The sequence below is a fragment of the Hanstruepera ponticola genome, assembly GCF_002940745.1.
In the GTDB taxonomy this organism is placed as follows: Bacteria; Bacteroidota; Bacteroidia; order Flavobacteriales; family Flavobacteriaceae; genus Hanstruepera; species Hanstruepera ponticola.
In genome coordinates, this window is sequence record NZ_POTB01000001.1 from 1,672,473 (window position 1) to 1,787,815 (window position 115,343).

Here is a 115,343-nt window from a genome sequence, read left to right on the forward strand (position 1 = left end):
ATAGCCTAGGAATATAAAACAAGCCTGCAAACCATGTAATGACAAAAATGAGGTGTAAGGATTTAATATAATTGTAATACTCCATTAATCTTCGAGGAATAAATAGTTTAACTGTTTATTATTGAATGCTTTGTTAAAGGCTTTTATTTCTTCCGAAACTAATACATTAAAAGCTTGTAATTGTTTGTCAATTTTTGCTGTTAATTCATTTTTTACAGCAATATCTTGATCTGTTGGTCCAAAATCTCCCATGCCAACCAAGGCATTTAAATGGCCCAATTTGTTAGTTAAACGAATTGGGAAATTCAAAGGGTCTTGAGCACTTTGATTTTTCGTTTGATACAATGCTTTTTCAATTTCTGAAAACTGTTCACGAAGTGTTTTTGACTTTTCAATTAAATCTGAAACGCGCTCATCATCTTTGTATTGTGATTCAAAGGCTGATAATTGCTTATCTATTTTACGAATCTTTTTTATGGTTTTATGAGCCTCATCCATAGTTTTATTTACGTCTGTAATAAAATCGAATTGCGCTTTCATATCTTCTAACGAGCTTTCAGATCTTGGGTCTGCCAGAATTGTGAATGGTTGAGACATCTCGACTGCGTTCGATGTGACATTGTTTCTTACATTAAGACTCACTTTATATTCTCCAGGTACAGCTTGCGGACCACTCAAACTCGCCCACCATAAAATCATACCATCTAATTTTTCGGCTCCATCATATGTCATATTCCAGTTAAACTGATTCATACCTTTTTTAACCCCTAACTTGTCTTCCTTTTTGTTTATTGTGCTAAAAGTTTTAATGGTATCACCTTTCTGATCGAAATAGGTTAAACTCACGGCATCATCTTCCTTATAATCTTTCAAATTAAAATACGTCATAACACCCTTTGGATGATTGGTTCCGGCTGTTTTACTACCAGATTGTCCTGCACCATCCATTCGGTAGGTATCTTTTGGTTTGAATAAGAAATTACTATTTGTACTTGAACCATAAAGCTGATGTAAAACACTTAAATCATCAATTATCCAAAGACTTCTACCTTGTGTGGCCACAATTAAATTATTATCCTTAATGGCTAAATCGGTTATAGGAACAACAGGTAAATTTAACTGAAACGGTTGCCAATTTTTACCATCATCGAACGAGATATACATCCCTGTTTCGGTTCCTGCATATAACAAGCCTTTTTGTTTAGGATCCTCTCGCACAACTCTTGTGAAATGTTCTGGATTTATACCATTAGTGATTTTTGTCCACGACTTTCCGTAGTCGGTAGTTTTGTATAAATACGGTTGAAAATCTCCTGTTTTATATTTAGTTCCTGCTACATAACACGTACCTTCTTCAAAGGCACTAGGTTCAATGCTGTTAATCATCATCCATTCAGGCATGCCTTTAGGAGTAATGTTTTCCCACGTTTCGCCACCATTTTTGGTAATATGAATAAGACCATCATCACTACCAACCCAGAGTAAACCTTCTTTTAAAGGTGATTCTTGAGCAGCGAAAATGGTACAATAATATTCCACACCTGTGTTATCTTGAGTGATTGGTCCTCCAGACGATTTCATCTTTTCAGGATCACTTCTGGTTAAATCTGGGCTGATAATTTTCCAAGATTGGCCTTCGTTTTCCGTAACATGAACATACTGTGAAAACGTATATAATCTATCGGAATTATGTCTTGAAAATATAATTGGAAAATTCCATTGAAAACGATATTTCATGCCTTCAGCACCATAACCCATGGGATTATCTGGCCAAACATTTATAGCTCTAACGGTTCCTTTTTTATGATTTACACGCGTTAGAAATCCACCATAACTTCCACCGTATACAATATCATTATCATCAGGATCTATAGCAATATGAGCCGATTCGCCTCCAGCTGTACTTTCCCAATCATCTTCGGTTATAGACCAACCATCTGTTCGATGTGGAATTCTTACTGTAGAATTATCTTGCTGTGCCGCATAAATACGATAAGGAAAATGATTGTCTGTAGTAACACGATAAAACTGTGAGGTTGGCTGATTATGATAGGTACTCCAAGTTTCGCCGCCATCATATGTTACTTGTGCACCACCATCATCACCAATTATCATGCGGTCTGGGTTTTCTGGAGCAATCCATAAATCATGATGATCACCATGTGGGGCATTATAGGTGTCGAAAGACTTTCCGCCATCGGTACTTTTATGATAACGTACATTTAAAACGTAAACAACATCTATATCTTTTGTATCGGCATAAACTCTGGTATAATACCAAGCGCGTTGTCTTAATTTACGCTCACTATTCACTTGATTCCAAGTTTCACCACCATCATCACTTCGGTATAATCCACCTTTATCTTTGTTTTCAACCATAGCCCAAACACGCTGATTATTTACTGGAGATACAGTTACACCTATAATACCGAGTGTATCCGTTGGAAAACCTTTATTTAAAGAAATCTCTTTCCAAGTTTCGCCTTTATCAGTACTTTTCCAAAGGGCAGACCCTTCGCCTCCCGAACTTAAACTATACGGTGTACGTTGTACGCGCCATGTTGAAGCATATAAAATTCTAGGGTTTGTAGGGTCGACCAATAGGTCAACTACACCAGCATGTTCATTTACAAACAAAGTCTTCCGCCATGTTTTTCCGCCATCTTCACTTTTGTAAACACCTCGTTCAGAAGTCGGTTTATAGATGTTTCCTAAAACAGCTGCATAAACCACATTATGATTGCTTTGATCTATTGCGATTCGAGGAATATGTCTTGATTTTTCTAGTCCAGACTGTTCCCATGTTTTTCCAGCATCAACACTTTTCCATATACCATATCCTGAAGAAACATTGCCACGAACTGTTTTTTCTCCACCTCCAGCATACAAGACATTTGGATCGCTTTTTGAAACTGAAATAGCTCCTATACTTCCACCAAAAAAGCCATCTGATATGTTTTTCCATTTACGACCACCATCTGTCGTTTTCCATATTCCACCACCTGTTGCCCCAAAATAAAACAAGTTGGGTTTATTGGGGACACCTGTTACAGCTGCACTTCTTCCACCACGAAAAGGACCGAGTAAACGATATTCTAAAGCATCGTATTTTGACTCTTCAAAAGTTTGAGCTGCAATATTAATTGGTAATAACAGTATGCATATAAGAAATAATAACAGTCGCATAATTTTTTTGGTTTTGGTTAATGATGACTAAAAATAAGGATTATTAAGAACTATTCTTTTTCAATTTTTAGATTTCGTTTTATTTCTCTATTTAAAAAGTAAGCTGTAACAATAGTTGCTAAAACATCAGCGATTGGGAATGACATCCACACACCCAATTCGCCATAAAATATTGGCAAAATGAAAATGAGTGGAATAAAGAAAAATCCTTGTCGTGTTAATGTGAGCAGAAGTGCAGGTGTTGCTTTACCAACTGCTTGAAAATAAGCCGCACCAATGAGTTGTAATGCAATAATTGGTGTAGCCGCAAATACCCAACGCATAGCACTTGGGGTTTCTGCAATTACATCTTTATTTGATGTAAATAATTTTGTAATCTCTTCAGGAAATATCATTAATAAAATAAAAACCAGTGTGGCTAAAGCTATTGCATACTTTATAGCTGTATTGATACTTTCTCGAACGCGGCCGTATTGTTGCGCACCAAAATTATAGCCAGCAATAGGTAAAAACCCTTGTGTAATACCATAAACTGGAAATAATGCAAACATGAGCATGCGCCCAACTATGGCATAAGCTGTTACCGATGTTTCACCGCCCAACTCAAATAGAATATTATTCATAAATAGGTAAGTAATACTAACTACGGCTTGTCTGGCCAAGGTTACAAAACCAAGAGAGCCTATTTCTTTAATAATAGGAAGATTCAGTCCAAAGTGATGCCATTTTATTTTTAACTCTGAATTTTCAGAAAGGAAAAACCATAAAATAAAGGCAAAGCATAACAAATACGATCCAGTAGTTGCCCAGGCTGCTCCAACCATTCCGTAGTCTAAAACATTTATAAATAAATAATCTAAAAGCAGGTTGCCAACAGATGGAATCATCATTGCGTACATAGCGAACTTTGGTTTGCCTTCTGCTCTAATAACCGTATTACCCATCATGCATAAAGCTAAAAATGGCACACCATACAATACTATTGTATAATAAATTTTTGCAGGTTCGAAAATGTTGCCTTTTCCTCCAAAAGCAGGTATAATATCATCCACATAATATAACCCAAAAGCTATCATCGTAACCGTTAACAAGAGTGTTAAGGTTAATTGATTGCCAAATGTTTTTAAGGCTTTGTTAGAATTATTAGCTCCTAATGCTCGCGATATAATTGAGGAACCTCCAATACCAATACTCATACCTAACGCAGCAATAAAAAAGGAAACTGGTAACACCACATTTATAGCAGCAATAGCAGTTGAACCGATCCAATTTCCGACGAATATGGTATCAACTAAAATATTTAGCGACATCACCAATATTCCAATAGAAGCTGGTACGGCCTGTTTGATTAGTAATTTACCTATAGGCTGTGTTCCTAAATCAACTGATGTAGATTTTTTCATTCAGATAATGCCGTTTCAGTAATAGCCCATTCGTTTATCCAATCAGCTAGAACACGAACCCAAGCGTCATCATCATTTAAGCATGGTACGGTTGTAAACTCATTCCCACCTATTTCATGAAATATTTCTTGTCCTTCCATGGCAATTTCTTCTAAAGTTTCCAGGCAATCACTAACAAAGGCTGGTGTTACAATAGCCATGTTTTTTATACCGTCTTTTCCTAATCGTTCAATTGTACGATCAGTATAAGGTTGTAACCATGGGTCAAAACCTAATCGGGATTGAAAACTTGTTGAATAGGTTCCATCCTCGAGATTTAATTTTTCAGCCACTAATCGGGTTACCTCAAAACATTGATGCCTATAACAAAACTCATGAGCACTTGATGGTGTTTTACAACAGCTTCCATCTATCTTGCAATGTGACTTTGTAATATCACTTTTTCGAATATGTCGCTCTGGAACACCATGATAGGAAAACAATAGGTGATCAAAATCTTTTCCTTCTAAATGACGTTTTATAGAATTTGAAAGCACCTCAATATATTCAGGTTTATTATAAAAAGCTGGTAAATCTGAAATTTTAATATTCGGAAAATATTGCTTTCTAACCTCTTCGGCTAATACCAAAATTGTTTCGGTTGTTGCCATAGCGAATTGTGGATATAATGGTATTAAAAAAACCTCATCAACGCCTTTATCAACTAATTCTTGTAAGCCATTCTTTATGGTCATACTGCCATAGCGCATAGCCAAGGCAACTGGAAAATCAACTTTGTTCTGAACCTTATCTTTTAAACGTTCAGATAGTACAATTAATGGGGACCCTTCCTCCCACCAAATTTTCTGATAAGCGGCAGCCGATGCTTTTGGTCTGGTGTTTAAAATGATTCCTTTTACTAACAGATTTCTTGCCCAAAGCGGCACATCAATCACACGCTCATCCATAAGGAACTCACCTAAATACTTTTTAACGTCTTTCGGATTGGGACTATCTGGAGATCCTAGATTTACTAATAATATTCCTTTTTTCATATCAATTTTAAGTCTTAAAATTAACTCAAAGACATTACATATTTTTTTGGTGTTGTTCCGTATTTCTTTTTAAATGCCGCAATAAAATGGCTTGCCGTACTATAACCCACGCGTAACCCTACTTCATTAACATTATGCTCGCCTGATTCCAATAACTTTCTGGCTACTTCCATTTTATAATCAAATAAAAAACTGAATACAGAGTCGCCATAAATTTCCTTGAACCCTTCTTTCAATTTTTTAAGACTTAACTGAATTTCATCAGCTAACTCTTGAAGGGTCGGTGGTTCTGCCATCCTTGAAATGATGATGTCTTTTGCTTTTCTGATTTTTATAACATTTGTTTCATCAGCAAGAAAAGGACATTGCTCAATGTTTGCATCTTCACTTCTATTAAAGTATAAGCTTAACAACTCGTAAGCTTTTCCTTTAAAATACAGATTCTTAATAGATTGATTTAAATTATAATTCACCAATTGATTAAGAACAATTGCCATGGACGGTGTAATGCTTCCATCTTTGTAATATTTTTTATGGCGATTGTCTTCACTTAAAAACGTAATATAGTCTGCTTCTTGAGAAAAAAGCCGATGAAACTTTTTTATGGAAATTAAAATGGATACCAACCAAGAATTCGGGTTTACATCCATGTGTATTGGTAAATCACGCTCCGGATTATATAATAACAAGGATGTTTCCTCTTGAATATTTAGCGTATACGTTCCATTGTTGAACTGAAAAGCACTAGAGCCCTTGACACAAAAATGAAATTGAATATAACTGCTATCTATCTCACGTTCAACTGTTTTAACTTCACTTGAATTGTTTTGAAACGTTAAAACGATGAAGCCATCGTCTATAGAAGACTCTTCAAAAGTTCCTTTAGCGATACTTTTTAGTTGATTATTTTCTTGCATGTTAAATTGCTTATTTAGAATAATTCTAAACTATATTGTATTAAAGCATTGTTATTACTGCAAAAATATGACATTTATCATATTAAGTTGTTAATAAAGTTTAAAAAACTACCAGCGACACTAAAAGTTCTTTCGGCGTTATTTTTATACATATATCCATTCTATTTTTGCGTAGTAATATCCAAATCAGGTAATGGAGCATTTCAATATTTCTAAAGGCAGTACATTTTACGCCATTGGTTTAAGTTATAAAAAAGCCGATGCAGAAGTTCGTGGTCATTTTAGTTTAGACAATAATGCTAAATCCAAATTGCTTGAACAAGCTAAAAATGAAGGGGTAGAAAGCTTAATTGTTACTTCAACGTGTAACAGAACTGAAATCTACGGTTTTGCACAGCATCCTTTTCAACTTATAAAATTACTCTGTGATAATACTATTGGTACAGTTGAGGAATTTCAGAAAGTAGCTTTCGTTTACAAGAACGGAGAAGCCATTTCGCATTTATTTCGTGTAGGTTCTGGGTTAGATAGTCAGATTCTGGGTGACTTCGAAATTATTGGTCAACTAAAACAATCGGCAATTGCGTCAAAAAAATTAGGCTTATTAAACGCCTTTCTTGAACGCCTTATTAATGCCGTCATTCAAGCGAGTAAACGTATTAAAACCGAAACAAATATTTCTACTGGAGCCACATCTGTGTCTTTTGCTTCTGTTCAATATATCTTAAACACCGTAAAAGATATTTCAACAAAAAATATTTTATTATTTGGGACAGGCAAAATAGGCAGAAATACCTGTGAAAATTTAATTAAACATACCAAGAATCCTCATATTACTCTTATAAATCGCACGAAAACAAAAGCAGAAGCCATTGCCGGAAAGTTTAACTTAACGGTTAAAGACTACGCCAATTTGCAAGAAGAAATAAATGCAAGCGATATTTTAATTGTTGCAACAGGAGCACAACATCCAACCGTTGATAAACAAATTATTCAAAATAATAAGGAGTTATTGATATTGGATTTATCAATACCAAAAAACGTAAATAAAAATGTAACCGATTTACAAGCCGTAAATCTTATTCATTTAGATTATCTGTCACAAATTACTGACGATACCTTAGAAAAACGCAAACAAGATATTCCGCTGGCAGAAAATATCATAAATGAAGTAGAGTCAGAATTTAATGCTTGGTTAGAAACACGTAAATTTGCACCTACTATTAAAGCGTTAAAAAATAAGCTTCAAGATTTTAAAATTGCGGAACTCGAATCACAACGTAAAAAATTATCTGACTTTAACGAGGAACAAGCTGAAATTATTAGTAATAATATCATCCAAAAAATAACCAATCATTTTGCTCACCATTTAAAAGATGATGCTATTTCTACAAACGATAGTTTAGAGCTTATTAAAAAAGTGTTTCAATTAGAAGAAACTACCCATCATGTCTAAAACAATCCGAATAGGCACTCGCGATAGCGAGCTTGCCTTATACCAAGCCAATATTGTTAAAAGTTTACTAGAACAATTAGGACATAAAACAGAACTCGTTCCTGTAAAATCAACAGGAGATATTGTTTTAAACAAACCTCTTTACGAATTGGGCATTACAGGCATATTTACAAAAACGCTTGATATTGCCATGCTAAATCATGATATTGATATTGCAGTGCATTCTCTAAAAGATGTGCCAACCGTTTTACCTAATGGTATTGTTCAAGCTGCGGTATTAAAACGCGGTAATGTTAGAGACACACTTGTTTTTAAAGATAATGAAGAATTTCTTGGTGCCAAAGATGCCGTTATTGCAACAGGCAGTTTACGCAGACGTGCACAATGGCTTAATAGATATCCTACACATAAAGTTGAAAATTTAAGAGGTAATGTTAATTCTAGATTACAAAAATTAGAAGATAACGAACACTGGAATGCTGCAATTTTTGCTGCTGCTGGAATTGGTCGTATTGGGTTAAGACCAGAAAATGCTATTAACTTAAATTGGATGATTCCTGCGCCAGCTCAAGGTGCCATAATGATAACTGCGCTAGAAGAAGATGAAGAAACACGAGCAATTTGTGCAGAATTAAATCACGAAGAAACGGAGATTTGTACAAGTATTGAACGTAAGTTTTTAAATAAATTAGAAGGTGGTTGCACCGCTCCAATAGGTGCTTTAGCATTTATTAAAGATGAAGAAATAACTTTTGAAGGTGTGCTATTAAGTACTGATGGTAGTAAAAAAATTGAAGTTAAACGCACCGAAAAACTTGGACATCATCACGATTTAGCTAATTTCTGTGCCAACTATATTATTGAGCGTGGCGGAAAGCGATTAATGGATACCATTAAACGTACTTCGGTTGGAACCAAAGTGTATTCTACCAAATCACTTACCGAAGATCAGTTACAATTATTTAATGAAAATATAGGTGTTGAAAGTTCTGATTTTGTGAAAATTAGCTTAAACAGAATCAAACCTCTAGTAGTTAGAAAGCCTATTCAAAACGTTATTATAACAAGCAAAAATGCTGTGGAAGCTTTATTACATAATTTTTCGGCAGTTGAATTACAATTTCAAAATATTTACTGTGTAGGCAGACGCACCAAAAGGCTTGTTGAAAAACGCATAGGACCTGTTAAACATGCAGAAAAAAATGCTCAAAAATTAGCTGAATATTTAGTAGAGTATATTGAAGGAACTGAAGTAACCTATTTCTGTAGCGACATTCGTTTGGATGCTTTACCTTCTATTTTAGAAGAAAACAATATTTCGGTAAATGAGATTGAGGCTTACCAAACTAAACTTGATGCGGTAAAAATTCCTGATTCTACTGAAGGTGTTATGTTTTACAGCCCATCTACTGTACAAAGCTACAGACAAGAAAATAATGCCGAATTAATAGCTTTTTGTATTGGTGAAACGACTGCAAAAGAAGCAAAAAAACACTTCAAAGATATTAGGATAGCAAAAGTTCCAACCGTTGAAAGTGTAATAGAATTAGTTAACGAACATTATATTTAAAAAAATTCCTGCTTTCGCAGGATTGACAGAGAAAATGATAAAAAACGATTTATTTTTAAGGGCTTTAAAAGGAGAAACAGTCGATAGGCCTCCTGTTTGGATGATGCGTCAAGCTGGTCGTTATCTGCCTGAGTTTATGGAAATTAAAGCCAAATACGATTTCTTTACACGCTGTCAAACACCAGAGTTGGCGAGTGAAATAACCGTTCAACCTATACGAAGATATGGTATGGATGCTGCTATTCTGTTTAGTGACATATTAGTCATTCCACAAGCTATGAATATCGAGGTTCAAATGAAACCTAATTTTGGTCCGTATTTACCCAATCCAGTTCGTACTCAAAAAGATGTCGATAAAGTCATTGTTCCAGATGTTACTGTTGCATTAGATTATGTATATCAAGCCATAAAGGCTACAAAAGAAAAATTGAACAACGAAATTCCATTAATTGGATTTGCGGGTTCACCTTGGACTATTTTATGCTACTGTGTACAAGGTCAAGGCAGTAAAAACTTCGATAAAGCCAAGGAGTTTTGCTTTACCAATCCAATTGCAGCACATCAATTACTTCAAAAAATAACGGATACAACTATAGCCTATTTAAAAGAAAAAGTAAAGGCAGGTTGCAATGCCGTTCAAGTATTTGATTCTTGGGGAGGCATGTTATCACCTGTTGATTATCAAGAATTCTCTTGGCAGTATATTCAACAAATAATTAATGCTTTAAAAGATGATGCGCCTGTTATCGCTTTTGGAAAAGGCTGTTGGTTTGCTTTGAATGAAATGTCTAAATCTGGAGCTTCTGCACTAGGAGTTGATTGGACGTGTTCTGCAAGAAATGCACGCTATTTAACTGGAGGTAACATTACACTTCAAGGTAATTTTGATCCTACACGATTATTTTCTCCTCCTTCTGAAATTAAGAAAATGGTTACCCAAATGATTAATGATTTTGGAAAGGACAAATACATTGTAAACTTGGGTCATGGTATTCTACCTAATATTCCGTTAGACCATGCCAAAGCCCTTATTGATGCCGTTAAAGAATATAAAGCTTAAATATTGATTGCTAGTTTTGGTTCATATTGTATTGATGGTATTCAAGAAAATGATGCTTGGCCTATTTGTGACTTTGTTGTTGCTAATGAAGATCGTCTAAAACGCTTTTTTCCACAAACACTTTCTCAAAATTTAACACCTACTCTTGCAAAATCATTTGTTGCAAAAAAAGTGAAGCAATTTTTAATCAATGAAGAGTTCGTGTACCTTCTAAAAGAAAAGGGATCTCATAAATTAGTAGGAATAATTTATTTAAAAGAACTTGATTGGGAAATAAAACAAGGAGAATTTGCTTACTGTATTGGTTATCAGTTTGAAGAAAAAGGACTAACGACTAAAACTGTTAGACTGCTTTCCGAGTATGCATTTAAAACTTTAGGACTCAAAACACTTCGTATTATAGTACATGAAAGCAATATCTCTAGTATCAAAGTTGCAACCAATAATAATTTCACTTGGAAAGAAACTTTATTAAAAGAATACACGCCTCCAGGTGAAGACACTCTTGATATGGAGTTATATGAATTATACAATGAAAAATAAGTTCTATCAATACATACAAACTTTACAAGATACTATTACTTCTAAATTAGAAGAAGTTGACGGCAAGGTTGAATTTCATGAAGATATTTGGAAACGCCCTGAAGGTGGAGGCGGAAGAACACGCGTTATTGAAAACGGGAATGTTTTTGAAAAAGGCGGTGTGAATATTTCGGCAGTCCATGGTGATTTGCCTGATACCATGCGTAAGCATTTTGGTGTTTCTGAAGCTGATTTTTTTGCCTGTGGCTTGAGTCTGGTTTTACATCCCAAAAACCCAATGGTGCCAACAGTGCATGCTAATTGGCGTTACTTTGAAATGTATGATAAAAATGGTGATATCGTTGACCAATGGTTTGGCGGCGGACAAGATTTAACACCTTATTACTTATTTGAAGAAGATGCCAAGCATTTCCACAAAGTTTGTAAAACAGCTTGTGATAAGCATAATCCAGATTTTTACGAAACCTACAAAGCTAGGTGCGATGAATACTTTTACAATTCGCACCGAAATGAAGCGCGAGGCATTGGTGGTTTGTTTTTTGATTATTGCAAGACTACCGATACTATGTCTATGGAAAAATGGTTTAACTTTGTAACAGAGGTTGGCGATAGTTTTTTAGATGCTTATGTCCCAATAGTTGAAAAACGAAAAGACTTACCTTTTTCTAAAGAACAGAGAGATTGGCAGGAAATTCGTCGTGGTCGCTATGTTGAATTTAATTTAGTCCACGACAAAGGCACCTTATTTGGTTTAAAAACCAACGGTCGCATTGAAAGTATATTAATGAGTTTGCCCCCACATGTACAATGGATTTATAATCATAAACCAGCATTGGGAAGTGAGGAAGAAAAACTTCTTGATGTTTTAAAACATCCTAAATCATGGGTCTAAAAAATAGTTTGCTCTGTTTACTGTTAGTTGCCATACCCTTATTGTGCTTTTCTCAAGAAACCGAAGAAGATATTATATACAAAGAAGAAACCGAATACAAGGTCTCTTATCCCAATAGAATTACAGCTCGGGCTTACTATGTAAACACATCTAATTCACTTCAACTTAACGATCGAAACTCCGATGCCTTTTTTAATCTTGAGCCCAATAAACAAAATCGCATTGGCGCCTCTGTTTCATTCCGAGGCATATCAGCCTCCTATTCTTTTGCGCCTAATTTTTTGGCTGAAAACAAGGACAATACAGATTCAAAGCTTTTTAATCTTAACTTCAGAACATTTTTTGGAAAGCATTTTATGCAAACCTTTGACCTTTTCAACGAAAAAGGATTCTATTTAAGTGATGATAATTTTTCTGTCTATTTGCCAAAAACTAGAAACTTTAAAATAGGTGGTGCGACTTCATATATATGGAATGAGAATTTTTCATTTCGGGCAATAACTTCTCAAGACGAAAAGCAGCTTAAAAGTACCGGTAGTTTTATTCCAAGAATTATATACTACTACTCCAAATTCAATTTTAGAACGGATTTAGTAAACCCTCCTATTGATGAGGATTACAAGTCTTTCGACATTGCTTTTGCGCCTTCCTATTATTACAATCTTGTTCCAACAAAAAACATCTTACTTTCAGCAGGAGTATCGGCTGGAATTGGATTGAATTATTCAAAATATGAAGGTGAGGATTCATTAACAACATTATTAACAGAATTGAACTTTAGAGCTTCGGCAACCTATGATATCGATAACTTATATTTAGGTACTCATTACAGCTACCTTATATTAAACCACGATGCTGACAGATCAACCCGAGTAAATGATAATATTCCTTACTTTCAAATATTTGTAGGGTATCGCTTTAAAGCACCTAAATCTCTGGTTGCTTTTGCAGATAACATGCAAAACAAATTGAATAACGAACTTGAAAAAATAAAAAAATAAACATGTACCCATTAAGAAGAAATAGACGTTTAAGAACTAATGAAGCAATTAGAAGTTTAGTTCGTGAAACCATAATTACACCAAATGATTTTTTAGTACCATTGTTTGTGGTTGAAGGTAAAGGCGTAAAAGAAGAAATCGCTTCTATGCCAAATTACTTTCGCTACAGTCTAGATTTATTGGAAAAAGAAGTACACGAACTCTGGAAAATGGGTCTGAAATCGGTATTATTATTTGTGAAAGTTCCGGACAATCTGAAAGACAACCAAGGGAAAGAGGCCTTAAACCCAAATGGTCTTATGCAAAGAGCTATAAAAACGGTCAAAAATGCATGTCCTGATATGCTGGTTATGACTGACGTCGCTTTGGATCCTTACTCCGTTTATGGTCATGACGGTATTATTGAAAACGGTATGATTGCTAATGATGTTACCGTTGATTTTTTAGCTGAAATGAGTGTGTCTCATGCTCAAGCTGGCGCGAATTTTGTGGCGCCTAGTGATATGATGGATGGTCGTATTTTGACCATTCGTGAAGCCTTGGAGGATGAGGGATTCACTGATACAGGAATTATGAGCTATTCAGCAAAATATGCTTCTGCATTTTACGGGCCATTTCGTGATGCTTTAGATTCAGCACCTGTTGATATGGTTAATATTCCGAAGGATAAAAAAACCTATCAAATGGATCCAGCAAACCGATTCGAAGCCATTCGGGAAACCGAAATGGATATCGATGAAGGAGCAGATATCGTTATGGTTAAACCAGGATTATGTTATTTAGACATTGTTCGTGAAATTAAAAACGAAGTTGATGTACCTGTGGCTGTTTATCAAGTGTCTGGCGAGTATGCTATGCTAAAGGCTGCAGCTGAAAAAGGTTGGTTAGACCATGATGCCGTAATGATGGAACAAGTAACAGCAATTAAACGCGCTGGGGCAGACATAATTGCTTCTTATTTTGCCAAGGATATTGTAAAATTGATTTCGTAAATTAGCCTCAAACTAATTACTATTTAATGGGTACATTAATTCTTTGGGCAACCGTTTCTATTTTCTTTTCTTTTTTATGTTCCATTCTTGAAGCCGTTTTGTTAAGTGTCACGCCAACATTTATCAATGTTAAAAAGCAAGAAGGTAAAGAGTACGCTGTAACTTTAGAGAATCTTAAGAAGGATGTAGATCAACCACTTATTGCAATACTCACACTTAATACTATTGCACATACTTTAGGAGCTATGATGGTTGGTATTGAAGCTGAAAAACTGCCTTATAAGGTTGAAATATTCGGAATAAATACTGTTGGAATTGTGTCCGCAATTATGACCTTACTTATATTAATTGCTTCTGAAATAATTCCAAAAACTATTGGAGCAACCTATTGGAAACAATTAGCCAATTTCACTTCAAAAGCGTTGACTGTTTTAATATTTCCATTAAAATGGACAGGTATTTTATGGTTACTACGCCTGACTACAAAACTTATTGGCGGTAGTGCTCACGGTAGTGTGTTAAGTCGTGAAGGTTTTATGGTTATGACTGATATGGCTCATGAAGAAGGTGTTTTTCAAGAGAGTGAAAGTAAGGTTATAAAAAATCTTTTGACATTTAAAGATGTTCAGGCAAAAGATGTCATGACGCCTAGAACAGTTATGAAAACGGAAAATGAAAATATAACTGTTGAAGAATTTTTTAATAAAAATCTGAATCTCCGTTTTTCTAGAATACCTATTTATGTGGATACGGAAGATAATATAAAAGGTCTGGTTTTAAAGGATGATGTTTTTAAGGAAATGGCACTCGACAATAACAAAAAAAAGTTGTCAGAATTAAAGCGAAACATCATTATTGTTAGTCGCGATTTATCCATTCCTATTCTATTTGAAAAACTTGTTGAAAGCCGTAATCACATGGCATTAGTTGTAGATGAATATGGTTCAGTAAGTGGTTTGGTCACTATGGAAGATGTTATTGAAACCTTACTCGGACTTGAAATTATGGACGAAAGTGATAACGTTTCTGACCTACAATTACAAGCAAGAAAAAACTGGGAAGCTCGTGCCAAAAAACTAGGCATTCTAAATAACCCAGAAGCTGAAGAGTAATGGAATCCTGTATCGTTAATACACCTTTAGGTTTTACAAAAATTGTTGGTAATGAAAAGGGTATACGATCTGTTACGGTTTTAAATTCTGAAGAAAACGTTTCCGATATTATACCAGATACTCTTGAAGATTGTGTTTATCAATTGAATGAATACTTCGATGGCGAACGAAAAAAATTCGATTTAAATTTAAATCCGCAAGGAACTGATTTCCAAAAACGGGTTTGGGATGAATTGTTGCATATTCCTTATGGTAAAACCCTTTCATATCTTAATTTATCCAAAAAGTTAGGCGATGTAAAAGCCATACGCGCTGTTGCCAATGCCAATGGTAAAAACCCATTATGGATTATTGTGCCTTGCCATCGAGTCATAGGTAGTGATGGAAGCTTAACTGGATATGCAGGTGGATTGCACAGAAAGCAATGGCTTTTAGAACATGAAAGCCCTTATAAACAGCAAAGCTTGTTTTAAAGCTTAAGAATCATATCAAAGTCTGCTGCTTTTTCAATAACGGTCTTAATTTTTTCTTCAGTTATAGATTTTTTTTGGGCGTTCACATCATTAACTGGAACACCAACAAACTCAAAAAATCCTCGGAATCCTTTTGGGCTGTGAACATTAATCCATTTACACGCTGAATCACTATTATTTGTGAATGTATGAATTGTTTTTGGAGGTAAATCAACCAATTCACCAGTCTTAACTATTTTAATCTGACCATTTATCATAAACTCCATCTCACCTTCAGTAATTAAGAAGGTTTCAGAAAATTCATTATGCAAATGAGGTGGTGGTCCCTGCGTATGAGGAGGTGTCTCTCCCATTGCAAAATCATAATCGCCAGTAGTCATATAGTTAGTAACCTTATGTCCTAGCACCCAAAAAGTTTCAGTGGTTTTCATTTCGTGAGATTTTTGTCTCACAAATGTATTTTCTTTTTTTGAGTTTACAAAATTTTATGAGATATTTGTCTCATGAAAAATATGTCACTAACAACGGGACGTCAATCTCAAAAGAGAAAAACAAGACAAAAACTCTTGGAAACGGCTCAAGGACTACTATCAAAAGGGTTGTCGTTTACCCTCGAAGATGTTGCTCAACATTCCAACACGTCGAGAGCTACCGTTTATAGATATTTTTCAAATATTGACATTCTGTGTTCAGAAGCTGGAATAGATATTCACACAAAATCTCCAGAAACACTCGTTCACGAAAGCAAGCATTTATCGGTTATAGATCAAATATTATTTATACAAGATTATTATAATCAACTAGCCATAGATAATGAACCCGCTTTTAGAAAATATTTAAGTGTTTACTTGAAAGAAGATTTTTCAGCATCAGAAAAATCCCTTCGAGGTGCCAGAAGAACAGCCGCATTAGAGTTGGCATTAGAACCTTATAAAAATCAACTTGGTGAGGACTTTCAAAACATTGTTGCATCAGCAACTGTTCTAATGGGAATAGAGCCCATGATTACTGCTAAAGATGTTTGTAAACTAAAAAGTAAACCAGCCAAACAATCTCTAGCTTGGGCTTTAAAAACGTTACTAGAAAATTTTGACCTTAAAAATTTAAAATAAATTCATTTTAGTATATTTAATCTACTAAAACTACCAAATGAAATTTTTAAAAAACCTCCTTAAATGGGTTGTTATCGTTTTCGGTCTGCTCATTATTACACTCTACTTAACCGATACTGATTATCTGTTAAAAGCTGTTAGAACAATATATCTTAAAGGTTACACAACAGCCTATCTTGAAGATTACAAGCATTTTGATAATGCTGTTGTTGAAAATGACAAGCCACAGCCCTGGACAAAACACAAAGATTATAATTCAGTTGAAGCAACTGAAACCTTGAAAAACATAAATGCCCAAAATGGTACCATTGCCTACGTCATAATCAAAAATGATAGTGTTTGGTTTGAAAAATACTACGATGGATTTGATGAAAATTCAAAATCAAATTCTTTCTCTATGGCAAAAAGTTATGTGTCGGCTATGTTAGGAAAAGCTATTATGGATGGCTATATAAAAAATCTAGACCAACCGGTTTGCGATTTTATTCCAGAATTTTGTGAAGGAAAAGATAACAAAGCTGCAAAGCTTACAGTTGGTGATTTATCGTCTATGGCTTCAGGAACCAATTGGGATGAGCGTTATTATTCGCCATTTTCAATCACTACACGTGCTTATTTTGATGATGATTTAGATAAAGTCATGCTTGGTTTAGATGTTGTTCGCGAACCTGGAACAAGCTATAAATATGCCAGTGGTGACACACAAATGTTAGCTATGGTATTGGAACGCGCTACAGGTAAAAAGCTTTATGATTACCTAACCGAAAGTTTCTGGAAGCCTTTAAATTCAGAAAATGCTACACTTTGGCAAGTGGATAGTGAAGATCATGATATGGTTAAAGCATACTGCTGTATAGCTAGTAATGCCAAAGATTTTGCCCGAATGGGTAAACTCTATAAGGATTATGGTAAGTGGAATGGTCAGCAACTTTTAGATTCTTCATTTATCGCAAAATCCATCAAGCCTAGATTTACCGAAAGCCCAGAATATGGTTACGGTTGGTGGTTGAAGAAAATGAATGGCAAATCGTTTTTTATGATGCGTGGTCATTTAGGGCAATATGTTATTGTAGAACCAAATGATAACGTCATAATTGTAAGACTTGGTCATGCCAAAGGACCTGGTGATGCCATTGCTACCTTTACACCAGATATTACAACCTATATTGAAGAAGCCTATCATATGCTTGAAAAATAATTATTATGATTTCTAAACTAAATCTCGAAAACATACTTTTTCTGGACATTGAAACTGTTCCTGAAACACAACATTTCTCTGATTTAGACGAAACCAAACAAGCCCTTTGGGAAGCCAAATCGCAATACCAGCGCAAAGATGATTTCACAGCTGAAGAGTTTTACGATCGTGCAGGAATTTGGGCTGAATTTGGGAAAATAATATGTATTTCAGTTGGTTATTTTAAAATGCAAGGTGATATTAGAACCTTTCGTGTTACCTCATTTTATGGTGATGAAATAAAAATTTTAAAAGACTTTAAAAACCTTCTTATTTCACATTTTAGCCAAAACAAGCACTTATTGTGTGCTCACAACGGTAAAGAATTCGATTTCCCATACATAGCAAGGCGTATGATAATTCACAATATTGAATTACCTTATAAATTAAATCTCTTTGGTAAAAAGCCTTGGGAAGTTCCGCATTTAGATACTTTAGAGTTATGGAAATTTGGCGATTATAAAACTTATACCTCATTAAAATTACTAACCAATGTTTTAGGCATTCCTTCGCCTAAAGATGATATTGATGGTAGTGAAGTTTATCATGTATATTACGAAGAACAAAATATAGATCGCATAATCACCTATTGCGAAAAAGACACGATTGCTGTAGCTCAAATTTTCTTGCGATTACGAGGAGACGAACTCCTTCATGATAGTGAAATTATAAGCGTATAAAAAAAGTCCAGATTTAAAATCTGGACTTTTTAATTAATAGGTTATTTATAGCAGATTATTGCTTAATAAACTTTTTAGTCATGGTTTCTTCACCATCATTTACTTCAATAAAGTACATTCCAGTTTTTAATCCTGAAACATTAATTTCTTTTATTGAGTTTCCAGTTAATACAGTTTGACCAATCATATTCATAATACGATAAGTTCCTTGTGCGTTTCCTGGTAATTTCACATATAATATTCCTCCTTTAACAGGGTTAGGATAAATTGTGAAATCATCTTCACCAAAACCATCATCTGTATCTAAAGTTCTAACAAACTCTAAATTTTGTGTTTCAGTTCTTATATTACCATTACTAATACCTCTAATCGTTACCTGATCAATATAAATTTGATCGGCATTTCCACTTGCATCACATTGGAATCTAAATTGTGAATTGCTAGCAAAGTTATATTGCGACGCATCTAGCGTAACTGTAGCCGTGTAGAACGTGTTATTGTTAAAGTTAGTACCACTAGCCCAAGCTGCTACTGTTGTCCAACTTGATCCGTTATAATAGCGTAACCAAAAGTCTTCATTATTCTCCATACTATAAGAATAGAAATAGAATTCTACCTCAACTTGTTGATAGGACGTTAAGTTAAATGAAGGGGATGTCATTGCAGATGCAGTTCCAGAATTATCTCTTATGCGAATAGAATATTGTCCTTCGTATGATCTAGATCCGCTGTAACGATAGCAATCACTTCCTCCATCAGACCAGCCATCCCATCCAGACTCGAAGAATCCTTCATGTAATACATCTGTACCGCCTGTTGAGCAAGGTGCACAAGAGCTACCTCCACAATCAATACCAGTTTCATCTCCATTTTGGATTCCATCATCACAAGTTGGTGGTGTAACACAAGGTACGCAATCTGGCCCGCCACAGTCAACACCAGTTTCATTTCCATTTTGAACGCCGTCATTACACGTTGGTGCTGGTCCGCCTCCTAAACAGAAATTAGTCGTTTCAGAAGATGTAAAAGATCCTCCTGAAGCTAATGTTCCTGAAGCATCAGTTACACTATAAGAACCATTACCGTAAGAACAGCAAATACCATCTCCATACGCATCAGTAATTTGGAAATCGTAACAACCATCAGGTAAGCAGAACGTTTCAGTAATTGAAGAACCATCAGGATTTGCAGTAGAATAACTTCCAGAAGCTACTGTTGTACCACTAGAGTTTTTCAGTGTCCATGCTGTTTCTTCAGGGTAATTATCGAAAGTAATATTTACATTAATTTCATTTTCTGTACAAGCTGTTTGACATGGTGCGCAATCTGGTCCACCACAATCTACACCAGTTTCATTTCCGTTTTGAATACCATCACTACACGTTGGTGTAGTTCCGCCACCACCGCACTTATCAGATAATGCTAAAGAGCGTCTTGCTCCACCTGCTTCTAAAACAGCACGCATTCTATTTTTCTGACCTTGAGTGAATAAATTCATACACGAATCATTAGTGTAATCCATATAGTTCTGAATCATATCTGTTGAACCACAAGACACACGTCCAGAAGGGCATCCATAGTTAGATGTTTGGTGTGTAGGTGTGTCACTAACAAAATCATTACCACAATTAGAATCTCCCCAAATGTGACGTAAGTTAAAATAGTGTCCTATTTCATGAGTAGTAGTACGACCTCCGTCATAAGGAGCAGTAACAGCACCTGTACGTCCAAATGCATTATATATCATAACTAATCCATCGGTTGCAGCATTTCCACCAGGGAATTGCGCATAACCTAGAAGATTAATTGTCTGACCTTGTGAAACAGTTGTCATTTTTGGTACAACCCACATGTTTAGATACTCACTGGTATTCCATGGATCAATTCCTCCTGACGATGAACGCTTGGCATCATCATTAGCTCCCCAATCTTGCCGTGTTGTTTGTTTTCTTGTAATACCAGATGTTGCATTTCCATTTGGATCAACAGTTGCTAGACAAAATTCAATTTCCGTATCTGCAGCTTGCGACCACGTGTTATCGGCATCTGGATTTGTACGTCTAAAATCTTCGTTTAAAACATCTAGCTGCGACTGAATTTGAGCTAAACTAATGTTTTCTGTACTGTTTCGGTACAATACATGTACGACCACTGGAATTGTGATAATTGAACCATCAATTCTGTAGTTTTGGGACTCCATTTGTTGGATTTTATTTTGCGTAAAAATTTCAATCTCTTGCATACGCTGTTCTAATCCTGGGTCTTGTTGTTTTCTATATTCCAAATTTTCCATAGCTCCACAGCGCTGATACTGTGCAAAACTTGAAAAAGCGAACATAAAACACAAAATTCCTAATGTAATAGTTTTTTTCATGTGAATTGTTTAATTTTTTAATAATTTGGTTAATAATTCGTCGATGAAAATACCAATATTTTGTTAAAAAAAAAGTTTTACTACAACGTTTTCGTTGAATAACATATGTAAGGTTTTTCTTTACGGAAAAACCGTAATAAAAGTTCAGAAAATTGCTACATTTACCTATGCAAAAAACTTCTGTTTTAGAAATTAAGAATCTTTCTATTTCATTTTTTAATGAGCAAATTGAAAAAGAAATAATTCATAATATTTCATATTATTTAAATAAAAATGAGATACTTGGAATTGTTGGCGAGTCAGGTTCTGGAAAATCTGTTTCTACATTGGCTATTTTAGGATTGCTTCCAAAAAATATTTCTAAAATTAAGAATGGAGAGATAAACTTTAAAGGTGAAGACTTAACCAAACTATCTCCAAAAGCATTTCAATCAATTAGAGGAAATGATATTGCTATGATTTTTCAAGAACCTATGAGTTCTTTAAACCCATCCATGATATGCGGAGAACAAGTTCAAGAAATACTTTTGCAACACACATCGCTTTCTAAACAAGAAATTAAAGTTGAAACACTTCAGTTATTTGATAAAGTAAAATTGCCAGATCCTAAACGTGTTTTTAAAGCATATCCGCATGAAATTTCTGGTGGACAAAAGCAACGGGTTATGATTGCAATGGCTATTGCTTGTAAACCTAAAATATTAATTGCAGATGAGCCTACTACTGCTTTAGATGTAACTGTTCAAAAAGAAATAATATTGCTGCTAAAACAACTTCAGCAGGAAGAACAAATGAGCATTTTATTTATATCTCATGATTTGGCTTTAATTTCTGAAATATCAGATCGCGTTCTAGTTATGTATCAAGGTGAAATAGTTGAGCAAGGTTCTGTTTCTGATATTTTTAAAACCCCAAAACACACATACACCAAAGCGCTTATAAATTCAAGGCCACCTTTAAATGTTAGATACAAACGTTTAGCAACGATAAAAGATTTTATGGCTGATTCGGTTGATAAAACTATTGTTACTAAAACGCAACGTGATACAAATCATAAAAAACTATATTCAAAGCCACCATTATTGGAAGTAATTAATCTTGAAAAAGAATACGTTTCTAAATCTGGATGGTTTTCAAAACCTGAAAGTTTTAAAGCTGTCAATAATGTGAGTTTTAAACTCTATGAAGGTGAAACCTTAGGTCTAGTTGGTGAATCTGGATGTGGTAAATCTACTTTATCAAATGCTATATTATTATTAGACAAAGCAACTAATGGTAAAATACTTTATAAAGGAAACAACATTACCAATTTATCAAAACGAGCAACTCAAGAATTGAGAAAAGATATTCAGATTATATTTCAAGATCCTTTTGCTTCCTTGAATCCGCGTATTCCTGTTGGGAAAGCTATTATGGAACCTATGAAAGTACACAACATTGGAAAAACCAATGCCGAACGCGAAACTATGGTTTATGAATTATTAGAAAAAGTTGGGTTAGATGCTACTTTCTTTTCCAGGTATCCACATGAATTTTCTGGTGGTCAACGACAACGTATTGGCATTGCTAGAGCTATAGCTTTGCAACCTAAATTGATAATTTGTGACGAATCGGTTTCAGCATTGGATATTTCAGTACAAGCTCAAGTTTTAAATCTCTTAAACGAATTAAAAGAAAACTATGGCTTTACTTATATTTTTATTTCACACGATTTAGCTGTAGTAAAATATATGTCTGATAATTTAATAGTAATGAATGCTGGTAAAATTGAAGAAATGAATGATGCCGATACTATTTACGAGCATCCAGAAAAAGACTACACTAAAAAACTTATTCATGCTATTCCAAAAGGATTATAGCATGAATAACTTTTTAGTAAGATACATTAAACTTTTAATGAATCGAGTGGTTTGTTTTACTTTCACATACAAACCATTTTCATAAGTAGGTTGTTCTGGTAGATTTGATGCAAAATTCATAAAGTAGGTTTTGGTAGATTTGGGTTTCTTTCTTTCACAAGGATTATAATAGATTTGGGGGAAATTATAATCCAAGTTTCTAAAAGAAGTTGGTTAATCTGTTCATTAAATTTGGGATTGCTAATATGTAACTTATTTTAAATAAATCTGCTAAAATGCATTATTTTTCGATGAAATACATGTTTTTTTAACATTTGGCGTGCTTTAGAGTCTTTTTTCTTACATAAATTTAAATATAGTTCATAAAAAAGCCACTTAAAAAAGCAGCTTTTTTTATACATGTAATTCTTATCTAAAGTGCCATTTCAGGAATATCTCCAGTAACAATCAATGTCCCTTCAGTTGCTTTTTGAATAGCTTCAACTGAAACTCCTGGTGCGCGTTCTAAAAGTTTAAATCCATTACCCGTAACTTCTAAAACCGCTAGGTTAGTTACAATCTTTTTTACACAACCTACTCCTGTTAGTGGTAAGGAACAACGTTTTAAAAGCTTTGATTCTCCTGCTTTGTTAGTATGCATCATAGCAACTATTATATTTTCGGCACTGGCAACTAAATCCATCGCACCTCCCATTCCTTTTACCATGCGCCCTGGAATTTTCCAGTTGGCAATATCTCCATTTTCAGCAACTTCCATAGCGCCTAAAATAGTTAAGTCCACGTGTTGACCTCTAATCATAGAAAAGCTCATAGCGGAATCAAAAAAACTCGCTCCTGGTAAAGTTGTAATGGTTTGTTTTCCAGCGTTAATAATATCTGCATCTTCTTCGCCTTCAAATGGAAATGGTCCCATACCTAATACGCCATTTTCGCTTTGGAATTCTACTTCTATATCGTCTCGAACATAATTAGCTACCAACGTTGGAATACCGATACCCAAATTAACATAGTAACCATCTTGTACTTCTTTCGCTATACGTTTAGCTATTCCGTTTTTATCTAACATATCTTAATGTGTCATTTTTAATTAGGTTTCGACTGCGCTCAACCAGACAATTTAATTATTCTCTTTTTCTAACTGTACGTTGCTCTATTCGTTTCTCATATTTTTCACCCTGAAAAATACGTTGCACAAAAATTCCTGGAATATGAATGTGATTAGGATTTAATTCGCCTACTGGTACTAATTCTTCAACTTCTGCAACAGTTATTTTAGCAGCACCGCACATATTAGGGTTAAAATTTCTAGCTGTACCTTTAAAAATAAGGTTTCCAGCTGCATCACCTTTCCATGCTTTTACAAAAGCAAAATCAGCTTTAAAAGCATGCTCTAAAACATACATTTTACCATCAAATTCCCTGGTTTCCTTACCTTCAGCCACTTCAGTACCGTAACCTGCTGGTGTGTAAACGGCAGGAAATCCTGCTTGTGCAGCACGACAGCGTTCTGCTAATGTACCTTGCGGAATTAGTTCAACATCCAACTCACCACTTAGCATTTGACGCTCAAACTCATCGTTTTCACCAACATATGATGATACCATTTTTTTTATCTGACGCTGATGCAATAATAAGCCTAATCCAAAGTCATCTACTCCTGCATTATTTGAAATACATGTTAAGCCTTTTACACCAGACTTTACCAATGCTGCAATGGCATTTTCAGGGATTCCACTTAAACCAAAACCACCAAACATACAGGTCATGTTATCAGCTATACCTTTAATAGCCTCATCTACTCCTGCAACTTGTTTATTAATCATTTTTAATCTGTTTTTGCAGTGGAAAAATACGAAATAAAAAAGCCATTCGGAAGTGAATGGCTTTTGATTTTTTTAAACTTAAATCGAACTAAAAATCCAACTCATCTGGAACGTCTTCCTCTGGAAGTATTTCTTGGCTTCCCTCTTCATAGGCATTGCAATCTACTTCAATAGTTAGCTCTTTTGGTCTCTCAAAATTTTCTTTTGATACATCAAGTGTTTCGTCTTCATAACAGTCTCTCATGTATAATGCCCAAATTGGTAAAGCCATTGCTGCTCCCTGTCCGTAAGTGATTTTAGCAAAATGTGCTGCTCGATCTTCTGCTCCTACCCAAACACCAGTAACTAAATTAGGCACCATACCCATAAACCAACCATCACTTTGATTTTGTGTAGTTCCTGTTTTCCCTGCTATTGGGTTTTTAAATTCATATGGATAGCCTGTCACAATCTCACGATAATCTGCTCTGTAAGCATCTGCGCCTTTAGTTCTTAATCTTACACCTGATCCAGCTTCGGTAACACCTTCCATAAGTTTAACGGTTACATAAGCTGTTTCTTCACTGATAACATCACGAGACTCTGGCGTGAACTGATATAAAATAGTGCCATTTTTATCTTCAATATGGGTCACCATTACGGGTTTGGTATAAACTCCTTTATTCGCAAAGGTAGCATAAGCCGCTACCATTTCATAAACGTTCAAATCAGCTGTTCCTAGTGCAATGGAGGGCACAGCTGGAATATTGGATTTTACACCCAGTTTTTCAACTAAATCAATCACTGGCTGTGGTCCAACTTTATCAATCAAGCGAGCGGTGATGGTATTAACTGAATTGGCTAATGCAGCTTTTAAAGTTAATTCGCCACCATAAACACCATCAGAATTTTTGGGGCTCCAAGGTTCTAAAGTACCGTGTCGTCCAGCCTCAATAGTGATTTGTGAGCGTGGCATTTTGTAACAAGGTGATAAATGCAATTGATCAATAGCGGTTGCGTACACAAATGGCTTGAAAGTTGAGCCTACCTGACGCTTACCTTGATTCACATGGTCGTACTGAAAGTGTTTATAATTCATACCACCAACCCATGCTTTTACATGACCTGTTTGCGGATCCATAGACATCATACCTGGATGTAAAAAGGATTTATAATAACGCATGGAATCTATAGGTTTCATAATGGTATCTATCTCACCTTTCCATGAAAAAACGGTCATGTTGGTTGGCTTATCAAAAGAAGCAATTATTTCCTTTTCGCTTTTACCTTCAGTTTTCATGACTCGCCAGCGTTCCGACTGACGCATACCACGTTTCATTAAGGCATCTATTTCACTTTGATCTAGTTCCAGAAATGGTGCAGTAGGGTTTCGTTTAGGTGTGTTTTGATGGTCAAATTCCGCTTGTAATCTAGGCATATGTTGTTGTACAGCATTTTCAGCATACTGTTGCATACGTGAATCTATTGTAGTAAAAACTTTTAAGCCATCGCCATACAAATTATACTTTTCGCCATCAGGTTTTGGGTTATTCTTAATCCAATCTTTCATAAACCCGTCTAAATAGGCTCTGAAGTATGTTGCTATTCCATCGCGATGAGATTGCGGTGTATAGCGTAAATCCAATTCAGTTGCTTGAAGCGAATCTCTGGTCTTCTCTGAAATATAATCATACTTCTCCATTTGAGATAGCACAACATTTCGTCGATTTCTTGTACCAACTGGATTACGATGCTCTCTTGGGTTATATAATGATGAGTTTTTAAACATGCCAACCAACATAGCTGATTCCTTAATATCCAGTTCATGTGGTTCTTTATCAAAATAGATACTAGCTGCTGAACGAATACCATCGGCATTATTACCAAAGTCATAGATGTTAAAATACATCGCTATGATTTCTTCCTTGGTATATTGACGTTCTAGACGAGTGGCTATAACCCATTCCTTTATTTTTTGAGTGTACTTGTCTAAATTTTTGGATCTAACACCAACAAACAATTGTCTTGCCAACTGTTGCGAAATGGTACTAGCACCTCCTCTTTTACCCAAAAAGAAAAATGCTCGAAGTGTCCCTCTAGCGTCAATTCCAGAATGTTCATAATAGCGAGCATCTTCTGTAGCGATTAAAGCATCCACCAAGTGCTTTGGAAGCTCATCATAACTTACAGGTGTACGGTTATCATTAAAATAAAATTTACCAAGTGTTTTGCCGTCAGACGAAATTATTTCAGTAGCTAAATTGGTTTTTGGGTTTTCTAATTGCGTATAGTCTGGCATTTCACCCAAAGCTCCCCAAGAAGCAAGCATAAAAACTAATGCAACCAAAAAAATGCCTGACAAAAATAATATCCAAAACCAACGTACATAGCTCTGAAAATCTTGAGTTTGTTTTGTTTGTTTCTTTTTTGCCATATGCTTTAATTTGTATTTGGGTCTTCTATTCTAAATCCAATTTCTGTAATTCCTTCTAAATTTTCTACGCCTTTTACTTTGCCATTTTCACGCATGGCATGTTGAATGTTAATAGTATATTCTCCGGTTTCATTAAAAACTACGCTTTCTTTATACCACAATTTATTTTCCTTAACGTCGGTAAAACCTGTTCCTAACAGCTCACCATTTGGTTTTGCCATACGATACTGCAAGGTGTCTTTAATTATTTTTCCATGTGGAAAATTCATTTCAACTATTAAGTACAAATTACTAAACTTATAATCGTTGGTGTTTCTTAAGTTTACAAACAAGTTGTAGGGTTTTATTGAGTCTGGTGGTTTAATTTTAAACGTAACTACTGAATCCTTATGCCATTCATTTGGTAAAGATTTATAAACATCATAAACTCTATTAGAGTCACATGAAGTGAAAATTAATCCACAAAACACAAGGATTACAAACAAATTACTTCGCATTGTTTTTCTTGCTTTGAGGTTTACGACGTCTTTTATTTTTATTACCCTTATTATTTTTACGTTTATTTCGGTGTTTTGGACTATCAAACCGTGTTAAACTATCTTGACCAACAACGTTTTCATATTCAGTTTTAGTATCTACGATTAGTTCAGCTGCATATTCTTCAAGGCTTGCAGGCTTTTTTCTATTCTTATTTAATTCTATGATTTCATTTGCCTGATCTGTAGTTATCAAATGCCAATTCATCCATTCGCCTTCATAAGCATACCACATATGTCCTTTAAAAATATCCGTTTTCTGACATACAGCAGTTCCTTTTTCAGTATAAAGCTTGATTTCTGTTTTAGGAAAACTCTTAAGCGCATCGAGGTAAGTATCCAACTCATAGTTCAAGCAGCATTTTAACTTTCCACATTGACCAGCAAGCTTTAGCGGATTTAATGACAGTTGTTGATATCTGGCTGCAGATGTACTCACAGAACGAAAATCAGTTAACCAAGTGGAACAACACAATTCACGCCCGCAAGACCCAATACCTCCTAGTCTAGAGGCTTCTTGACGAAACCCTACTTGACGCATTTCAATTCTGGTTTTAAACTCTTTTGCGAATAATTTTATAAGTTCCCTGAAGTCTACACGTTCTTCAGCCGTGTAATAAAAGGTTGCTTTACTAGCATCACCTTGGTATTCAATATCTGAAATTTTCATTTGAAGTTTCAAATCAATAGCAAATTGTCTTGCCTTGACCTTCATAGATTCTTCTTTATCACGAGCTTCAGACCAAATATCAATGTCTTTTTGGGTTGCTTTTCTGTAGATTTTAAACGTTTCAGGATCGTTTTCAGATATTTTCTTGCGTTTCATTTGAACACGAACCAATTCTCCTGTAAGGGTAACCATACCTACATCGTGACCGTACTCTGCTTGGGTAGCAACCACATCACCAATACTTAATGTTAGGTTTTCGGTATTCTTATAATAATGTTTTCTACCATTCTTAAATCGAACCTCAACCCAATTAAATGGTTCTACTCCGTCAGGTAATGACATGTTGGCTAACCAATCAAAAACTGTTAATTTGTTACAACTGTCGGTTCCACAAGTGCCATTATTCTTGCATCCTTTAGGCTGACCATCTTTTCCTGTTGAACATGTTCCACAAGCCATAAATTAAAGATATATATAGATTCTGAACGTAAATTCAGAAGAGGATTAATACTAAAAATAAAACGTAAAGATAAGATTATTATAATGACTTTAAAAAGCTATTATTTAATTGAATTCTATTTCATAATTCAATCGGTTAGATAAAGACTTGAGCTCGTGTTTAGACTTAAAGGCATTCTGAAATAGCGTATTACTCCAACCTATTTTTTTAGAGAAAGTATTAAAACTTTCATTTTTCCAATCGAAACCATCTTTCCAAAATTTTTGTGGTGAAACGTAACAAAATGTATAATCAAAAATTAAACTGGATTGATTGGTTTCGTCTTTTCTTGGAATCTCGTCTGAAGCTAACAACATAATATTGTTTGCTTTACAGCTTGCTTTTATACTTTTTATTATTACCGGGTAATCACCACGAATAGTTTCTAAATCAAAATCATTATACTCGGTATTACCAATTTTTTGAATTGGTCTGATTTGAAGAATATCAAAACTATTACCATCAAAATGCTTGAAAAAATCTTTCAATTCATAGAAATTATCTTTGTTGAACGTGTAATTGATACGGACTTTAAAATCGTATTTAGATTTTAGTTTAGCAAAGGCCTTAAATGCATTGTGAAATTTTTCGTAATTCGCTTTTTTCATGAAGCTTTCGTAACTTTCTTTGGTCACACCATGTAACGAAATAGTAAATTCATTTAAACCTGCTTTTAGCAGTTTTTCAATTTTTTCTTCATCCAACAAATTTGCGTTGGTTGTAATCGAGATATAAGGCACGTTGTACGTTTTTCCCAATTCAACGACTTTCACCAAGTCTTTATATAACGTGGGCTCTGTACCACAACCAATTTGAAGTTTTAAAGCACGTTTAAAAATGGTTTTTGCCGCTTGATTAAGCTCGTCTTCTTTAAATTGTCCTTTTAAAGTTTTTACATAATCATCATCTGTAAAATAACACATCTTGCAACGCAAATTACAAGCCATCACAGGGTCGAAATTTACAGCCAAATATCGTTGATTGAACTTATGCAGTAGAAAAAGCCCCAGAAATTTAATTCTGTGGCTTTTAATTTTTCTATTTAACTTTAAAAGTTTATAAATATTCATTTAGCCTTTTTTATTCAGGACGTCAAAAATATTTCGCAAATCCTTTTTAAATGGCAAATGGTCAGCACGACCTTTCTTGAAAATATCATTACTGTTACCTTGTCCTTTGCGTAAGGCTTTTTGTTCTTCGTAAGGTAATTGAATAATTTCCTGACATTGTGTTGAACAGCAATTCTCCATTTTTGTTTTACAGTCTTCACATTGAATGAACAACAAGTGGCAAGCCTCATTAGCACAATTGGTATGCAAATCTGCTGGCTTTCCACATTGATGACATTGCGCTATAACATCATCTGTAATACGTTCTGAACGCCTTTCGTCAAACACAAAATTTTTACCAATAAACTTATTTTCTAGTCCTTTTTCTTCAACTTGACGTGTGTAATTTATAATACCACCTTCTAACTGAAATACCTGTTTAAATCCTTTGTGCTTATAATACGCGCTGGCTTTTTCACAACGAATACCACCAGTACAATACATCACTAATTTTTTATCCTCTTTATGATCTCTTAAATCTTCTTCTATAATATCTAAGGATTCTCTAAACGTATCTACATCTGGTGTTACTGCATTTTTAAAATGGCCTATTTCACTTTCGTAGTGGTTGCGCATATCTACTAAAACCACATCAGGATCTTCAATTAACTCATTAAATTGTTCTGCTTCCACATGAGTACCCTTATTGGTCACATCAAACGTATCATCATTTAATCCGTCTGCCACAATTTTGTTACGCACTTTCACCTTTAATTTTAAAAAGGCAAAATTATCGTGCTCAATGGCAATATTTAAGCGTACATTTTCTAAAAACGAAATAGTATCTAAATGTGTCTTAAATTCATTAAAATTTTCAGCAGGAACTGAAAGCTGTGCGTTTATGCCTTCGGTGGCGATGTAAATTCTACCTAAAACATCCAATTGATCCCATGCCAGGAACATATGATTTCTAAAAAGTTCAGGGTTTTTGATTCTTGCGTATTTATAGAAAGAGATTGTCAAGCGGTCTTTTCCCGCTTCTTCAATTAACGCTGCTCTTTCTTTAGCGCTTAAGTTATTGTACAGTTGCATGCTATACTAATGATTAAGGTTAAAGATTTATTTTGAGGCAAAAGTACATATTTTAAAACTATTTTTCATTTTCATATTTAACCATAAAAAAAGCGTCCTGTTTTGCAGGACGCTTTTAGTAGACTAACTCGTTATTAATATTTTTTCATTCTTCTAAATCAAAAAATACAATAAGAGCTAACCTCCATCGGCTTTACAGCTGCTGTTTATAAATACAACAACTGAAACGCCTAATACGTTGTTAATTAAAGTTTTCTTAATAAATTTCATCTGTACAATTTTTAAATTCTTAAAAAGGACAAACAAAATTAATCGCATAAAATACGATTGATTTCATAGCAAAAGTTCCCCACTTTATATAGTAGATGCAAAAAGTGTAAAAAGGTTGCGTCAGAATATTGAAAAAATTAAAACTTATCGTAATTTAGCTGACCTATCAAAACATAAAAATACGAGAAATGAGCAGTGAAAAAGACGCAAAATTAAAAGCTTTAAAGCTTACTTTAGATAAACTAGATAAAGCCTATGGTAAAGGTACGGTCATGAAAATGAGTGACCAAGCTGTAGTTGATGTTGATGCCATTCCTTCAGGTTCTTTGGGTCTGGATATTGCACTTGGAGTTGGTGGTTACCCAAGAGGAAGAGTTATTGAAATTTATGGTCCAGAATCATCAGGTAAAACAACATTAACGCTACACGCCATTGCTGAAGCGCAAAAAGCTGGTGGTATTGCAGCTTTTATTGATGCAGAACATGCCTTTGATAGATTTTATGCCGAAAAATTAGGTGTTGATATTGATAACCTTATCATTTCACAACCAGATAATGGCGAACAAGCATTAGAAATTGCCGATAACTTAATACGATCAGGAGCTATTGATATAGTTGTAATAGATTCTGTTGCTGCACTAACTCCCAAAAGCGAAATAGAAGGCGAAATGGGTGATTCTAAAATGGGATTACATGCCAGATTAATGTCTCAAGCCTTAAGAAAATTAACGGCCTCTATAAGCAAAACCAATTGTACCGTTATATTCATAAATCAATTGCGTGAAAAAATTGGTGTCATGTTTGGCAATCCTGAAACAACAACTGGTGGAAATGCCCTTAAATTTTACGCATCTGTCCGTTTAGATATTAGACGTTCTACCCAAATAAAAGAAACAGATGGTAACGTGGCTGGAAATAAAACACGTGTTAAAGTTGTAAAAAATAAAGTAGCACCTCCTTTCAAAACTGCTGAATTTGATATTATGTATGGAGAAGGTGTTTCTAAAGTAGGTGAAATTTTAGATATTGCTGTCAATCTTGAAATTGTTAAAAAAAGTGGATCATGGTTTAGCTATGACGAAACAAAATTAGGACAAGGTCGAGATGCCGTAAAAGCCCTAATAAAGGACAATCCAGAGCTTATGGATGAGCTTGAAACTAAAATTCGGGAGGCCTTAAAAAACTCGAAATAAAAAAAATCCCGAAATTTTCGGGATTTTTTTTGCTTTTAGACGCAACCTTTTTACACTTTCTGCATCTACAGAGTAAACATGTATATAAAACTTTGAATGTAATCATGAAAAAATTAGTTGTTTGTTTATTGTTTATGCTAGCGTTATCATGCAGCACAGATGATGGAATGGACCCTGTTTCATTTGTAATTTTACCAGTTGAAGATGCTATTGTTCCAACTGAATTTGAGCGTTATGAAACCTATGATATTTATCTGGAGTATTTACGACCTACTTCGTGTCACGGTTTTAATGATATCTATTATACACGCGAAACAAATGAAAGAACTGTAGCTATTGTAGCAAAATATTTTCAAAGTAACAATAATTGTGTTGAGATAGATGAACCAACAGAAGCTTCATTCAGATTTAAAGCCACTACTGAAGATTTATATATTTTTAAATTTTGGCAAGGTGAAGATGAAAACGGTGAAGATCAATATATGATTATTGAAGTGCCAGTCATAGATTAAATAAATGTTTAATTAATATACATGTCATGTGAGTTTAAAACAACTCATCATAAATTGTAGTAAAAATGATACTAAAGCACAAAGTGAACTATATCAACTCTTTTCGAGTAAATTGTTTTCGGTTTGCTTAAAGTATTCAAGAAACTATGTTGAAGCAGAAGATAATCTGCAAGACGCTTTTTTGACCATTTTTGAAAAAATAGGTCAATATAATAACAAAGGTTCTTTTGAAGGTTGGTTAAAACGGATTACTATTAACACTGCATTGCAGCGTTATAGAGGTCAAGGTGTTTTTGAAATAGTTAATGAAGAATTAATAGAAGATGACGAATTAGACATTGAAGATGATGAATTGACAGTTGAATTTCTATTAGGAATTATTCAAGAACTTCCAGATAGATATAGATTGGTTTTCAATTTATACGCACTTGACGGTTATTCTCATAATGAAATAGCCGAATTGTTATCAATTACCTCAGGTACCTCTAAATCTAATTTGGCAAGAGCTCGAAGATTATTAGTTGAAAAAATAGAAGCATATAAAGCGAGTTTAAATTCGCAATCATTATAACAATGAGTGATAAAAAACATATAGACAGAATTTTTCAAGAGAAACTCAAGGATTTTGAGGTGTCTCCTAATCCTGAACTTTGGGGGAAAATTCAGAATGAATTAAATCTTGAAAAAGAAGAACCAAAAAAAGTAATTCCTATTTGGATGCGTATAGCAAGTATTGCTGCGCTTTTGGCCATATTAATTACTATTGGAAGTTTTGTGTTTGATGGTGGGTCCAATAACCTAACTCCCGATTCAAATACTGTTGATACTAATGCGGATAGTAATAATCCTATTATTGATGAATTGGATAATAATCCGTTAAATAATAATACTGAAAACAAAGTCGCTAATGATGATCAGATTAATGAACCTAACAACGCATCATTAGAAAATACAAGTGAACAAGGTAGTTCTCATGTTGTTTTATCCGAAACTGAGAATAAGCCAAAGTCACAAAGCGAAATGGTTTCTTCACCATCAAACTTTAGTTCAAATAATAATGATATTGCTGAATCAAATAAGCCTGAAAAAGAACCGTCTGATTATAACAATATCGAAAAACAAAAATCATCTAATTCCAAATCATCAGCGTTAAACAAAGATAATTTCACTAATAGTATTGAATCTAGTGTTGCTCAAACTGATACATCAAATTCGGATAAGCTAGATGATAATTCAAACGGAATGGCTAATAAAAATGATTCTTCAAGCAAAGAATCTACAAACAAAAAGTCCAAATTATCCAATTCGCTTATTAACACTGAAAGCCAAGCAACTCAAGTTGCTGATAATTTGAATAATAGTGCCTCCAAATCTATAGATAAACCATTACATAAAAATAATGTTTCTTCAAACACAAGTGTAGCTAATTCAACAGTTTCACCATCTAATTCCAATGCTGAAATAGACAAACAAGCGGTTGATAATGCACTAGGTATTGAAAAAACTCAAGAAGCTGTCGCACTCAATGCTATGAAAGGCGACACACCTCATAATGAAAAAGAAAAAGAGGTAAATCAAAAAGTTGGTGATTCGCTTGCAACTAGCGAATCGCCTTCTATTGAGGAAGAAATTGCTCAAGCAGAAAACATTAATGAAAAAGAAGAAGAAGAAGAAAAACTAGTAAACAGGTGGCAAGTTGCAGCTAATGTTGCCCCTGTTTACTATAATTCGCTTGGTAATGGATCGCATATTGATGATCAATTTGTTTCCAATTCAAAAAGTGGTGAGGTAAACATGAGTTATGGTGTAAATGTTAGCTATGCCTTAAGTAAAAAACTTTCTGTGAGATCTGGGGTAAATTCTCTTAACTTAAGTTATGATACAGACAATGTTATTTTATATGAAACACCTAGTGGGAATAATGGCACGCCTATAAACCCTTTAAGGAACATCAATTTAGCACCTCAGAGTCAATCCCTAAATGCGTTTAGCGCTGATAATCTTGGTGTTCAACAAATTAATGACGTATTATATAATGCTGCCATTAGCCAACGCTTAAGCTACTATGAAGTACCTGTAGAACTAGAATACAAATTAGTTAATAATCGTTTTGGATTGAATGTTATTGGTGGTGTAAGTACTTTCTTTTTAGATGGTAATGAAGTCTATTCTGAATTTGAAGAATATAACACATACATAGGTGAAGCCAATAATATAAATAATGTAAGTTTCAGTACCAATTTAGGTATTGGTATTAATTATAAATTCACAGAATCGTTTAAGTTTAATTTTGAGCCAACCTTTAAATATCAATTAAACGGTTTTGAAAATACATCTGGTAACTTTAGACCTTATATCATAGGAGTGTATACAGGGTTTAGTTACAAATTTTAGTTTTTTAGTTGGTTAGATTGGTTGTTTTTTCAACATCTTTGAAAAAGCAATGATGAACGAAAAACTGCTCTGTGCCAAGAGCAGTTTTTTTTATTTTGTTCGATTCTGTAATGTTTCAAATATTACAGATCGTGCCTTCTGGTTTAAGTCTTTAGTATTCTCAATTTTTAAACCTTCTGTGTTAATGAATTTATGTCCTTTTACTCGCATTAAGCCTGGACTTCCACTAAAGAAGGTATAACTAAAACGCTTTTTGTTATCAAGGAAAACAAATGGTACAATAGGTATTTGATGATTTATTGCCAATCTAAATGCTCCGTCTTTAAAATCATCAAGTATTACAGATTCATCGGGCACACCTCCTTCAGGAAAAATACAAATACTTAAGCCTTGTTTAAGTCTTCTTTGTGCTCTTAAAAAAACAGCCTTTCTACTTTTTTCAGAACTTCTATCAACTAATATACATGTACGCTTATAAAAAAATCCAAATAGCGGAATTTTTGCTAACTCCTTTTTCCCTACAAACACGAAAGGATTTTTTGAAGCCACCAACATAAGCATGATATCTGCCATTGAGGTATGATTAGCAATATACATATAGCTAGCATACCTTTCAGGTTTTTGATCAAGGTCAATTTTAACTCTAAAACCCATACCTATTAGTATAAAATAAGCCCAAACCCTTGCAATTTTGAAAAAAAACGGATACCAAGATTCTTTTAAAATGGAAATAAGTAGTACTGGTAATAGAAGCACTATTGGTATTGCAACCAAAATATAAAACCAAATACGATATAAAATCCAAAATAGATACTTGAATATAATCATAGGTTTCAAAACTACTTAAATAAATTGAGCTATTATACTAAAAAAATTACCTTTGCTTTTAGTTTAATTAAAAAGATTCCCGTTTAAGTGGGAAATGAATATGGCTAGAATTTTAACAGGAATACAAAGTACAGGTACACCACATTTAGGAAATATTTTAGGTGCCATAATGCCAGCTATTGAAATGGCAAATAATCCTAAAAACGACTCATTTCTATTTATCGCTAATTTACACACACTTACACAAATAAAGAATGCTGAAGAGTTAAGGCACAACACTTACTCTGTAGCAGCAACATGGTTGGCTTTTGGATTGGATATTGAAAAAACGGTGTTTTACAGACAAAGTGATATTCCTCAAGTAACTGAATTATCATGGTATTTAAGCTGCTTTTTTCCGTACCAGCGATTAACATTAGCTCATGGTTTTAAGGATAAAGCTGATAGATTGGAAGACGTCAATGCTGGATTGTTTACGTATCCCATGCTTATGGCTGCAGATATTTTATTGTACGATGCCAATATTATTCCTGTTGGTAAAGACCAATTGCAACATATTGAAATGACTCGGGATGTGGCCTCACGTTTTCACGCGAAAATGGGTGAAACTTTTGTGTTGCCTGAAGGTAAAATACAAGAAAACACCATGCTTATTCCGGGAATCGATGGCGAGAAAATGAGCAAAAGCCGTGGAAATATTATTAATATTTTTCTTGATGATAAAAAGCTACGTAAGCAAATCATGTCAATAAAAACCGACAGCACACCATTGGAAGATCCTAAAGATTGGAAAACCTGTAACTGTTTTGCATTGTACAGTATTCTAGCTTCTGATGATGCGGTTTCTCAAATGAAAACTAATTACGAAGCTGGTGGTTATGGTTATGGCCATGCCAAACAAGCGCTTTTTGAGTTGATTGTTGATAAATTTGCAGAACCACGTAAACGATACAATCATTACATGGCTAATCTTAATGAAATTGATGACGCCTTAAAAGTTGGAGCAGAAAAGGCGAAACTTGTAGCAAATGATGTATTAAATCGTGTTCGGGAAAAGGCCGGGTATTAAATAACCTCAAACAGTTTTCCGGGTAAGGGTCTTACAACACCTTTCAATTCCATGTTTAATAAAATGCCGGCTACTTTAAAAATGGGCATTTTGCAGTCTAAGGCAATTAAATCCAATTGTTGCTTTTCTTCTGCTTTAAGGTAATTATAAATAACTTGTTCTTCTTCAGTTAGGTCTACAAAAAGTTGTTTTTGAACGGTTGGTTTTTCTTTAGATTCCAATTCCCAATTTAGCATATACGGAATATCCAATGGGTTAGATAAAAGATATGCTTTTTGAAATTTGATTAAATTGTTACAGCCCGTACTTTGCGTATCAGTTACACGACCAGGAACTGCAAATACATCACGATTATAGGAATTTGCAATATCTGCTGTTACCAAACTACCACCTTTTTCAGCTGATTCTATAACTATAGTAGCTTCACTTAAACCTGCAATAATGCGATTTCGTTTTAAAAAATTATTCCTGTCAAAAGCATCACTACTCCAGAAATCGGTAAAAAACCCACCATGTTTTTCAATGTCAGCAACATATTTTTTATGAACTTTAGGATATACTTGATTCAATCCATGAGCCAAACACCCAATTGTTTGTAAATTATGTTTCAATGCTGCTTTCTGTGCCGTAATATCAGTCCCATAAGCAAAACCAGAAACTATTACTGGATTAAAAACTGCTAGTTCTTCAACTAGTTTGTTGCAAAAATCTACACCACTACTGGTTATTTTTCGGGTTCCAACGATGCTAATAACACGTTGATTTTTCAGATTAATATTTCCGGATTGAAACATCAAAATAGGGCTATCAATACAATGCCTTAATCTTTCGGGATAATCGGTATCTGCAAAATATAAACAAGTAATCTGATTTTGCTGAATGAATTGCAATTCGGTTTCAGCAGCTGTAAAGTGTTCTTTGTTAAATAAATCACTTATTACAACACTGCCAATACCATCAATTTTTAAAAGGTTTTGTCTTTTTTCTTTAAAAATAGCTTCAGCTGAACCGCAATGATTAATCAGTTTTTTAGCCGTAATATCACCAATATTAGGCACAAGTTGCAAGGCTAAAATGGGTAATAACTGATTTTCTGTCATGATATGTAATTGATTTCTAAACTACAAGAAAAGAAATTTTGAGATGTTAATAAATACTGAAGTGCAGTTTTTGTTCGCTTTCAATTTTTTTTAACTTTGTTTTTATGCAATTAGAACCTTACATCAGCGATTTATTATACCGTTATGAATGTGTGACTATTCCTGAATTCGGCTCATTTTTAACGCGTCGAGTTTCTGCTACCATTCACGAATCGACTCATGCCTTTTATCCACCAAAAAAAATGCTGTCATTTAACGAGCAAATTCAAAAAAATGACGGCTTACTAGCGCACTATATTGCAGATGTTGAGAAGATTCCTTTTGAAGAAGCTTCAAAGCGTATTCAAAAGCGGGTTAAGTATTTGAAATCATATTTAATTGAAGGTGAAACTATAGATTTTCATAATATTGGAAGTTTGTCGCTAAACACTGAAGGCAAAATTTTATTTGAGCCTTCATATCATCTAAATTATTTAACAGATGCCTTCGGGTTATCGCAATTTGCTTCAAAAGACATTACACGAGAAGCTAACAAAGAAGCGGTTGAAGCTATTGAAAAAGTTATTCCAATTACCGTTACACCTGAAAAACGCAAAGCGCGTCCTTATTTAAAATATGCTGCTGTTGCTCTTATAGCTCTAACAGTTGGTGGTTTGGGTGCCTCAAAATATTATGTAGATAATATTAATGCACATAATCAATTAGCACAAGAACAGGCAAGTGAGCAATTAGAAAGCAAGATTCAAGAAGCTACTTTTGTTATAGATAATCCATTACCTGCTGTTACACTCAATGTCACAAAACAATCTGGCAATTATCACATTATTGCTGGTGCTTTTAGAGTTGAAGAGAATAGTGACAAAAAAGTATCTCAATTAAAAGAACAAGGGTTTAAAGCGCGTAAAATAGGAGTTAATAAATATGGTCTGCACGAAGTTGTATATGCTAGTTATGAAGATCGTTTGGAAGCTTTAACAGCTTTACGAAACATCAAGCGCACACACAATTCAGATGCTTGGCTTTTGGTTAAGGAGTTAGACTAACTCATATTAGTATTATTATAACATAAAAGCTATAATCTTACGATTTTTTCATCTTACCTTTGCACTCATTAAATTTATTGATAATGACAGCAAAAACACCTAAACAGACTAAAACCATAATGACCGACTTGGTTTTGCCAAGTGAGACGAACCCATTAAACAATTTATTTGGTGGTGAATTATTGGCTAGAATGGATCGTTGTGCCAGTATTGCCGCCAGACGTCATAGTCGTCGTATTGTGGTAACCGCATCTGTAAACCATGTGGCTTTTAATCGTTCTGTACCCTTGGGAAGTGTGGTAACCGTTGAAGCCAAAGTATCGCGTGCTTTTAAAACCTCTATGGAGGTGTTTTTAGATGTCTGGATTGAAGACCGTGAATCTGGACAACGCACCAAAGCAAATGAAGCCATTTACACCTTTGTAGCTGTTGATGAAACAGGTCGCCCAGTTGAAGTTCCAGAAATTACGCCTGAAACCGACTTGGAAAAGGAACGTTTTGCGGCTGCTTTAAGACGTAAACAATTAAGTTTGGTTTTAGCTGGTAAAATGAAACCTAATGAAGCTACAGAGTTGAAGGCTTTGTTCGAGTAGTTTTTTGAAACTCCTACTTCACAAAAATTCTACATTTGATAAATCCATTCTGCTGGATTAACGGTTTTGGTTTCTTTAAAAATGGAGAAGTTTAAAACAGTTTCTCCATTGGAAGGGTTTGTAAATACTTGTCCTATAACTTCTTTTGTAGAAACCTTATCCCCTTTTTTAACGTAGATTTTTGCCATATTGGAATAAGCTGTTATGTAGTTACCATGTTGAATTAAAACTGTTGGATTACCATTCTTCGAGGTAATAATTCGCATAACTTCACCATTAAAAATAGCGCGAACATCAGCATTTTTTTCCGTAGCAATACGTACACCATTACTCTGAATGGTTACTGTTTTAACCACTGGATGCGGTTGTTTACCATAACGCAATTTTACAACACCCTTTTCAACTGGCCATAATAACTTTCCCTTGTTAGAAACAAAATCTTTAGCCAATGCTTTAGCTTCAGGAGTTAGAGCAAAACTAGTTGATGTACTTGTTGTATTACCTGCTTTTTTATTAGATGCTGCTATAGCTTCGCGAATAATCTTTTCAATCTCACGATCAATTTTATCTGCTTCACGTTGTTTGGCACGAATTTGAGCCGTATAATTATTCAAATTTTTATTAATTGCAGCCATGAGTTCCCGTTGCTGGCTCAACTCTTTTTCAAGTTCCTTTTGAGCCACACGATTTTCATCTATTAGCTTTTGCTTGTCTGCTTTTTGTCTTAATAAATCCTGATTGATTTCTTGAAGTTTAGCCGTTTTAGTTTTTATAGCTTCACCTTGTTCTTTTTGATAATTAGTGTATTGATTTAAATACTGAATACGTTTATAAGCCTGTTTAAAATTGGTGGAGGACAACAAAAACATGACACGACTTTGCTCGCTTTTACTTTTATAAGAAGTGACTATCATTTTGGCATAATTCTCTTTGAGAGTTGCCAGTTCATCTCTTAATTCAGTAATTTTATTTTGATTGTCATTAATCTCACGTGTGAGTAAATTAGCTTGCTGGTTTGTTACCAAGATTAAATTTTTTCGCACGCTTACACGATAATTTAAATCCTCTATTAAGGTAGTTTGCGATTTCTTTTTATTCTTGTCTTTGAATAATAAGTCATTTATTTGTTTAATTTCATTGCGTAACTCATTGCGCCTTTGTTCCAATTCCTGCTGTTTTTTGCTTTGTGAAAAGCATAGGCTTACTGTCATTAAAAACAGTGTAAAAAGCAGCGTTATTTTGGTTGAAGGTCGCATAGTTAGTTCAGGCTTATTTTATCAAACCCAGAGGGTATCTTAAAAGGATAGCGTAAATCTTCATTTAAATTTATAGACTTAAAAGCCATCTCAATAATGGTTTCTTCACCATCTTCCAAAACTAAAATTTTTAAGTTTTCTGGCAAACTTTGCTTATCTACTTCTTGATAATTTAGGTAGTCAATTTCTAAAAATCGTGATGTATCACCTGTTTGTGCCAATTGCTGTGAATCTATTTTAAAATGTGACGGATTGATAATATAAAATAATTCAAAGAGTCTTAATTGTTCTTTTGGTTGAAATAAATAAGCATTGTTATGAATGGACATATTATAAGTTGACTTATCTAATTCAAACAAAGCATCACCCAATAATAAATTTTGAACTTTTTTAAAATCTAATTCAGTACCTAGTAAATCACTTAAGTAGCTAAAATCGCCATCAAAATAGGTGTTGTCCAGTTTATTATAAAAGCTTACTTTTTCAGGAGTGATTTTGGCACGAATGAGGTTCAAAGCTGAATTAAGCCAAATTACTTGGTCTTTTTGAATCCTCATGGTAATTGTATGTGATTGTGACTTATTCTCTTGAGTATAGACAACTTTTACCTTGGATTGAAGTGTCTTGAAATTAGCAGATTTTTTAGCATTGGCTTTTATCACTTCTTTTGAGGACAAGCCTAAATTGCTTTGTCCGTCTGTAATAGTTTTAGCAGATTTACAACCTGAAACAAGTACTAAAAGCACTCCAAATACAGCAATTATATTAAGTCTTATGTTCATTGTCAATTTGAGGATTCTAATTGTTTAGCTTTATCACTAAACGTTTTTGCCTTTACAGTATTGTTTAAAAGTGTATAAGCCACACTCATTTGCTGATAAAAATCGGCTTCCATTTGGTCGTCTTCAATAATATAATCCAATCCTGTTTCCAATGATTCTAGAGCTTCATTAGGTTTTTTTAATTCATTAAGCGCCACACCATTTATTAGGTAAAAAACAGGTTGCGATGGAAATTTTACAAGGGTTTCCCGACTCACGGATTCGGCTTCTTCAAAATTTTTCAAATCTAATTGCAACAACAAAATATTTCTTAAAATTCCAAAATTGTCACTATCAAGTTTTAGAGCTTTTTGATAATAATTAAGTGCTTTATCCTTCTCGCCTTTTTTTAAAAAATATTGAGCAACTTCCAAGTAAGACGTCCCATTATTATCTTCAGTAATAATAGAGGTTGTTTCAACAAGGTCATTTTCATATTCCGGGTTTGCTGCAACAAACTTTACAAAATCTGCCAATACCATCATTTTTGCATCAGGCTTTATTCTGGAGCTTTGTAAAACAATTTTCATGGATTCTATAGCTTTATCAGCATCTTCATTGTCTAGATAAAACTTGTATAAAGCCAAATGTACCAATTGCGAGTTGGGTTTTATTTCCAATAACTTTTTTGCAGTCTCAAAAGCTTTTTCTTTTTCACCATTTTCACTGTACCTGTAAATCAAAGCCAAGTAATTAGACTCTTCATCAGGGTTGTCTTCAACACGCTCCTCAAGGTTTTCTATTTGTTCCTTTTTTCTGCCTGTTGCTGCATAAATTTGATTTCTTATGATATCTCTAGTCATTGATAAGCCTAGTTCAGCATCCATCTCATCTAAAACTTTTAACGCTTCATCATAGTTCTTCGTCTTAACGTATAAAGTTGCCAGATCTTCTTTATAATCAGGGTGATATTTTACTAACTGTTTTACTGTTTTTATAGCCTTGTCATAATCATCTTGCTGCGCATAAATATCATAAAGTTCGTCCAGGTACCATTCATTATCAGGCTCCATTTTAACCGCTTTTTTTAATGCATCTTCTGCCTCACCAAAGTTTTTTAGTTTGTTATAATTTTTACCTAGTTCATAATAAAAAACGGATTGGGAATCGTCAATATCAATGCATTTTAGAAGAGCGGTAACAGCACGATCATAATTTTCAATGCCTTTTTGTTTAAGTGCCTCAAAGAAATATTCTTGTTTGTTATCTTCAACTTCGCCTAAATCGTCATCAGGGGTTTTATTATAATCTATTTGGGCAAAATTAGTTTGGGGAACTAAAAATAGTCCAAAAAGAAAGAAAAAAATGTAGGTTTTATGTTTCATATATGAGGTTCTTACCTGTATTCAGAACAACAATTCAAAATTTATTCCAAAACGGAATAGTCACCAATACTGATTTTTGAAAAATCGCCATCAAATATAGCATGGTTACCAATCATAGCTTCATCTAAATTAGCGTTTTTAATTGTTGTATGGGTTTGAATTAAGCTATTTTTAACGGTTGAAGACTCGATAGTACTATTATCACCAATTGACACAAAGGGTCCAATTGTTGAATCTTTTAAAATAACATTCTTACCAATATAACACGGTTGGACAATTTTGGAGTTTTCAATTTTTAAGCTAGGTGCTATAAGCTGTTCACCATCATCCTGTAAAAATCCTAGCATCCTGGCATTGGTTTCAACTGTAACCGTTTTATTACCACAATCCATCCATTCATCAACTTGGCCAGTTTTAAAAATCTTTCCTTTGGCCATCATACCTTTTATACCATCATTTATTTGGTACTCACCTCCATTTACAATATTATTATCTAAAACATGTTGTAATTCCTCTTTTAAAACGGAAACATCTTTAAAGTAGTATATACCAATAACCGCCAAGTCACTAACAAAGAATTTAGGCTTTTCAACTAGCTCAACAATTTCGTTTTTATCATTAAGCTTTACGACACCATAGGCTTCAGGTTGGTCTACTTGTTTTACCCAAATTACAGAATCTGCTTCTTGGTCTAAATTGAAATCAGCTCTAATCAACGTATCAGCATATGCAATTACAGCTGGTCCAGACAACGAGTCCTTGGCGCACATTATAGCGTGTCCAGTGCCTAAAGGTTTGTCTTGCCTGTAAATAGATGGTTTTGCACCTAACGATTCGGCTAAAGCCTTTAAACTACTTACAACGTCATCGCCAAAAAAAGCAGGATCACCTAATACAAATGCAATCTCATCAATTGGCTGATTAATAACTTTAGCTATGTCTTTTACCAACCTATGAACAATGGGTTCGCCTGCAACTGGAATTAATGGTTTTGGAACTGTTAGACTATGAGGTCTTAATCGTGAACCTCGTCCTGCCATTGGTACTATTATTTTCATGATTTTATGCCTGCGAAAGCAGGTATCTTTTTAATTAAACTTTATTCCTATAAAAATAGAAATCTCTTTATTACTTTCTTAATGTATTAAAATTCAGATTCCAATTAGTACTTAAATCTGACCAACTTGGATTCATTTCTTCTATTAGTTCTATCTTCCAATCTCTTTTCCATTTTTTGAATTGTTTTTCTCTCTTTATTGCATCAAATCCTTCTTCAAACTCTTCAAAATAAACCAATTTATTACAATTATATCTAGAGGTGAATGCTTTGGGGTAAACTTTCAATTTATGCTCTTTAATTCGCTCCTATATATTATCTGTTACTCCAATATACAAAACCCCTTTTGGTTTGTTTGCCATAATATAGACCTGCCAAAGTTTCATTTTTACTTATAACGAGATTCCTGCCTCCGCAGGAATTATTTTACACCAGTACTGCCAAACCCACCTTCTCCTCTAGCTGTTTCACTTAAGTTTTCTACCTCTTCCCATTCAGTACGTTCATGTTTGGCTATTACTAATTGAGCTATGCGTTCTCCATTATTTATGGTAAAGTCTTCATTTGATAAATTTACCAAAATGACACCAACTTCACCTCGATAATCAGCGTCAATAGTGCCTGGCGCATTAAGTACTGTAATGCCTTTTTTAGCGGCTAAACCACTTCTTGGTCTTACTTGTGCTTCAATACCTACTGGTAATTCTATAAATAAACCTGTGCCTACTATACTTCGTTCCAGTGGTTTTAAAACTCGTGGCTCTGAAATACTCGCGCGTAAGTCCATTCCTGCCGAAGCAATAGTTTCATAATGTGGTAACGCGTGATTAGATTTATTAATTATTTTTATTTTCATTTTTTTCGATTTCTGATTCTAATAAATTGATGATAGATAATATTTTTTTTCTTAAAACTGGACCTTCTATAAAAATGCCCCTCATATAGCCGTATACATATACCAATAAGTTTTCATATTTATCTGACTCTATTACTTGAAGCAGGTTTTGTTTAAACTCTAAACGTTCATCTATTGAACTTTCTTTGGTATTGTATGAAATATTAAAATTAATTTTAGAGCGCTCTATTTGAAAGGGGTAAAGATTATTTTGGGTAAACCCCATAGTATTTGTTTCTTCTTCTTTATAATCATTTAACAAATCCTGAATTCTAGCGATTTTTATTTTTAAAGAGTCATTAGAAATCAACTCAATCTTTCCTGAATTAATAACTGAATTATAAATACCTTGAAATGGATCAAAGGTATAATTATTATTAATGATTTGATTCAAACTTCTCAAACTATCTAAAGATAGTTCTCTTGGATTAGAAGTCATCATTGTTTCAATAGCTTCTTTTCGCTTTAAGTGAAATCTATAGGCACTATCAAAATTTGTGAGATTTTCATTGAACTCTTTATGAAGGCTTTTAAGCACTTTTAATTCTTCTCTTTTTGATTGCCGATTATTGTTCCAGTTATTGACTTGAAGCGCCAATAGAATACCAATCATCACTAAAATAATTTCGCCAATGGCATACTTTAAATAACGCCCTGTTTGATTGTCATTTACAAGTTGCTTGCGCATTTTATTGAAGAATTTTATCATGTATTAACGCTTTAAAAATTGCTTTATAATCGTTTTTTCAGAATAACTAACAATTCCCAAAAATACAATTAAGAGGCTAATACCTATGACATTATAGTCTCTAAATTGATAAAAACTTATAAACGAAAACATAACTGACACAAACAAATACAACGCTATTTTCTTGATATTATAAGGTATTGGGTAATATTTTCTCCCATAGTAGTATGATAATACCATCATAACTGCATAAGCAGCTAAAGTTGCAATTGCCGAGGCTTTATAACTGAATGCTTTTATAAATAAAATATTAATTGCTAATGTGATTACAGCGCCTATAGCCGAAATATAAGCACCAAATTTTGTTCTGTCAGTTATTTTGTACCAAACCGATAAGTTATGATAAATGCCTAAACAGAAATTGGCTAAAAGTATAATAGGTACAACCCACATGGCTTCCCAGTAATCTTCACTTCTAACTATAAATGGTTTTATGATATCCGCAAAAACAACAACGGTCAGGAATATTACTGAACCAACTGCAACAAAAAACTCTAATATTCTGGCGTAATTTTTTTGTGGGTTTTCTGAATTAGCATGACTGAAAAAGAAAGGCTCAATTCCTAATCTATAAGCTGTTGCAAACAGTGTCATAAACAGTGCTAGTTTATAGCAAGCAGAATACATACCTATTTGCGTTTCGGCAATATTCTCTGGTAATAATTCTTTTAACAAAATCCTATCAAATGTTTCATTGATGGAAAAAGCCACGCCTGCAATGAGCACGGGATAAGCATAACACATCATATGTTTCCACAACTGTTTATCAAAAGTGAATTTTACTTTAACATAAAAGGATGCCATTAACAACAATGTTAATGCACTTGCTATTAAGTTAGCTATGAAAATATAGCTGATTTCAAAATTAGGCTTATAGATTGTTTCGAAAATATTATCATCTGTTGCTAAATCTTTTAACGCTAATAAGAAAAATAAATTAAGCCCCAAATTTACTGCAACATTCAAGATTTTAATTACAGCATAGCGCATAGGTTTCTGCGTAGCACGTAACCATGCAAAAGGAATAATGACCAATGCATCTAGTAGAAGAATCCAAATTACAAGATTGATATATTTAACGTTAATATCAATGAATTCAGCTATCTGATTTTGAAACAGTAACGCCAGAATAAAGAAGCCGAAAGAAGAAATAACCAAAGAAATAGTAGATGTACCTACAACGCTGTCTTTATTTTGTTCTTTGTTATAATATCGAAAAAAGGCTGTTTCCATACCATAAGCCAAAACCACATTAAACAATACAAACCAAGAAAAAATAACATTAACCTGACCATATTCTGCCACAGAAGATAAAACGCCTTTGGTAGTGTAAAGTGGCACTAATAGAAAGCTTAACATTCGTGGCAATACTGTTGCTAAACCATAAATGACTGTTTGTTTAAAAAGAGTTTTTAATGCCGCCAAAAGTTCGTGTTTATTCTGCTAAAAATACGTTTTTAGTAAACGCTAACCAAAGATTAGTTATTCTTCGTTAGGAGGTCTTCTTGGGTAGTATTCAGCCTGCTTTTCTATAATACTATCAAGCTTTAAATATTTTATTTTATCTTTTTCGTAATAGCTAATCACACATTCATTGGATTCTAGTTGATGAGGAAAAATATTTCCATATTCATCTAGCGATTCACCACTCATTTTTATGTCTGATTTTTGATTTAAAGCTGATTTAAAACTGGCTATATATCCTATTTTTGCTGGTGTGAGTTTTGCTTTTAATCCTCGAAAATAAGCACTGTCAAAAACAACATGTTTTTTATTTTCTTTTACAATCATATATAAATGATATCCTGATCCACCACCTTGAACACCTGCAATCCATTTTTGAAAAAACACATCCCCTAGAACAAAGGATGGTTTTGTTTCAAACTCAACAAATCCTTGATTATTATTTGTTTTAGAGCTTGAGCATTGTGTAAGACTTGTGGCGAAAAAAAACAAGCTCAATGCATACGGTATTAACTTGAATTTCATTTGTTTTAATTTCTTAAGATTAATAAATATACAATTTCAAAATTAATACCATAAAAAAAGCCTTACTCGTAAGTAAGGCTTAATAATACTATTATAAATGCTCAATCAAGTTCAGCATGACAATTAATTGTTTAACGCTTCCGATTGGATTGGAACATTTGACTTCGCTTTCGCTTCGCCTAATTGTTCAATGCTTCCGCACCACCAACAATTTCAAGGATTTCGTTAGTAATAGCTGCTTGACGTGCTTTGTTATAAGTCAGTTTTAATTGATCTCTTAATTCAGTAGCATTATCAGTTGCTTTATGCATTGCTGTCATACGTGCTCCATGTTCGCTAGCAAACGAATCTCTAATACCTTTAAACAACTGCGTTTTTAAAGATTTTGGAATTAATTGCTCAACGATTTCAAGTTTTGATGGCTCAAAAATATAATCAAGATTTGTATTTACTTCACCTTCAACAGGAACAATTGGCAAAAATTGTTCTCTAGTAACAATTTGTGTCGCAGCATTCTTGAATCGGTTGTAAACTATCTCAATTCTATCATACTCACCTTCAACAAATTTATCCATCAACATTTGAGCAATTTCTGCTACATTATCGAATGTTAAATCATCAAAAATTTCACTTTTATTAGCAATAACCTTCTTTGACTTCTTCAAAGCATCATTAGCTTTTTTTCCAATTACTAAATAAGACACATTCTTATTAGCATAGGTTTCTGAAGTCAACTTTGTTACTTCCTTTATGATATTGGAATTAAATGCTCCAGCCAATCCTCTGTTAGATGTTATAGCTACGATAAGTACATTCTTTACTTCACGTTGCTCGGAGAATTTACTTCCAGAATCTGCATCTAAAGTTGCACTTAAGCTTTGTAAAAGTTCAGTTAACTTATCTGCATAAGGACGCATAGCAGTAATAGCATCTTGAGCCTTCTTTAATTTTGCAGCAGATACCATTTTCATGGCACTGGTAATCTGCATGGTAGAAGACACCGATGATATTCTGTTACGTATTTCTTTTAAATTTGCCATCTGTTCTTTTTGAGATCCTGAAACTAGTTCAGGATGACATTAAACTTATTAAGCTCTAAACTTTCCTGATAAATCTTTTGCTACAGCTGTTAACGTATCTGTAACCTCATCAGTTAATTTACCTGATTTTAAAGTATCTAAAATACCTCTATGTTTTGCGTTTAAGAATTCAATGAAATCTCTTTCAAATTCTTTTACCTTTTCAACTGGCACATCTCTTAATAAGTTTTTAGAACCTGCATAAATGATTGCAATTTGGTCTTCAACTGTATAAGGATCGTTTTGTGCTTGCTTTAAGATTTCAACGTTACGTTTACCTTTTTCAATTACATTTAATGTAGCTGCATCTAAATCTGAACCAAACTTCGCAAACGCTTCTAATTCACGGAACTGCGCTTGGTCTAATTTTAATGTACCTGCTACTTTTTTCATAGACTTAATCTGTGCGTTACCACCAACACGTGATACTGAAATACCTACGTTAATCGCTGGACGAACACCAGAGTTAAATAAATCACCATCCAAGAAAATTTGTCCATCGGTAATCGAAATTACGTTTGTTGGAATATAAGCTGATACGTCACCTGCTTGTGTTTCAATAATTGGTAAGGCTGTTAATGAACCTCCACCTTTTACCATTGGCTTTAGGCTGTCTGGTAAATCGTTCATTTCTTTAGCAATATTATCGTCATTGATCACCTTTGCTGAACGCTCTAATAAACGCGAGTGTAAGTAGAAAACGTCTCCAGGATACGCCTCACGTCCTGGTGGACGACGTAATAATAACGATACCTCACGGTAAGCTACCGCTTGTTTAGATAAATCATCATAAATAATTAAAGCCGGACGACCAGTATCTCTAAAATACTCACCAATTGCAGCACCTGCCATTGGAGCATATACTTGCATAGGAGCTGGATCTGATGCGTTTGCTGCAACAATAGTTGTATAGGCTAATGCACCTTTTTCTTCTAGTGTTTTAGCAATGTTTGCAACCGTAGATGCTTTTTGACCTACAGCAACATATATACAATAAACAGGCTCACCTGCATCATAAAACTCTTTTTGATTAATAATGGTATCAATACAAACGGTTGTCTTACCTGTTTGACGGTCACCAATTACCAACTCACGTTGTCCACGTCCAACAGGAATCATGGCGTCAATAGACTTAATACCTGTTTGTAATGGTTCAGTTACTGGCTCACGATAAATTACACCAGGTGCTTTGCGCTCTAATGGCATTTCAAAAGTTTCACCTGTTATTGGACCTTTACCATCAATTGGCGTTCCTAATGTATCTACTACACGACCAACAATACCCTCACCTACGTTAATAGATGCAATACGGTTAGTACGTTTTACAGTCGAACCTTCCATTACTTCTTTAGAGTGTCCTAGTAATACGATACCAACATTATCTTCTTCTAGGTTAAGAACAATTCCTTCTAAACCGCCGTCGAATTCTACTAACTCACCATATTGCGCGTTAGATAATCCGTAAGCACGTACAATTCCGTCACCTACGGTTAACACTGTTCCTACTTCGTCTAGAGAAGCTCCTGCTTCAAAACCCGAAAGTTGTTGCTTTAAGATTGCTGATATTTCAGCTGGTTTTACTTCTGCCATCTTTGTTTATTTAGATTTTAGATGCTATACATTAGGCTTTTAATGCCTAACAATTAAGCTTTAATTTAATTTCCTATTTTAATATTTACTCCTGAACCATTATTAGAACTCTCGTTGATAATGATTGTTGTATTATTTAATCTATCAGAAAAAGCCGTTCCGTATTTCTCAATTAATCGATTAACCTTTTCATCATTTAAAGATCCGTCATTATTAACTACATTGGCTTTATATAAATCTGCAATTATACCTTTATACGTTTTTCCCTTGATTTCATACTTTAGGTCTTTTCCTAAAAAACTCACTTCTGTAAAAACAAGATTCCCATCAGGGTTTGATTGGGTTCTTGGTTCTTCTCCAGGGATTTTGACTAGCTTTATAAAAATAATTTCACTTTCGTTAGAATTATAAAGCGAACAAACACCATCAAACATACCACACTCTTGATATGTTAACCACTGTTCTCCATCAACTAAAACATTACCTTTCTTTAGCTTCACTTTTTGAGCGGAAACATTAAATGAAACCGCCAAAATCAATACTGTAAGTAACGTTTTAATTAATCTCATTTTAGTTTAGAGAAAATTCTCTTTTTAACTTGTTTAAATTATTTTGAATACTCGCATTGTATTCAACGTCACCAATACGTAAAATGAAACCGCCTAAAATATCTTCATCAATTACATTTTTTACTGTAACCGCCTTATTGGTTAAGTCTTTAATTTTAGCCAACACTTTCATTTCAATATCATTAGTCATTGGAATAGCCGTAGTTACTACAGCACTTTCTTGACCATTTTGAATATTGTATAGCTTTGAATATTGCGTGGCTACTTGCTCAACTAGTTCCATGCGCTTGTTTTCTAAAAGCACATTGAAAAGTTCCTTTGTAATTGTGTTTGAATTTGGAAAAGCTTGTAAAAGAATAGTTTTCTTTACTTCAGCTTTTACTACTTCATTTTTTAAAGCTTCGCCTAATTCTTTATTATCTGAAATGGCATTTGCAATAGCTTGCATATCGCCATTAACAGCATCAGCAGACTGCTTATCAGTTGCTAAACTTAATACCGCTTTCGCGTATCGTATTGCTGCTCTTGTTCCTGCCATTATACTTTAGTTTAAAGTTGCTTCACCTAACATAGACTCAACCAATTTCATTTGTTTGTCTTTATTAGATAATTCTTCGCGAACCACTTTTTCTGCAATTTCAATTGATAAGCTAGCTACTTGCGTTTTTAATTCAGCAATGGCAGCTTTCTTTTCAGTTTCTATAGATGATTGTGCAGCAGCAACTAATTTATTTGCTTCTTCTTTAGCATCTGTTTTTGCGTCTTCAATCATTTTAGCTTTCATTTCACGTGCTTCTTTTAACATGGCCTCACGCTCTAATCTTGCCTCCTTCAATAACTTTTCGTTATCTGCTTGAAGGTTTTGCATTTCTAATTTTGCTTTTTCTGCAGAATCTAATGCTTCTCTTATACCTTCTTCTCTACTATTAACTGAATCTAAAATTGGTTTCCAAGCAAATTTTCTTAATAAAAAGATAAGTGCAATAAATAACACTGCTTGCCAAAAAAACAACCCTAATGAAAAGTCTTCAAATAATTTTTCCATAATATATTATCTCTAAAATATTTCTGTTTAATTTTTTAAAAGAACAGTTATAACCAACCGTTACAACTGTTCTTTAGTTTGATTTAGTTTACTGCGAATAAAGCAGCAAACCCAATACCTTCAATTAAAGCGGCTGCAATAAGCATCGCTGTTTGAATTTTACCTGTAGCTTCAGGTTGACGTGCAATTGCTTCCATTGCAGAACCACCGATTCTTCCGATACCGATACCTGCTCCAATTACTACTAAACCTGCTCCTACGATTGCTGGAATTTCCATAAAATATATAGTTAAAAATTAAACATTCAATTTAAAAATCACTTATTAGTGATCGTCATGCTCTTCAACAGCCATACCAAAGTATAATGCTGAAAGCACTGTAAATATATACGCCTGTAATGCTGCTACTAATAATTCTAGTATTGCTAACACAAAGGCTAACATAAATGATAATCCGCTTCCTAACCAGTTTTGGAATAAGAATACCATTCCTATAATACTCATTAATACTACGTGACCCGCTGTAATGTTAGCATACAAACGAATCATTAATGCAAAAGGCTTAATTATTGTTCCTAACAATTCAATAGGAGCTAAAATAATTTTCATTGGCACTGGCACACCTGGCATCCAGAAAATATGTTTCCAATAATTTTTATTGCCAGAAAATGTAGTAATAAGGTATGTGATTAAAGCTAAACATAATGTAACTGCAATGTTGTTCGTTACATTCATACCAATTGGTGTTAAGCCAAATAAATTTACTATCCACACAAAAAAGAACACCGTTAATAAATAACTCATGTATCTTTTATAGTGCTTTTCTCCAATATTTGGTCTAGCTATTTCATCTCTAACATACAGTACAATTGGCTCCAAGAAACGACCAGTTCCTTTTGGCAAACCATCATTTTTCTTGTAAGATTTTGCCATACGACTAAACATAAAGAACATAATAGCGAATACCATCATAATCATCAATACGTTTTTAGTAATTGAAAAATCTAGAGGCTTTTCATTTGTTGCGTGATGTTCTTCGTCATAATTAATAGTTCCTTCGGCATCTGTTTTGTAAATTTTACTGTGGTAAACTTTGTAGTAGTTACCATCAACTTCTGCTACAGACTCACCATGATGAAATTTAGATGATGAAAACACCTTCAATCCGCCATCCCAAAGAATTACCGGTAATGGAAAACCAAAATGCTTTTCCTCGCCAGAATCTGACGTCCAAGAAAATAAATTAAAATCGTAAGAGTCTTTTAAGTGATGCTGAATGTAAGCTTTTACTTCAGACTTTCTATCGCTACCAGAATCGGCATGACCGTGTTCTTCTTGACCATAAGTAACAAATGATACTAAAAGTAGTAATAGGGTAATTGTTTTTACAGTTATTTTTCTTCGCATATCAAGCTTTCTAATAGTGGCTTAAAAATCGCTGCAAAGGTAGGTTTTTATCTCAAAAACAAAAACTATTTTTTATTTTATTTTATGGGTTGATTTTTAAGGGTTTTAACCCAACTTATTTAACCATTTTGAAAGGCTTGTAGTTTCAATAATAAGGCAAACAACATAGGGAACAAAAAATGCAGCAAATTCCATTTTTGTTATGGTATTATCAGCCTTATAAAAAGGATAAAAAACAATGAAGAATACTATAAATTTCAGAAAGCTTCCAAACATAAATATAAATCCTAACTGACTTTGATATTTATGCTTCAATAAAAGCATTGCTAGGTAAATAATGATAGCTAAAACAAAATTTACAATATATGCTGAGATAATTCGGTTATCAAACAAAGGTAAATCAATAAAGAGGAGTACTGATAAATGTATGGCAAAAACTACCAACATTAATAAAGCTAAAATTCCAGAAAATTTTAGAATGTTTTGCGTCATTAATATTTGATTCTATTAACTTGTTTTAAAACCACGTAAAAAGAAATTGCTACGCCAAGTAAGGTTAAAATAATTGTGTAGAGTTTTTCGCCTTGATTGTACTCGCCATCCAACCATTTACCCAGTAGTGCAAACAAATAGATTGTAACACCCATTTGAATAGCGATTCCGGAAAGTATGGCTACGCTTTTAAGCTGTTCTTTCGGACCCTTCTCTTTTTTCTGGTGTTGTTGTTTGTCTTTCACCTTTGTTGAATTCTTTAACAGCGCCTTTCATTGTACAATTGACATTGAATGTTGCCCCTGGCTCTACGGCCAATTTACCTAAAACCACTTCGCCTTCAATATGAGCTGTTGATTTTAATGTTAAGGTTCCTGAAAGTGTAAGTTTTCCAGAAAATTTACCTTCAAAATAAGCATCGGTTCCCACCAATGTTCCTTTAACAAAACCTGATTTCCCAACAACTATTTTTCCTGGTGAGCGCAAGTTTCCTTCAACATTGCCATCAATCCTAAAGTCGCCATCACTAACTAAATCACCTATCACTTTAGTTCCTTGTGCAATTATGTTTTGATTAGATGTACTTTCGTTTGTTGGTCTATCTTTTTTATTTTCTGAAAACATAACTTATAATTTTAACTAGTTATTCAATGTTTAAATAGGCATCCATATTTTTGTGAACCTGAATGATTTTGTAATTGGTTGATGAAGCCGCAAAATGTTGGTGAACAATATTGTCCTTTTTCTTTTCGGTAAGAGCATCGGCATATCCCAAAGCTCCTTCTTTACTTGTTAATCCATGAACAACAACAAATGTTGTGGTTGGGTCGTATAAATCAACTGACAAAGACAAGTCAAAAACATTTACTTTATCTATTTCTTTTTGAAGTTTTTCAGTGAAATCTGTAACAGTTTCTTCCGATGGATTATCAAAATAATACACCAGTTTATAGTTCTTTTCATCTGGGTTATCTACAAAATCTTTAGTGCCTAGTTTAGGCAAAAGTTCATCAGAAATAGTTTGCGCTTGTGCTCCTTCGGGTGTGTTGGCATAGTTATAAGCAATATAGGCAATGGCTTTACTATACTCCTCAAAGCCTAATAGACGCCCTTTTGCATTAGCTTTTAAAAGCTCAAATTTTGGTACTATTTTTTCGCCTTCAAATACAGATATATACTTGTTGCTCTCATCTATTACGTATTGGTAATTTTGATTTTTAAGCTCTCGATATAGTCTGTTGTAAACATTTTCTGGACTACTATCATCTTCAGCAAGCGCAGACTCTGGATTGAGTAAAATAGCTGCATAACGCGAATCTGGATAATTGTTTATGATGTCGTTTTTTACACCTTCAGCTTGGGTATTATATCCTTGTAGTTCATAAATTTTATACAAGTTATATTTTGAAGGCAGGATTAGTTTCTCATCTGGGCTTGAACCTAACAAGGTTTGAAACTTGTCTTTAGACAAATCGTACTCCTTGAATTTTTCTTTATAAATAAGTCCTAATTGATAGTAAGCTAAATTTCTTTCGGCTTTAATGCTGTCAATTTTTACAGGATCCGTTGGTATTTGATCCATGTAATATTGCGGGTCAAATAGTTCGCTATCTGTTTCTACTTGAGCCAAATCAGTGACTTCATTTTTTGAAGATGATTTTATCTCACTTCCCCATCGCCAATTGTCCTCTAACTCTCTATCACCCCAAATTTTCTTAAACTCATTTTTACCATATGCAATTGTTGATGTGTTGTAAAAATAAAAAGTTGGTACGCCTCCAGGTGTTGGACCTCCAATATTTTTACCAACAGACTTAACACCTGCAGGATTACTTGAATTTACCGTAACAAGACCTTGATTACGTTCAGCTATTTCCTGTTTTTCTTTTTCTTCTTGAGCTGCCAGTTTTAAAGATTCTGTATATTCTAAAAAGTATGCATTTCTATCGGCTTCAGACATGTTAGTTAAAATCAAAATACTATCATTACGAAATGCCATGTCTTCATAAAGAATCACATCGTCCAGATTATCACGTTTACGTTTAATGATTCTGTATGGTTTGCTATTTTCCCTCATATTGAGCATGGTACTATCGTAATAAGCTCCGGCAATTTTGTATTCGGTATAATCAAAAAAGATGTCTCCTAAATTTTCATAGTTTTTAGAAACCAATATCTTATCAGTAGGGTTTGTTCTTAAAGATTTATTATAAAACTCTACTGCGAGAGAATCTGATGCGTTTTTTAGATGATACTCTGCAATTTGATAATATATCTTACTTAAAAAGGGTCTGTTTTCTCTATTTGCTTCAAGCTCATACAGCAATTCAATCAAAGCTTCTTTATCCTCATTAGTGAAATCAAAATTTCTTGCTTTACCTACATAAGCTGCAATTAAATAAGCCCTTGGCGTTTTTCGGTTTAATTCTATAACCTTGTCAAAAGCTAAATTGGCACTGTCTTTTTGGTTGAGCCTGTTATATAGTTGCCCTTGTATAAATCTGTAACGACCTCTTTCATCATGACTTTTGGTTGCTTTAGCTGCAATTTTCAATTGCCAAACAGCACTATCAAGTGATTTGGTATTAATGTATGCTTGAGCAAGCATAGATGTCGCATCTGCCAAGTCTTGACCTTCCAACTCTTCTTGGTACATTAAGGTTTTTAGATTCTTAATAGCCAATTCATCGTTCTCGAGGCGAATATTTGTTTTTTCTCGCCAAATTCGAGCGTGATTAATATTATCACTAGCTGGATATTTGTAAAGAATGTAATTAAAAGCTTGTAAAGCGGGTACAAAACGTTGGTCAAAATATCTGGCTTTACCCAAAAGCAGATAAGCTTCATCAATTTGAGGGTTCTTCTCCTTACCCTTGATGTTCATACCGTGTTTCTGAATAGCCTTAATCGCTTTTTCTTCAGCTCGTTCAAAATTCTCATTTTTGGATTGACCAGGAAGTAATATCTCTTCAGAAATCTGCATGCGTTCTATTGGTAGTATTTCCCAATAATTATCATCATAAGATTCGTTTACTGTTTTCCTACCCTCTTCTAAAGCTAGATAACCATTGTAAAGCGTATTGTATTCAGCAGTAACGGCATGATAATTTCGGCTCAAGAAACTATCCTTTTTTCTAGAACAACCAGAAAAAACGATTGCAATAACCAAAAAAGTGACTATTATTTTAAAAGATGCTTTCAACGTTGGTTTGTTTATTCTTATTAACTATAAACGCCTGCTATTATTATGCAGAAACGTAAAAATAAACATCTTTTTTGATTAACCTATAAAATTGAAAGACTTTTAGACCGCTTCAGAACCAGAGAAATGTGCCTCTAATTCCTTCAAAGTTTCGGTACTGGTTTTTAGATCTTTAACTATTTCTCCTTTTTCTAAAACTACGATTCTTTCACAAACATCTGTTACATGCAGTAAATCATGACTCGATATTAACACCGTTATCCCCTTGGTTTCGGCTAAATCTTTTATAATGGCTTTAAGCCTGATTTGAGTAGTAGGATCAAGGTTTGCAAACGGCTCATCAAGAATAATTACTTCAGGGTTTCCAATAAGAGCTGCCACAATTCCAGCTTTCTTTTGATTTCCTTTACTTAAATCACGTAAATATTTTTTCTGGTTTAAAATTTCACCATGAAAGAAATCTTCAAATTGCGCTATTAACGCATCAACATCTGATTTGTTTTGACCTCGCAATTCGCCAATAAAATAGAAATATTCTTCGGCTGTTAAATACCCAATTAAAAAACTTTCATCTATAAAAGCAGACGTAAAAGGCTTCCAGTTTTCGCTTTCGTCTACCTGAATATCATTGTTTTTAATAAACCCTGTCGTAGGTTGAATTAAATCTAAAAGCAGACTAAAATAGGTGGTTTTACCAGCTCCATTATTACCAACCAAGCCAAAACTTTGACCTTTAGGTATTTCAAGACTATCAATGTTTAAAACAAGATTGTCATTATATTTTTTTGAAAGATTGGTTGTGATTATCATATGTGATATTAATTTTTTTGTTTGTAGGCTGCTAAAGTTTTATACTTTTCAGTTTTATATATTTTTTCGATTATTTCGAAAACTTTATTCTTAAACATAAATCCAATTAAGCCAAATACTGCTACTAATAGAAATCCTAAAACTTCTCCATGAAGAAAATGTCCTAGAGCATAAATAACCATTGGTAATAACAATTTTGGTATTGTAAGTAGAAGGGTTTTAACATTGAAAGCTTTTTTATCGCCAAAGGCTTTCTTGTTGGACGTCAAATCTATAGGTGTTTTTATGTAGGCACCTCCCCAAAGCACAATATGTGAATTGACACCTATATTATAAATAGCACCCACAACAACAGCTGCATAGGCTTGCCAGCCAAAGTAAAGGTAAAAGGATGCCAAAAGCGTGGTGACAATAGTAGCAATGACCATAAGAAACCATTTTGATTCCAAATATTCCCTATAACGAATATTTTGACTCATCATCAACGGATAATATGAACTATCCCAACTAGGCACAAATTGCCCGAAACTAAAAAGAAATCCACCTGATACAAATATTCCCGCAAAAACCCTCCAAAATGGGCCATCATATGCTTCAATGGAACCTGTAAAAAACAACAATCCATAAAAAATGAACAACACGCTCATGAGAACCGTTGTTTTTGATCGTTTATTTCTTCTAATCAGTTTAATATCATTTTTAAGAAAGGTTGAAACACTGCCAAAGCGATCTAACCAGGTCATATTATCAGTTTGAGCAATGTCAACTTTTTTTGCTAATCCTGCATCTAAATAGAAGTTTTTTCTAAAGTAATTAAATGCCATTTTGTACAATATAAAAGCCAGAATTATACTTGTAATTGCCAAATAAGGCATGTCATAAAAAGCTTGAAATACAGGAGCTGTATAGACAGTTACATCAAATAAGTCGTAATAAATTGATGCGCCTAATACAATTATAATCCCAACAACAGCATAGAAAATTACGTCTTTATTATTGACAAAAATATTTATAAAATTATTGCAGTATATAAGACCTAAAATAGCTACATGCCATCCTAAAACATTTATAAAAGGATGTCCCTTAAACAACATAACAATTGAAAACGGTATAAAAAAGAAAGCATGAATTATATTGAAAAATGAGAGTATGGTTTTATTAATTCCAAAAGACACGACCTGATTTTTTGTAAGCGGTAAATATAATAAGGGCTTAATGTTTAAAATGGGCATTTTTTGTAAAAAATAACGCATTACCAAATCGGCTAAAAGGTAGAATATTAAAAACCTATTGATTACTTCTAAAGGATTTGGACTTATCTTTTTTTCGATTAAGAAATAAGCTCCAACACCTAAAGCTAGAAAATATAATATTCCGAATAAAGCACCTAAAAGCATCAGGATTTTTAAGGCTAAATTTACTTTGAATGAAGCTGAACGTGTAAAAGACTTCCACTCTAATCTAATAAACTGTTTTATCATGGTTTGGTAGTTATGTAAACATTAGTATACAAATAAGCGCATTTGTTACAAGCTATATTCTGGATAGGTCGCTAATAAATGAATTTCGGCGTTTTTTGGTATCACAACTGTGCTAACATAGGTGTAAATTATTATCAATGTAAAAACCAAAGCACAAATAAAAGGTTTATAACCTTCTAACCCATCAACGGTGTACATAAAATGAAATACTTGAGGTGCAAAAAACAGACCTCCAGCCGATGCGTTTCTATAAATAATATCTTCTAAAAGCCACAATTTTTCTTTGGATTTTTGCTTCTTCTTTATTTTACGATTCATAGAAAATGCTTTGTACATTAAGAAGAAACACAACAATAAAAACGCAGTAACAAAAATCAATGAACTAACTTCAAATGAAAAAATGGTATAAAAAATAAGACACATAGATATGGTTGCCATAATCTGCGGCAATCTAAACCAGTCTTTAGTATAGTGCCATAGCAGTTTCGCATATTTTTTATTCATGGCTTTCGCGCGTTGTTCTACGACTTCCATAAATCCAAATACTCCAAATTTTTTAAAAGCCTTATCACGCGCTTGCTCAAAACTTAAACTTGGATCACCTTCTAAAATCGCTTCAATATCGTTTGCCATATGATCCACCAATTCGGTTTGTAAATCATAATACTCAACAAAATGTTTTCTGGTAAAAGCATATAAATCTTCAATATGTTGTTCCGAAAGCGTCATGCTAATAACTTAATTTAGGATTTAACAAAGCTTGAAGCGTGGCAAGGTACTGCTCTAATTCTTCAAGTTTACTTACGGTTTCTTTTGTGCCTTTTTCTGTGAGTTTATAGTATTTGCGTAGCCTATTATCTACTTTGGCAACCTCAACATCTAATAAACCTTCCGATTCTAATTTATGTAGCGAAGGATATAAAGCGCCTTCAGTAATCTGCAATTCACCTTTTGTTAATGCCTTTACTTTTTGTGTGATTTCGTACCCATACATTTTGTTGTGCTCACTTAAAAGCTTTAAAATAATGGTGGTTAAACTTCCTTTGTATAGTTTGGAATTTGCCATATTCAAATATATACATAAATTTCTTATGCATGCAAATCCTTATATTATTTTTTGCTATTTAGCTGTCTAGAAATCAAAGGTTCGTTATTTTTGTCAAAAATTTATTTATGTCACATTTTCATACACTTACCATAAAAGAACTTAAACGCGAAACCGACAAAGCTGTAACTATTAGTTTTGATGTACCAGAACATTTAAAAGACCTATTTGCATTTAAAGCTGGACAATATATCACGCTTAAAACAAGTCTTAATAGTAATGAGGTTCGTAGAGATTATTCTTTATGTGTGGCTCCAAAAAGTGGTGAGCTAAAAGTAGCAGTGAAAGAAGTTGTAGATGGTACGTTTTCATCTTATGCAAATAACAACTTAAAAGTTGGTGACACATTAGAGGTTGGCACACCAACAGGACGTTTTATTTTTGAGCCAAACGATAAGAAAACCAAAAACATTGCGCTTTTTGCTGCTGGAAGTGGCATTACACCTATTTTAAGTATTATTAAATGTGCATTAGAGGAAGAAATACATAGTAAAGTTATTTTAGTTTACGGAAACAAATCGACTCAAGAAACTATGTTTTTAAATGAATTGCTTGAGTTACAACATGCATATAAAGACCGTTTCTCAATACAATTTATTTTTAGTCAAGCCGATGAACCTGATGCCATGTTTGGCCGCATAGAAAAAAGTACGGTTAATTTTGTGATGAAAAATAAGTATAAGCATATTGATGTTGATGCTTACTATTTGTGCGGTCCAGAAGCCATGATTCACACTGTAAAAGATGTTTTAACTGAACACGACGCACCAAGTGACCGTATTCATTATGAATTATTTAAAGCTGCCAAACCAGCAGATGTTTCAAATGACACTGCTGTACCAGAAGGTAGAACTCACATTACTGTAATTGTTGATGATGAAGAAAGTACTTTTGAAATGTCGCAAAAACAAACCGTTTTAGAAGCTGCTTTAGATGAAGATTTAGATGCACCATATTCTTGCCAAGGTGGTATTTGTAGCAGTTGTTTGGCTCGTGTAAAAGAAGGTGAAGCTACTATGAGGCAAAACAATATTTTAACAGATAACGAAGTAGCAGAAGGGTTGATTTTGACGTGTCAAGCACATCCTACCACACCAACGATTGTTGTGGATTATGATGATATATAAAATTGCTGTGAAAACGGGAATCTTTTAATTATACTCGAGTATCTAAACTTTGTTATATTCTTGTCTACGCAGGAATGACAGATTTCACCTTATTTACTATCGTTTCAACAGCAATGCTTCCAGCAGCATTTTTATAACCCTCTGGAAATTTATTACCATAAACAGAGGTTGGAATTGTTGGGTATTGATTTCTGTCTGCCAATAAGCAATAATCTTCTGGTTGCTTAAATGGTGCAAAGCCAGCATAAGGATGGGTGACTCCCCAAATTGTTATAACTTTAATTCCAAACATAGCGGCTAAATGCGCATTACCAGAATCCATAGACAGCATAACATGTAAATTAGAAATAACATCCAGTTCCTCATCAAGGCTTAATTTTCCAGCTAGGTTAATAATACCTTTATCTTCCGATTCAAAATAGTTTAAAATTTGTATCTCTCTACTTCCTCCTCCAAACAAGAGTACTTGGTAATCTTCTGAAAGCTTTTCAATTACCTGTTCCATGTGTTCTAAAGGATACATTTTACTGTCGTGAGCAGCAAAAGGTGCAATACCTATTCGCTTTTTGTTTGGTTTTCCAATAAGCTTTAAACAGCTGTCATGGAGTGTTGTAGGTTTTGGAAATGTAGGGTTACTTAAGTCTATTGGAAAACCCAATGTATTAAAAACATCAGCGTAACGTTGATGTGTGGTTTTCAATTGCTTGAAATCTTTGCCTTTTATTAATCGCTTTTTTTCTTTTCTGCCTTTATTAATTGTAGCCACTTTGCGAATACCCAACATAGGTTTTAAAACCTTGCTGCGTAAAACTTTGTGTAAATCGGCCACAGCATCGAATTTTAGTGGTCTAATTTCTCTAGACAGTTTATAAAGTCCGCGAGCACCTTTATGTTGGTCTTTTACATGGGCAGGATAAACGCTTACATTTTTTAAATCACGAAAAAGGGGTTTAAAAAATTCACGCGTTAAAACAGTTAGTTTAACATCGGGATACTGTTTTGTAAAGGCTCTTAAAACAGGGACTGTCATAGCCACATCACCCATGGCGGATAACCTAATAACCAATATGTGGGTGGGTTTTGACATACCTACTAATTATATGAAGCACTTTAAGCACTTCGACAAGCTCAGCGCGACAGCTCTGAAAACAGCTATATTATTTTTGGGAACGAAGAACTGGATTCAATTCATCGTCGTTGTACATTTTCATTTGCTTGTAAACCTTCATATACTTATCCCCTTTTTCGATATCAGCTAATAACGTATCAATAGCAGTTGATAAATCTACACGCTGCTCTAACAATACATTTAATTTTTTCTGACAAGCATTACGATGTGCTTCAGAAGCATCTGTACGTGTAGCCTCTTCATTCATATGATAAATTTTAAGCGCTAAAATCGATAATCTATCAATTCCCCAAGCTGGACTTTCAGTATTAATTGTGGCATCTGCTTTTGGTGTAACATCTTTATATTTTTCTAAAAAATAGCTGTCAATGTACTCCACCATATCTGTTCTATCTTGGTTTGAAGCATCAATTTGACGTTTCAATTTTAAAGCCGCAACAGGATCTATTTGTGGATCGCGAATAATATCTTCATAATGCCATTGAACCGTATCTATCCAACATTTTCTGTATAATAAATGCTCAATTAAATTAGCGTCTTTATCATATGGATTTGTAAAAGGTTGGTCAACGGTATTAACAACGTGATAGGTTTTAATAACTTCTTGAAATATTTTATTCGCTTTTTCTGTAAACATGATACTAGATTTTAAAAGGCAAATATAAACCTATTTATTAACTTTACGATTCAACTTAAACTACAAAAGCGGCTATGCAGATTCATAATCTATCGAAAAAAAAATCTATTCTTAACACGTTTATTGCTGAAATGCGTGACATAGATATTCAAAAAGATGCCATGCGCTTTAGGCGCAACATCGAACGTACAGGTGAAATTTTAGGTTATGAGTTAAGTCAATCGCTCCAATATGCAAGCACTGCAGTGAAAACACCTTTAGGAAATGCTGAAACGTCTTTGATTTCTGATGAAATTGTATTATGCTCTATTTTGCGTGCTGGTGTACCACTGCACAATGGTCTATTGAATTACTTTGATACCTCTGAAAATGCTTTTATTTCGGCATACAGACATCATAAACATAATCCTGAAAGCTTTGAAATAATTGTAGAATATTTGGCTTGTCCAAAACTTGAAGGCAAAACCTTAATATTAGCTGACCCTATGTTGGCTACTGGACAATCTATGGTTGCCACATTTGAAGCCCTTAAGCCATTTGGAACACCAAAATCTGTGCATTTAGTGAGTGTAATAGGTGCACAACAAGGTGTTGATTTTGTGTCTAAACACTTTGATTCTGAAACCCATTTGTGGATTGCAACTGTAGATGAAAAATTAAATAATAAAGGTTATATTATTCCTGGACTTGGTGATGCTGGTGATTTAGCATTTGGTGAAAAATTACAACAATAAGGTAATTGCCGGAGCTATTATTAATATCCAAATAAGGACTTCTTTGAACCATTTTTCTTTTATTAATTCCATGTAATTTGCTACTATAATTGACAATGGTGCAATTAAAAAAAGAAACAAAGCTTCTGATTTGTCATTCGCAAAAACAACAATTGCTAAAGCCACAAGAGCTGTAATAAGTATTAGTATATATGATGCTTTGTAGTTTTTTGATTTTGACTTTAGGTTCCTTAAATAAAAAATTAATGACCATAAAAAGTATGTGAAAAATATAGTAGCAGCTACAATAACATGTTTTGAATTTAAAGCACTAAAATCTAAACTTATTTTAGGAATGTAATATTCCAAAGGCATAACAGGTAAATTAAATAATATTATAACAGATAGACCTATGATAAGTACTGATAATATCCCTAAAAAAGGTATAATCCAGTTCTTGATATCAGAAATTTTGAAAATGAACAATGCAGCAAAAATTATGATATAAAATGAAGATGCCCAAAAACATAAAAAAGATGCCAAAGTAATCCAGAATGCAGCATCAAATATCTTTTTCTTTTGTTGCTTTTTAGATCGCAAACTTATAATTCGTCTCAATGCAAACAAGACAAATAAGTTGGCAATAATGATTTTTGGCTCCAAAAAAGATTGAGGTATCAAAATAACAAACAAACTGTAAAGGAGTAAATGATAACTGTTTTTTTTAGTCAGGTTATTTCTTCCAGTAAGAAAATCAAAAATAAACAGTGAAAAAAAACACAATGCAAATAATGATGCTTGCTTTAAGACATAAACTAAATCAACTTCACTTTTGGTTCCAACTAACACAGTCATTAAAAATGCAGAAAATAAAACCAGTGTAATAATCACAAAATGGATAGGTTTGGTTTTACTAAAAAAATTTGCAATCATGGGTTAGATAGATGCTTTGAAAATTGATTAATGAAAGTGTAAATTAAGTTATTTACTAATATTTGTGTTGAATGGTAAAATATAAATTGAAAAATATGTAATTTTGTGCTATAAATATATTGATAATACTTTGCACGCTCAACTTGAGCTTTAAAATTTTATAAAATGAAAGATTTCTTTTACGCTATTCAAGATTTATTTGTAGATGTTTTATTTGCGCCTTTTGATGCATTAAGAGCATTAGAACTGGATAACTGGTTTGCTGCAAATATTATGTCTTGGATATTTATGCTAATTGGCTTCGTTGCTTTTGTTTATTGGATGATTCAATTAAAGTCGTTTAACGACAATAACGAGGAAGATAAAAGCATTACATCTCACTCTTATCTATAAATCAAAACCAATATCTTTACGATAATACATCTTATCAAAATGTAATTTTTCTATGTTTTGGTAAGATTTTTTTATGGCTTCGTCATAAGTTTTGCCATAGCTAGTAATTGCCATTACACGACCTCCAGATGTTACTATTTTATCATCTTTAATAGTTGCTCCAGCATGAAATGGTATAGCGTCTTGAATGTTATTTAATCCTGTTATTTCCTTTCCTTTTTCATAGGCTTCAGGATAACCACCAGACACCATCATTATAGTAGTAGCAGCACGTTCATCTATTTCAATGTCAACTTCATTTAAAGTTTGATTTGAAATGGCTTGGAAAATTTCGACTAAATCATTTTTTAATCTTGGTAAAACCACTTCTGTTTCAGGGTCTCCCATACGCACATTGTACTCAATTACTTTTGGATCATCACCAACTTTTATCAAGCCAATAAATACAAAACCCTTGTAAGGTAAATTATCTTTTTGAAGTCCACTAATAGTTGGTTTGACAATTCGTTCTTCAATTTTATTTAAGAAACTAGGTGTGGCAAAAGGAACTGGCGAAACTGCTCCCATACCGCCAGTATTCAATCCCGTATCGCCTTCACCAATACGTTTATAATCTTTGGCTGTAGGTAAAATTTTATAATTTTTCCCATCAGTTAAAACAAAACAGCTTAACTCTATGCCATCTAAAAATTCTTCTATAACTACTTTAGAACTTGCGTTTCCAAACTTGGCATCAACCAACATGCTTTTAAGTTCTGCTTTGGCTTCATCTAAATCGTTGAGAATTAACACCCCTTTACCAGCAGCTAATCCATCTGCTTTTAAAACATAAGGCGGATTTAATGTCTCTAGAAAGTCATAACCCTCATCAACATTACTCGCATTAAAACTTTGGTAAGCTGCAGTAGGTATATTATGACGCATCATGAATTCTTTGGCAAACTGCTTACTGCCTTCCAATTCGGCCGCTGCTTTTTGAGGCCCAATTACAGGAATGTGCTTTAATGATTCACTAGCTAAAAAGAAATCGTGAATACCTTGCACCAGTGGATCTTCAGGACCAACAACTACCATATTGATATCATGTGACAGAACAGCTTTTTTGATTGCTTCAAAATCTGTAACTTTTATATCTAGATTCGTAGCTATTTGATTTGTTCCAGAATTTCCTGGAGCAACAAATAAATTGTTACACAATGGGCTCTGTACTATTTTCCAAGCAAACGTATGCTCTCTTCCTCCTGATCCAAGGATTAAAATATTCATGTTGATGTTGTTTACCGCAAAAATAATTGCTTTTACGGTTAAAAAATAATTAGTTTTGAAAAAAGATTTAATGTCCTTTTATAAATCCTTCCTAAATGCAATTATACTACCTATTGGTAATACATTAATTGGTGGACATTATTTAAAAAATATTAATGCTTGGCGAAAATTTGATTCACTATCAGAAAAGAATTTACATGAGTTACAAAAGCAGCGATTGGATGAAATCTTGGATTATGCTAAAAAACACGTACCCTATTACATAGATAAGAATGCTTCAAGTATAGATACCTTCCCGATTTTAACCAAATCTATTTTACGAGAAAAAACTAATGAGTTAGTATCTAACGAATATGATATTGATGATCTAGATGTACATCATAGTAGTGGTAGTTCAGGAATTCAATCTTTTACTTACATGACCAAAAATCACACATTCTATCTTCGTGCTTTGCAAACTCACTGGTGGAATTGGAGTGGTTATGAAATAGGAGACAATTTGTTACAATTTGGTATTTCACAAAAACGTACAGCGCTTAAACGTTTAAAAGATGTTTTTTACAAATGCACATATGTGAAAGCTTTTGGTTTGTCAGAAAAGGAACTTGAAGAAACTCTATTAAAAATTTCAAGAAAAAAAGGTGTTTTTATTGCTGGATATCCTTCAGTTGTTAATCAATTGGCAAAAGCTGCCATTGCTAAAGACATAAAAACCGATATTGCAGGAATTATTTGTTTTGGTGACAAACTATTTGACCATTATAAAAAAAGAATGCTAAATGCTTTTGGTGAAACTTGTAAAATTGTTGACACTTATGGTTGTGCTGAAGGATTATTAATGGCTTGTAAACATGATCTGGATTATTACTATATTATGTCGCCTCATGTATATTTGGAAATTGTTGATGATTTAGGTAAGCCCGTTTCTGATGGAAAAATGGGTCATGTTCTAGTCACTTGTTTAACCAACAAGGCCATGCCATTAATTCGTTACAAACTTGGGGATTTGGCTATTAAACTCCCTGAAGAAGAATATCCCAAAAACAGAGCTTTCAACTATCCATTATTACAGAAAGTAATTGGAAGAGAGACTGATGTTATTAAAACAACCCAAGGGATTACACTTAACGTACATAGTTTCACTGGTGTTATGGAATATTACCAAGAAATCAAACAGTATAAAGTTATTCAGAATGAATTAGAACGTATTAGAATTGAGTATATTAAAGATGAAAATAGATCATTTAAAGAATCAATTTTAGTGGAAATTAAAAACAAGTTAAATACATTAACGAAAAACTGTTTGGACATACAGTTTCAAGAAGTAAAAAAAATCAAGTCATTAAAATCTGGTAAACCGCAAATTATTGAATCTAACTTGAAGAGCTAATAAATGAAAGAGGTATTAATTATCACAAACTATTTCCCTCCTGAAACTGGTGCAGCATCTAATAGAATATTTCATTTAGCTTATGGTTTACAAAAAAGTGGTTTTAATGTTTCAGTGTTGACGCCTTTACCCAATTATCCCACTGGACGCGTTTTTAAAGAGTATAAAGGAAAATTTCGTGCTTATACTAGTGAAAACAATATAGAAATCCATAGACTTTGGATATTTGCTAGTAATTCAAAAAACAAAATACTGCGTTTAATAGCTATGCTGTCTTACAGTTTTAGTTTGATTTGGTATTTTCTTTGGCATAAAATACCAAATAAAGTTATAGTGCAATCACCTCCATTAATAGTTGCCTTTACCTGCATGCTTTTTTTAAAAGCGAAAAAGCGAAAATTAATCCTAAATGTTAGTGATTTATGGCCACTTGCAGGTTTTGAACTAGGTGTTTTTAAAAAGAATCTAGGATATAAAATTTTAGAAAAAATAGAATATCATAATTACAAAAAAGCAGATTTAGTATTAGGGCAGAGTCAAGAAATTTTAAATCATGTTTTAAAAATTTATCCAAAAAAAGCGGTTTTTTTATATAGAAATTATCCCGATATAAAAATTCAAAATCTTAGGCTTAACACTCGTTCTGATAATAAACTTAAAATGGTGTATGCTGGTTTATTGGGAATAGCTCAAGGTGTTTTTAAGTTATGCCAAGAACTTGATTACAAAAACATGGAATTTCATATTTATGGAGCTGGTGCAGAAAAAGAGAAAATTGAGGCTTTTGTATCTAATAATGATCTTCCCATTTTTTATCACGGTGAAGTGACAAGAGAGCAGCTTCATGTTGAACTTTTAAAATATGACCTAGCAATCATTCCATTACTCAACAGAATTTACGGCTCTGTTCCCTCAAAAATATTTGAATATGCCAAATTGGGCTTGCCTATGCTGTATTTTGGTGGAGGTGAAGGCGAGGATATTGTTAAAAAATATGGTTTAGGTTGGGTAGCTGAATCTGGTGATTATGAAGAGCTCAAAAAAGTTCTCTCTATCATAAAAACACAAAATATTCCACCTCCTTTAAGTAACCATATCAAGAACACTGCATTAGAAAATTTTAATTTTGACATTCAACTAAAAAGCCTAAAGAACATTATTTAATAAGCTTTTTCCTCTCCTTTGATTGTGTTGATAAAGGTTTTAGTAATTATTTTTAAGTCTAATAATAAGGACCAATTTTCAATATAAAAAATATCATATTTTACGCGTCCTATAATATCCTTGTCAGTTTCTACTTCGCCTCTAAATCCGCTTACTTGAGCGAGCCCTGTTATACCTGGTTTCACAAAGTGTCTCACCATAAACTTGTCTATTTTTTTTGCATACATATTTGTATGGCTAACCATATGTGGTCTAGGCCCTACAACAGACATGTCTCCAAACAAAACATTATAAAATTGTGGTAGTTCATCAATGCTAGTTTTTCTAATGAATTTTCCAATTTTTGTTACTCGTTGATCTCCCCTAGTTGCCTGATATAGATGAGCGTCTTTGTTTGGCGTCATAGAGCGAAACTTATAGCAATCAAATTCTTTGTAGTTAAAACCATTTCTTGATTGTTTAAAAAAAACAGGACCTCTGGATTCCAATTTTATGAGAATAGCTATAATTGGTGTCAACCAGGAAAGCAGAAAAACTATTACAAATGATGAAAAAATAATATCAAAAGACCTTTTAAAGAATTGGTTAACTGGATAATCTAAAGGGATATCTCTTAACGATAAAATTGGAATATAATCATAATATTCATATTTCAATTTTTTAGAGTAAATGTCCTTATTATCCGGTAAAAATTTTAAAATTTTTAGATTGTTATCAGCAAAATCAACAACTCTGTTCATTTGTTTGTTAGATAGTTCTGAAGCAGCACAATAAATTTCGTCTATTTTTTCTTGACGAATAAACCTAAAACACTCCTCTAAATCAAAAGAATCATAATCTTTAGTGTTAAACGTTTTTTTATGAATATAGCCATATTCAGGATTGTTTTTAAAAAAATTTTCTAAAGAGTTTGTTTGTTTGTTTCTACCTAAAATAACCGTAATTCGGTAATTTCCTCCAAAAGCTGTACGATACTTTTGAAGTAAATAATACATAGAGAATTTTAATAAGGCTATTAATATAAATATTGATAATATATATTTAATAATAACTTTAGGAAGAATATTTAATTCGCGATAAAAGCCAGAAAAAGCAAATAATATCAATCCAAATAATAATATTTGTCTAAAAATTAGTGATACTATTGTTATTTCTCTTGTGTATCTGTAAACCTCATAAAACTTTGAAAACAAAGAGAGTGCAACCCACGAACCAGAAGTTGCTAAAACAAAAATGAATGGATCTACAATGCCATTAAAAAAATAAAGTAAACCTAACCCGTTTATAATACTCAAATCAAAAAAATAAGATATTGGTCTTATATAAATTGAATATCTACCGTGTTTATGACTACCCATTAATACTTTATGTGCTTTGAAAAATCTTTATGCTCCCTTTTATTTAGTTCCTTATCAGAAAGTCCCTTAAAGTAATTAAAGGTTTTTACCATGCCTTCAGCCCTATTAACTTTTGGTTCCCAATTTAATAACGATTTAGCCAAAGATATATCTGGTTGTCTCTGTAAAGGGTCGTCTTTAGGTAAGTCTTTATATATTACCTTTTGGGCAGTACCAGTGAGTTTAATTATTTCATTAGCAAAATCCTTGATAGTTATCTCATTGGGATTACCAATGTTTACTGGATAAGAGTAATCACTAAACATTAATCTAAAAATACCTTCTACCTGATCATCAACATAGCAAAAGGATCTAGTTTGAGACCCATCACCAAAAATAGTCAAGTCCTCACCTCGGAGTGCCTGACCCATAAAAGCTGGTATTACACGTCCATCATTTAGACGCATTCGAGGACCATAAGTATTAAATATTCTGACAATTCTAGTTTCAAGACCATGAAACCTATGATACGCCATGGTAATTGATTCTTGAAAACGCTTGGCTTCATCATAAACGCCTCTAGGACCTATAGTATTCACGTTTCCATAGTATTTCTCACTTTGAGGATGAACCAATGGGTCTCCATATACTTCAGAAGTAGAAGCTATAAGAATTCTAGCTTTTTTGGCTTTGGCCAAACCCAACAAATTGTGAGTACCTAAAGAACCTACTTTTAGTGTTTGAATTGGTATTTTTAAGTAATCTATAGGGCTAGCTGGCGAAGCAAAATGCAGTATATAATCTAAGTCTGTATCAATAGAAACAAACTCCGTAATATCGTGATTAATAAAATTAAAATTAGATTCGTGTTTTAAATGTTCAATATTTTTTTCATCTCCCGTAATAAAATTATCCATTCCAATAACTTTAAAACCTTCTGACAAAAATCTATCACATAGGTGTGATCCTAAAAACCCTGCAGCTCCAGTAATTAAAACACGTTTCATATATTAATTTTTATGGTCTCCCAATTGAATAATAAGTTATGTCATTTTCAGTCGTGTCTTTTGAATCATACAAATTCCTACCATCAAATATAACAGTATGATTTAAACTCTCTCTAATCTTATTAAAATCTGGTGTTCTAAATATACTCCATTCAGTACAAATTACAAGTGCATCTGCATTTATAAGCACATCATACATATTTGTTCCAAAACTTATACTGTCTCCTAATTTCCTTTTAACGTTTGGCATTGCTTCAGGATCAAATGCAGCAATATCAGCGCCTTCTTTTAAAAGTTCATCAATTATATATAAAGCTGGTGCCTCTCTGATATCGTCAGTTTCTGGTTTAAAAGCTAATCCCCAAACAGCAATTTTTTTGCCTTTCAAGTTATGATCAAAGTGTTTTAGTATTCTTGGAACCAATATCGTTTTTTGCTTGTGATTAACGTTAATCACAGCATCCAGTATTTTAAAGTTATAATTTGAATCCTTACCTGACTTATGAAGTGCTTTTACATCTTTTGGAAAGCAGGATCCTCCATAACCAATTCCAGGAAATAAAAATCGTTTTCCAATTCGTGAGTCTGTACCCATTCCTATTCTTACTTTATCAACATCAGCACCAACTTTATCACAAAAGTTTGCAATTTCATTCATAAACGTGATTTTAGTGGCCAAAAATGAATTAGCAGCATATTTTGTTAATTCCGCTGATTTTTCATCCATTATGATAATAGGATTACCAGATCTTACAAAAGGTTTGTATAATTTCTCCATAAGTTTAATAGCCCTATCTGAAGATGCACCAATCACAATTCGTTCAGGTTTTAAAAAATCATCAACTGCAAAACCTTCTCGTAAAAACTCTGGATTAGAGACCACATCAAAATCAACTGATGCGTTCTTTTCAATTGCCGCTTTTACTTTTTCAGATGTGCCAACTGGAACAGTACTTTTATCTACTATTACCTTATATTGTGTTATTAGATTTCCAATATCGTTGGCTACTCCTAGAATATATTTTAAATCGGCAGAACCGTCTTCATCCTCTGGGGTTGGTAATGCTAGAAAAAGGATATCACCGTGTTCTAATCCTTCCTTTAATGAAGTTGAGAATTTTAGCCTATTCGCTTTTATATTCCTTTCAAATAAAATGTCTAGATGAGGTTCGTAAATTGGCACTTCTCCAGACTGCATTCTCTCAACTTTATCCTTGTCTATATCCACACAAAGCACTTCGTTTCCTGTTTCTGCAAGACAAGTCCCTGTTACTAATCCAACATAGCCTGTTCCTATGACTGATATTTTCATTTTACATTTTTTTAGGTGAACAAATATAGAAAATAATAAAAGGTTTTAATTATTTAATTGTGTGAGAAAAATTTTTAAAATTTCAAGCAAGAATTGAAAAATTCTAAATAATCATTATTGATTTTTTCCCAGCTAAATAGTTGGCAGATATCTTTATAACAAGCATCTACTTTTTCCAAATTGTCTTTTTTACTTAAAGTATTTAAGGCTTTATTTACATCTCGTGAATCCTTAAAGTAGAACGCATTATCTTTCAAAATAGCTTTATTGAATTCATTATCGTGTGCAACAATAAGCGATTTTGATGCCATAGCCTCTAATAAAGATGGATTGGTGCCACCAACCGAATGACCATGAAAATAAATATTTGAAAAATATCTCAAATTATTTAAGATTTCAATATCATATATACCTCCTAAAAACTTTATGTTTTTATTGATTGAAAATTTTTGTTTCAGATACTCTCCAAACTTATTGGAATCATGTTTTCCTATAACCAAAAATGGTCGTTTATCTTTAGCTATTGCAACACCTTCTAGTATAACCTCAATGTTATTTTCAGGTTCTAGTCTTGCGACTAACATGTCAAAATCAAAAGCTTTTAAATTATAACTACTTAAAACATCTTTGTTTGGATTATTAAATGGTTTTGCACCATAGGCAATATATTTGGACGTTTTGCAAAACTCATCCTTTAGATAACTTTTAATGCCCTCGGAATCAGAAATCAAATAATCACTTGATTTTACGGCTAACTTTTCAGCAAATTTTAAAAAGTGTTGAATTGGTCTTGTGTATTTGGATCGTTTCCATTCAAGCCCATCCATATTTGTAATTAGAATTGGTTTTTTAGGAATTAAACGCCACCAAATAGAACTACTAGTGTAGCCTAGTTGCAAAATAATATCATTATTTCTTTTCCTTAAATCAAGGATGCAATTGAAATCGTATATAAATTGCCCAACAGTACCTATTTTTTCTTCTGGATCAAAACAGTGGATGATTTTAACCCCTTTGTAAATTTGTTTCTTGTAAGGATGACTACTCGAATTATAAACTGATACATCGTGTCCACTTTCAGCTAAAAAACAAGCAAAATATTCTGCAAACTGTTCAAAGCCTCCATGATGGTTTGGAATTCCTCTGGTACCTAAAATTGTTACTTTCAAAAGCTAATTCTTTAAAAATAAATATAGCATTAAAAACATAAAAGAAAACAATGCCCTTATTGATTGTTAATGGTGCGTCAAATAAAAAAACAAAGCTAAAAAATAAAATAAAAAAGATGTGATTATAGTCTTTTCTTTTAAAGGCTATTCTAATACTGTAATACAAATATATAAGAAAGATTATTAAGGCTAAAGTGCCTAAATTAAAAAGGATGTCTAAATACTGATTATGTAAGTTGAAGTCTTCAAACCAATTTGGCCCTAAATTGTAAGAAAACAAATAGTAATTTAAATAATCTTTTGAATCTCCTTTACCATAACCAAATATTAGTTTTTTGTCTTCTATTTGATGATACAAGCCAATTTTAGCCAATATATATCGTAATTCTAAATCACTAATGTTTGATTTCTCATCATAACTAAAACGTTTTTTGAGGCTAAAATCATTAGTTGGATGAAAATCAATAATTTCTTTTTTAAACTCAAGACCTTCGGTAAATCTTTTTTTAAGGAATGGTACATTTATAAATACAATTGAGAAAACAAAAAAAATTAACAAAATAGCTTTATGCTTTCTTCTTGAATTTAACAAACAGAAAGTCAAAATTGCAAATAAATCAAATAAAATTACAGCCTTTGACGCACAGAATATTATTCCACTTATTAGAAGTAGGTAACCAAATATTAACTGATGTTTTGTTAAACCAAGGTTTGTATTTATTGAAATCCCTAATGCCAAAGAAAGATACATTGAGAAAAAAACTGGGTGCTGATCAAAAAGGGCTGTGAAATTGTGAAATGACACCTCAGAAATATTTCCGCCATTTATGAGTCCCAAAAATGCGATAGCGAGCAATATTGTAACACTTAAAATATTTGAAAAGTAAAATGATTTGAAAATGTACGATAAGTTTTTTTTGGTAAAATTAAAATTGATTACAATCAATGTTACAGCTAAAGATAAAAACTCTAGATCTAAACGCTTAATACCATAATCATTCTTACTGAATATGCTGCTGATTAAAATAAACGCAAATAGCAGTAAAGGTAATATGAATCCTCCTTTTGTGAGTTTTCTAAAATTTCCTTTTTCAAAAAATAGTACATTGTATGTGAGGGCTAAAATAATAGCCAAATTTCCCAAATTAAGTTTAAATGGAATTGCAGCAACAACAAAACATAATAATAATGTTTTGATTAAAGGGTCTTTAATCTTTTCAAATTTCAATATCATTTTCTGTATGTCTACCGCTTAATATATCTATCAAGTGTTTGGATTTTTTAGCCCATGAATAATCTGATATATTTAGTTTTGGTTTATGGTTTTCTATACTCTTTAGCTCCTCGGAAAAAGCTTCTGGTGTGTCACATAAATAAATAAAATCTTCTAAATCTTCTAGCCCATTCCCGTATGTGCCAACAACTTTTTTTCCAGTAGCTAAGTATTCATAAGCTTTAATTGAATCACCTCCATGCTGTTTTTCACCAACATTATATGGTATAATACAGACATCAAAGTTTAAAACAAAATCTGGATAATCATCATAATGTTTGTCTCCTAAAAAAAACACATTCTTAAGTTTCTTAATAGAGTCATATACTTTACTGTCTAATATTTGACCTACAAAAACAAATGAACATTGTGGGTTGTCTTTTGTTAAAAAATTAATTAGATCTACATTCAGTAAATAAGATATCTTTCCTCCAAATCCTATAATAGGTCTTTTTATTTTGTCTAATTCTGTTGGTTGTCCTTTTTCTTGCTTTACAAAATTGGTGTTTACTCCATTTTTAAGAAGTGATATCTTTCTCACATTAAAATTTGCTTTAAAAAAAGCTATATTTTCAAGTGAATTTGTCACCCATGGAATCGATTCTTTAGAAAGAGAACGATAACCTGCTTTTAAATCATTATTAATGCTATTGTAAGCTGGAAATTTTAAAAAATTATCCCAAGCATCAAACACTTTTCTGTTTGCAGGTAAGCTACAAGTCAATTTGTATGAAAAAATGTTTTGCGACAATAATGTAGGTGATGTAAAATTTAAAAACTCCCAACATTCTTTTATAAAATTTGAGTAAGATGCTCTGTTATAAACATTAATAAACCATTTTTGTTTCCTTAAAACTTGATTAAATATGTCATTGGAAATCCAATCTACTACATACGTATTGTTTGCTACTTCATAAAGGGAAAAATTTCCCTTTATGTGAATCAGTTTTCCGTTCAATTTTTTAGAATGTTTTTTGTATAATAACTCTAAAAATGTTGTAGGTCTGTTAACAATTAACAATTTATCAACTTCATGACTAGTCATTAATGCTTTGATAAAATGAGCATCTCTAGTTCTAAAACCTTCTTTTTCATTTTTTCTCCAATCGTGGAAAGGAATAATTGTTACATTCATTATCGCTTTTGATATTAAAAAACAAAAATAAGTTAAACAAAATACCTATTTCTGAAAATGGTGTTGTGTAGAACATATAAATGCCAGTTAAAAATAATAAACTGAAAAACATTTTTCTATTATTGGGGACCATATATTTTATTAAATAGTAGGCATATAGAAAAATTAATATTAAGCCTACCAAACCGAGATCAAAATAAGTCCAAATTATTTGAGAGAAGTGAATCGTGTTTTTGAACTCACCAGTCCTTATATCAAAATATGAGTAAGGGCCATCACCTATATATTTCGTGTCTAATTCGGATAAAGCAAAAATAACTATTTGTTCTCTTTTTGCTGTTCCTTCATAAAAAAACCTGGTTGATTTTTCCACTGTATAGTGATTTTCAAAGGTTCCACCAACTTTAGAGGTAATCAATTCGATGTTTCTGATATTATAAAATCCCAAAGCAAATAATGATAACACTAACACAAGGAAAAACTTCCTAGTAAAAAGCTCTCTAGGTATCATTCTCTGTAAATAGTTGACTAAAAAAACAACCCATGTTAAAACAAGTAGTGCTTTTGAAATATTAGATTCAGAAAACAACAACGAGATACTTAAGTATATTGCAATAATTATTGGAAACTTAATATATTTCCTAACACCTGATATGTTAAATAAGAGGCTGATTGTGGTAAACAACAAGAAACAGCCAAGGGAATGGTCAGACTTTAAAAGAAAACTACCAAACAAGAAATCAAATGACTTTATTGTTTGTCCACTATGATTGAAAATTATAAGAATATCATAGAAATATCTTTGAATTAAAAGTATTGGAAGTTGAATGAGAGCAATAAAAAATATAATCTTAAAAATTGCTTTTGGAACAATAAAATTGTTTTCATAGTTAATGTAAAAAAACAAAAAAACACTTAAGGGTAGAAGTGGAAACAAACAATAAACAACGATATTGATCAGTGGACTATTATTAATAAAACCACTTAATACAATAGTAACACAATATAATATGGCGATTAATACTATTTTATTAATAACTATTCTTTTATGTACCATCACATATAAAAAATAATTAAAAAGCATTAAGCAGCACAAACCTATTGTAAGTCCAGTGCTAGAAACTCCAAAAAAAAACTGCATTAAACCTCCAAAAAGAAACACAATTAGAGCTACGAGGTAAAAAGAAAACTGGTATATGGATTTTAATCTAATCATAAACTAGCTTTTATCCCTTTTAAATAATATTTATACTTCCATAAATGCCTTGGGTTAGCAAATAATATTAAAAGTGTTAAAAAAACATGGATTACCGCATTAAAAATATAAATGGCTTTATTGGATACAAAATTTTGCTCAAAGGTAATACCGTTTCTCACAAAATAATAAATCCTACTTTTGGAATCTGTTTTAATTAATCTATTACTCAAAATCCTATTGTTAGTTTCTTTGAGATGGAATGATTTTTCCAAATCATCAACAATACTATTTAAAACCAAGTAAATTCCATTGCCTCTCGTTGTAATACGATATGAAAAATCATAATCATCTCCATATAAAAAATATTTTGTGTCCGGTAGACCGATAATATTTATTAGTGATTTATGAAAAAACAGCCCTCCATAAGGAGCAACAGAAACCTTTCCGTAATTTGTAATTTTATATGGTTTTGACTTTTCATTTAATGTTATTCTTTTTAATTTATCAAATAAATGAAATCCTAAAAAAGAATTTTCAGGTCCAAGCATTAAGCTTGGAGACTCCATTAAAATTGCTTTTTTATAAATTTCTCGATCTGGCCTATATGATAAAAGAGCAAAATTTTGTTTTCCAGATACTGAAAAATCTCTCCAAATACTATCTAGAACATTTAAAGCATTGTCTTTAGGTAAATTATCATCATCTAAAAGCCAAATAAAATCAGTGCTTAGTTTTAATGCTTTTTCAATGCCGTCTTTAAACCCTTTAGCTGATCCGGAATTATGACCTTGATCAACAACAATTATTTTTTTATTACTCCTTAATTCTTCAAGTTTATCAGCACTTTGTCCTTGTATATCATTGTTGACTAAAACAATATATTTAATTAAATTGTGTTGTGCTAATCTTTCTATTACTTCAGTAAAAAAAACTGCTCTATCACCATAACTAACAATTACAGCACATACATCCATAATTATTTTATAATCGAGTTATAGCCTAACTTTTTCATTAAAGGCTTATTATTCATTTTGTTATAAAGCGCTAGATATTCGTCATTAGTTCTAAATGCATAGCTTCTGTTAGGATTCACCTTCTCAACAACATTATTTATTAAACCTTCATTGGGATCTATATTTAAAAACCTTGACAAGTCATGTAAAACAGGTCTTGGGTCCTCAAGAAAATCTTCGTATTTTATATGAATAACATCATCAAAATAATTAGATGATGAAAAAGATTTTTCAGTATAGAATTCCCATAAATTTATTCCTTTTTTTAAATCTTCAACAACTAGCGAATGATTAATAACACGCTCATATTTCAAAAAAAATATTTTTAGTTTCTCTTTTTTGCTATTGTTTTGTTGCTTTTTCTTATTTTCTCTCTTTTGCAAACTTACCGCTACATCAATTGGATTTCTGTATATATGCACAATTTTAGCATTTGGAAAAACCTTTTTATATATGGGTAACAATAGTGTGTTTCTTGGGTCTTTCCAACCCCATGGCTCTCTGGTGTTTAGAATTCCTCTATATTTTAAAAACCTATTTAAGCCCAAATATTTCACACTCCAAATAGACTGCAATCTATCCTCAAGTATTTGAGACGACTTTTCAATAAAATATGGGTTCAAATTATTGGAGTTTAGCGGTGTGTCCCAAGAAGCACCTGATTGATATAGTAGCCATCTATTTACATTTTGAAAAAATTTTGATTCATCATTTTCGCTTTTATCATTACCCATAAAAACACCTAAATCACTTATAAAGCGCGTAAGCATTGATGTGCCTGATCTGTGCATTCCGATTATTATTATTGGGCTATGATTCATATTTTATTGATGAATGGAATATACAATGGGTTTATTTGCAATTTCTTTTTAGCTAAAAGTACCAAAATTAAATTCTTTAATGAAATTGACACTGCAGTTGCAATTGCGGCACCTAATATCCCATAATGATATACAAAAAATATATTGAGTATTGTTGTAAGAATTAAAATTCCAAATGTTGCTTTCATAAGTATAGATTCATGTCCCGTCATGTTTAATAATAACCCAACTGGTCCGCAAGTTGCATTTATTAATTGTCCAATCGCTAAAATTATCAATATGGGAACACCATCTATGAATTCGTCGTTGATTAAATTAATAATAGGTCTTGAAAATAGAATAATAATTAGAAATATTATAAATGATAACCAAAATATAAATTTTGTATTTACCTGAATTAATTTCTTCAAATCGTTCTTCTTATTAGACCAATATAATTCTGAAATTTTAGGTGCAATGACTGTATTTACACCTATAAGAACAAAACTTATAAATAGCGATAGTTTTAAAGAGAGGGCAAAAACACCAACTTGATATTTTGATTCAAATATTTGCAGTATATAAACGCTTACATTTCCAATAAAAAATGAGCTTAAACCTATTATCATCATTGGGGCAGAAGTTTTGAGGAGTGTTTTTAAATGAAGTTTTGAATGTACTTTTTTTTTATACTTTGAAATTTTAAAATATATTAATATCAGAGAGCAAATACTTATTGCTAAAACACTAATGCCTAAAGCGTAAACTGGCCATTGAATGTTTTGTGTTGTTTTCTCAAAGATTAATATTAAACTAGAACATGATAATGGTATCAAAACAGTTCTGAAAATTTCGGAAGCCGTTATTTTTCTTAATCCTCTTAAAAATTCTACATTAATCAAATTCAATGTAAAAAAGGGGGCTATGAAAGCTACAGCTTTAATTGTTTTATCAAAAACAGGGTCTTTAAAAATATAAGTGGCAATAAAGTTTGATAAAACATAAGTGATTGCTGAAAAAATAATACTTAATAAAAAAATTATTTTTAACGAATAAGTATAAAGTTTTTTCCTTTCATAGGCTTGATCTGCTTTTGAAAACTGCCCCACGAACCTCAAAATTGATGATGTTAAACCAAAAGATGAGAAGTAACTAAAAACAATAATTGTAGTATAGGCTATACTATATACTCCTAAACCATTAGGACCATACTTTTTAGAAATAATCACGGTTAATAAATAGCCAAGAAGTATTCCTATCCCTTTTAAGAACATAACTATCATGCTACTTTTTAACATGTTTTCCTTTAAAGAAAAAGGTGAAAATAATTTTTTCATAAAGCAACTATATTAATAATGCTTCCAGCTTGAAAGATTCAGTTCTATTTTTTTTTCTAATAACTCGACTTCAGCTTTATAATGAGTTTGGTATAGTCTTTTTAAGGTCGCATCATCCAATCTACTATTTTCAGTTTCCTTTAAATTTAAATTGGTAACTGTTTTTTTAATAGTTTTTCTCACTCGACTTGAAAAAACAAGTTTAGAAAAAAAAGTTTTAAACCTATTATCCTTAAAAAGGATGTCTCTAACGATTTCACTTTTAGGTTCTGAAGCTGGGTTGCTTTTTAAATCAAAATTATAATTAAAGTGCTTTATCTTTAAAAAACTTTCAATTTTAGTGAGAGTTTGCTGCTTATTTTGAATAAAATCATCTTCAAATCGAACAAACAAAAAGTCTTTTAAATCAAAGTATTTAAGGTAATTTTCTATTTGGCAACTATAAAACCCTCTAGAAATGTAACTGAAATTAACATTTGAAAAATGATCCGCTTTTATGCGTTCATTTTCGTTTGAAACAGCTTCCATGAAAGTTAAATTCTCATAACCTCGTCTTTTACTCATTAAGTAATGTGAATAAGCCCTTTTCACTGGGTCTCTCAAAATAAAAATAAATTTTATATTATATTTTTTTGAAAACGTGTTAAAAATCCTTTTTTCTGTGTCATTGAAATAGCTATAACTCGGGTCAATCTCTCCAACTATTTTAGCATGCTTTAATTGTTTTGAATTAAAGTATTTTTTTAAATAATCTTGTTCGTTTGAATTATAAAGCGATGTGAGTGAAAAAAAATGTGTTTCTTTATCCTTTGGAAGGGCTATTTCTTTATTTTGAGATAATATATCGTGTAGAGTTGTTGTGCCAGCTTTTTGGGTGCCAATACAAAAAAAAATTGTCTTTTTTTTTTCCATAAACTACAACAAATTATCTTGCTTCAATTTTTAATCGTTGTTTGAATACTGGTTTAGAATCAAAATATGGATCATATTTACCCTTTATTTTTTTTGTAGTAATCTCTCCGGTATTCTTGTTGTAAGTAACATAAGAATTAGACACAAAAAAAGCTCCAAACTCTGCAGGATTAATAGTGATGTTAAGGTCTTCATATGTCATTTTTAAAGACACAAATTTAATGTACTTTGTTTCGGGATTATCTCCAAAATCAAATCTTAAGCTTTTAGGAAAATAAGTTTCAGGCATTTTAAATCTAATAGTTTGAAGTTTATCACTCCCTTTTATTTTCTTTTTTATTTTTGTTTTCCAGGTATATTTATGGTTATCATAATCTTGGTAAAACATTTCAAAAACTTCATCATTGCTAACAATAACTTCTAAATCTACAATGAATTGTGATTTCAAGGCGTTGTCAATTTCTTTTTTTTCGCTGTGATTTTTATTTAGTAATTCACTCTTATCTTGTTTGCATCCAACAAAAAATAGGAAAAGAAAAACCAATATAACTATTCTCATTATAAAATTATTTGTTAAACAATCATCCCGGCAGCAACCGTTTCATTGGTTGCGTCATCAACAAGTATAATACTTCCTGTTGTTCTGTTTTCTCTGTAAGAATCAACCATTAGCGGTTTTGTAGTACGAATTTTAACTTTAGAAATATCATTCATACCTAAGTCTTTATCATGCATATTACGCTCAAGTGTATTAATATCATACTTATAAACAACTTCTTTTATCATGGCCTTTTGCTCGTTGGAAGTATGCTTGATAGTGTATTTAGCTCTTGGCTTGGCGGCATCATTGTGCAACCAACAAAGCATGACTTCCAAGTCTTGTGACGCTTCTGGTTTATTATTTGATCTGACAATCATATCACCTCGACTAATATCTATATCGTCCTCTAATGTTATTGCAACTGACATTGGGGCAAAGGCTTCATCATGTTCGCCTTCCAGAGTATCAATAGACTTAATTTTTGAAGTAAAACCAGAAGGCATAACCGTCACCTCATCACCTTTTCTTAATACACCACTAGCAACTCGTCCTGCATACCCTCTATAGTCAATAAAACCATCTCGTTGTGGTCTTAAAACAGTTTGAACAGGAAAACGTGCATCTACTTTGTTAATATCACTACTAATGTGCATGGTTTCAAGTGTGTGTAATAATGGTGCTCCTTGATACCAATCCATGTTTTTTGAGCGATTAACCACATTATCTCCTAATAAGGCACTAATGGGTATAAAACGAACATCTTTCACCAACATTTTAGAAGAAAATTCTTCAAATTGCTCAATGACTTTGTTGTACGCTTCTTCAGAATAATCAACCAAATCCATTTTATTTATACATACTATAACGTGTGGGATTTGAAGCAATGAAGCAATAAAAGAATGCCTCCTTGTTTGTTCAATAACGCCATGTCTAGCATCTACCAAAATAATAGCTGCATTGGCTGTTGAGGCTCCAGTAACCATATTTCTAGTATATTGAATATGACCTGGAGTGTCGGCAATTATAAACTTCCTTTTTGGGGTTGTAAAATAACGATAAGCCACATCAATGGTGATACCTTGCTCCCTTTCGTCTCTTAATCCGTCAGTAAATAGAGCTAAATCAACTCCGTTGTGTCCTTTCTTTTTACTCGTGTTTTCAATAGCTTGTAATTGGTCTTCAAAAATAGATTTTGAATCGTAAAGTAAACGTCCAATTAATGTACTCTTCCCATCGTCAACACTTCCTGCTGTTGTAAACCGTAATAATTGATTGTTATCTAACATGCTACTTTTTATATGAGATACTGAATTATCTTTCAATGCTTCAATGTAGAATTCAGTATGACAATTGATTTATAAATTTGATTAAAAATATCCTTGACGCTTACGGTCTTCCATAGCGGACTCTGAACGTTTGTCATCACTTCTGTTTCCACGCTCAGTTTGGCGCATACCAGAGACTTCATCGGCGATTTTTTCTAAAGTATCAGCGTCTGACTCTATTCCACCTGTAATGGTAATATCACCTAAAGTTCTAAAACGAATTTTTTTAGTTACAATTTCCTCATGGTCTTCTAAAACCAGAAACTCTGAATTTGGAATCCATGAGTCTTGACGCCAAACCACTTCGCGTTCATGAGCAAAATACAAAGATGGAATAGCTATATTTTCACGTTTTATATAATTCCAAACATCCATTTCAGTCCAATTACTTATTGGAAACGCTCTAAAATGTTCACCTTCAAAGTGTTTTCCGTTAAAGATATTCCATAATTCTGGACGCTGGTTTTTTGGATCCCACTGCCCAAAATCGTCTCTATGTGAAAAAAAGCGTTCTTTCGCTCTTGCTTTTTCTTCATCTCGTCTTCCGCCTCCTATGGCGCAATCTATTTTATTGGCCTCAATGGCATCTAAAAGTGTTGTGATCTGTAAAGCATTTCTAGTAGCATTTTTACCACGTTCTTCAGCTACCCGTCCTTCATCTATTGATTCTTGCACAGAGCCAACTATTAACTGAACACCCAATTCTTTAATGATGTCATCTCTAAATTGAATGGTTTCAGGGAAATTATGTCCTGTATCCACATGCATAAGTGGAAAAGGAATCTTTGCTGGATAAAATGCTTTTTTAGCTAAATGTGTCACAAGAATAGAATCCTTGCCTCCTGAAAACAAGATGACAGGGTTTTCAAATTGAGCCCATACTTCGCGCAAAACAAAAATAGCCTCGCTTTCTAACTCGTCTAGATAATTTAAATAATACTTACTCATTTTTGAGTTGTAATTTTGGTCTTATATAATCTAATATCTGTTTCACTGCTATTTCAACAGATACTTCTTCAGTATTTATCTCAATATCTGGATTTTCAGGTGCCTCATAAGGAGCTGATATTCCTGTCATGTTTTTTATTTCACCAGCACGAGCTTTTTTATAAAGTCCTTTTACATCGCGTCGTTCACATTCTTCTAAACTGGTGTTCACATAAATCTCGACAAAGTTAACATCTTTAACGACACTTTTAATGTTCTCACGGTCTTTTTTATATGGTGAAACAAAGGCTGCAAGGGTTACAATTCCTGCATCAACAAGTAAGTTGGCTACTTCTGCAATTCTTCTTATGTTTTCAGTCCTATCTTCAGGAGAAAATGTTAAATCGCTATTTATACCTTTCCTAATATTGTCACCATCTAATGAATACGTATTTATGCCTAAACGAAATAACTCTTGTTCTACGACATTTGCTATTGTGGATTTTCCTGATCCTGAAAGACCCGTAAACCACAAAAGAAAAGAATTGTGCTTTTTTAATTTTTGTCTATCTTCCTTTGAAATTTGATAATCGTGAGGAACAATATTTTTGTTCATTAATTTTAGTTTTTCTTAAAGAAATTTCGAATTTTTCCAAGCGGTAATTTCAACCACATACGTTCGTGTAAATAATACAGTGCAAATTTCGTAAATAATTCGGTAATAGCTATATATAACGCAATTTCATCATAGGCGTTTAATATTGCTCCAGAAATAAAGAATGTCATAGTTGTAGCCACTATACGCCAAGATATTGTTTTGTAAAGTGTTTTTCTTGATGTTACAACACCATCACGTTGTACAAATTGCCAAAATCGTTCATGAAAGTAATAAATAATAAATTTGATTAGAAATTCAGCGGCACCAATTTTTATGGCATGATCTATACTACAATTACCAGTAAGACAGGTTACCAAAAGAACCACCAGAATAGTATCTGACGTTGCAACTATTCGCCAAGAAATACCTTTTAAAAGGCTTCTAGCATGAGATTCTTGTTTGTATTTCGTCATACTATATTATTTGGATACAAGAAACCAAGGGTTTAACAAATTTTCTTTGTTATATAATAATGGTTGATTGGTTTCATGAGAAATTACTTGAACACCAACCGCATTACAAATGGCCTGACCTGCAGCTGTGTCCCACTCCATAGTTGGCGCATACCTTGGGTACACATCTGCATGACCTTCAGCAACCAAACAAAACTTTAAGGAGCTTCCTTTTGATACAATTTCTACAGATTTTCCTGATTGTTTTAAATTCTCTACAAAATCCAAAGTCTCCTGACTCATATGTGAACGGCTTCCAACAACATGAACCTCGTTTGAATCTGTACGTTTAGGTTTTAGAATTTCAGAATTTTTGACAACCTCATCAATCAATGCATCATGCGATTCTAGCTGTACCTTGTGTGCTAAATTGTTTGATACATCAGCAAAATAAAGAACTTTTATAGCCGGAACATAAATTACTCCTAAAATTGGTAGGCCATTTTTAACGTAAGCAATGTTTACTGTAAATTCACCATTTCTTTTTATAAATTCTTTGGTGCCATCAACTGGATCTACAACCCAGCAATCTGTCCACTTACTTCTCACAGTATAATCCGTTTGTTTGTTTTCTTCACTGATAATCGGTATGTCTGTGTCAAATAAATAAGAATTAATAATATCATTAGCTTTTTTATCAGCTTCAGTTAAAGGTGATTTGTCATCCTTTAATTCCACATTAAAAGCAGTATCATACACCTCCATAATGACCTTTCCTGCTTTTAAAGAGGCTTCTATCGCAATTGCTAAATTTTTATTCATATAGTTTGGTAATAGCTTTTTTTAAACTTGTTTTCCAGTTTGGTATTTCTAATTTATAGGCTTCTTCAATTTTGTCACAATTTAAAACACTGTATTGAGGCCGTTTGGCTGCCGTTCTATATTCTTCTGAATCTATTGGTTTAACTTGAGTATTACCTCCTGTTAGTTGAAAAATTTCTTTGGCAAACCCATACCAGGTAGTTTGACCTTTATTACTATAATTATAAAGACCATAATTTTCCGAATCATCTTCAATTATTTTAAGAATTACTTCAGCTAAATCACCTGCATAAGTAGGTGAACCATTTTGATCATTGACTACTTTTAATTCTTTATTGTTTTTAGACAAACGTAACATGGTTCTTAAAAAGTTCTTACCATATTCAGAATAAAGCCAGCTTGTCCTTATGATATAATATTCTTTAAGTGCTTTCTCAATTTCAAGTTCTCCTTGTAGTTTTGAAAGCCCATAAATATTAATAGGGTTAGTAATACTGCTTTCTAAATAAGGTGTTTTACCGGCACCATCAAAAACAAAATCTGTTGAAATATGGATAAGTTTCGTATTATTTTCTTTACAAATATTTGCTAAATTTTTGGAGCCTTCTTTGTTAATTAGAAATGCTTTTTCTGGTTCAGATTCAGCTAAATCGACTTTGGTATATGCAGCACAATTAATGCACCAATCAAAATTTTTTTTAGCAAAAACCCTTTTCACTTTTTCAGGATCGGAAATATCTAATTCTTTATGTCCAGCAAAAATAAAACTAATTTCAGGGTAAACAGCGGTCAATTTTTTGATGCAAAGTGCTAACTGACCATTACCTCCTGTAACCAAAATCGTCTTCATAGAGATTGATATAGTGTTGTTAAGAAAAAGAATTAAATAAACACTGCTTTTTCCATTGTTGGCAAAGCTATATCTTTTTCCGATACTATAAGTTCATTATAGGGTAGTTTCCAGTCAATATTGAGGCTAGAATCGCTAAATAATATGCCTCTTTCTGCAGGTTTGTTATAAAAATTATCGCACTTATAAGAAAAAATTGCTGTGTTACTCAAGACAACAAAACCATGAGCAAAGCCTTTGGGAACAAAAAATTGCTTTTTGTTTTCTTCAGTCAATAATATAGAAAAATGCTCACCAAATGTAGTTGAGTTTTTTCTAATATCTACTACGACATCTAAAACCGAACCTTTAATTACACGCACTAATTTTGCTTGGGCAAATTCTCCCTCTTGATAGTGAAGTCCTCTTAACACACCTTTAGTTGAAAATGATTCATTATCTTGTATAAAGTCAATTTTCAGGCCTGTATGTAGCATAAATTTTTTTTGGTTAAATGATTCAAAAAAATAGCCTCTATTATCTTTAAAAATGTCTGGTTCAATAACAAAAGAACCTTTTAATTTTGTTTCAGTTACTTTCATTTTCTTGCGTTCAATAATCCTAAAAGATTCTTTCCATAGCCACTTTTAAGTAACGGAATTGCTAAATCATTAAATTGTTGTGAAGTTATATAATTCATTTCAAAAGCAGCAGCCTCTATAGATCCTATTTTTAACCCCTGTCTCTCTTCAATTACTTCAATAAATTGGGAGGCTTGCATTAAAGATTGAAATGTTCCTGTATCAAGCCAAGCTGTTCCGCGATCTAATATGCTAACACTTAATTTCTCTTTGCTCAAATAGGCTTTATTAACATCGGTTATTTCAAGCTCTCCTCTATGGCTTGGTTTAATGTTTTTGGCAATATTAATTACCGAATTATCGTAAAAGTAGATGCCAGGAACCGCGTAATTAGATTTTGGACTCTCTGGTTTTTCTTCGATGGATATCGCTTTACCCTCCTTATCAAACTCAACAACTCCGTAACGTTCTGGGTCGTGAACTCGATAAGCATAAATAACACCTCCATCTGGATCATTGTTACTTTGCAAAAGCTTGGCTAAACCTGTTCCATAAAATATGTTGTCCCCTAAAATAAGAGCTACTTTGTCATTTCCAATAAAATCTTCTCCAATAATGAAGGCTTCTGCTAATCCATTTGGGTGTTCTTGAATTGCATATTCAAAATTACAACCATATTTTTTTCCGTCACCTAATAGATCCTTAAATAACGGTAAATCTTTAGGTGTTGAAATAATTAAAATATCTTGAATACCTGCATACATTAGTGTAGAAAGCGGGTAATAAATCATAGGCTTATCATAAATAGGCATAAGTTGCTTACTAATAGATAATGTTAATGGGTGAAGTCTAGTTCCTGATCCGCCAGCTAGTATAATTCCTTTCATTAATGATATTGCTTTTTGTAATAATTTTGATAGGCACCAGAAGTAACATTCTCTAGCCAGCCTTTGTTGTTTAAATACCAATCAATTGTCTTTGACAACCCTTGCTCGAAAGTAACGGAGGGTTTCCAGCCAAGTTCTTTGTTTATTTTTGATGCGTCAATAGCATATCTTAAGTCATGACCTGGTCTATCTTTAACAAACATAATTAAGCTTTCGGATGTTCCTCTTGGTTTGTTTAGTTTTTCGTCCATCTGCTTACAAAGTAGCTGAACTAAATCAATGTTTTTCCATTCGTTGAATCCACCAATATTATAGGTTTGTTTATTCTTCCCTTTATGGAAAACTAAATAAATAGCTTCTGCATGGTCTTTTACGTAAAGCCAATCTCTAGTGTAATTACCATCACCATAAACTGGTAGTGGTTTATTGTTTAGAATATTATTTATAAATAACGGAATAAGTTTTTCTGGAAACTGATTTTCACCATAATTATTTGAGCAATTAGAAATAACATACGGTATATTATATGTTTCTCCATAAGCTCTTACAAAGTGGTCAGAACTCGCTTTTGAAGCTGAATAAGGGGAATTGGGGTCATAAGAAGTCATTTCAGTGAACAAACCTGTTTCGCCTAATGATCCATAAACCTCATCTGTACTTATATGATAAAATAGTTTGTTAGTAAAATTCTGACTCCATAAATTTTTGAAAGCATTTAGCAAAACCATTGTGCCAATAACATTGGTTTTTACAAATGCTAATGGGTCCGAAATGGATCTATCCACATGTGATTCCGCTGCTAAATGAATAACACTCTCAAATTTATACAATTCAAAAAGATTATTAATCTCTTTAGTGTTCGTAATGTCTGCTTTTAAAAATGTATAATTTGGGAGATTTTCAACATCTTTTAAATTCTCTAAATTCCCTGCGTAAGTTAAAGCGTCTAAATTGAATATCTGATAATTAGGATACTTTGTTAAGAATAAACGTAATACATGAGAGCCTATAAACCCTGCTCCTCCTGTGATTAAAATTGGTTTTCTATGCTTCATAATTCTTTATAAACGGAACGGCTTTCCTAGTTAAATACACCAAACAAAGTAAAATAAACGCTAAAACAGGTAAAACTATCGTAAATCTTTTATACCATTCAACCTCACTCGTTCCAACCTCTTGAAAACTGGCTATCACATCAAAAAAAACGTCCTCTTCAACCTTTTTCTCATCAAGTGATTTTAATTCATTTCTTAATTGTATTTCTTTATTCAATAACTCAAACTCTTTTGTTTGGGTTTTATCTTTATTTAATGACAAACCTTCCCCTCCAAGATTAATTTCAGTTGAAGTAGATTTAGATTCTTCTTCTAGTACACGAATATACACCTCCTGTAACGCACCTACTTCCTCAAGTTGAAGCTCTAAAGTCTCTTTTTGAATGGCAATCAAAGAGTCTCTTTTTTTCATTTTCTTTTCAGAATATTTGTTTGTAAATGAGTTTCCTATTCCATTCTCAAGTTTGGAAAAAATATTTTTCTGTAAAGAAAACACTTCTATTTCAAATAAGTTCCCTGAATAAATACTTCTGTTTTCAACAAAATCTTCATAGGTAATGCTACTTGCTCTAGTGCTATCAAGTCCCTTTAAAAAATCATTGAATTCAATAATTCTCTCATTTTCGGTTTCTGGTCCCATATTTATCTCGAAACCCGTTATTTTCTGAACTTCAGTCTCACTTAATTCAAATATATTAGATAAGGATTGATAATTTTCATCTGCTATTAATGCATTATAATAGTTTATTGTACTTACTAGCTGATATTTTGAGTCAAAATAGGGTTTTACCAATATTCTAGAGCTATAAATTTTAGGTTTAATCATATCCAGTGTATAGCCTAAAATACCTGCTACTACCAGGGAAATAATTATGATTTTGAAATATATAACAAATGGTTTTAGTGCGTAAATTATTATAGAAAATAAACTTTTTACAATTGATCCAATAAAATTGAAAATTCTATTAAACCCTTTACCAATTATTTTAAAAAGTTGAATTAAATCCACCTCATCATTAGTGTTTGGCTGTTGTGGTTGACTGCTCATATCTACTGTTAGTTATTAAATATTTGTTGTAATATTTTTCTTGTTATTAAATAGGTTGGTTTTACACCTGAAGTTCCCAATCCACCCGAAGCCAAAGTGCTACCTGTCTCTAAAGGGTTGTCACTGGCGTAGTAAGCATAGCGCACTTTAACGTCTGGATTAATAGTTTTTCTTATTTTTGAAGCAGCTTGTATAGCTTTTTGATAATGCGCTCCTTCCATTTCCAAACCAATAACATTCCATGTAGAATTAAAGAAGAATTTTAAAATGTCTTTATTCTGTAAAGATGTTCCTAGTACAGTTATCATGGCGCCTTCAAAAACATTTACGTTGTCACCTTCTAAATCTGACTTGCTTAACTCGTTTGTAAAAGGGTAATTATCAGCAGTTCCTTCAAAAATATGTGCAGAAGGAATCATAATATCTCCTTTTCCACCTTCCAAAATTCCAGCTTTACCCATTATCGAAATTGATGACACATTAAGGTGCACATTTTTCTTATCACTTTTTATTGGTTTAAGGAGTTCATCAATAGTTTCGTAAGCTTGTTCGCCAAAAGCGTAGTCCATAACCAAAATTACAGGTTTGTCAGAATTATCATTTAATTTATTAACACCTAAATCCAAAGTTGAAACATCTATTTTGTTTGTGTCAAAAATTTGAACATCAATATTCGTTCCTGATGTATCAGGAATGTAAATCATTCCATTCTGCAACGCCTCTTTACTCACTTTATTGCGTAGTGATTCATTTTCTTTTTTGCTTAAGTCCTCATAAACCCCAAAAACACCTTTTTTGTTCTGTAATGTTTTTAATGCACTATTTGAAAACAACGTATTCATAACACTATGCATGTTGGCACTTATAATATGAATAGGTTTGTTTATTAACTCATTTTTTAGAAGGATATTCTTGATATTGTCTGCCCAAATTTCCCCATGTATGTGGTGTCCTAATCTTTCTCTTAAAACCGGACTAAAAGTTACTGTACGCTTGTTGTTATTTACAACTTCTTCTATGGCTAATTTCCCTAACCAATAGACTATATGCAAAAGTCTTTCTGGTTGATCCTTGGTACTAAATTGGTTGTAAACTTGACTCAATTCGTTAAATGTTCTGCCAAGTATGTTAGCAGTATGAGTTATGGCTATTTCACGTTCATTTTGAGAAAGTTTGTTTTTAGACAAAACGGCTTTTTCAAGTTTAATCCAATCTCTTGTTGTATTTCCGTTTTCATCTATTATAACTCGCTTACTTATTTTATGTGATTCAATAAACATAAACGTTAGATGTGTAAGAATATCATAAATTTCTGAACGCCCTCTAGTTATCTCAATGTTCATTTGCTCGTCATCAATGCGGTAACAGTTTCGGCGTCTTTTAGGCGGAATAATAGCTTTAAAATGTGAATTCCCGTAACCTTCATCACTAGTAAGGTTTATAAATGTGCATTCTTCAATACCTTGAGGTAGTCTATCAATAACATACAAAAGCCCTTCTAATTCTGCTTTATCATCAGCAATAGAACCATAAATTTCAGGCCGTAACAATAATAATGCCTCACGTAGAGTTTCTCCAGAAACACCCATTGGTTTGTAAAACCCTCTGTTAAATAAGTGCCGCATGGTAATGTACATTCTTTCAATAGCATTTGAGCTTTCTTGAGCTCTCGTTCTAGCATGATGTTTTTTATTACTCATAGAAAAAATTTAGTGCCCAAATATACTATTATTTAGTCAATCCTAATTGTTCCAATCTATCGACTATTTTTCTGTCATTTGACAAGCGCGGTAGTTTGTTTTGACCGCCTAATTTTCCAATAGATTTCATATAGTCCTGAAAACCATTTTTTTGGACTTTAGTTATTTTTAATGGCCTTAAAACTTGCCCTGAAATTAAATCATTATAATAGCTATTCTGTTCTTGAAGTGATTGGTCTATTTTTAATTCTAAAGCATTAATATCTATTGAATGATCTTCAAATTCTATAAACCATTCATGATATGGTAATCCAGCGTCAGGATTTATCTGTGGTGCTACGGTAAATTCTGTTATTTGGATTTCCAACCCCTCAACACCTTCTTTTAGTGCTTGTTCAACTTCTTTTCCAATAACATGCTCTCCAAATGCAGATATAAAATGTTTGATTCTACCTGATACAATAATCCGAAATGGTTTTATGGATGTAAACTCCACCGTGTCTCCAAGATTATATGCCCACAAACCTGCGTTTGTTGAAACAATCATTACGTAATTTACACCAACTTCAACATTTTTTAAGGTTATACGTTCAGGGTTTTCATCAAAAAAATTGTCAGCTTTTATAAATTCATAGAAAATTCCTGAATCTAATTGTAACAGCATACCTTTTTCGTTTTGCTTATCCTGAAATGCAAAAAAACCCTCACTAGCTGGATATAATTCTATGCTGTCAACCTTTCTTCCAATTAAATTTTCAAATTTTGAACGATAGGGCTCGTAATTAACACCTCCAAAAATAAATAGGCTGAAATTCTTAAAAACATCACCCACCTTTTTTCCTGTTCGTTCTTGTATTTTTTCAAAATACATCTGAACCCATGAAGGAATTCCTGAAATTACCGTCATGTTTTCAGGTAAAGTTTCGGTTACGATAGCGTTTACTTTTTTCTCCCAATCCTCAATACAATTAGTCTCCCAAGATGGCATTCTGTTTTTTTGGAGGTATTTTGGTACATAATGAGCAACTATTCCAGACAATCGACCGAGTTGAATATCATTTTTCTTATTCAAAACTGGACTCCCTTGTAAAAAAATCATCTTACCATTGACAAACGTACTATTACCTGTTTCGGCTATATACATCAATATAGCATTTCTAGCAGCCTTAATGTGATAAGGCATACTTTCTGAAGTTAAAGGAATATATTTTGAACCAGAGGTTGTTCCAGCTGTTTTGGCAAAATATAATGGTTTACCCTTCCATAATATGTTTTCACGACCCTCTACAACTAGATCTATGTAATTTCTCAACATTTCATAATCTCTAACCGGAACGTGTTTAACAAAATCATCATGACTCTGAATGTTGTCAAAACTATGATCTTTACCGAACTTGGTCTGTTTGGCTTCGCTTATGAGTTTAGAGAAAACTCTTTCTTGAGTCTCTATTGGGTTGTTTGCCCATCTATTTATTTTTCTTGCAACAATTTTGGCAAATGGTTTTGCTAATGCAGATTTAATTGAAAACATTAATTAAAGTCTATAAAATTTGTTGGATTAATTGGGTAACCATCACTCCACAATTCAAAATGTAAGTGTGGTCCTGTTGTTAATTCGCCTGTATTTCCAGTTGTCGCAATCACTTCACCTGCCAATACTAAATCACCTTGAGATTTTGTTATAAATGCATTGTGTTTATAAACCGAAATTAACCCTTGTGAATGCTCTAAAATAATAACATATCCTGCTTCAGTAGTCCATTCGGCAAATATAACTGTGCCATCAGCTGTTGCTTTTACAGGTGTATCTTTTTCAGTTACAATGTCAACAGCGTAATGTCTTTCTTTAGCATTATACTCTTGAGATATAGTACCTTTCACGGGCGGGAACAGTATAAAACTGGAATTGAGTTTGGCTGATTCAAACAAATTGTATTTATCTTCTTTTTTTACTTTATCGCGAAGTATAGAGTCCTCCTTAATAGGTGTTAGATTGATGTTCTTTGCTTCGGTTTTTGTCGCTTCTATTATAGAATCCCTATTAAAATCTACAGTACTAACCTCACCATATAATACCTTTTTAATACTTGAGAAATATTGTTCGTTAATGGCTATCACCTGCTGTAAAGAGTCCGTTTTATAATTTAATTCTGTAGCTCTCTTTTTTAATTCGGTTGAAGAATAACCTGGTATATATTCTCTTAAAGGCGTAAAGGCTATTAGAATAGTTGTAGCTACAATGAGAAAAATAGATAACAGTGATATTAAAACAAATACGTTTAGCCTTGTAAGCTTGAAAGATATTCTTTCTTCAAAAGTATCTTCATTTAAAATTACTAAACGGTACTTGTTTAGTAATTTTTTAGCGATTCTTCTCTGCTTTTTCTTTTTATTGCTCATACGTATCGCTAAATTAAATAAAATAATATCATACCTAGACAACTAAATACTAAAGTTAGAGATTAAACGAGTATATTAAAGTATAATTATTAACTTTGTAGCTTAAATAACAAAGCGATGATTTCATTAAGTATATTTTTAGCACCAGGACCATGGCAAATTATATTGATTGTAGTGGTTGTATTGCTTTTATTTGGCGGAAAAAAAATACCTGAATTAATGCGTGGTTTAGGAAGTGGTATCAAGGAATTTAAAGACGCTAGTAAAGAAGAAGATAAAGATAAAAAAGAGTAAATTCTTTTTTAATAAAGCAAAAACCCAACTAAATTAGTTGGGTTTTTTTGTATTTAATTTTGTTGAATCGTTATTCAAACTTGATAGATTTTATAATTGATTCCAATTCGAACATATAATCACGTTTTTCAACAGATGGCGCAAAAGCAAAACCTTCTACTACAAGTTGTCTGTTATTTGCTTCATCATTGATAACATAATTTACAAAAGGACCAGACATAAAAGCATTTTTCACATCCCAAAGACCTTTAGTTTCATATGCGGTTTTATCATCTATTGTGGTTTTTGTTAAGAAAGGAGAATAAGCCATTTCTGTTACCATAAAGGAACCGTCTGTTGGTCCTGGAATATGAATTTCACCTATTGAATCACGCATTTTGATAATTTGATTTACCAAACTATCATTCTCTTTAATAGTGCCATAAGGCAGTTCATAAAGCATGATATTAGTTGTTCCTGTTGTAATATCTTTTCGTATCCAATAGAAATTATCCGTTTCTTTTGCAATCCTATATGCTGATGGGAACTCAATACTTATTCCTAAATTCTCTTTAATATTATTATTCTTATGCAGAGATAATTTGGTACGACGTTGTCGCTCTTTAATTTCTTCATTTTTTAATGACATAATCATACGATCTGCATTTTCTTGTATTTGATCAATAATTTCTTGATTGGAATTCCCAGAGACAATAACTAATTTTTGTGGTTTGGCAAAAGCGTCTTTAGCAATTTTGACTTGAGCCTCATTTCCTTTTTCAATTTTTAATACTATTCTATTTTTTGTAGCAAACCCAGAAAAAACTGAAGGTGGAATTTGACTTAACTTAAATAGTGGTTCATCCTGATTAAGACCATGTACTGGTGCAGCAAAAACATCTCTTACGGCCTCTCCTACTGATCCTTCCCAAAGGTCATTATCAATGACTACTGACAAATTGTTTATGTTTCCAGATGATTTTGAAAGTATCTTTTGGTTTGAGTTTTTACCATCTTGACATGAAAAAATTACTGTGATAGCTACAAAAGCAGTTAGAATTTTACGCATATTTAAATTGTTTTGATGAAACTAACTTTTTGAAATCTTAAGTTTCATTCCTGGTTTTAATTTGTTACCACTAATATCGTTCCAATCTCGAATATTTTGTACAGAAACTCCTGGAAATTTTTGAGAAATGCTCCAAAGCGAATCACCACTTTTAACGGTATAAGTGCTTGATGACCCACTTGAGCTTGATTTTGAAGTGCTTGAACTTGCTACTTGACTTGTTGCCACTGGTTTTCTAGGATAAATAGTTAATCGCTGGCCTATTCTTAAATTATTACTTCGTAATCCATTCCATTGTTTTATTTGACTCACCCTTACACCATATTTTCGAGCAATTTTACCTAAATAATCACCAGAGCGAACACGATAGCGCACTTTACTATCACTATCAAAAAATTGTGGAAGTGGTTTTTCTCTAGCATCAAATTCAGCTTGAGCAGCTGCATATATGGCTTGTTCATTATTTACAAAAACTCCAATTGCCGAACGAGGTAAACGTAAAACGTAATTTTCTCCTTTTATATATGGAATGATGTCTAGTTTATAAGAAGGGTTTAAAAACTGTAACTCTTCCATTTTAACACCTGTAGCTTCTGAAACTTGATCAAGTGTAATCATTTGTTTAACAACAATAGTATCTGTTTCAATATGATGAAACGCTGGTTTTTCGGAAATTAAGCCGTGTTCTTTCGCGTATTCCATAATATACATAGTTGCTAGAAATGCTGGGACATATCCTGCTGTTTCACGTGGAAGATTATGACGAATATTCCAGTAATTCTGATAACCACCTGAACGCCTAATGGCTTTAGATACATTTCCTGGTCCGGAATTATAGGCGGCCAATGCCAAATCCCAATCGCCAAAAATAGTATATAGTGATGATAAATATTTGGCTGCTGCTTCAGTTGACTTTATGGGATCTGAGCGTTCATCTACATAGCTGCTTACATTTAACCCATAATATTTACCAGTTGCAAACATAAACTGCCATAGTCCAGTCGCACCAACTCTAGATTTTGCCCTAGGTTTTAAAGCAGATTCAACTATAGCAAGATACTTTACCTCCAATGGCACATCATAGTTGTCTAGTTCTCGCTCAAACATTGGAAAGTAAAAATGACTCAAGCCAATTAGTCTTTCAAAATATTGTCTTCTATTTTTTAAGAACGATTTTATAACACTTTCTAAAGATGGATTGTATTCAACATTAAACGGTGTTTTGGCATTCAACAATGCCAAGCGTGCTTTTAGAGTGTCTGTAGGTAATTCCGGATAATAAACCTCCTTGTAATCTAATTCTGAAATGGTGTTGTAAATCGTATCAAATAAATCGTTACTATATAATTCGTCTAGCCACTTTTGATCTAATTCTGCTGCAAAATCATTGTCTCCCAAAGACTTTATACCTGTCGAATCTGGTGTAATTTGAATTTGTTTTTTATAGAATTCCTTACCGTCAATAATAGTATCTAATTCATATTGCTCACTTGCAACCAATTTTTCTTGTGGAATTCTTGAAGTATTTGGAATAGTATCTTGTGCTGACAAACTATATGTCAGGAAGAAAACTAAAAAGTAGCATATTGTAGGTTGTTGCATTGTTGCTTATTTATATCATCTTAACGCTTATATTCTATTTTTCTTATGAACTATCTTGGTCATGCAACGATAGCATTGAGGCTCAACGAAATATACTAAATTATTCTAAAATAGCAGCTATTCCCGGTAAAGTCTTCCCTTCTAAACTTTCTAGCATGGCACCTCCACCTGTACTTACATAACTTACTTTATCTTCAAAATCAAACTGTTTGACTGCCGCAACCGAATCACCTCCACCTACAAGTGAAAAAGCACCATCTTCAGTAGCTTCAGCTATAGCATAACCTAGAGCAATAGTTCCTTTGGCAAAATTTGCCATTTCAAAAACGCCTAAAGGTCCATTCCATAAAATAGTTTTAGAACTTTTTATCACATCGGCAAATAAAGCTTCAGTTTTAGGGCCAACGTCAAGTCCCATCCAGCCATCAGGAATTTTATTAACCTCACAGGTATTGGTATGAGCATCATTACTGAAAGCATCAGCTATAATAGCATCAACGGGTAAATGAATTTCAACGTTTTTCTCTTTTGCTTTTCTTAAAATGGTATTTGCTAATTCTAACTTGTCATCTTCAACCAAAGAATTTCCTATTGCACCTCCTTGAGCTTTAACAAAAGTAAAAGTCATGCCACCACCTATTATTAAATGGTCTATTTTATCTAGAATATTATCTATAATTGTAATTTTTGATGACACCTTTGCACCTCCCAACACAGCACAAACAGGTTTTTCACCAGTTTCCATTACTTTTTTAATGCTTTCAATTTCTTGTTGTAATAGGTAACCAAAACATTTTTTATCTGAAAAAAATTGAGCCACAATTGTTGTTGAGGCATGTGCTCTGTGCGCTGTACCAAAAGCGTCATTAACATAAATGTCTCCTAATTCCGAGAGTTGTTTAGCAAAGGCTTCATCACCTTTTGTTTCTTCTTCATGAAAACGTAAGTTTTCTAACAATAATATTTCTCCTGGTTGAAGGTTTTTAGCAGCTTCTTGAGCTTCAGGACCAACACAATCTTCAGTAAACTTAATTTCAACACCCAAAATATCTTCGGCCTTATCAACAATATGTTTTAAGGAATACTTATCTTCTTTTCCTTTTGGTCTACCTAAATGAGACATTAAAATACAACTGCCTCCGTCTTCCAGTATTTTTATAATAGTTGGTTTGGCAGATTTAATTCGGGTAGCATCGGTTACCTGATAATCTTCATTTAAAGGCACATTAAAATCTACACGAATAAGTGCTTTTTTGTTTTCAAAATTAAAGTTATTTAGGGTTTTCATGATGTAATTAATTAGATTGACAAATATAATTTTTTCAATTCAGAAAAACAGTAGCAAATCTGTTATCTTTACTGCATGTTATTTAGTGAGATTTTAGGCCAAGAACATATAAAAGCGCACCTAACACAAAGTGTTGATAATGGTCGCATAGCACATGCGCAACTGTTTGTGGGACCTGAAGGTTGTGGTACGCTTCCAATGGCTATTGCTTATGCGCAGTATTTACTTTGCAATAACACGAGAAATGAAAATACTAGCGGAAATGAATCCTGTAATTTAAAGTTTAAAAATTTATCGCATCCCGATTTACATTTTGCTTTTCCGGTTGCCACCAATGGTATTATAAAAAGCCATCCTGTTTCAAATAATTTTATAGCAGAATGGCGTGAATTAATTGATGAGCAGCCTTATGGTAATTTATTTGATTGGTATAAAAAAATTGGTATTGAAAAAAAGCAAGGTCAAATTGGTGTTGATGAAGCTCAAGATATAGTAAAGGCTTTATCATTAAAATCTTATGAAGGTGGCTACAAGGTGATGATTATCTGGATGGCTGAAAAGCTGAACACTCAAGCAGCTAATAAGTTGTTGAAATTGATTGAAGAACCACCTAACAAAACTATTTTTATTCTTATTGCAGAAGATGAAGAGCAAATAATTAATACCATAAGATCGCGTTGTCAGGTTTTACATTTTCCTCCTCTTTCTGAAGAAATAATCAAACAAGGCCTTATTAAAAAATACGCCATTCCCGAAGATGTTGCTGGTAAAATTGCACATGAAGCCAACGGAAACTTCAACAAGGCTTGTGATTTAGTCTATCATGATTCTGAAGACACACAGTTTGAAGACTGGTTTATATACTGGATTCGTAGTGCTTTTCAGGCTAAAGGCAATAAAAGTGCTATTCATAACCTTATATCTTGGAGTGAAGATATTGCCAAAACTGGTAGAGAAACTCAAAAACAGTTCCTTCAGTTTTGTCTAACCTTTTTTAGACAAGCACTTTTAATCAACTATAATACCAATGAATTGGTCTACATGGAGCCAAAATCTGAAGGATTTAAACTAGAGAATTTTGCTCCTTTTGTACACGGCAACAACATTCTAGAAATTTCAGAAGAACTTCAGAATGCCATTTATCATATAGAGCGTAATGGAAACTCAAAGATTATTCTAACTGATTTGTCAATAAAACTTACACGTTTACTACACAAAAAAGCCAGCTAATAAGCTGGCTAAAATTTTATATAAATAACAGGAAAATTAGTCTTTTTTATAACTCTCGTTAAGAGCTTTCAAAATAGTTTCTGAAATATTATTTTCCTCTTTACCATACATAACACCTGATGCAGCCTCACTAGTGCCTAAAATGTAGGTGTAATTATTCTCTTTCCCATGTTTTTTTACAAAGGTTTTAACTTTTGAGATTAGCGAATCTATTTCCGTCTGGCTATCCTTTGAAATTTGTTGCTCCTCCATTTGAAACTGCTGCTGCAACATTTGTTGTTTTTGCATCAATGCATTGTATTCTGATTGGGCATCACTCTCTGTCATAGATTGAGATTTTAATTGAAATGCTTGGTAATCTAACTGTAAAGCTTTGCCTATACTATCCCTTTTTTTATTGTAAGCCTCAATTTTAGATTTGTACTTAGATTCAATATCTTTCTTTTCTTGGTATTCGTTAATCACATAACTATTATCTATATATGCGATTTTTTCTTGCTTACAAGAAACAACTATTACTAGGGTTAATATTCCAAAAATTATTTTTTTCATGATTCTATATTTTTAAGATGCGCAAATGTAAAAAAGTAATTACGATTTAAAATTTTTATTGCCAAAATTGTTAGTATAAACAAAATTGATGTTAAAGTTGTTTTAGAATAAATGAATTTTATTATTTTAGAACCAATTAAAGCCGCTCTGAAGTCATTTAAAAATTAGTCAATAGGATTTTATGGTAAGTAATTCAAAAATTGATTCTAAAGCTTTAAAATCAATAAATAGGTTATTTTAGTATATAAATATGCGATGAGTATTCATTTGTTGACTTTCCTTTGATGTTTGATTGTAATCCTATCCAAAATGCTTTAAACGGATTCATAAATCCTGTTTTATATTTTTCTGATAATAGGCTCACATAAAATGAATCAAATATCATGGGTTTGGTTTCTACTAATTTTAGATTTTCTTTTTTAAGTAATCTAGAAATAGCTGTTTTAGAAAAATGCCATAAATGTCTTGGTACATCATAAGCCGCCCAAAACGATTTGTAATATTGAGCATCATAACTTTTAAAATTTGGAACGGCTATAATCAATGTTCCATTTGGTTTCAAAAGTTTTTTAAAAGTAGATAGGTGTTTTTCAATGTTTGGTAAATGTTCCAACACATGCCATAATGTAATAACATCAAATTGATTTTCTTTCAATTCAAACAATTGTTTAGAATCTAACACACTTTTATCAGTTTTTGAGTTAGCAATATTTCTTGCTTTTTCATTTGGTTCAATCCCTGTAACCTGCCAGCCATTTTTTTTTGCAGCCTGTAAAAAATCACCTGTACCACAACCTATATCCAAAAGTACTTTTCCTGATTTTGAATAGTTATTAATAAGTTTCACTTTGCGCTTTAAAGTAAATTCACGGACAATATGGTAAATAAACTCCAAGACATTCCGCTTGGAATCGGTATGTGAAATGTAATCTTCTGTTTTGTAATATTTGCTTAAATGTTCCTCCAGTGGTTGTGGATGTGTTTCAAGCATATCCAATTCCTCGTTATAAAGTAGCTGAAATTTTTCTCCAGAAACTGAATGGTCTTTAACTTCTAGATATATGTTTTTTAATTTCATTTGTAGAATTGTTCCACGTGAAACATTAGCGTCCCATATACACTAGAAGCACTGAAACATCGCTAGGTGACACACCACTTATACGTGATGCTTGTGATATGGTTACCGGTTGAATTTTATTTAATTTTTCACGCGCTTCCATACTCATAGATTTAAGTTTAGAGTAATCAAAATCTTTTGGGATCTTAATATTCTCAAGCCTAGAAAGTTTGTCCGCATTGTTTTTTTCTTTCTCAATATAACCTGAATACTTAACTTGGATTTCTGCTTGCTCAATCACCTCATCGTCTAAATTATTGTCTACAATATAATTATTAACCGATTCAACTTTTCGCATATCATCTATGGTAATATTAGGCCTAGCGAAAATTTTAAACATTTTATCTGACTGCTTCATCAAGGAGGAATCATTACCCTCTAAAATGGGATTAATCTCTTCCGGTTTCACACTAGTATCTCTAAAAAACTGGACAAAATTATCAGAAGCTTTTTGTTTTTCTTCCATACGTTTTAAGCGTTTTACTGAAGCTAAACCAATCTTATAACCTTTTGGTGTTAGTCTAAAATCAGCGTTATCTTGACGTAACAGGGTTCTGTATTCTGCACGTGACGTAAACATACGATACGGTTCTTCTGTACCTTTAGTAATTAAATCATCTATTAGTACACCAATATATGCTTCGCTTCGCGACAAAGTAAACGGTTCCTTTTCTTGAACTTTTAGACTGGCATTTATGCCAGCCATTAAGCCTTGGGAGGCAGCTTCTTCATAACCAGTTGTGCCATTAATTTGACCTGCAAAATACAAACCATTAATTAGTTTAGTTTCTAAAGTATGCTGTAATTGCGTAGGTGGAAAATAATCATATTCTATCGCGTATCCTGGTCTAAAGAATTTTACATTTTCAAAACCAGCGACAGAACGCAGCGCTTTAAACTGAACATCTTCTGGCAAAGAAGTTGAAAAGCCATTCACATAAACCTCTACAGTATTCCAGCCTTCAGGTTCTACAAATAATTGATGTCTGTCTTTATCTGCAAATCGATTTATTTTGTCTTCAATTGACGGACAATAACGCGGTCCTAAACTTTTAATTCTACCATTAAACATCGGTGAACGTTCAAATCCTTCACGCAATAAATCATGCACTTCGGGACTTGTATAAGTCATGTGACATGAACGTTGTTCAATAAGCGGTTTAGTAATATCTAAAAAAGAAAACTTTTGTGGCACGTCATCACCTGGTTGTTCAACCATTTTAGAATAATCTAATGATCGGCCGTCAACTCTTGGCGGTGTTCCTGTTTTCATTCTGCCCGAATCAAATCCCAAATCAACCAATTGTTCTGTTATTCCAGTTGCTGCTCTTTCTCCGGCTCTACCTCCACCAAAATTTTTATCACCAATGTGAATTAAACCATTTAAAAAAGTTCCGTTGGTAAGTACAACTGTTTTTGCTTTAACTGTAATTCCAAGTGATGTCTTTACACCTGCAACTTTATGATTTTCGATTATTAGGCCCGAAACCATTTCCTGATAGAAGTCTAAATTAGGGGTGTTTTCTAATAGCATTCTCCAATCTTCAGCAAAACGCATGCGGTCACTTTGTACACGAGGACTCCACATAGCAGGTCCTTTAGACTTATTAAGCATTTTAAATTGAATAGCTGATGTGTCACTTACAATACCACTATAACCACCTAGCGCATCTATCTCTCTAACTATTTGCCCTTTTGCAATTCCTCCCATAGCTGGGTTGCAAGACATTTGAGCGATGTTTTGCAAATTCATAGTAATCAACAATGTTTTACTGCCCATGTTTGCAGCAGCAGCAGCAGCTTCACTACCAGCATGTCCAGCTCCAACCACTATAACATCATAAACCTCATTAAACATAACATTTGTATTTCATTACCATAATTAAATTGTTCCACGTGAAACAATTTGCTTAATACTTCAAAATCACCTTAAACATTTATACTTACATCATAATTTTGAGTCTGCAAATATACGACGAATTAGTGAATTCGCGATAGCACTTTTAAATAGTGATTTTCCTTGCTCCGCATTACAGTCGCTTCATCTGTTGTTTTATCTTTATAACCACAATAGTGTAATACACCATGTACCATAACACGATGTAATTCATTTTTGAATAATTCGTTAAAGTCTTTTGCGTTATCCTTTACACGTTCAACAGAAATATAAATATCCCCCTGTAATATTTTTCCTACCGAATAATCAAAACTAATGATATCTGTTAACGTATCATGATTTAAGAATTCTATATTAATTTTATGAAGATAATCATCGTCACAAAAAATATAGTTAATATCTTCATATTTGAATCCTTCGGCTTCAATAACAGCAATAATCCAATTAGATAATTGTTCTTCATTATCTAATTTAAAATTATTCTCGTAATTAAAACTTATCATCGCTTTGCTTAAAGTATTCTTGAACTTTCTTTTTATAAACAGGTTGCAAAGGTAATGTCTGTCTGTTTAATATTTCAGTAGTGTTGAAATATTCTTTGGCTTTTGGTATCTGGTTGTTGGTGTTGTTTCTAAAATCTTCCTGATTGGTTTTAGACTGTCGTTTAGTATCCTGTCCTTGTTGGAAAGTTGCGTTTTCTAGCTTCAATAATTGATGCTGTAAATTCATCATTTTTTGAAGTGTTTGATTAGTGAAACCTTTATTTAACAAATCCAATTCTACTTCCTCCATTTGCTTCAGCAAAGCTTTACCAACTCCTGTACTTCCTTCTTTTGCCAATTTATCTTCAAGCGCTTGTCTAATTTGTTGTTGCTGTTGATAGATTTTAAACAACTCGCCATTGAGTTCTTCAGAGCCATTACTTTCACCGTTACCTTGTTTTTCTCCGTTTTCCCCTTGATTACTATCCTGTCCATTGGGTGAATCTTGGCCTTGTTGGCCTTCTTTTTCACCCTCTTTTCCTTCTTTACCCTCATCTCCTTCCTTGGGTTTTCCTTCTTGGCTTTTATTCATGCCTTCCTGCATTTGCTTATTAAGCTCTTCTTGGCTCATAATGATGTCTGGTAAACCTTGTTCAGGTTTTCCACCACTACCAGTACCACTAGCCTGCATCTGCATTTGCATACTATTCAAAATATCACTTAAAAAGTCAGCTAAATTATTTGCAGCTGTTATAGTATACTGCTGATTTGCAATACCTTGATACAGACGATTTTCTGAAAATTGATCCAAGGATTTATCAATATTGAAGAAGACTTCTGATATTTCTTTATTTATTCGTTCTGATATTTTTGGTTGTCGTAATGATAATGCAAAAAGACTATCATCAACATGAGAGAAATGTTCCTTAAGGCTGTTTTGCTTCACCAAATAACTGGCGTATTTATTATGATTGACTTCAATGCTTTTGAACTGATTCATTAAATTCTCTTGATCAAACGAAAAGAGCACCAAATTATCTAATATTTGACGAAGCATCTCCATGTCTTCTTGCATTTGTTCTGCACCTCCCATCTGCATAGCCATTTGCATTTGCTCACTCATTTGCTTCATTTTTTGTGCAGCTTGTTTTTGCTTCTTCTTGGCCTTTTCTTGATTTTTATTAGAATCTTGTTCTTGGTTCTCGCCTTTCTCTTGTTCGTCTTGTTGTTCTTGCTGCTCGAGTTGTTCTTTAGCTTCTTTCTGGTCTTCCTTTATGGCTTCTTCTTGTTTTTTGTCCTGCGGAAGCTCCATAGGCTGTTTTAATTCTTTATTCTCTTTCTGTAACTCATCTAATTGTTTTTGAAAGTCCTCAAACTTTTTATTAAGCTCATCTTGAGATTCAGCATTATTTTTATCTTTTTCCTTTTCAGATAACTTTTCTTGTTCTTCAGCTAATTTATCTAGTTCTTGCTGTAGCTTTTCAAGTTTTTTAGAAACATAATAGCGTTTAGTTAATTCTAACAACTGCTCCAAGCTGCGTTTTTGGTTCTTATTTTGTTTTGCTAATTTCTCAAGCTTATCTGTTAACTCCTCTTTGTTTATTTTCTCTTGAAGTTTCTCTAGTTCTTCAAGAAGTTTTTCATCCTCTTTAAGTTGCTGCTCGTTTTCTTCTAACCGTTCTTTTAAGTCCTCTTTAAACTGGTCTTCATTTTCGTTTTCCTTTTGAAACTCCTCTAGATTTTCTTTGAGTTTTTTGTTGAAATTCTGCATCATTTCTTCTTGCTGTTTTTGTCTTTGCAAGAAGTTTTCTAGTTTCTTTTTATCATTAAAATTGAGTTCAGATTTTTCTTTTTGGGTTTTAGAAAACTCTTCAAGTTGTTTTTCGCGTTCTTCAATTTTTTCCAAGGACTTATTCAAATCGTCAATGGTTTCGTTTTGTTGCTCTAATTGCTTCTGCTCTTCTTCATCTTTGGTGAGTTTTCTGTAGTAATAAACACTACTTTTTGTGCTTTTGTAATTACTTAAAGCATCATTGTCGAAGACTTGAAAATAGAGCTCATAACCCTCGCCATCAACTAAATCCAGATTGTTTGGAAAAGCTGAAATAAACTCACTAATGTTAGATTTAGCAATTGGAATATCTACTTTTTTGATTTGTTTAATTTCGCTTATAGGATAATATACTAGTTGAAGTTTTCGTAGACCATAATCATCGCTTGCCTGTCCAAAAAAGTACATGCTTTGCTGATCAATACTATCAATTTCCATTTTAACATTCAATTCTGGATAATCATCCTTAATAACATCAATACTAAAAGATAACTTTTCATAATCTTTTAGAAATTCATTACTTGTGCTTATGGCATAATCAAAATTATTAAACACGGTTTTAGTGCTCCTAAATTTTCCAGAATTTTCTAGATTGAAAACAGTCGTATCCTGACTGTAAAGAACAACTTGATTTGTTGCTTTGGTATTTAGCTTCCAAGTAATTTTTGTACCTTGAGGAACCGTTGCATTCCCAGTACCATTTAGTGTTTCTTGAGCCTTGTTTATATAATTTGGATAATCCAAAACCATTTCAAAACCTAAAATAGTCGGTACTTCAGATACTGAAAGTGTATAGGTTTTAGAAGTAACCTCATTTGCTGTAAGTTGAAAATCGATATTGTTTTTGGGTCTAGTAAATATAAACTCAAACTCTCCTATTCCTTTTTGCTGTAAAAAATACGTCTCGTTGTTAAAGCTGATTTTAGCATTTTCAGGAATAGTGGTTCCAGCCGTTCTAACTTTAAGAGTAAAATCTTGATTCTCTGTAGTGGTTAAATTTTCATTAACTACAAAAAATTGGAAAGGTGCTGGTGGTTCATAGGCTGTTTTATAATTAACCACGCGTTCATAACTATCACTAAACCAGTTAAACTTGCCAGAAACATACGATAGTAGTATGATAACAATTGGAATTAGTGCATATTTTACATATTTCAGATTTTGCTTAAAATTTATAGCAAATTTAAAGGGAATAGGCTGTAGTTCAGTAGATTTCTGATTGATACTCGCTAGCAACAATTCTGATTCTGCTTTGTTTTCATTTAATTGTAAAACATTCAGCAACTTGTCATTGACTTCAGGAAAATGTGTTCCAATAATTTTTGATGCTTCGGTATAATCAATCCCCTTTTTGAGTTTGAATAATTGCGCTAGCGGAAAAAGAATAAACTTAACAAACAAAGATGATTCAACCACAATAAACAACCAAAACAGAACTGTTCTTGATGTAGGATCTAACCAAAATAAATATTCAACAAGCAGCGTAAATAACAGATACAACAATCCTATTGCGAAAAACAAAATACTACCTCTAATAAGTTCATTAACGTAATACCGTTTAATGAAACCTTCTAGTTTATTGATTATGTTGTTGAAACTTGCCATTATTATAATTAACTTACTAATCTACAATTTTATTTTAATGTATTATTCGCTAATTTTATAAGGTTGTGTTAATTTCGAGGAATTAATACTCAAATCTGATAAAACACCATTAAAGAAAAAACAGATTTTCCCTCCTTATTAGAAATAAAACAGAGTTTCAATGAAAGACTTAAAATATTTAGCAGCACTTACGATTCCTTTAACAGCTGTGGTTGGATTGTACTTTAAAGGTGCTTGGTGTTTTTTAACACCTGTGTATTCATTTGTGATAATTCCATTATTAGAAATGTTGCTTCCTGAAGATAATGCTAATTATTCTGAACCTGAATTAGAAAATAGAAAGGTAAACAAGGTTTTTGATTGGATGCTGTATTTTAATCTGCCCATTGTTTATGGATTAGTAGTTTGGGCGCTCATAATAGTTACATCTGTTCCGCTAGAAACATTTGAGATTATAGGATTGACATTGAGTTTAGGTATGGTTTTAGGCACAAATGGTATTAATGTAGCTCACGAACTAGGACACAGACAAACCACAAATGAACGCTTTATAGGCAAGGCTTTACTCCTACCAGCATTGTATATGCATTTTTACATTGAACACAATCATGGTCACCATTTGCATGCAGCTACGAAAGAAGATCCAGCTACTGCACGTTACAATCAAAATGTCTATTCCTTTTGGTTTACCTCAACTATTAGACAATACTTAAGTGCATGGCGCATTCAAATGAAATTACTAAAAAACAGCAAGCAATCATTTTTCTCTGTAAAAAATGATATGTTTTGGTATCTCGTAATTCAACTTGTCTATTTGTTAGCTGTGTTTTCCGTGCTTGGAACAACTGGATTATTATTTGCTATTGCTGCTGGTGTTACTGGATTTATACTTCTTGAAACCGTAAATTACATTGAACACTATGGGTTGCTACGTTCAAAAACAGCTTCGGGACGCTACGAACGTGTAAAAGAAAACCATTCCTGGAATTCCAACCATCTTGTTGGCAGAATTGTGCTTTATGAACTTACTCGACATAGTGATCACCATTACAAATCTTCAAAAAAATATCAACTTTTGGAATGCCATGAGGAGAGTCCGCAAATGCCTTTTGGTTACCCAACATCCATGGTTTTGGCATTAATTCCGCCTTTGTGGTTTAAAATTATGAATAAGCGTGTACCAACCCATATGATTTCAGCATAAAATTGCTTAAAAACTAATTAAGGTTTTATCTTTGCGCAAAATTTATTTGCATGAGTCAAACTGTTCGCGTACGTTTTGCACCAAGTCCAACAGGTCCATTACATATTGGCGGTGTTCGTACAGCACTATTTAATTATTTGTTTGCCAAAAAACATAACGGAACTTTCGTACTTCGTATTGAAGATACCGATCAAAATCGGTATGTTGAAGGTGCCGAAGATTATATTATTGAATCCTTAAATTGGTGTAATATTCCCTTTGATGAAGGCCCTGGAAAAGAAGGTGATTTTGGTCCTTACAGACAAAGTGAGCGCAAACAGTTATATAAACAATATGCAGACGAATTAATTACAAAAGGTAAAGCTTATTACGCCTTTGACACTGCTGAAGAATTGGATGCACACAGAAAAGATCATGAAGCCAACGGGAAAACCTTTATCTACAATTGGCATAATCGTGAAAAAGGCAGATTGGTAAACTCCTTGGTGCTTTCTGAAGAAGAAACCCAAGCCAAACTAGATGCTGGTGAGGATTATGTTATTCGATTTTTATCTCCTCAAGATGAAACCCTTCATCTTAAAGATATTATTCGTGGTGACATTAAAATAGATACCAATATTCTTGATGATAAAGTATTGTTTAAAAGTGATGGTATGCCAACCTATCATTTGGCAAATATTGTTGACGACCACTTAATGGAAATCACTCATGTTATTCGTGGTGAAGAATGGTTGCCTTCATTGGCATTACATTATCAACTATATCAAGCCTTTGGTTGGGAAGCGCCTGAATTTGCGCATTTACCACTAATTTTAAAACCAACTGGAAAAGGAAAATTAAGTAAACGTGATGGTGATAAACTTGGCTTTCCAGTTTTTCCATTGGCATACAAAGACCACAAAGCCGATACTATTTCAAGAGGTTACAGAGAAGATGGGTATTTTCCAGAATCTGTAGTGAACTTTTTAGCCCTTTTGGGTTGGAATCCTGGTACAGAACAAGAGATTTTTAGTCTTGAAGAACTGATAAATGCTTTTGATTTAAATAAAGTAAATAAATCTGGAGCGCGATTTGACCCAGACAAAACCAAATGGTTTAACCATCATTACATGCAAGAGCAGCGGGATGACGAACTGGCTACTGATTTTAAAACCATACAGCCTGAATTAGACGAAGTAGATGTAAATTATATATCCATGGTTGTGGCTCTAATTAAAGAGCGTGCTAATTTTGTGTCTGATTTTTGGGAGTTGAGTCACTTCTTTTTTGAAACACCAACCGATTTAGACGAAAAAGCCGTTAAAAAGGCCTGGAAAGAAGATTCAGCCGAAATTATGACTAAAGTTATTAGCTTAATTGATACCATTTCAGATTATTCAGTTGAGAATTTACAAACGGAAATAAAAGGCTGGATTACTAAAAACGAAATTGGTTTTGGTAAAGTTATGATGCCATTACGATTGGCATTAGTTGGAGCTTTAAAAGGTCCAGACGTGTTTGACATTATGTTTATGATTGGAAAAGATGAGACCAAACGACGTATTGACAATATAATAAACACATTGTCATAAAAAGAGTGCCTTAAAAGGCACTCTTTTTATTTTGTACCCTTTGTTAAATAGAAATCATCAAAGAAAACACAAACATGGATTGGTTGCCTTTAAACTTGCCATTATTATCTCCTAAATTTAAATTGTTGTCGTTTAACTTGTTAAATGAATTCAAAAACCCGTAAATATAAGCTGCTTTTATTCTGAAGTGGCTAATACCTGCTGACAAGCCAACGGTTCCATCAATATTAAATTTTGAAATATCTGAAATGTCTTTAGCTAGCAAAAGATCATTGTAATTTTTAATGAAAAAATTTTCTTTTTGGTCATCTTTTAATTCCATTTCCCCATTGTATTGTAGCATTGGGCCTAAATCCAATGTAAGATAAGGACCAATAATTTTTACATGCATTAACAATGAGATTTGAGCTGTAAAAATTTTATAATCTAAAAATTCTTCAGGACCTAAAGGAACGGGACTTGCAGCTATACCGATATTGTTTTCAGCTATTTGAATCATATAACTCATATTGTACCACTTGTGTGGTAAATCAACAGTGGCCGACCCAGCAACAGCCCAACCGTTACCGGCTTTGGTTTCAAAATTATCTGTTTGAAAGTCGTATTGTGTAATACCTCCAGAAATTCCAATACCATTTACAATAGGTATTGTGCCATGAGGCCTTCTTTGTGCTTGTGCGGTTGTAACAAAAACACTAGATATGGCTACTAATAATATAAGTCGTATAAATTGCATGCTATTAATATGAGATTGCAACAAATATAACTTAAATTAGTAGAACTTATTTTTAACCATTAAAACATATTGCTATGCCTTTTTATTTAATTCCGTTTGTGGTCTTCGGACTTCTAATTTTAATATCTTCTTTTTTCATTGTCAAGCAACAATCTGCTGCTATTATAGAGCGCTTTGGTCGTTTTCAAAGTATTAGACAATCTGGTTTACAAATGAAAATTCCTCTTGTTGATCGCGTTGCGGGACGTTTGAGCTTAAAAATTCAGCAGCTTGATGTTATTATTGAAACCAAAACATTGGATGATGTTTTTGTGCGCTTAAAGGTTTCGGTTCAATACAAAGTAATAAAAGATAAGGTTTACGATGCTTTTTACAAATTAGATTACCCACATGACCAAATTACAAGTTATGTATTTGATGTGGTTCGTGCTGAAGTTCCTAAAATGAAATTAGATGACGTGTTTGTTAAAAAAGATGATATTGCTTTAGCGGTAAAAGCTGAATTGAATGACGCCATGCTAGATTATGGTTTTGATATTATTAAAACATTAGTAACTGATATCGATCCAGATTCACAGGTAAAGGCTGCTATGAACCGAATTAATGCTTCCGAACGTGAAAAGATAGCGGCACAATTTGAAGGTGATGCCGCGCGTATTCTCATTGTTGAAAAGGCGAAAGCCGAAGCCGAAAGCAAGCGTTTACAAGGTCAAGGTATTGCCGACCAACGTCGTGAAATTGCTCGTGGTTTAGAAGAATCCGTTGAAGTCTTAAACCGTGTGGGTATCAACTCGCAAGAAGCGTCTGCATTAATAGTTGTAACACAGCATTATGATACGTTGCAATCACTTGGTGAAGAAACCAATAGTAACCTCATTTTATTGCCAAATGCACCACAAGCTGGAAGTAATATGTTAAATGATATGGTTGCTAGTTTTGCTGCAAGTAATCAAATTGGCGAGGCGATGAAAGAAGCTAGAAATAGTAAAAAAGAAAAATAACACTCATTTCAGCGTCAGGCTTATTTAAAAGGATGGCGCTCTTCCCAGTTTTGTTTTGGGTTCATTAATCTGAAAATATTTTTTAATAGCGCATTCATAAACCAATTGGTGTGTTTTAAGTACATGTGCATTTTATATGGTTTTGCCCCTACAGAACTTTTTATAGCCATAGCCGTTCTGGCATAAACTACATTTTTAAATCGGTTTTCTATACCGAATTCCAGCATGTCAAACAGCATGTTTAAATACAATTTATACTTGTATTGATGGGTTGTATCATACCCTAAAAAATACGTTTCTAAATCATTATGGTTTAGTATCAGCGTGTAAAAACCAACAAGCGTGTTTTCTAAATAGTAGCCAAATATTTTAAAATTATCTCCTAACTGTTTTTTATACTCTAAAAAGTGATTTTCTGGTAAAATGAATGTGTTGATTTTAGCGTGATCTGAAACACTTTTATACAATTTATATAGTGTTTTAGATTCCTTTTCAACTTCTAATAAATTGAGTTCCCTTTTTTTTATCTGCTTCGCTTTTTTTCGCGCTGACTTATACCTATCGCGATACTTTTTGTTCAGATCAAATATGTAATCATCAAAAGATTTCCACTGTGGTTTTATATGAAGAATCATATTGGGTTGAACCGTTAATTGATGACACCCAAAAGCGTCTAATTCTTTAGTGTAATTGTTAAAAACATCATTTGTGAAATAATCTTTTAATAAGTACGCGCGTATTTTTTTATTGTGTTGATTTTTAATATTTCTTTTTAACTGTGTCGTAGCTTTAAACAAAACATCTAAAAAATCTGTGTAGTTGTGTTTTTCAGTATAAAAATACACACCATGTTGACCTGTATGTGTTAAATTACCAATTACTAGAATATTGCCTTTTAAAACTTTTGAAACTAGACTCTTAAAACGTTCTTTAAAGCATGAATCGTTATCATTTCTGAAAATGTCATTTAAATATAATTGCACACGCTGGACTATTGCAACTCCTATTAAATCTGAATGGCTAAAAAAACCAATGTAGTATATGTTAATATTAGCAGGAGATGCTTTTTCTAGAGCTTTTAAATAAGGTGTTTGTAAAAATAAATCATGATAGACTAAAGCATCCCAGTTATTTGGTAATTCGGTGTAATTATTAAAAATTTGATAATCTATCACAATAGCATGAAAAAAGACTGATTGATGCAATCAGTCTTTAAAATTTTAGGTTCATTACAAAATATTACATACCACATAAAATAGCTCCCATTACAGCTAATGTAACAATCCAATATCCACTATTTATAAAAATATATTTTGCGCCTTTTCTCTCAAATAAGGCGTTTGTTCCAATAATTGGTAATGCGCCAAAAATTCCAAATATAGCGCCGTGTAATGCGCCATGTTTAAAAGTTCTAAAAACAGTACCGTAGTCTGCCATGAATGCTTCAAAAGATGGTTTTGCAGTTTCTGGCTCTCCTCCCACCATTCCCATGGCTCCCCATTGATGGTTCGTAAATTGCATAAGTAAAATAGCTAATAATAGCGCAAATAATAGTGCAAAGCCAAAAATTACAGCCATATTGCCACCTTTAATTTTTTCTTCAGTCATTCCTGAAGCTTTCATCCAAGCGTTTCCAAAAACTTTTGGGTTGTACCATACAAAGCCAACTAATAAAGCTGACACAGCAGCAATAGGAATGGCTATAGGGTTGATTGGTAATTCCATAGTCAGTAAATTTTAAGTTAGTGCAATAAATATAACTTAAAAATCTGATTTAGAGTGCTTTTTTAACTTTTGCAAATTCAGCTTATAGTGATTGAGCTTCGGTAACCAATAATTCGTTTTTATCTTCTAATGCTTTAGAAACGAATTCGTTAATAGCTTCATTTCGTTGCAAACCATTATCAAGTAATACTTTTAAAACAACCATAACAGCTATTCGTGTTCCAGCTTTTTTAACAGCTGTATTAAAAAGAGGCTCTAACTCATCATAAGAAACATCTTTAGCTAATTTTTGAATTTCAGCTTTTACTTTTTGCTGTTTTTCTTCCGGGTAATTGGTATATTTTTTACCTAATTGCTGAATAACACTAATGGCTTTTCGTTGTGGCTGATTGGTATTTTGTTTTGGTTGATTACTTTGTGGTTTAGGCTTTTGTTTAGCCCATGAATCACGTAAACCAACTGTTTTATTGAATACTAAATGTTCTGATGTAGAATCATCATCAACATTAAAATATCCTAAACGTTGAAATTGAAAACGCTCGCCCACTTTAGCATCTTTTAGACTAGGCTCGACAAAAGCTTCGATTATTTTTAGCGAATTCGGATTTAAAAACTCCATAAAATCTTTTCCGTCATGACTGTCTGGAGACTCATCCATAAATAATCTATCGTACTCCCTAACTTCGGCTTTAATAGCGTGCTTAATAGATACCCAATGTAATGTGCCTTTCACTTTTTTAGATGTATCTTCAGAATACGTACAATGTATTTCTGCAATAGATCCATCAGCATTTTTAACAACGTTTTCAGCCTTTATTATATAAGCGTTTTTTAAACGCACCTCACCTCCTAGCCTTAATCTAAAAAATTTGCTGCCAGCTTCTTCCTTAAAATC

At 33.0% G+C, this 115,343-nt stretch carries 111 protein-coding genes (2 of these 111 cut by a window edge); 30 read left to right on the forward strand and 81 right to left on the reverse strand.

Going from position 1 to position 115,343, the window contains the following annotated elements; genetic code table 11:
* The 5 genes in view from C1S72_RS07590 to C1S72_RS07610 are tightly spaced (at most 50 nt apart) and all read right to left on the reverse strand, a layout consistent with a single transcriptional unit that may run on beyond the window.
* A protein-coding gene (locus C1S72_RS07590) for a CopD family protein (RefSeq protein WP_104735016.1) crosses the window boundary here: on the reverse strand, positions 1-85 show its 5' end (the start). Its footprint begins 464 nt before the window's first position; the window shows 85 of its 549 coding nt (coding positions 1-85); its start codon is at positions 83-85; the stop codon falls past the left edge of the window.
* On the reverse strand, positions 85-3,186 hold the full coding sequence (locus C1S72_RS07595) for a WD40/YVTN/BNR-like repeat-containing protein (protein WP_104735017.1): 3,102 nt from the start codon (positions 3,184-3,186) through the stop codon (positions 85-87). The genes C1S72_RS07590 and C1S72_RS07595 overlap by 1 nt, the downstream gene beginning before the upstream one ends.
* A gap of 50 nt (positions 3,187-3,236) precedes the next feature.
* Complete coding sequence (locus C1S72_RS07600) at positions 3,237-4,589, reverse strand: MATE family efflux transporter (protein WP_104735018.1); 1,353 nt, start codon at positions 4,587-4,589, stop codon at positions 3,237-3,239.
* Positions 4,586-5,623, reverse strand: a complete 1,038-nt coding sequence (gene hemH, locus C1S72_RS07605) for a ferrochelatase (RefSeq protein WP_104735019.1) — start codon at positions 5,621-5,623, stop codon at positions 4,586-4,588. Before hemH ends, C1S72_RS07600 begins: the two co-directional genes overlap by 4 nt.
* 20 nt (positions 5,624-5,643) lie before the next feature.
* Positions 5,644-6,540 carry an AraC family transcriptional regulator gene (locus tag C1S72_RS07610; RefSeq protein WP_104735020.1) on the reverse strand — a complete coding sequence of 299 codons (897 nt, stop codon included), beginning with the start codon at positions 6,538-6,540 and terminating at the stop codon, positions 5,644-5,646.
* Positions 6,541-6,733: 193 nt separating this feature from the next.
* Between C1S72_RS07610 and hemA the strand changes: the two genes are divergently transcribed.
* Genes hemA through C1S72_RS07655 form a run of 9 tightly spaced genes read left to right on the forward strand, consistent with a single transcriptional unit; the run spans position 6,734 to position 15,639 of the window.
* Positions 6,734-7,996, forward strand: coding sequence for a glutamyl-tRNA reductase (gene hemA, locus C1S72_RS07615; RefSeq protein WP_104735021.1), 1,263 nt, complete (start codon positions 6,734-6,736; stop codon positions 7,994-7,996).
* Positions 7,989-9,566, forward strand: a complete 1,578-nt coding sequence (gene hemC, locus C1S72_RS07620; protein WP_104735022.1) for a hydroxymethylbilane synthase — start codon at positions 7,989-7,991, stop codon at positions 9,564-9,566. Before hemA ends, hemC begins: the two co-directional genes overlap by 8 nt.
* A 34-nt stretch (positions 9,567-9,600) precedes the next feature.
* Positions 9,601-10,626: a uroporphyrinogen decarboxylase gene (gene hemE / locus C1S72_RS07625; protein ID WP_104735023.1), complete on the forward strand. Its 1,026-nt coding sequence runs from the start codon at positions 9,601-9,603 to the stop codon at positions 10,624-10,626.
* 3 nt (positions 10,627-10,629) lie between these two features.
* Complete coding sequence (locus C1S72_RS07630; RefSeq protein ID WP_104735024.1) at positions 10,630-11,169, forward strand: GNAT family N-acetyltransferase; 540 nt, start codon at positions 10,630-10,632, stop codon at positions 11,167-11,169.
* On the forward strand, positions 11,159-12,061 hold the full coding sequence (hemF, locus tag C1S72_RS07635) for an oxygen-dependent coproporphyrinogen oxidase (protein ID WP_104735828.1): 903 nt from the start codon (positions 11,159-11,161) through the stop codon (positions 12,059-12,061). Before C1S72_RS07630 ends, hemF begins: the two co-directional genes overlap by 11 nt.
* Complete coding sequence (locus C1S72_RS07640) at positions 12,052-13,062, forward strand: DUF4421 domain-containing protein (protein ID WP_104735025.1); 1,011 nt, start codon at positions 12,052-12,054, stop codon at positions 13,060-13,062. Before hemF ends, C1S72_RS07640 begins: the two co-directional genes overlap by 10 nt.
* 2 nt (positions 13,063-13,064) lie before the next feature.
* A complete protein-coding gene (hemB, locus tag C1S72_RS07645) occupies positions 13,065-14,054 on the forward strand; it encodes a porphobilinogen synthase (protein WP_104735026.1) in 990 nt (329 codons plus the stop codon).
* Positions 14,055-14,080: 26 nt separating this feature from the next.
* On the forward strand, positions 14,081-15,166 hold the full coding sequence (locus C1S72_RS07650) for a CNNM domain-containing protein (protein ID WP_104735027.1): 1,086 nt from the start codon (positions 14,081-14,083) through the stop codon (positions 15,164-15,166).
* Positions 15,166-15,639 carry a methylated-DNA--[protein]-cysteine S-methyltransferase gene (locus C1S72_RS07655; protein WP_104735028.1) on the forward strand — a complete coding sequence of 158 codons (474 nt, stop codon included), beginning with the start codon at positions 15,166-15,168 and terminating at the stop codon, positions 15,637-15,639. Before C1S72_RS07650 ends, C1S72_RS07655 begins: the two co-directional genes overlap by 1 nt.
* Here C1S72_RS07655 and C1S72_RS07660 read toward each other — a convergent pair.
* Complete coding sequence (locus C1S72_RS07660) at positions 15,636-16,070, reverse strand: cupin domain-containing protein (RefSeq protein WP_104735029.1); 435 nt, start codon at positions 16,068-16,070, stop codon at positions 15,636-15,638. The two genes, C1S72_RS07655 and C1S72_RS07660, sit on opposite strands and share 4 nt — an antisense overlap.
* An 81-nt stretch (positions 16,071-16,151) precedes the next feature.
* Here C1S72_RS07660 and C1S72_RS07665 point away from each other — a divergent pair, with 81 nt between their 5' ends.
* From C1S72_RS07665 to C1S72_RS07675, 3 genes are read left to right on the forward strand one after another with little or no spacing between them, the layout of a single operon-like run.
* On the forward strand, positions 16,152-16,751 hold the full coding sequence (locus C1S72_RS07665) for a TetR/AcrR family transcriptional regulator (protein ID WP_162919944.1): 600 nt from the start codon (positions 16,152-16,154) through the stop codon (positions 16,749-16,751).
* Positions 16,752-16,788: 37 nt separating this feature from the next.
* Positions 16,789-17,949 (forward strand): serine hydrolase domain-containing protein, encoded by a 1,161-nt coding sequence (locus C1S72_RS07670; protein WP_104735031.1) that lies wholly within the window; start codon positions 16,789-16,791, stop codon positions 17,947-17,949.
* 5 nt (positions 17,950-17,954) lie between these two features.
* Complete coding sequence (locus tag C1S72_RS07675; protein ID WP_104735032.1) at positions 17,955-18,668, forward strand: 3'-5' exonuclease; 714 nt, start codon at positions 17,955-17,957, stop codon at positions 18,666-18,668.
* A 55-nt stretch (positions 18,669-18,723) separates the two neighbouring features.
* Here C1S72_RS07675 and C1S72_RS07680 read toward each other — a convergent pair whose 3' ends face one another.
* Positions 18,724-21,042: a M43 family zinc metalloprotease gene (locus C1S72_RS07680; RefSeq protein WP_104735033.1), complete on the reverse strand. Its 2,319-nt coding sequence runs from the start codon at positions 21,040-21,042 to the stop codon at positions 18,724-18,726.
* Positions 21,043-21,209: 167 nt separating this feature from the next.
* Between C1S72_RS07680 and C1S72_RS07685 the strand changes: the two genes are divergently transcribed.
* Complete coding sequence (locus C1S72_RS07685) at positions 21,210-22,901, forward strand: ABC transporter ATP-binding protein (protein WP_104735034.1); 1,692 nt, start codon at positions 21,210-21,212, stop codon at positions 22,899-22,901.
* Between the two features lie 412 nt (positions 22,902-23,313).
* On the opposite strand, the gene C1S72_RS07695 is transcribed toward C1S72_RS07685, so the two are convergent.
* The 7 genes from C1S72_RS07695 to trhO all read right to left on the reverse strand — a co-directional run bounded on the left by C1S72_RS07695 (position 23,314) and on the right by trhO (position 30,983).
* Complete coding sequence (locus C1S72_RS07695; RefSeq protein ID WP_104735036.1) at positions 23,314-23,967, reverse strand: 3-oxoacid CoA-transferase subunit B; 654 nt, start codon at positions 23,965-23,967, stop codon at positions 23,314-23,316.
* Positions 23,968-24,022: 55 nt separating this feature from the next.
* Positions 24,023-24,724: a CoA transferase subunit A gene (locus tag C1S72_RS07700; RefSeq protein ID WP_104735037.1), complete on the reverse strand. Its 702-nt coding sequence runs from the start codon at positions 24,722-24,724 to the stop codon at positions 24,023-24,025.
* A gap of 88 nt (positions 24,725-24,812) precedes the next feature.
* Positions 24,813-27,137, reverse strand: a complete 2,325-nt coding sequence (locus C1S72_RS07705; protein WP_104735038.1) for a penicillin-binding protein 1A — start codon at positions 27,135-27,137, stop codon at positions 24,813-24,815.
* Between the two features lie 5 nt (positions 27,138-27,142).
* Positions 27,143-27,634, reverse strand: coding sequence for a gliding motility lipoprotein GldH (locus C1S72_RS07710; protein WP_104735039.1), 492 nt, complete (start codon positions 27,632-27,634; stop codon positions 27,143-27,145).
* Entirely contained in the window at positions 27,624-28,802 is a 1,179-nt protein-coding gene (locus tag C1S72_RS07715) for a PSP1 domain-containing protein (RefSeq protein ID WP_104735040.1), read from the reverse strand. Before C1S72_RS07715 ends, C1S72_RS07710 begins: the two co-directional genes overlap by 11 nt.
* Positions 28,803-28,907: 105 nt before the next feature.
* Positions 28,908-29,813: a radical SAM protein gene (locus C1S72_RS07720; RefSeq protein ID WP_230401598.1), complete on the reverse strand. Its 906-nt coding sequence runs from the start codon at positions 29,811-29,813 to the stop codon at positions 28,908-28,910.
* 99 nt (positions 29,814-29,912) lie between these two features.
* Positions 29,913-30,983, reverse strand: coding sequence for an oxygen-dependent tRNA uridine(34) hydroxylase TrhO (gene trhO / locus C1S72_RS07725; RefSeq protein WP_104735042.1), 1,071 nt, complete (start codon positions 30,981-30,983; stop codon positions 29,913-29,915).
* 458 nt (positions 30,984-31,441) lie between these two features.
* Between trhO and recA the strand changes: the two genes are divergently transcribed.
* From recA to C1S72_RS07745, 4 genes are all read left to right on the forward strand, one after another.
* Positions 31,442-32,446 (forward strand): recombinase RecA, encoded by a 1,005-nt coding sequence (gene recA, locus C1S72_RS07730; RefSeq protein ID WP_104735043.1) that lies wholly within the window; start codon positions 31,442-31,444, stop codon positions 32,444-32,446.
* A 104-nt stretch (positions 32,447-32,550) separates the two neighbouring features.
* On the forward strand, positions 32,551-32,958 hold the full coding sequence (locus C1S72_RS07735) for a hypothetical protein (protein ID WP_104735044.1): 408 nt from the start codon (positions 32,551-32,553) through the stop codon (positions 32,956-32,958).
* Between the two features lie 28 nt (positions 32,959-32,986).
* On the forward strand, positions 32,987-33,529 hold the full coding sequence (locus tag C1S72_RS07740) for an RNA polymerase sigma factor (RefSeq protein ID WP_104735045.1): 543 nt from the start codon (positions 32,987-32,989) through the stop codon (positions 33,527-33,529).
* A gap of 2 nt (positions 33,530-33,531) precedes the next feature.
* Positions 33,532-35,352 carry a hypothetical protein gene (locus C1S72_RS07745; protein WP_104735046.1) on the forward strand — a complete coding sequence of 607 codons (1,821 nt, stop codon included), beginning with the start codon at positions 33,532-33,534 and terminating at the stop codon, positions 35,350-35,352.
* A gap of 90 nt (positions 35,353-35,442) precedes the next feature.
* Here C1S72_RS07745 and C1S72_RS07750 read toward each other — a convergent pair whose 3' ends face one another.
* Positions 35,443-36,180: a lysophospholipid acyltransferase family protein gene (locus C1S72_RS07750; RefSeq protein WP_104735047.1), complete on the reverse strand. Its 738-nt coding sequence runs from the start codon at positions 36,178-36,180 to the stop codon at positions 35,443-35,445.
* Positions 36,181-36,280: 100 nt separating this feature from the next.
* Between C1S72_RS07750 and trpS the strand changes: the two genes are divergently transcribed.
* Positions 36,281-37,249 (forward strand): tryptophan--tRNA ligase, encoded by a 969-nt coding sequence (gene trpS / locus C1S72_RS07755; protein ID WP_104735829.1) that lies wholly within the window; start codon positions 36,281-36,283, stop codon positions 37,247-37,249.
* On the opposite strand, the gene dprA is transcribed toward trpS, so the two are convergent.
* Complete coding sequence (dprA, locus tag C1S72_RS07760) at positions 37,246-38,349, reverse strand: DNA-processing protein DprA (RefSeq protein WP_104735048.1); 1,104 nt, start codon at positions 38,347-38,349, stop codon at positions 37,246-37,248. The genes trpS and dprA overlap by 4 nt on opposite strands.
* 104 nt (positions 38,350-38,453) lie before the next feature.
* On the opposite strand from dprA, the gene C1S72_RS07765 reads away from it, so the two are divergent.
* Together C1S72_RS07765 and C1S72_RS07770 are read left to right on the forward strand one after the other, a co-directional pair.
* Positions 38,454-39,392, forward strand: coding sequence for an HU domain-containing protein (locus tag C1S72_RS07765; protein ID WP_104735049.1), 939 nt, complete (start codon positions 38,454-38,456; stop codon positions 39,390-39,392).
* Between the two features lie 83 nt (positions 39,393-39,475).
* Positions 39,476-39,985: an acyl-CoA thioesterase gene (locus C1S72_RS07770; RefSeq protein ID WP_104735050.1), complete on the forward strand. Its 510-nt coding sequence runs from the start codon at positions 39,476-39,478 to the stop codon at positions 39,983-39,985.
* A gap of 29 nt (positions 39,986-40,014) precedes the next feature.
* Here C1S72_RS07770 and C1S72_RS07775 read toward each other — a convergent pair whose 3' ends face one another.
* The 24 genes from C1S72_RS07775 to C1S72_RS07890 all read right to left on the reverse strand — a co-directional run bounded on the left by C1S72_RS07775 (position 40,015) and on the right by C1S72_RS07890 (position 60,816).
* Positions 40,015-41,196, reverse strand: a complete 1,182-nt coding sequence (locus C1S72_RS07775; RefSeq protein WP_230401599.1) for a murein hydrolase activator EnvC family protein — start codon at positions 41,194-41,196, stop codon at positions 40,015-40,017.
* A gap of 47 nt (positions 41,197-41,243) precedes the next feature.
* Positions 41,244-42,023 carry a DUF4292 domain-containing protein gene (locus tag C1S72_RS07780; RefSeq protein WP_104735052.1) on the reverse strand — a complete coding sequence of 260 codons (780 nt, stop codon included), beginning with the start codon at positions 42,021-42,023 and terminating at the stop codon, positions 41,244-41,246.
* Between the two features lie 2 nt (positions 42,024-42,025).
* Complete coding sequence (locus C1S72_RS07785; protein ID WP_104735053.1) at positions 42,026-43,387, reverse strand: tetratricopeptide repeat protein; 1,362 nt, start codon at positions 43,385-43,387, stop codon at positions 42,026-42,028.
* Positions 43,388-43,428: 41 nt separating this feature from the next.
* Positions 43,429-44,445 (reverse strand): sugar phosphate nucleotidyltransferase, encoded by a 1,017-nt coding sequence (locus tag C1S72_RS07790; protein ID WP_104735054.1) that lies wholly within the window; start codon positions 44,443-44,445, stop codon positions 43,429-43,431.
* Between the two features lie 70 nt (positions 44,446-44,515).
* Positions 44,516-44,746, reverse strand: coding sequence for a GIY-YIG nuclease family protein (locus C1S72_RS07795; protein ID WP_230401635.1), 231 nt, complete (start codon positions 44,744-44,746; stop codon positions 44,516-44,518).
* Between the two features lie 119 nt (positions 44,747-44,865).
* A complete protein-coding gene (dut, locus tag C1S72_RS07800) occupies positions 44,866-45,300 on the reverse strand; it encodes a dUTP diphosphatase (protein ID WP_104735055.1) in 435 nt (144 codons plus the stop codon).
* The gene (locus tag C1S72_RS07805; RefSeq protein ID WP_104735056.1) at positions 45,281-46,048 is read right to left on the reverse strand and encodes a DUF6090 family protein; all 768 of its coding nucleotides are present in this window, start codon (positions 46,046-46,048) and stop codon (positions 45,281-45,283) included. The genes dut and C1S72_RS07805 overlap by 20 nt, the downstream gene beginning before the upstream one ends.
* Before the next feature lie 3 nt (positions 46,049-46,051).
* Positions 46,052-47,512 (reverse strand): oligosaccharide flippase family protein, encoded by a 1,461-nt coding sequence (locus C1S72_RS07810; protein WP_104735057.1) that lies wholly within the window; start codon positions 47,510-47,512, stop codon positions 46,052-46,054.
* A gap of 57 nt (positions 47,513-47,569) precedes the next feature.
* The gene (locus C1S72_RS07815; protein ID WP_104735058.1) at positions 47,570-48,076 is read right to left on the reverse strand and encodes a hypothetical protein; all 507 of its coding nucleotides are present in this window, start codon (positions 48,074-48,076) and stop codon (positions 47,570-47,572) included.
* Positions 48,077-48,255: 179 nt separating this feature from the next.
* Positions 48,256-49,116, reverse strand: a complete 861-nt coding sequence (gene atpG / locus C1S72_RS07820) for an ATP synthase F1 subunit gamma (RefSeq protein WP_104735059.1) — start codon at positions 49,114-49,116, stop codon at positions 48,256-48,258.
* A gap of 48 nt (positions 49,117-49,164) precedes the next feature.
* A complete protein-coding gene (atpA, locus tag C1S72_RS07825) occupies positions 49,165-50,745 on the reverse strand; it encodes a F0F1 ATP synthase subunit alpha (protein ID WP_104735060.1) in 1,581 nt (526 codons plus the stop codon).
* Positions 50,746-50,810: 65 nt separating this feature from the next.
* Positions 50,811-51,314, reverse strand: coding sequence for a hypothetical protein (locus C1S72_RS07830; RefSeq protein ID WP_104735061.1), 504 nt, complete (start codon positions 51,312-51,314; stop codon positions 50,811-50,813).
* A 1-nt stretch (position 51,315) separates the two neighbouring features.
* Positions 51,316-51,852 (reverse strand): ATP synthase F1 subunit delta, encoded by a 537-nt coding sequence (gene atpH, locus C1S72_RS07835; RefSeq protein ID WP_104735062.1) that lies wholly within the window; start codon positions 51,850-51,852, stop codon positions 51,316-51,318.
* 6 nt (positions 51,853-51,858) lie between these two features.
* Positions 51,859-52,359 carry a F0F1 ATP synthase subunit B gene (locus C1S72_RS07840; RefSeq protein WP_104735063.1) on the reverse strand — a complete coding sequence of 167 codons (501 nt, stop codon included), beginning with the start codon at positions 52,357-52,359 and terminating at the stop codon, positions 51,859-51,861.
* An 83-nt stretch (positions 52,360-52,442) separates the two neighbouring features.
* On the reverse strand, positions 52,443-52,637 hold the full coding sequence (atpE, locus tag C1S72_RS07845; protein ID WP_104735064.1) for an ATP synthase F0 subunit C: 195 nt from the start codon (positions 52,635-52,637) through the stop codon (positions 52,443-52,445).
* Between the two features lie 45 nt (positions 52,638-52,682).
* Positions 52,683-53,765, reverse strand: coding sequence for a F0F1 ATP synthase subunit A (gene atpB, locus C1S72_RS07850; RefSeq protein ID WP_104735065.1), 1,083 nt, complete (start codon positions 53,763-53,765; stop codon positions 52,683-52,685).
* Between the two features lie 105 nt (positions 53,766-53,870).
* A complete protein-coding gene (locus C1S72_RS07855) occupies positions 53,871-54,257 on the reverse strand; it encodes a DUF6168 family protein (RefSeq protein WP_104735066.1) in 387 nt (128 codons plus the stop codon).
* Positions 54,257-54,502, reverse strand: coding sequence for an AtpZ/AtpI family protein (locus C1S72_RS07860; RefSeq protein ID WP_394338519.1), 246 nt, complete (start codon positions 54,500-54,502; stop codon positions 54,257-54,259). Before C1S72_RS07860 ends, C1S72_RS07855 begins: the two co-directional genes overlap by 1 nt.
* Positions 54,447-54,881, reverse strand: coding sequence for a bactofilin family protein (locus C1S72_RS07865; protein WP_104735067.1), 435 nt, complete (start codon positions 54,879-54,881; stop codon positions 54,447-54,449). Before C1S72_RS07865 ends, C1S72_RS07860 begins: the two co-directional genes overlap by 56 nt.
* A gap of 19 nt (positions 54,882-54,900) precedes the next feature.
* Entirely contained in the window at positions 54,901-57,459 is a 2,559-nt protein-coding gene (gene porW / locus C1S72_RS07870) for a type IX secretion system periplasmic lipoprotein PorW/SprE (protein WP_121495517.1), read from the reverse strand.
* Positions 57,460-57,561: 102 nt separating this feature from the next.
* Positions 57,562-58,269, reverse strand: coding sequence for an ABC transporter ATP-binding protein (locus C1S72_RS07875; RefSeq protein ID WP_104735068.1), 708 nt, complete (start codon positions 58,267-58,269; stop codon positions 57,562-57,564).
* Positions 58,270-58,277: 8 nt separating this feature from the next.
* Positions 58,278-59,750 carry a DUF5687 family protein gene (locus C1S72_RS07880; protein WP_104735069.1) on the reverse strand — a complete coding sequence of 491 codons (1,473 nt, stop codon included), beginning with the start codon at positions 59,748-59,750 and terminating at the stop codon, positions 58,278-58,280.
* Between the two features lie 45 nt (positions 59,751-59,795).
* The gene (locus C1S72_RS07885; RefSeq protein WP_104735070.1) at positions 59,796-60,479 is read right to left on the reverse strand and encodes a hypothetical protein; all 684 of its coding nucleotides are present in this window, start codon (positions 60,477-60,479) and stop codon (positions 59,796-59,798) included.
* Between the two features lies 1 nt (position 60,480).
* The gene (locus C1S72_RS07890) at positions 60,481-60,816 is read right to left on the reverse strand and encodes a PadR family transcriptional regulator (RefSeq protein WP_104735071.1); all 336 of its coding nucleotides are present in this window, start codon (positions 60,814-60,816) and stop codon (positions 60,481-60,483) included.
* 107 nt (positions 60,817-60,923) lie between these two features.
* On the opposite strand from C1S72_RS07890, the gene C1S72_RS07895 reads away from it, so the two are divergent.
* Positions 60,924-61,982, forward strand: coding sequence for a ferredoxin--NADP reductase (locus tag C1S72_RS07895; protein ID WP_104735072.1), 1,059 nt, complete (start codon positions 60,924-60,926; stop codon positions 61,980-61,982).
* Positions 61,983-62,046: 64 nt separating this feature from the next.
* On the opposite strand, the gene C1S72_RS07900 is transcribed toward C1S72_RS07895, so the two are convergent.
* Complete coding sequence (locus C1S72_RS07900) at positions 62,047-63,069, reverse strand: glycosyltransferase family 9 protein (RefSeq protein ID WP_230401600.1); 1,023 nt, start codon at positions 63,067-63,069, stop codon at positions 62,047-62,049.
* Positions 63,070-63,139: 70 nt separating this feature from the next.
* Positions 63,140-63,748 (reverse strand): DUF4254 domain-containing protein, encoded by a 609-nt coding sequence (locus tag C1S72_RS07905; RefSeq protein ID WP_104735074.1) that lies wholly within the window; start codon positions 63,746-63,748, stop codon positions 63,140-63,142.
* A 74-nt stretch (positions 63,749-63,822) separates the two neighbouring features.
* Here C1S72_RS07905 and upp point away from each other — a divergent pair, with 74 nt between their 5' ends.
* Positions 63,823-64,482: a uracil phosphoribosyltransferase gene (gene upp, locus C1S72_RS07910; protein WP_104735075.1), complete on the forward strand. Its 660-nt coding sequence runs from the start codon at positions 63,823-63,825 to the stop codon at positions 64,480-64,482.
* On the opposite strand, the gene C1S72_RS07915 is transcribed toward upp, so the two are convergent.
* Complete coding sequence (locus C1S72_RS07915) at positions 64,471-65,394, reverse strand: DUF6427 family protein (RefSeq protein ID WP_104735076.1); 924 nt, start codon at positions 65,392-65,394, stop codon at positions 64,471-64,473. The two genes, upp and C1S72_RS07915, sit on opposite strands and share 12 nt — an antisense overlap.
* Positions 65,395-65,559: 165 nt before the next feature.
* On the opposite strand from C1S72_RS07915, the gene C1S72_RS07920 reads away from it, so the two are divergent.
* The gene (locus C1S72_RS07920; protein ID WP_104735077.1) at positions 65,560-65,787 is read left to right on the forward strand and encodes a DUF6341 family protein; all 228 of its coding nucleotides are present in this window, start codon (positions 65,560-65,562) and stop codon (positions 65,785-65,787) included.
* Here the strand turns inward: C1S72_RS07920 and purD are convergent.
* The gene (gene purD / locus C1S72_RS07925; protein WP_104735078.1) at positions 65,782-67,053 is read right to left on the reverse strand and encodes a phosphoribosylamine--glycine ligase; all 1,272 of its coding nucleotides are present in this window, start codon (positions 67,051-67,053) and stop codon (positions 65,782-65,784) included. The genes C1S72_RS07920 and purD overlap by 6 nt on opposite strands.
* A 55-nt stretch (positions 67,054-67,108) precedes the next feature.
* Here purD and C1S72_RS07930 point away from each other — a divergent pair, with 55 nt between their 5' ends.
* Both C1S72_RS07930 and C1S72_RS07935 read left to right on the forward strand, forming a co-directional pair.
* Positions 67,109-68,443 carry an AMP-binding protein gene (locus tag C1S72_RS07930; protein ID WP_162919945.1) on the forward strand — a complete coding sequence of 445 codons (1,335 nt, stop codon included), beginning with the start codon at positions 67,109-67,111 and terminating at the stop codon, positions 68,441-68,443.
* A gap of 3 nt (positions 68,444-68,446) precedes the next feature.
* Positions 68,447-69,607: a glycosyltransferase family 4 protein gene (locus tag C1S72_RS07935; RefSeq protein WP_104735080.1), complete on the forward strand. Its 1,161-nt coding sequence runs from the start codon at positions 68,447-68,449 to the stop codon at positions 69,605-69,607.
* Here the strand turns inward: C1S72_RS07935 and C1S72_RS07940 are convergent.
* From C1S72_RS07940 to C1S72_RS08060, 25 genes are all read right to left on the reverse strand, one after another.
* Positions 69,604-70,965, reverse strand: coding sequence for an undecaprenyl-phosphate glucose phosphotransferase (locus C1S72_RS07940; protein ID WP_104735081.1), 1,362 nt, complete (start codon positions 70,963-70,965; stop codon positions 69,604-69,606). The two genes, C1S72_RS07935 and C1S72_RS07940, sit on opposite strands and share 4 nt — an antisense overlap.
* Entirely contained in the window at positions 70,965-71,951 is a 987-nt protein-coding gene (locus tag C1S72_RS07945; protein WP_104735082.1) for a UDP-glucuronic acid decarboxylase family protein, read from the reverse strand. Before C1S72_RS07945 ends, C1S72_RS07940 begins: the two co-directional genes overlap by 1 nt.
* Positions 71,952-71,961: 10 nt before the next feature.
* Positions 71,962-73,263: a UDP-glucose dehydrogenase family protein gene (locus C1S72_RS07950; protein WP_104735083.1), complete on the reverse strand. Its 1,302-nt coding sequence runs from the start codon at positions 73,261-73,263 to the stop codon at positions 71,962-71,964.
* A gap of 74 nt (positions 73,264-73,337) precedes the next feature.
* Positions 73,338-74,432 (reverse strand): DUF1972 domain-containing protein, encoded by a 1,095-nt coding sequence (locus tag C1S72_RS07955; protein ID WP_104735084.1) that lies wholly within the window; start codon positions 74,430-74,432, stop codon positions 73,338-73,340.
* Positions 74,377-75,666, reverse strand: a complete 1,290-nt coding sequence (locus C1S72_RS07960; RefSeq protein WP_104735085.1) for an O-antigen ligase family protein — start codon at positions 75,664-75,666, stop codon at positions 74,377-74,379. Before C1S72_RS07960 ends, C1S72_RS07955 begins: the two co-directional genes overlap by 56 nt.
* A complete protein-coding gene (locus C1S72_RS07965; RefSeq protein ID WP_104735086.1) occupies positions 75,650-76,840 on the reverse strand; it encodes a glycosyltransferase in 1,191 nt (396 codons plus the stop codon). Before C1S72_RS07965 ends, C1S72_RS07960 begins: the two co-directional genes overlap by 17 nt.
* Entirely contained in the window at positions 76,797-77,306 is a 510-nt protein-coding gene (locus tag C1S72_RS14440; RefSeq protein WP_205527087.1) for a hypothetical protein, read from the reverse strand. The genes C1S72_RS07965 and C1S72_RS14440 overlap by 44 nt, the downstream gene beginning before the upstream one ends.
* A 746-nt stretch (positions 77,307-78,052) precedes the next feature.
* A complete protein-coding gene (locus C1S72_RS07975) occupies positions 78,053-79,012 on the reverse strand; it encodes a glycosyltransferase (RefSeq protein WP_104735088.1) in 960 nt (319 codons plus the stop codon).
* A 2-nt stretch (positions 79,013-79,014) separates the two neighbouring features.
* Positions 79,015-79,872 carry a sulfotransferase gene (locus C1S72_RS07980; protein WP_104735089.1) on the reverse strand — a complete coding sequence of 286 codons (858 nt, stop codon included), beginning with the start codon at positions 79,870-79,872 and terminating at the stop codon, positions 79,015-79,017.
* Positions 79,869-81,188, reverse strand: coding sequence for a flippase (locus C1S72_RS07985; protein WP_104735090.1), 1,320 nt, complete (start codon positions 81,186-81,188; stop codon positions 79,869-79,871). The genes C1S72_RS07980 and C1S72_RS07985 overlap by 4 nt, the downstream gene beginning before the upstream one ends.
* Positions 81,189-81,200: 12 nt before the next feature.
* On the reverse strand, positions 81,201-82,100 hold the full coding sequence (locus C1S72_RS07990; protein ID WP_104735091.1) for a sulfotransferase domain-containing protein: 900 nt from the start codon (positions 82,098-82,100) through the stop codon (positions 81,201-81,203).
* Between the two features lie 13 nt (positions 82,101-82,113).
* On the reverse strand, positions 82,114-82,659 hold the full coding sequence (locus tag C1S72_RS07995; protein WP_104735092.1) for a hypothetical protein: 546 nt from the start codon (positions 82,657-82,659) through the stop codon (positions 82,114-82,116).
* Between the two features lie 14 nt (positions 82,660-82,673).
* On the reverse strand, positions 82,674-83,927 hold the full coding sequence (gene cysN / locus C1S72_RS08000; protein WP_104735093.1) for a sulfate adenylyltransferase subunit CysN: 1,254 nt from the start codon (positions 83,925-83,927) through the stop codon (positions 82,674-82,676).
* An 81-nt stretch (positions 83,928-84,008) separates the two neighbouring features.
* Entirely contained in the window at positions 84,009-84,914 is a 906-nt protein-coding gene (cysD, locus tag C1S72_RS08005) for a sulfate adenylyltransferase subunit CysD (RefSeq protein ID WP_104735094.1), read from the reverse strand.
* Positions 84,907-85,509, reverse strand: coding sequence for an adenylyl-sulfate kinase (cysC, locus tag C1S72_RS08010; RefSeq protein WP_104735095.1), 603 nt, complete (start codon positions 85,507-85,509; stop codon positions 84,907-84,909). Before cysC ends, cysD begins: the two co-directional genes overlap by 8 nt.
* Positions 85,510-85,514: 5 nt before the next feature.
* On the reverse strand, positions 85,515-85,964 hold the full coding sequence (locus tag C1S72_RS08015; protein WP_104735096.1) for a DUF2061 domain-containing protein: 450 nt from the start codon (positions 85,962-85,964) through the stop codon (positions 85,515-85,517).
* Between the two features lie 6 nt (positions 85,965-85,970).
* The gene (cysQ, locus tag C1S72_RS08020; RefSeq protein ID WP_104735097.1) at positions 85,971-86,765 is read right to left on the reverse strand and encodes a 3'(2'),5'-bisphosphate nucleotidase CysQ; all 795 of its coding nucleotides are present in this window, start codon (positions 86,763-86,765) and stop codon (positions 85,971-85,973) included.
* The gene (rfbD, locus tag C1S72_RS08025; RefSeq protein WP_104735098.1) at positions 86,758-87,615 is read right to left on the reverse strand and encodes a dTDP-4-dehydrorhamnose reductase; all 858 of its coding nucleotides are present in this window, start codon (positions 87,613-87,615) and stop codon (positions 86,758-86,760) included. The genes cysQ and rfbD overlap by 8 nt, the downstream gene beginning before the upstream one ends.
* Positions 87,616-87,647: 32 nt before the next feature.
* Positions 87,648-88,196, reverse strand: a complete 549-nt coding sequence (gene rfbC, locus C1S72_RS08030; protein ID WP_104735099.1) for a dTDP-4-dehydrorhamnose 3,5-epimerase — start codon at positions 88,194-88,196, stop codon at positions 87,648-87,650.
* Complete coding sequence (gene rfbA, locus C1S72_RS08035) at positions 88,193-89,062, reverse strand: glucose-1-phosphate thymidylyltransferase RfbA (protein ID WP_104735100.1); 870 nt, start codon at positions 89,060-89,062, stop codon at positions 88,193-88,195. Before rfbA ends, rfbC begins: the two co-directional genes overlap by 4 nt.
* On the reverse strand, positions 89,062-90,117 hold the full coding sequence (gene rfbB / locus C1S72_RS08040) for a dTDP-glucose 4,6-dehydratase (RefSeq protein WP_104735101.1): 1,056 nt from the start codon (positions 90,115-90,117) through the stop codon (positions 89,062-89,064). Before rfbB ends, rfbA begins: the two co-directional genes overlap by 1 nt.
* Positions 90,107-91,165, reverse strand: a complete 1,059-nt coding sequence (locus C1S72_RS08045) for a hypothetical protein (protein WP_104735102.1) — start codon at positions 91,163-91,165, stop codon at positions 90,107-90,109. The genes rfbB and C1S72_RS08045 overlap by 11 nt, the downstream gene beginning before the upstream one ends.
* An 8-nt stretch (positions 91,166-91,173) precedes the next feature.
* Complete coding sequence (locus C1S72_RS08050) at positions 91,174-92,865, reverse strand: DUF6909 family protein (protein ID WP_104735103.1); 1,692 nt, start codon at positions 92,863-92,865, stop codon at positions 91,174-91,176.
* A 28-nt stretch (positions 92,866-92,893) separates the two neighbouring features.
* Complete coding sequence (locus tag C1S72_RS08055) at positions 92,894-94,396, reverse strand: GH3 family domain-containing protein (RefSeq protein WP_104735104.1); 1,503 nt, start codon at positions 94,394-94,396, stop codon at positions 92,894-92,896.
* The gene (locus C1S72_RS08060) at positions 94,396-95,265 is read right to left on the reverse strand and encodes a M23 family metallopeptidase (RefSeq protein WP_104735105.1); all 870 of its coding nucleotides are present in this window, start codon (positions 95,263-95,265) and stop codon (positions 94,396-94,398) included. Before C1S72_RS08060 ends, C1S72_RS08055 begins: the two co-directional genes overlap by 1 nt.
* 117 nt (positions 95,266-95,382) lie before the next feature.
* On the opposite strand from C1S72_RS08060, the gene tatA reads away from it, so the two are divergent.
* A complete protein-coding gene (gene tatA, locus C1S72_RS08065) occupies positions 95,383-95,559 on the forward strand; it encodes a twin-arginine translocase TatA/TatE family subunit (protein WP_104735106.1) in 177 nt (58 codons plus the stop codon).
* Between the two features lie 70 nt (positions 95,560-95,629).
* On the opposite strand, the gene C1S72_RS08070 is transcribed toward tatA, so the two are convergent.
* The 3 genes from C1S72_RS08070 to C1S72_RS08080 all read right to left on the reverse strand — a co-directional run bounded on the left by C1S72_RS08070 (position 95,630) and on the right by C1S72_RS08080 (position 99,497).
* On the reverse strand, positions 95,630-96,607 hold the full coding sequence (locus C1S72_RS08070; RefSeq protein WP_104735107.1) for a DUF4837 family protein: 978 nt from the start codon (positions 96,605-96,607) through the stop codon (positions 95,630-95,632).
* Positions 96,608-96,628: 21 nt separating this feature from the next.
* Entirely contained in the window at positions 96,629-98,209 is a 1,581-nt protein-coding gene (locus tag C1S72_RS08075) for a LysM peptidoglycan-binding domain-containing protein (protein ID WP_104735108.1), read from the reverse strand.
* A gap of 100 nt (positions 98,210-98,309) precedes the next feature.
* Positions 98,310-99,497 (reverse strand): phosphoglycerate kinase, encoded by a 1,188-nt coding sequence (locus C1S72_RS08080; RefSeq protein WP_104735109.1) that lies wholly within the window; start codon positions 99,495-99,497, stop codon positions 98,310-98,312.
* Positions 99,498-99,572: 75 nt separating this feature from the next.
* Between C1S72_RS08080 and C1S72_RS08085 the strand changes: the two genes are divergently transcribed.
* Entirely contained in the window at positions 99,573-100,727 is a 1,155-nt protein-coding gene (locus C1S72_RS08085) for a DNA polymerase III subunit (RefSeq protein ID WP_104735110.1), read from the forward strand.
* Positions 100,728-100,763: 36 nt separating this feature from the next.
* Here C1S72_RS08085 and C1S72_RS08090 read toward each other — a convergent pair whose 3' ends face one another.
* The 5 genes from C1S72_RS08090 to C1S72_RS08110 all read right to left on the reverse strand — a co-directional run bounded on the left by C1S72_RS08090 (position 100,764) and on the right by C1S72_RS08110 (position 108,211).
* Complete coding sequence (locus tag C1S72_RS08090; protein ID WP_104735111.1) at positions 100,764-101,279, reverse strand: OmpH family outer membrane protein; 516 nt, start codon at positions 101,277-101,279, stop codon at positions 100,764-100,766.
* A gap of 232 nt (positions 101,280-101,511) precedes the next feature.
* Positions 101,512-102,357, reverse strand: coding sequence for a class I SAM-dependent methyltransferase (locus C1S72_RS08095; protein WP_104735112.1), 846 nt, complete (start codon positions 102,355-102,357; stop codon positions 101,512-101,514).
* A 25-nt stretch (positions 102,358-102,382) separates the two neighbouring features.
* Positions 102,383-104,254, reverse strand: a complete 1,872-nt coding sequence (gene mnmG, locus C1S72_RS08100) for a tRNA uridine-5-carboxymethylaminomethyl(34) synthesis enzyme MnmG (protein ID WP_104735113.1) — start codon at positions 104,252-104,254, stop codon at positions 102,383-102,385.
* Positions 104,255-104,376: 122 nt separating this feature from the next.
* A complete protein-coding gene (ybeY, locus tag C1S72_RS08105) occupies positions 104,377-104,796 on the reverse strand; it encodes an rRNA maturation RNase YbeY (RefSeq protein ID WP_104735114.1) in 420 nt (139 codons plus the stop codon).
* A complete protein-coding gene (locus C1S72_RS08110; protein ID WP_104735115.1) occupies positions 104,783-108,211 on the reverse strand; it encodes a DUF4175 family protein in 3,429 nt (1,142 codons plus the stop codon). The genes ybeY and C1S72_RS08110 overlap by 14 nt, the downstream gene beginning before the upstream one ends.
* 160 nt (positions 108,212-108,371) lie before the next feature.
* Between C1S72_RS08110 and C1S72_RS08115 the strand changes: the two genes are divergently transcribed.
* Together C1S72_RS08115 and gltX are read left to right on the forward strand one after the other, a co-directional pair.
* Positions 108,372-109,415, forward strand: coding sequence for an alkane 1-monooxygenase (locus C1S72_RS08115; protein ID WP_104735116.1), 1,044 nt, complete (start codon positions 108,372-108,374; stop codon positions 109,413-109,415).
* Between the two features lie 50 nt (positions 109,416-109,465).
* Entirely contained in the window at positions 109,466-110,986 is a 1,521-nt protein-coding gene (gene gltX, locus C1S72_RS08120; RefSeq protein WP_104735117.1) for a glutamate--tRNA ligase, read from the forward strand.
* 43 nt (positions 110,987-111,029) lie between these two features.
* Here gltX and C1S72_RS08125 read toward each other — a convergent pair whose 3' ends face one another.
* Positions 111,030-111,722: a hypothetical protein gene (locus C1S72_RS08125; protein WP_104735118.1), complete on the reverse strand. Its 693-nt coding sequence runs from the start codon at positions 111,720-111,722 to the stop codon at positions 111,030-111,032.
* 74 nt (positions 111,723-111,796) lie between these two features.
* Between C1S72_RS08125 and C1S72_RS08130 the strand changes: the two genes are divergently transcribed.
* The gene (locus C1S72_RS08130) at positions 111,797-112,723 is read left to right on the forward strand and encodes an SPFH domain-containing protein (protein WP_104735119.1); all 927 of its coding nucleotides are present in this window, start codon (positions 111,797-111,799) and stop codon (positions 112,721-112,723) included.
* Positions 112,724-112,743: 20 nt separating this feature from the next.
* Here C1S72_RS08130 and C1S72_RS08135 read toward each other — a convergent pair whose 3' ends face one another.
* From C1S72_RS08135 to C1S72_RS08145, 3 genes are all read right to left on the reverse strand, one after another.
* On the reverse strand, positions 112,744-113,928 hold the full coding sequence (locus C1S72_RS08135) for a GNAT family N-acetyltransferase (protein ID WP_230401601.1): 1,185 nt from the start codon (positions 113,926-113,928) through the stop codon (positions 112,744-112,746).
* Positions 113,929-113,962: 34 nt separating this feature from the next.
* Entirely contained in the window at positions 113,963-114,448 is a 486-nt protein-coding gene (locus C1S72_RS08140; protein WP_104735120.1) for a DUF1761 domain-containing protein, read from the reverse strand.
* Positions 114,449-114,530: 82 nt separating this feature from the next.
* Positions 114,531-115,343, reverse strand: partial view of a glutamine--tRNA ligase/YqeY domain fusion protein gene (locus tag C1S72_RS08145; protein ID WP_104735833.1) — the final stretch only. It continues 1,191 nt past the right edge of the window; only the last 813 of its 2,004 coding nucleotides appear in the window; its start codon lies beyond the right edge, outside the window — the gene reads right to left on this strand; the stop codon is at positions 114,531-114,533.

Coding starts and splice junctions, on each gene's coding strand:
- C1S72_RS07940 (WP_104735081.1), bottom strand. CDS start 70,965: ATGGGTAGTCATAAACACGGTAGATATTCAATTTATATAAGACCAATA.
- C1S72_RS07890 (WP_104735071.1), bottom strand. CDS start 60,816: ATGGCAAATTCCAAACTATACAAAGGAAGTTTAACCACCATTATTTTA.
- C1S72_RS07685 (WP_104735034.1), top strand. CDS start 21,210: ATGCAAAAAACTTCTGTTTTAGAAATTAAGAATCTTTCTATTTCATTT.
- C1S72_RS07875 (WP_104735068.1), bottom strand. CDS start 58,269: ATGATAATCACAACCAATCTTTCAAAAAAATATAATGACAATCTTGTT.
- atpA (WP_104735060.1), bottom strand. CDS start 50,745: ATGGCAGAAGTAAAACCAGCTGAAATATCAGCAATCTTAAAGCAACAA.
- C1S72_RS07905 (WP_104735074.1), bottom strand. CDS start 63,748: ATGTTTACAGAAAAAGCGAATAAAATATTTCAAGAAGTTATTAAAACC.
- C1S72_RS07765 (WP_104735049.1), top strand. CDS start 38,454: ATGCAATTAGAACCTTACATCAGCGATTTATTATACCGTTATGAATGT.
- C1S72_RS07935 (WP_104735080.1), top strand. CDS start 68,447: ATGAAAGAGGTATTAATTATCACAAACTATTTCCCTCCTGAAACTGGT.
- C1S72_RS07670 (WP_104735031.1), top strand. CDS start 16,789: ATGAAATTTTTAAAAAACCTCCTTAAATGGGTTGTTATCGTTTTCGGT.
- C1S72_RS07960 (WP_104735085.1), bottom strand. CDS start 75,666: ATGATATTGAAATTTGAAAAGATTAAAGACCCTTTAATCAAAACATTA.
- atpE (WP_104735064.1), bottom strand. CDS start 52,637: ATGGAAATTCCAGCAATCGTAGGAGCAGGTTTAGTAGTAATTGGAGCA.
- C1S72_RS07945 (WP_104735082.1), bottom strand. CDS start 71,951: ATGAAACGTGTTTTAATTACTGGAGCTGCAGGGTTTTTAGGATCACAC.
- C1S72_RS07745 (WP_104735046.1), top strand. CDS start 33,532: ATGAGTGATAAAAAACATATAGACAGAATTTTTCAAGAGAAACTCAAG.
- C1S72_RS07950 (WP_104735083.1), bottom strand. CDS start 73,263: ATGAAAATATCAGTCATAGGAACAGGCTATGTTGGATTAGTAACAGGG.
- atpB (WP_104735065.1), bottom strand. CDS start 53,765: ATGCGAAGAAAAATAACTGTAAAAACAATTACCCTATTACTACTTTTA.
- C1S72_RS08090 (WP_104735111.1), bottom strand. CDS start 101,279: ATGAAAAAAATAATTTTTGGAATATTAACCCTAGTAATAGTTGTTTCT.
- C1S72_RS07680 (WP_104735033.1), bottom strand. CDS start 21,042: ATGAAAAAAACTATTACATTAGGAATTTTGTGTTTTATGTTCGCTTTT.
- C1S72_RS07980 (WP_104735089.1), bottom strand. CDS start 79,872: ATGAATCATAGCCCAATAATAATAATCGGAATGCACAGATCAGGCACA.
- cysC (WP_104735095.1), bottom strand. CDS start 85,509: ATGAACAAAAATATTGTTCCTCACGATTATCAAATTTCAAAGGAAGAT.
- C1S72_RS07865 (WP_104735067.1), bottom strand. CDS start 54,881: ATGTTTTCAGAAAATAAAAAAGATAGACCAACAAACGAAAGTACATCT.
- C1S72_RS08095 (WP_104735112.1), bottom strand. CDS start 102,357: ATGAAATTAAAAAACATATATCTAGAAGTTAAAGACCATTCAGTTTCT.
- C1S72_RS08075 (WP_104735108.1), bottom strand. CDS start 98,209: ATGCAACAACCTACAATATGCTACTTTTTAGTTTTCTTCCTGACATAT.
- C1S72_RS07790 (WP_104735054.1), bottom strand. CDS start 44,445: ATGAAAATAATAGTACCAATGGCAGGACGAGGTTCACGATTAAGACCT.
- dprA (WP_104735048.1), bottom strand. CDS start 38,349: ATGACAGAAAATCAGTTATTACCCATTTTAGCCTTGCAACTTGTGCCT.
- C1S72_RS07895 (WP_104735072.1), top strand. CDS start 60,924: ATGTCACATTTTCATACACTTACCATAAAAGAACTTAAACGCGAAACC.
- C1S72_RS08130 (WP_104735119.1), top strand. CDS start 111,797: ATGCCTTTTTATTTAATTCCGTTTGTGGTCTTCGGACTTCTAATTTTA.
- trpS (WP_104735829.1), top strand. CDS start 36,281: ATGGCTAGAATTTTAACAGGAATACAAAGTACAGGTACACCACATTTA.
- upp (WP_104735075.1), top strand. CDS start 63,823: ATGCAGATTCATAATCTATCGAAAAAAAAATCTATTCTTAACACGTTT.
- C1S72_RS07700 (WP_104735037.1), bottom strand. CDS start 24,724: ATGATTAATAAACAAGTTGCAGGAGTAGATGAGGCTATTAAAGGTATA.
- C1S72_RS08140 (WP_104735120.1), bottom strand. CDS start 114,448: ATGGAATTACCAATCAACCCTATAGCCATTCCTATTGCTGCTGTGTCA.
- C1S72_RS07640 (WP_104735025.1), top strand. CDS start 12,052: ATGGGTCTAAAAAATAGTTTGCTCTGTTTACTGTTAGTTGCCATACCC.
- C1S72_RS07915 (WP_104735076.1), bottom strand. CDS start 65,394: ATGATTGCAAATTTTTTTAGTAAAACCAAACCTATCCATTTTGTGATT.
- C1S72_RS08055 (WP_104735104.1), bottom strand. CDS start 94,396: ATGTTTTCAATTAAATCTGCATTAGCAAAACCATTTGCCAAAATTGTT.
- C1S72_RS07655 (WP_104735028.1), top strand. CDS start 15,166: ATGGAATCCTGTATCGTTAATACACCTTTAGGTTTTACAAAAATTGTT.
- C1S72_RS08110 (WP_104735115.1), bottom strand. CDS start 108,211: ATGGCAAGTTTCAACAACATAATCAATAAACTAGAAGGTTTCATTAAA.
- C1S72_RS07990 (WP_104735091.1), bottom strand. CDS start 82,100: ATGGAAAAAAAAAAGACAATTTTTTTTTGTATTGGCACCCAAAAAGCT.
- purD (WP_104735078.1), bottom strand. CDS start 67,053: ATGAATATTTTAATCCTTGGATCAGGAGGAAGAGAGCATACGTTTGCT.
- C1S72_RS07885 (WP_104735070.1), bottom strand. CDS start 60,479: ATGACGCTTTCGGAACAACATATTGAAGATTTATATGCTTTTACCAGA.
- C1S72_RS08060 (WP_104735105.1), bottom strand. CDS start 95,265: ATGAGCAATAAAAAGAAAAAGCAGAGAAGAATCGCTAAAAAATTACTA.
- C1S72_RS08050 (WP_104735103.1), bottom strand. CDS start 92,865: ATGAGTAATAAAAAACATCATGCTAGAACGAGAGCTCAAGAAAGCTCA.
- C1S72_RS07995 (WP_104735092.1), bottom strand. CDS start 82,659: ATGAGAATAGTTATATTGGTTTTTCTTTTCCTATTTTTTGTTGGATGC.
- C1S72_RS07650 (WP_104735027.1), top strand. CDS start 14,081: ATGGGTACATTAATTCTTTGGGCAACCGTTTCTATTTTCTTTTCTTTT.
- C1S72_RS07660 (WP_104735029.1), bottom strand. CDS start 16,070: ATGAAAACCACTGAAACTTTTTGGGTGCTAGGACATAAGGTTACTAAC.
- rfbD (WP_104735098.1), bottom strand. CDS start 87,615: ATGAAGACGATTTTGGTTACAGGAGGTAATGGTCAGTTAGCACTTTGC.
- dut (WP_104735055.1), bottom strand. CDS start 45,300: ATGAAAATAAAAATAATTAATAAATCTAATCACGCGTTACCACATTAT.
- rfbB (WP_104735101.1), bottom strand. CDS start 90,117: ATGAAGCATAGAAAACCAATTTTAATCACAGGAGGAGCAGGGTTTATA.
- C1S72_RS08115 (WP_104735116.1), top strand. CDS start 108,372: ATGAAAGACTTAAAATATTTAGCAGCACTTACGATTCCTTTAACAGCT.
- recA (WP_104735043.1), top strand. CDS start 31,442: ATGAGCAGTGAAAAAGACGCAAAATTAAAAGCTTTAAAGCTTACTTTA.
- C1S72_RS07775 (WP_230401599.1), bottom strand. CDS start 41,196: ATGACAGTAAGCCTATGCTTTTCACAAAGCAAAAAACAGCAGGAATTG.
- C1S72_RS07880 (WP_104735069.1), bottom strand. CDS start 59,750: ATGATAAAACAGTTTATTAGATTAGAGTGGAAGTCTTTTACACGTTCA.
- C1S72_RS07600 (WP_104735018.1), bottom strand. CDS start 4,589: ATGAAAAAATCTACATCAGTTGATTTAGGAACACAGCCTATAGGTAAA.
- C1S72_RS07920 (WP_104735077.1), top strand. CDS start 65,560: ATGAAAGATTTCTTTTACGCTATTCAAGATTTATTTGTAGATGTTTTA.
- C1S72_RS07695 (WP_104735036.1), bottom strand. CDS start 23,967: ATGTTAGATAAAAACGGAATAGCTAAACGTATAGCGAAAGAAGTACAA.
- hemB (WP_104735026.1), top strand. CDS start 13,065: ATGTACCCATTAAGAAGAAATAGACGTTTAAGAACTAATGAAGCAATT.
- trhO (WP_104735042.1), bottom strand. CDS start 30,983: ATGCAACTGTACAATAACTTAAGCGCTAAAGAAAGAGCAGCGTTAATT.
- rfbC (WP_104735099.1), bottom strand. CDS start 88,196: ATGAAAGTAACTGAAACAAAATTAAAAGGTTCTTTTGTTATTGAACCA.
- C1S72_RS07610 (WP_104735020.1), bottom strand. CDS start 6,540: ATGCAAGAAAATAATCAACTAAAAAGTATCGCTAAAGGAACTTTTGAA.
- C1S72_RS07780 (WP_104735052.1), bottom strand. CDS start 42,023: ATGAACATAAGACTTAATATAATTGCTGTATTTGGAGTGCTTTTAGTA.
- C1S72_RS07815 (WP_104735058.1), bottom strand. CDS start 48,076: ATGAAATTCAAGTTAATACCGTATGCATTGAGCTTGTTTTTTTTCGCC.
- C1S72_RS07805 (WP_104735056.1), bottom strand. CDS start 46,048: ATGATAAAATTCTTCAATAAAATGCGCAAGCAACTTGTAAATGACAAT.
- C1S72_RS07675 (WP_104735032.1), top strand. CDS start 17,955: ATGATTTCTAAACTAAATCTCGAAAACATACTTTTTCTGGACATTGAA.
- C1S72_RS08085 (WP_104735110.1), top strand. CDS start 99,573: ATGTTATTTAGTGAGATTTTAGGCCAAGAACATATAAAAGCGCACCTA.
- cysN (WP_104735093.1), bottom strand. CDS start 83,927: ATGTTAGATAACAATCAATTATTACGGTTTACAACAGCAGGAAGTGTT.
- cysD (WP_104735094.1), bottom strand. CDS start 84,914: ATGAGTAAGTATTATTTAAATTATCTAGACGAGTTAGAAAGCGAGGCT.
- C1S72_RS08015 (WP_104735096.1), bottom strand. CDS start 85,964: ATGACGAAATACAAACAAGAATCTCATGCTAGAAGCCTTTTAAAAGGT.
- C1S72_RS07770 (WP_104735050.1), top strand. CDS start 39,476: ATGACAGCAAAAACACCTAAACAGACTAAAACCATAATGACCGACTTG.
- C1S72_RS07595 (WP_104735017.1), bottom strand. CDS start 3,186: ATGCGACTGTTATTATTTCTTATATGCATACTGTTATTACCAATTAAT.
- tatA (WP_104735106.1), top strand. CDS start 95,383: ATGATTTCATTAAGTATATTTTTAGCACCAGGACCATGGCAAATTATA.
- C1S72_RS08080 (WP_104735109.1), bottom strand. CDS start 99,497: ATGAAAACCCTAAATAACTTTAATTTTGAAAACAAAAAAGCACTTATT.
- C1S72_RS07710 (WP_104735039.1), bottom strand. CDS start 27,634: ATGCGAAGTAATTTGTTTGTAATCCTTGTGTTTTGTGGATTAATTTTC.
- C1S72_RS07985 (WP_104735090.1), bottom strand. CDS start 81,188: ATGAAAAAATTATTTTCACCTTTTTCTTTAAAGGAAAACATGTTAAAA.
- hemE (WP_104735023.1), top strand. CDS start 9,601: ATGATAAAAAACGATTTATTTTTAAGGGCTTTAAAAGGAGAAACAGTC.
- atpG (WP_104735059.1), bottom strand. CDS start 49,116: ATGGCAAATTTAAAAGAAATACGTAACAGAATATCATCGGTGTCTTCT.
- C1S72_RS07715 (WP_104735040.1), bottom strand. CDS start 28,802: ATGGCTTGTGGAACATGTTCAACAGGAAAAGATGGTCAGCCTAAAGGA.
- C1S72_RS07735 (WP_104735044.1), top strand. CDS start 32,551: ATGAAAAAATTAGTTGTTTGTTTATTGTTTATGCTAGCGTTATCATGC.
- C1S72_RS07785 (WP_104735053.1), bottom strand. CDS start 43,387: ATGAAACATAAAACCTACATTTTTTTCTTTCTTTTTGGACTATTTTTA.
- C1S72_RS07840 (WP_104735063.1), bottom strand. CDS start 52,359: ATGGAAAAATTATTTGAAGACTTTTCATTAGGGTTGTTTTTTTGGCAA.
- C1S72_RS08125 (WP_104735118.1), bottom strand. CDS start 111,722: ATGCAATTTATACGACTTATATTATTAGTAGCCATATCTAGTGTTTTT.
- atpH (WP_104735062.1), bottom strand. CDS start 51,852: ATGGCAGGAACAAGAGCAGCAATACGATACGCGAAAGCGGTATTAAGT.
- hemF (WP_104735828.1), top strand. CDS start 11,159: ATGAAAAATAAGTTCTATCAATACATACAAACTTTACAAGATACTATT.
- hemH (WP_104735019.1), bottom strand. CDS start 5,623: ATGAAAAAAGGAATATTATTAGTAAATCTAGGATCTCCAGATAGTCCC.
- C1S72_RS07975 (WP_104735088.1), bottom strand. CDS start 79,012: ATGGATGTATGTGCTGTAATTGTTAGTTATGGTGATAGAGCAGTTTTT.
- C1S72_RS07965 (WP_104735086.1), bottom strand. CDS start 76,840: ATGAATGTAACAATTATTCCTTTCCACGATTGGAGAAAAAATGAAAAA.
- ybeY (WP_104735114.1), bottom strand. CDS start 104,796: ATGATAAGTTTTAATTACGAGAATAATTTTAAATTAGATAATGAAGAA.
- C1S72_RS08070 (WP_104735107.1), bottom strand. CDS start 96,607: ATGCGTAAAATTCTAACTGCTTTTGTAGCTATCACAGTAATTTTTTCA.
- gltX (WP_104735117.1), top strand. CDS start 109,466: ATGAGTCAAACTGTTCGCGTACGTTTTGCACCAAGTCCAACAGGTCCA.
- C1S72_RS07855 (WP_104735066.1), bottom strand. CDS start 54,257: ATGACGCAAAACATTCTAAAATTTTCTGGAATTTTAGCTTTATTAATG.
- C1S72_RS08045 (WP_104735102.1), bottom strand. CDS start 91,165: ATGAGCAGTCAACCACAACAGCCAAACACTAATGATGAGGTGGATTTA.
- C1S72_RS07900 (WP_230401600.1), bottom strand. CDS start 63,069: ATGTCAAAACCCACCCACATATTGGTTATTAGGTTATCCGCCATGGGT.
- cysQ (WP_104735097.1), bottom strand. CDS start 86,765: ATGAATAAAAATTTAGCAATTGCGATAGAAGCCTCTTTAAAAGCAGGA.
- hemA (WP_104735021.1), top strand. CDS start 6,734: ATGGAGCATTTCAATATTTCTAAAGGCAGTACATTTTACGCCATTGGT.
- rfbA (WP_104735100.1), bottom strand. CDS start 89,062: ATGAAAGGAATTATACTAGCTGGCGGATCAGGAACTAGACTTCACCCA.
- mnmG (WP_104735113.1), bottom strand. CDS start 104,254: ATGTTTAATGAGGTTTATGATGTTATAGTGGTTGGAGCTGGACATGCT.
- hemC (WP_104735022.1), top strand. CDS start 7,989: ATGTCTAAAACAATCCGAATAGGCACTCGCGATAGCGAGCTTGCCTTA.
- C1S72_RS07665 (WP_162919944.1), top strand. CDS start 16,152: ATGTCACTAACAACGGGACGTCAATCTCAAAAGAGAAAAACAAGACAA.
- C1S72_RS07750 (WP_104735047.1), bottom strand. CDS start 36,180: ATGATTATATTCAAGTATCTATTTTGGATTTTATATCGTATTTGGTTT.
- C1S72_RS07830 (WP_104735061.1), bottom strand. CDS start 51,314: ATGAGATTAATTAAAACGTTACTTACAGTATTGATTTTGGCGGTTTCA.
- C1S72_RS07705 (WP_104735038.1), bottom strand. CDS start 27,137: ATGGCAAAAAAGAAACAAACAAAACAAACTCAAGATTTTCAGAGCTAT.